Genomic DNA, 112,408 nt, shown 5'->3' with positions numbered 1-112,408 from the left:
TCATCATCGCGAATCTGATCATGATCCCGCTGGGCCTCCTGTGCATCAAGGTGGCGAAACGCATCCTGTCGGTGCCGCGCGAGATCCTGATGCCGGTCATCCTGCTCTTCTGCATCGTCGGCACGTTCGCGATCAACAACACGCCGTTCGACGTCGGCGTGATGCTCGTGGCGGGCATCGCCGCGTACGTGCTCGAGGCGAACGATTTCCCGATCGCCCCCGCGATCCTCGGCGTGGTGCTGGGGGAGATGCTCGAGGAGAACTTCGTCACCTCGATGATCAAGTCGGACGGCAGCCTGCTCGCGTTCTTCGAGCGGCCGATCGCCGCGACGCTGGGCATCCTCACGCTGGCGGCGTGGTTCCTGCCGCCGATCATCCGGCGGCTGCGGACCGCCGCCGGCGCCTGATCCGGCGCGGCGAACCCCCGACGTTGGCGGGGTTTGCGGCAGCGCGGTATAATCCCGATGATTTGCTGGCCGTGTTCGCGGCCGGTTCGGCGCGACGTCGTGCCGGGCCGACCGGGCGCGGTGCGCGGGACGATCCGGGACGATGCGCGGCACGCTGACCGTCGGCAACTGGAAGATGCACGGCGGACTCGAAGAGAACGCCGTGCGGTACGCAACGTTGCGGGGATTCCGGGCGGACGGCGGGCGCACCCTGGCGGTGTGCGTGCCGTTTCCGTATCTCGCGCAGGCGCGCGAGGCGCTCGCGGGCAGCTCGGTGGGCTACGGGGCGCAGGACGTGAGCCAGCACGCGTCGGGAGCGTACACCGGCGAGGTGTCGGGCGCGATGCTCGCGGAGTTCGGGGCGCGCTACGCGATCGTCGGCCACTCGGAACGGCGCCGCTACCACGGCGAGCGGGACGAGGAGGTCGGCGCCAAGGCCCGCGCGGCCCTGGCGGCGGGCGTCACGCCGATCGTGTGCGTCGGCGAGACGCTCGAGGAACGCGATGCCGGTGCGACCGGCGCGGTGGTGGAAAGGCAGCTGGGCGCGGTGGTCCGCGCCGTGGGAACGGAGGTCGGCCGCGTCGTCGTGGCCTACGAGCCGGTCTGGGCGATCGGCACCGGGCGCACGGCGAGCCCGGAAGAGGCCCAGCAGGTGCACGCGGCGTTGCGGGCGCAACTCGCCGCGGCGGGCTCGAAGGACGTGCCGGTGCTCTACGGCGGGAGCGTGAAGGCCTCCAACGCGGCATCGCTCTTCGCGATGCCGGACGTGGACGGCGGGCTGGTGGGTGGCGCGTCGCTGGACGCGAACGAATTGCTGGCGATCGCGGGATCGTGACGCGGTCGCGGAGAACGGACGGAACGAACGATGGATTTCCTCGAAGGCTTCCTGCTGATGGTCCACGTCGGCGTGGCGGTCGCGATCTGCGGATTCGTGCTGCTGCAGCACGGCAAGGGTGCGGACATGGGTGCCGCGTTCGGCAGCGGGTCGTCCGGCAGCCTGTTCGGCGCGTCGGGCTCCGCGAACTTCCTGTCGCACACCACGGCGGTCCTGGCCGCGGTGTTCTTCCTGACCAGCATCGGACTCACCTGGTACGTGGCCTCGCACAGCCAGCGCGGCGGCAGCCTGATGGAGCGCAGCGTGCTCGACAAGGGTGCGCCGGCGACCGGTGCGCCCACGGGCTCCCCGGCGCCCGGTGCGGCGACGCCGCCGGCGGGAAGCACGACACCTGCGGCCGGTTCCGCCGCAGCTTCGGGGGCCGCGGCGCCAGCCGGATCCGCGGCTCCGTCCGCGCCCGCAGCGCCCGGTTCGAAGGCGGGGGAGGTCCCGAAATAGCATTGCGCGTCCCGGCCGGTCCGGGGCGCGAACAGCGATGAACGCGCCGACGTGGTGAAATTGGTAGACACGCTGTCTTGAGGGGGCAGTGGCGAAAGCCGTGGGAGTTCGAGTCTCCCCGTCGGCACCAGATGGAATGGCGGTGTAGCGAGGTGATTTCCGGCGTGACGCCGGGCAACGGATGAGCGCCGGCGGCATTTCCGGCGCCTGAGGTCGGCATGCTCGAGAACTACTTTCCGGTCCTGATGTTCATCGCCGTCGGCATCGTGCTCGGCGCGGTGCTCCTCACGGTGGGCAGCGTCCTGTCGCCGAACAAGCCCGACGCGAAGAAGCTCTCGCCCTACGAGTGCGGCTTCGAGGCCTTCGAGGACGCGCGCATGAAGTTCGACGTGCGCTTCTACCTGGTCGCGATCCTGTTCATCCTGTTCGACCTCGAGATCGCGTTCCTCTTCCCCTGGGCGGTGGTGCTGCCGGAACTCGGCTTCTTCGGGTACGCCGCGATGATGGTCTTCCTCGCGATCCTCGTGGTCGGCTTCATCTACGAGTGGAAGAAGGGCGCACTCGAATGGGACTGAGGCGGACGGGCTAGCGCGATGGCGATCGAAGGCGTCCTCGAGAAGGGCTTCGTCACGACCACGCTCGACAGCGTGATCAACTGGGCCCGCAACGGCTCGATGTGGCCGATGACCTTCGGGCTCGCGTGCTGCGCGGTCGAGATGATGCACGCGGGCGCGGCGCGCTACGACCTCGACCGCTTCGGCGTCGTGTTCCGGCCGTCGCCGCGCCAGTCCGACGTGATGCTCGTCGCCGGCACGCTCTGCAACAAGATGGCGCCGGCGCTGCGCAAGGTCTACGAGCAGATGCCCGAGCCGCGCTGGGTGATCTCGATGGGCTCCTGCGCGAACGGCGGCGGCTACTACCACTATTCGTACTCGGTCGTGCGCGGCTGCGACCGCATCGTGCCGGTCGACATCTACGTGCCCGGCTGCCCGCCGACCGCCGAGGCGCTGCTCTACGGCATCCTGCAGCTCCAGAACAAGATCTGGCGCACCAACACGATCGCGCGCTGATGGCCGACGCTCCCGCTTCCCCGGACGCCGCCGCGGCCGTGCCGGCGCCCGACGTCCCGGTCGATCCCTGGCGCGCGGCGTTCGGCGAGGCGATCGTCTCGGTCGTCGACGCGCTGGGCGAGACCACGCTCGTCGTCCGCCACGACCGCCTGGTCGCGACGATGCGCGCGCTGCGCGACACGCCGGCCCACCGGTTCGAGGTCCTCGTCGACGTGTGCGGCGTCGACTACTCGGCGATCGCCGACGCGCGGCGCGACGGCCCGCGCTTCGCGGCGGTCTACCACCTGCTGTCGCTCGCGAACAACCGGCGGCTCCGCGTGCGCGCGTTCGCGCCCGACGACGACTTCCCGGTGCTGCCGTCGATGATCGAGCTGTGGCCGTCGGCGAACTGGTTCGAACGCGAGGCGTTCGACCTCTACGGCATCGTGTTCACCGGTCACCCGGACCTGCGCCGCATCCTCACCGACTACGGCTTCGTCGGCCATCCGTTCCGCAAGGACTTCCCGCTGTCCGGCCACGTCGAGATGCGCTTCGACCCGGAGCAGGGCCGCGTCGTCTACCAGCCGGTCACCATCGAGCCGCGCGAGGTCACGCCGCGGATCGTGCGCGAGCCCAACTACGCCGGCCACGAGCCCGGCAAAGCCTGAGCGATGGCCGAGATCCGCAACTACACGATGAACTTCGGGCCGCAGCATCCGGCGGCCCACGGCGTGCTGCGCCTGGTGCTCGAACTCGACGGCGAGGTGATCGAGCGCGCCGACCCGCACATCGGCCTTTTGCACCGCGCGACCGAAAAGCTCGCCGAGCACAAGACCTGGATCCAGTCGCTGCCCTACATGGACCGGCTGGACTACGTGTCGATGATGTGCAACGAGCACGCCTACTGCCTCGCGATCGAGCGCCTGCTCGGGATCGAGGTGCCGATCCGCGCGCAGTACATCCGCGTGATGTTCGACGAGATCACGCGCATCCTGAACCACCTGCTGTGGCTCGGCTGCCACTCGCTCGACTGCGGCGGCATGACGACGTTCCTCTACTGCTTCCGCGAGCGCGAGGACCTGTTCGACATGTACGAAGCGGTGTCCGGCGCGCGGATGCACGCCGCCTACTACCGGCCGGGAGGCGTCTACCGCGACCTGCCGGACCGGATGCCGCAGTACCGCGCGCAGCACACGCGCAACGCCCGCGCGCTCTGCGAGATGAACGCCAACCGCCAGGGCTCGCTCCTCGACTTCATCGAGGACTTCACGAAGCGGTTCCCCGGATACGTGGACGACTACGAGACGCTCCTCACCGACAACCGCATCTGGAAGCAGCGAACCGTCGGCATCGGGGTGGTCTCGCCGGAGCGCGCGATGGCGCTGGGCTTCTCCGGCGCGATGCTGCGCGGATCGGGCATTCCCTGGGACCTCCGCAGGAAGCAACCCTACGAGGTCTACGACAAGATGGCGTTCGACGTCCCGGTCGGCGTGAACGGCGACACCTACGACCGCTACCTGGTCCGGGTCGAGGAGATGCGCCAGTCGAACCGGATCGTGGCCCAGTGCGTCGAGTGGCTCCGCGCGAACCCCGGCCCGGTCATCACCGGCGACCACAAGGTGGCTCCGCCGTCGCGCGAGGCGATGAAGACCGGCATGGAGGACCTGATCCACCACTTCAAGCTCTTCACCGAGGGCATTCACGTGCCGCCGGGCGAGGTGTACGCCGCGATCGAGCATCCGAAGGGCGAGTTCGGCGTCTATGCGATCTCGGACGGCGCGAACAAGCCCTACCGGCTCAAGCTGCGCGCGCCCGACTACGCCCACCTCGCGGCGCTCGACGAAATGTCCCGCGGGCACATGATCGCGGACGTCGTCGCGATCATCGGCACGCAGGACGTCGTGTTCGGGTCGATCGACCGATGAAGCCCCTGTCCGACGAGTCGCGCGCGCGCATCGACCGCGAGGTCGCCAAGTACCCGGCCGGCCAGCAGCAGTCGGCGGTGATGTCGGCGCTCGCGATCGCGCAGCGGGAGCGGGGCTGGCTGTCGAACGAGGCGATGGACGAGATCGCCTCGATTCTCGGGATGCCGCCGATCGCGGTCTACGAGGTCGCGACGTTCTACACGATGTACGACCTGAAACCGACCGGCCGTTTCAAGCTGACGATCTGCACCAACCTGCCCTGCGCGCTCTCCGGCGCGACGGCGGCGGCCGAGCACCTGAAGGCGAAGCTCGGCGTCGACTTCGGCGAGACGACCCCCGACGGCTGCTTCACGCTGAAGGAGGGCGAGTGCATGGGCGCCTGCGGCGACGCGCCGGTGATGCTCGTCAACGACCACCGGATGGAGAGCTGGATGAGCGGGGCGAAGCTCGACGCGCTCGTCGACGAACTCACGGCCGCCGCCGCCCGCGGCGAGGGCCGGCCGGATACGAAGGGCGAGCGATGAACGCCCCGCGCGAGTTCCTCGACTACGGCCCCGACGCGGTGCTGATGGCGGGACTCGACGGCCGCAACTGGCGGCTCGACGACTACGTGAAGCGCGGCGGCTACGAGGCGCTGCGGAAGATCCTCGCGGAGAAGACGCCGCCCGCCACCGTGATCGCGGAGGTGAAGAAGAGCGCGCTGCGCGGGCGCGGCGGCGCGGGCTTCCCGACCGGCCTCAAGTGGAGCTTCATGCCGCAGCAGTTCGCCGGCGACAAGTACGTGGTCTGCAATTCGGACGAGGGCGAACCGGGCACGTTCAAGGACCGCGACATCCTGCGCTACAACCCGCACGCGCTGATCGAGGGCATGATCATCGCGGGCTACGCGATGGGCTGCGCGCGCGGCTACAACTACGTCCACGGCGAGATCTGGGACGTCTACGAGCGCTGCGAGGAGGCGGTCGACGAGGCGCGCGCGGCCGGCTTCCTCGGCAAGGACATTCTCGGCAGCGGCTTCTCGTTCGAGCTCTTCAATCACCACGGTTTCGGCGCCTACATCTGCGGCGAGGAGACGGCGCTGCTCGAGTCGATCGAGGGCAAGAAGGGCCAGCCGCGCTTCAAGCCGCCGTTCCCGGCGAGCTTCGGCCTCTACGGCAAGCCGACGACGATCAACAACACCGAGACCTTCGCGTCGGTGCCGTGGATCCTGCGCCACGGCGGCGAGTGGTTCCTGAACCTCGGCAAGCCGAACAACGGCGGCACGAAGATCTTCTCGGTGTCCGGCGATGTCGCGCGTCCGGGCAACTTCGAGGTGAAGCTCGGCACGCCGTTCCCCGACCTCCTCGCGATGGCGGGCGGGGTGCGCGGCGGCCGCAGGCTCAAGGCGGTCATCCCCGGCGGATCGTCGGCGCCGGTGCTGCCGGCCGACGTCATGATGGCGACGACGATGGACTACGACGCGATCGCGAAGGCCGGCTCGATGCTGGGCTCGGGCGCCGTGATCGTGATGGACGAGACGCGCTGCATGGTCAAGTCCCTGATGCGCCTCTCGTACTTCTACTTCGAGGAATCCTGCGGCCAGTGCACGCCCTGCCGCGAGGGCACCGGCTGGCTGTGGCGGGTGGTCCGGCGCATCGAGAACGGCGAGGGCCGCCAGGAGGACCTGGATCTGCTGAACTCGGTGTCCGACAACATCATGGGCCGCACGATCTGCGCGCTGGGCGACGCGGCGGCGATGCCGGTGAAGAGTTTCACCCGGCACTTCCGCGCCGAGTTCCAGCACCACATCGACCACAAGTGCTGTCTCGTGCCGCCCTATCTGTGATGACGCCCGCCGCTCCCTCCGCGATGCTGAACCTCGAGATCGACGGCAAGCCGGTCGCCGTGCCGCACGGCAGCACCGTCATGGACGCGGCCGTCAAGCTCGGTGTCTACGTGCCGCATTTCTGCTGGCACAAGAAGCTCTCGATCGCGGCGAACTGCCGGATGTGCCTCGTGCAGGTCGAGAAGGCGCCGAAGCCGCTGCCGGCCTGCGCGACGCCCGCGACCGAGGGGATGAAGGTCCAGACCCATTCGGAACTCGCCGTCTCGGCCCAGAAGGGCGTGATGGAGTTCCTGCTCATCAACCACCCGCTCGATTGCCCGATCTGCGACCAGGGCGGCGAGTGCCAGTTGCAGGACCTCGCGGTCGGCTACGGCAAGTCGGCGTCGCGCTACGGCGAACCCAAGCGCGTCGTGTTCCACAAGAACCTGGGTCCGCTGGTGTCGGCCGAGGAAATGACCCGCTGCATCCACTGCACGCGCTGCATCCGCTTCGGCCAGGAGATCGCCGGGGTGATGGAACTCGGCATGATGGGCCGGGGCGAGCACTCCGAGATCGTCACCTTCGTCGGCAAGACGGTGGATTCCGAACTGTCCGGCAACGTGATCGACCTCTGCCCGGTCGGCGCGCTCACCAGCAAGCCGTTCCGCTACACCGCGCGCAACTGGGAGCTCGCGCGCCGCAAGTCGGTGTCGCCGCACGATTCCCTGGGGTCGAACCTCGTGGTCCAGGTGAAGGGCGACCGGGTGATGCGCGTGCTGCCGCTCGACAACGAGGCGGTGAACGAGTGCTGGATCTCCGACAAGGACCGCTACAGCTACGAGGCGTTGTCCTCGCCCGAGCGCCTCGCCGTGCCGCGGATCAAGGAGAACGGCGAGTGGCGCGACACCGATTGGGCCACCGCGCTCGACGCGGTCGTCCGTGGCCTCGGGGACGCGGTCGCGAAGCACGGCGGCCCGTCGATCGGATTGGTCGCCTCGCCGCACGCGACCTTCGAGGAACTCGCGCTCGCCGCGCGGCTCATGCGCGGGCTCGGCAGCGGCAACGTCGACCATCGGCTCCGCCAGGCCGACTTCTCGGACGACCGCGCGCTCGCGGGGATCCCCTGGCTCGGCATGCCGATCGCCGAACTCCCGTCGAACGATCGCGTGCTCGTCGTCGGCAGCTTCCTGCGCAAGGACCACCCGCTGATCGCGCAGCGTCTGCGCCAGGCGGCGAAGCGCGGCACGCAGGTCTCGTCGCTCCATTCGGTCGGTGCCGACTGGCTGATGAGCGTCGCGCACCAGGCGATCGTGGCGCCTTCGCTCCTCCCCGCGGAACTCGCCGGCATCGTCGTCGCGGCCGCGCGCCGCGCGGGCAAGCCGGTCCCGGCTGTGCTCGCGGGCGTCGAACCGTCGGCCGCGGCCGATGCGATCGCCCAGTCGCTCGTGTCCGGGACGAAGCGTGCGATCCTCCTCGGCAACGCCGCGGTCCAGCATCCGCAGGCCGCGCAGATCCGGGCGCTCGCCCAGGCGCTGTCCGACTGCGTCGGCGCCACGCTCGGCACCCTGGTCGAGGCGGCGAACGCGGTCGGCGCCTCGCTCGCCGGCGCCGAGCCGGAGGCGGGCTCGCTCGACGCGTGGCGCATGTTCGCGGAGCCCCGGCGCGCGTACGTCGTGCTGCATGCCGAGCCGGAGTTCGACTGCGCGAATCCGCCCGCCGCGCGCGCCGCGCTCGAGGCGGCGGACTTCGTCGTGGTGATGAGTCCGTTCGCGCACGGCGAGCGCTACGCCGACGTGATGCTGCCGATCGCGCCGTTCACCGAGACCGCGGGCAGCTTCGTCAACTGCGAGGGTCGCGTCCAGTCGTTCAACGGCGTCGTGAAGCCGTTCGGCGAGGCGCGTCCGGCCTGGAAGGTGCTGCGCGTGCTCGGCACCTCGCTCGGCCTCGCGGGCTTCGGGTTCGATTCGATCGAGGACGTGCGCGCGGAGGTCGTGCCGTCCGCCGAGGCCATCGCGAGACGCCTCTCGAACGCGACGTCCACCGCGATCGCGGCGCCCGCCGTGCAGCCCGCTGCGCTCGAGCGCATCGCGGATGTCCCGATCTATTTCGCCGACCCGCTGGTGCGCCGCGCGCAGTCGTTGCAGATGACCGCCGACGCGAAGCCCCCGCGCGCGCGCATGCACCGCACGCTGCTCGACAAGCTCGGCATCGCCGACGGCGCGCAGGTGCGCATCCGCCAGGGTCGGGGCGAGGCGGTGGTCGCCGCCGTCGCCGACGCCTCGGTGCCGCCGGGCGTCGTGAGGCTCGCCGCCGCGCACGCATCGACCTGCGGTCTCGAGGGCCTGTCCGGATCGATCGAGATGGAGCGCATCTGACGTGGATGCCCTGATCGCTCCGGTGCGCGACTTCCTCGGGCCCGCCTGGCTCCCGCTGTGGACGCTCGCGAAGATCGTCGCGCTGGTGGTGCCGCTCATCATCGGCGTCGCGTACCTGACGCTGGCCGAGCGCAAGGTGATCGGCTACATGCAGGTGCGCATCGGGCCGAATCGCGTCGGGCCGCTGGGGCTGCTGCAGCCGTTCGCCGACGTGTTCAAGCTGATCTTCAAGGAGATCGTCGTCCCGACCGGGGCGAACCGCTACCTGTTCTTCATCGCGCCGATGCTCGCGATCGGGCCCGCCGTGGCCGCCTGGGCCGTGGTGCCGCTCACCGACACGCTGGTCGTGGCGGACGTCAACGCCGGGCTCCTCTACGTGCTCGCGATGACGTCGATGGGCGTCTACGGGATCATCCTCGCGGGCTGGGCCTCGAACTCGAAGTACGCGTTCCTCGGCGCGTTGCGCTCGGCCGCGCAGATCGTGAGCTACGAACTCGCCATGGGCTTCGCGCTCGTCGCGGTGCTGATGTGCGCGAACAGCCTCAACTTCCGCGAGATCGTCGCGGGGCAGGAGGGCGGCGCCGCCTACTGGTACGTGTGGCCGCTCCTGCCGATGTTCGTCGTCTACGTCGTCTCCGGCATCGCCGAGACCAACCGCCATCCGTTCGACATGGCCGAGGGCGAGAGCGAGATCGTGGCCGGCTTCCACGTCGAGTACTCGGGCGTCGCCTTCGCGGTGTTCTTCCTGGCCGAGTACATGAGCATGATCCTGATCGCCGTGCTCGCCTCGACGCTGTTCCTCGGCGGCTGGCTGTCGCCGTTTCCGCTCCTGAACGAGGTCCGCATCGCCGGATTCGCGCCGTTCGGCGACGGCCTCCTGTGGCTCGGCGCCAAGGCGAGCTTCATCCTGCTGATCTTCCTGTGGGTGCGCGCGACGTTCCCGCGCTACCGCTACGACCAGATCATGCGGCTCGGCTGGAAGGTGTTCATCCCGCTGACCCTCGTGTGGATCGTGTTCATCGGCACGATGATGCAGACCCGCTACGCGCCGCTGTTCCACTGACCGCCATGTTCCGCCGCTTCCGCGACCTCTTCCAGACCTGGTTCCTCGTCGAACTCGGGCAGGGCCTGTTCCTGACCGGGCGCCACCTGTTCGCGCGCAAGGTCACCGTGCAGTTCCCGGAGGAGAAGACGCCGCAGAGCCCGCGCTTCCGCGGCCTGCACGCGCTGCGCCGCTACCCGAACGGCGAGGAGCGCTGCATCGCCTGCAAGCTGTGCGAGGCGGTCTGCCCGGCGCTCGCGATCACCATCGAGTCGGAGCAGCGCGCCGACGGCACCCGGCGCACGACCCGCTACGACATCGACCTCACCAAGTGCATCTTCTGCGGCTTCTGCGAGGAGAGCTGCCCGGTCGACTCGATCGTCGAGACGCGCGTGCTCGAATACCACGGCGAGAAGCGCGGCGACCTCTATTACACGAAGGAGATGCTCCTCGCCGTGGGCGACCGCCTCGAAGCGCAGATCGCGGCGGATCGCGCCGAGGATGCGCGCTACCGATGAATCCGGGGAAGGGGGAAGAGGGAAGGGGGACGGGTGAGACGCGGCGACGCGTGCATGGCGTTGTGAAGCCGGGAAGGAAAAACGGAGAAGAGGGACGAGGGAAGGGCGAAACGGGAAGGGAGAAGGGAGAAGGGGGAAGGGTGCTGCCCGTGCGATGCGGCGGCGCGCTCATCGACATGTCCGGCTCTTGCGATCACCCGCTTTCGACACGCCGGCTGCGCTCGGCCACGCCGCACCCTTCCCCCTTCCCCCTTCCCTCTTCCCGGCTTTCCCTTCCCCCTTCCCCCTTCCCCCTTCTCGCTTCCCGAATCGAGCCATGACGTTCCAGACCGCCGTCTTCTACCTGTTCTCCGCGATCCTCGTGTTCGCGGCGCTGCGGGTCATCACCGTGCGCAACCCGGTGCACGCGGCGCTGTGGCTCGTCTGCTCGTTCTTCACCGCGGCCGCGATCTGGCTCCTGCTCGGGGCGGAGTTCCTGGCGATCGTGCTGGTGCTGGTCTACGTGGGCGCGGTGATGGTGCTGTTCCTGTTCGTCGTCATGATGCTCGACGTCAACTTCGACGAGCTGCGGCGGCACTTCCGCAGCTACCTGCCGCTCGGCACGGTCGTCGGCGCCCTGGTGCTGCTCGAGATGGTGCTGGTGATCCTGTCGGGGACGCCGGCGGCGCCGTCGGGCGCGCCGATCCCGCCGGGCAGCAACACGGCGGCGCTGGGCCGCCTGATCTACGTCGACTACGTGTTCGCGTTCGAACTGGCGGCCGTGCTGCTGCTGGTGGCGATCGTCGCGGCGATCGCGCTGACCTGGCGCCGGCGCCGCGAGACGAAGCGGCAGGATCCGGCCGAGCAGGTGAAGGTGCGCCGCGAGGACCGCGTGCGGCTGGTCACGATGGCGTCCGAGCGGCGCGAGGGCCCGTGAGCGCGGACGCCCGCGCGCAACGGATCGGGGAAAAGGGGGAGAGGCCGTGCTGTCGTTCCTGACCGCGCCGACGCTGACGCACTACCTCGTGCTGGGCGCGATGCTGTTCGCGATCAGCGTCGCGGGCATCTTCCTCAACCGCAAGAACGTGCTGATCCTGCTGATGGCGATCGAGCTGATGCTGCTCGCCGTCAACCTGAACTTCGTCGCGTTCTCGAGCCACCTCGGCGACATGGCGGGCCAGGTGTTCGTGTTCTTCATCCTGACCGTCGCCGCGGCCGAGTCGGCGATCGGCCTCGCGATCCTCGTGCTCCTGTTCCGCAACGTGGGCTCGATCGACGTCGACGACCTGGGCAAGCTCAAGGGATAGGCCCGCGCGATGGACATGAAGACCCTCTATCTCGTCGTCGCGCTCGCGCCGCTCGTCGCGTCCGCCGTCGTCGGCTTCTGGGGCCGCCGGCTGGGCCGCGGCGTGTCGCACTGGCTGTGCATCCTCGGCGTGGCGCTCTCCACCGCCGGCTCCTTCGTCGTGCTGCGGGACGTGCTCTCGGGGCATCTCTTCAACGGCGACGTCTACACCTGGGTCGCGTCGGGCGACCTCCGGTTCACGATCGGCTTCCTGATCGACCCGCTCACCGCCACGATGATGGTGGTGGTGAGCTTCGTGTCGCTGATGGTCCACGTCTACACGATCGGCTACATGGCCGAGGATCCGGGCTACACGCGCTTCTTCAGCTACATCTCGCTCTTCACGTTCTCGATGCTCATGCTGGTCATGAGCAACAACTTCCTGCAGCTCTTCTTCGGCTGGGAGGCGGTCGGCCTGGTCTCGTATCTGCTGATCGGCTTCTGGTACGAGCGGCCGAGCGCGATCTACGCGAACCTGAAGGCATTCCTCGCCAACCGGGTCGGCGACTTCGGCTTCCTGATCGGCATCGGGCTCGTCCTCGCCGCGACCGGCTCGCTCGACTACGCGAAGGTGTTCGCGATGGCGCCGGAGATCGGCGGCGCGACGATCGACCTGGGCGGCGGCGTCGTCTGGTCGCTCGCGAGCCTCATCTGCATCTGTCTCTTCGTCGGCGCGATGGGCAAGAGCGCGCAGGTGCCGCTGCACGTCTGGCTGCCCGACTCGATGGAAGGCCCGACGCCGATCTCCGCGCTGATCCACGCGGCGACGATGGTGACGGCCGGCATCTTCATGGTCGCGCGCATGAGCCCGCTGTTCGAGCAGTCGGCCACGGCGCTCTCGGTCGTGACGGTCGTCGGCGCGACGACGGCGCTGTTCATGGCGTTCCTCGGGATCGTCCAGAACGACATCAAGCGCGTGGTCGCGTACTCGACGCTGTCGCAACTGGGTTACATGACGGTCGCGCTGGGCGTCTCGGCGTACTCGGCGGCGATCTTCCACCTGATGACGCACGCGTTCTTCAAGGCGCTGCTGTTCCTCGGGGCGGGCTCGGTGATCATCGCGATGCACCACGAGCAGGACCTGCGGCGGATGGGCGGCCTGCGCAGGTACATGCCGGTCACCTGGATCACGGCCGTCGTCGGGTCGCTGGCGCTCGCCGGCATTCCGCCGTTCGCCGGTTTCTTCTCGAAGGACGCGATCATCGAGGCCGTGCACCTGTCGAAGATCCCGGGCCAGGGCTACGCGTACTTCGCGGTGATGGCGGGCGTGTTCATCACGGCGTTCTATTCGTTCCGGATGCTGTTCCTCGCGTTCCACGGCGAGCCGCGCTGGACCAAACCGGCCGCGCAGCACGACGCCGACCCGGAGCACGGACACGACGCGTCGCACGACGCGGGCAGCGAACCCGACGCGCACCACGGCGTCGACGCCGACCATCCGCCGAAGGAGAGCCCGTGGGTCGTCACCGTGCCGCTCGTCCTGCTGGCGATCCCGTCGGTGTTCGCCGGGTGGGCGTACATCGAGCCGATGCTCTTCGGCGGCTGGTTCGGCCCGTCGATCCTGGTCGCCCCCGGACGTGACGTGCTGATGGAACTCGCGCGCGACTGGCACGGGGTCGTCGGCTTCATGATGCACGGCGTGACCGCCGCGCCGTTCTGGCTCGCGCTCGCCGGCATCGCCGCCGCCTGGTACTGCTACCTCGTCAATCCGGCGCTGCCCGAGCGGCTCAAGGCGTTGGCGGGCCCGGTCTACACGCTGCTCGACAACAAGTACTACTTCGACCGCTTCAACGACTGGTTCTTCGCCGGCGGCTTCCGCCGCATCGGCCGCCTGTTCTCCGAGGTGGGCGACCGCAGCGTCATCGACGGATTCTTCGTGAACGGCACGGCGAAACTGATCGGCCTCGCCTCCGCGCTCGTGCGCCACGTCCAGTCCGGCTATGTCTACCACTACGCGTTCACGATGATCGTCGGCCTGTTCGGGCTCCTCGTCTGGTGGGGTCGCCCCTGATGCTGCCCTACCTGTCGCTCGCGATCTGGGTCCCGATCGTCGCGGGACTCGCGGTGCTCGTGCTGCACCGCGACTCCGACGCCCCGAAGGCGCGCTGGGTCGCCCTCGCCGGCGCCGTCGCCGGCTTCGCGGTCACGCTGCCGCTCTACGGGCTGTTCGACACGACGACCTCGGCGCTGCAATTCGTCGAGCGGACCGAGTGGATCCCGCGCTTCGACGCCTGGTACTTCCTCGGCGTCGACGGCATCTCGGTTCTGTTCATCCTGCTGAACAGCTTCATGACGCTGGTCGTCGTCTGGGCGGGCTGGGAGGTGATCCAGACGCGCGTGGCGCAGTACATGGCCGCGTTCCTGATCATGTCCGGGCTCATCAACGGCGCGTTCGCCGCGATGGACGGCGTGCTGTTCTACGTGTTCTTCGAGGCGATGCTGATCCCGATGTACCTGATCATCGGTGTCTGGGGCGGCCCGAGGCGCGTGTACGCGGCGATCAAGTTCTTCCTCTACACGCTGCTGGGCTCGCTCCTGATGCTGGTGGCGCTGGTCTACCTGTACAACGTCACCGAGAGCTTCGCGCTCGCCGACTGGTACCGGGTACCGCTCTCGATGCCGGTCCAGGTCGCGCTGTTCTTCGCCTTCTTCCTCGCGTTCTCGGTCAAGGTCCCGATGTGGCCGGTGCACACCTGGCTGCCCGACGCCCACGTCGAGGCGCCGACCGGCGGCTCGGTGATCCTCGCCGCGATCACGCTCAAGATCGGCGGCTACGGCTTCATCCGCTTCATCCTGCCGATCGTCCCTGATGCCGCGCACTTGCTCTCCGGCTTCATGATCGCGCTGTCGCTCGTCGCGGTGATCTACATCGGCTTCGTCGCGATCGTCCAGGCCGACATGAAGAAGCTGATCGCGTACTCGTCGATCTCGCACATGGGCTTCGTGACGCTCGGCTTCTTCCTGTTCAGTGCGCTCGGCGTCGAGGGCGCGCTGGTGCAGATGGTCTCGCACGGCTTTGTCTCGGCCGCGATGTTCCTGTGCGTCGGCGTCCTGTACGACCGCATGCACAGCCGCCAGATCGCCGACTACGGCGGCGTGGTCAACACGATGCCGCTGTTCGCCGGTTTCTGGGTGTTCTTCGCGATGGCCAACTCGGGCCTGCCGGGCACGTCCGGGTTCGTCGGCGAGTTCCTGGTGATCCTCGCCGCGATCCGCGAGAACGTCTGGATCGGGTCCGCCGCCGCGGTCACGCTGATCCTCGGCGCCGCCTACACGCTGTGGATGGTGAAGCGCGTGGTCTTCGGCGCGGTGGCCAATCCGCAGGTCGCCGCGCTCACCGACCTGTCGCGCCGCGAATTCTGGCTGCTCGCCCTGGTCGCGGCCGCGGTGCTGTTGATGGGCGTGTGGCCCGCGCCCTTCGTCGACGTGATGCACGTCACCGTCACCGATCTCCTCGCGCACGTCGCGAAGTCCAAACTCTGAGCCCCGCGATGATGCCCCATCTCGCCGCCGTCCTGCCCGAGATCGTCATCCTCGTGGCGGCCTGCGTGATCCTGATCGTCGACCTGTTCGTGCCGGAGGAGCGGCGCGCGATCAGCTACCGGCTCACCCAGGCGGCGCTGCTCCTCGGGATCGTCGTCGTGGTGGTGACCGCGCGCATCGACCCGGTGCGCGTCTTCGGCGGCCTGGTCGTCGACGACATGCTCTCCGACGTCCTCAAGCTCTTCGCCCTGATCGCGGTGGCGCTGACGCTCGCCTATTCCCGCGGCTACCTCGCCGCGCGCGGGCTCTACCGCGGCGAGATGTTCGTGCTGGCGCTGTTCGCGCTGCTCGGCATGATGGTGATGATGTCGGCGGCGAGCCTCGTGACCCTCTACCTCGGCCTCGAACTGATGTCGCTCGCGCTGTACGCGCTGGTCGCGCTGCGCCGCGACGCCGCGGCGCCTTCCGAGGCGGCGATCAAGTACTTCGTGCTGGGCGCGCTCGCCTCGGGCGTGCTGCTGTACGGGTTCTCGATGGTCTACGGCGCCACCGGGTCGCTCGACCTCGACCGGATCGCGCTGGCGACGCTCGGCGCGCAGGGCGACCGCACGCTCCTGGTATTCGGGCTCGTCTTCGTCGTGTCGGGCATCGCGTTCAAGCTGGGCGTCGTCCCCTACCACATGTGGGTGCCCGACGTGTACCACGGAGCGCCGACACCGGTGACGCTCCTGATCGGCACGGCGCCGAAGCTCGCCGCGTTCGCGTTCACGCTGCGCCTGCTCGCGGGGGCGTTGAAAGGGCTCGAGTTCGACTGGCAGGGGATGCTGATCGTGCTGTCGCTCCTGTCGATGGTGTTCGGGAACCTCGTCGCCATCGCGCAGGTGAACCTGAAGCGGATGCTCGCCTACTCGACCATCGCGCACATGGGCTACATGCTGCTGGGGTTCCTCGCGGCGGATCTCAACGGGTTCTCCGCGGCGATGTTCTACGCGGTCACCTACGTGCTGATGACCCTCGTCGCGTTCGGCATGATCCTGCTCCTGTCGCGCGAGTCGTTCGAGGCGGACCTGCTCGACGACTTCAAGGGACTCAACCGGCGCTCGCCCTGGTGGGCGTTCATGATGCTGCTCGCGATGTTCTCGCTCGCCGGCATCCCGCCGACGCTGGGCTTCTACGCCAAGTTCGCCGTCATCGAGGCCGCGGTCAACCAGGGCTTCGTCGCTCTCGCGGTCGCCGCGGTGCTGACCTCGGTGGTCGGGGCGTTCTACTACCTGCGCGTCGTCAAGCTCATGTACTTCGACGAACCCGCGGAATCCGCCCCGATCGTCGCGCCGGGCGGCACGCGGGTGCTCCTGTCGGCGAACGGCCTGCTGCTCCTCGTGCTCGGCATCGTCCCGCAGATCCTGATGGGACTCTGCACGTTGGCGATCACGCAGGCGCATTTCTGAATTCGCACCGGCGGTCGACGCGATCGATGAACGCTCCCGGAAATCCGCAGGCCGTCGTCCCGCCGCTGTCGCGCCGCGCCGAATCGCTCGGCACCGAGAACGCCTTCGTCGTGCTGGCGGAGGTCAACGCGCTCGTGCGGGCCGGCGCGGACGTCGTCTCGTTCTGCATCGGCCAGCCGGACTTCCCGACGCCGCCGCGCGTCCAGGACGCGGCCATCGCGGCGATCCGTTCCGGCCGGCACGGCTACACGCCGTCGGCCGGCATCGACGAACTGCGTGCGGCTGCCGCGCACGACATGGGCGCGCGGCGCGGGCTCGCGATCGCGGCCGAGGACGTCGTCGTCGGCGCCGGCGCGAAGCCGTTCATCGCCTACACGATCGCCTCGACGACCGACTACGGCGCCGGCGACGAGGTGATCTACCCGGTGCCGGGGTTCCCGATCTACGAGTCGCAGATTCTCGCGAACGGCGCGGTGCCGGTGCCGATCTTCCTGCGCGAGTCGCGCGACTTCGCGTTCGATCCGGCGGAGTTCGAGGCGGCGATCACGCCGAAGACCCGGCTCGTCATCCTGAACACGCCGCACAACCCGACCGGGGGCCTGCTGCGCACCGCGGACCTCGACGCGATCGCCGCGATCCTCGAGCGCCATCCGCGCGTGTGGATCTACGCCGACGAAATCTACTCGCGGCTCGCCTACGACGGCCGCTTCGAGTCGATCGCGACCCGGCCCGGCCTCCTCGAGCGCACGGTGATCAGCGACGGTGCGTCGAAGACCTGGGCGATGACCGGCTGGCGCATCGGGTACTGCGCGAACCGCGCGCTCGCGCCGGTGTTCACGCGCTGGATCACCAACACCGACTCCTGCGCGTCGCAGATCTCGCAGTGGGCGGCGGTCGAGGCGATCACCGGTCCGCAGGACGAGGCCGAGGCGATGCGCGCGAGTTTCCTCGCGCGGCGCGACCTGATCGTCGGCCTGCTGAACGCGGTGCCCGGAGTCTCCTGCCGCTCGCCGGGCGGCGCCTTCTACGCGTGGCCCAACGTCACGGAAGCCTGCCGCATGACCGGGTGCGCGGATTCCGAGGCCTTCCGCAAGCGCCTGCTGCACGAAGCAGGCGTCGCGGTGCTCGCCGACATCCATTTCGGCCGCCGGGTCCCCGGCGACGGCCAGCACATCCGCTTCTCCTACGCGGCGTCGAACGAGGCGATCGTCGAAGGCGTTCGCCGCATCGACGCGTTCGTCCGCAGACACGCCCGCGCCTGAACGACGCCGCGGCGACGCGCGCGACACCGGCTCGCTGTCGGGGCCCGCGAGCGGCGCGGCCGTGTGCATCGTCCGTTCGGCCGAATTGACGCTCGCCGCCCCGCGGCCTAGCGTGGCATCCGACCGGCGCGGCATTCCGACCTGCGCCGGAAGGAGCGTACGCGATGACTGCCGCAGCGATCGACCCTTCGGTGCCGCCGATGCCGTTCGTCGTCGCGGCGTGGCTCGGCTTCTCGCACGAGCGCATCGTGCAGGGCCTGCAACGCGGCACGATCGCGGCGCCGCCAGGTGCGCCACCCGGCTGGCTACCCGCCCGGGAGGGCGCGGCTCCGGCCGATGACGTGGTCCCGGCGTCGGACCCGGCGCCCGAGCCCCTCGATGCGGTACCGTCGACCGACAGCGGTACGGACGAGCCGCCTGCCGACGCTGAGCCCGGCGAGCCCGCTCCCGCCGACCTCCGGTCGAGCCACCGCGAACTCGTGCGCGCCATCGATCCCTCGGTGGACGACGCGCTGTTCGAGGCGCTGTGGCAATCCTCCGGCGGCGACGACGCGACGCGCGGGACCACGGTGCGCGACTGGCTGTGGCGGACGATCGGCGTCACGCCGTCGGCGGAGGACGGCGTCGATGCGCTCTCGCTCGCGATCGACGCGCGCGGCACGCGCGGCACGCTCGTGTCGCTCGCCGAGGAGGGCAGCGCCGTGCTGGCGAACCGGGCGCGGAGCGATCCTGCGCTGCTGCGTGCGCTGGCATCGCTCGACGCGTTCGCGTTCGTGGATGTCGAAGGCGGCGCTCAACCTGCCATCGCCCGCTTCGATCCGATGAACGGCGATGCGATTCTGAGCGACGCCTGGGTCGACGACCGCGCGAAGTTCCTCGCCTGGCGCAGCGCGCTCGGCGCGGAGCCCGGTGCGGCGGCAGCGGCGCCCGGTGCGTGGCGCTTCGTCGACCGGACGCAGGGCGAGGGCGCGACCGTGACGATCGGAAGCACGCCGGGCGAATCGAACCAGGTGGTGTTCGCCCGCGACGACGGCGACGCGGTGGCCGGCGGCGCGGCCGTCGATCGTCTGCATGGCGGCGCCGGCGACGACATGCTCGACGGCGCGGCGGGCGATGACCTCGTCGAAGGCGCGGGCGGCGACGACACGCTGTCCGGGAGCAACGGCGACGATGCGCTCGACGGCGGAGGGGGCGACGACCGCCTCACCGGCGGGCAGGGCGCCGACCACCTCGCAGGCGGCTCGGGGCACGACACCTACGTGTTCGCGCGCGGCGAGGGCGTCGACGTCGTCGACGATACCGATGGCATCGGGGCGATCGTCCTCGACGGCATCACGCTCGACGGCGGCGAGACCGATGTCGAGTACGCGACCGAGAGCGACGGCGCGGGGGGCACGACGCTCGTCGTGGCGACCGGGGCGGAGGCAGCAGGCGGCGGCGCGATACGGGTGCGCGACTGGCGGGACGGCGACCTCGGTATCCATCTCGCGGCAGCCGCCGGCGCCGGCGAGTCCGGTCCCACGCCGGCGTTGCCGGTCGGCGGCATCGAGCCCGATCTCGAGCCGGCTCCGTCCGGTCCCTTGCCGGTGCTCAAGCCTCGCGTGACCCACGAGCCGGAGACCATGAACTTCGTCCGCGAGCCCGGCAACGAGTCCGGGATGGGTTGGACGGGTCCCGACGCCGCCATGCCCCTCGGGCACGCGCCCGCTTGCGGCACGCAAGCCGATGGGGGCTCGGGACCGGTGCGCTCGATCGACGTCGCGCGCGCGCTCGGCAGCGGACCCGCGTACGCGGCACCTTGCGCGATCGCATCGCCTCCCGCGTTCGATCCCGACGCGTTGACCGCGGCGGATGTCGCCGACGCGCTCGCGGGCCACGCCGGCGACCACGATGACGCCGAGGCCGCATCGTTGCCGACGCGCCTGCCGTGGTGGATGGCGCACGACGCGCCGCGCGGCATCGAACCGCCCGACGCCCCATCGCACCGCGGAGGCTGAACCCCCGCGCGCCCGACGACCCACCGAGACCTCGCCGGCCGATGTTCGCGTTCACCGCCTCGGAGCGCGCCGTTCCCGAAGATGGCGCGTTCGCTCCGGGTTGGGAGCGTCTGGAGAACACGCGGATGGCCCCCCGGCGCCGGCGCGTGCTGCATCTGCTGCTCTGCTTCGGCGCAACGGCGCTCGCCTGGGCCCTGCTGGGGAAGCTCGACGTCGTGGTCGTGGCCGAAGGCCGCCTCGTGCCCCGGACGCAGACGAAGATCGTCCAGCCCGCCGACGCGGGCGTGGTGCGCGAAGTCCTGGTGGCCGAAGGCGCGAGCGTGGTCGAGGGCGAGACGCTCATCCGCCTCGACGGCACGCTGGCCTCGTCGGAGACGCGCGCGCTGCGGGCCGAATTCGTGCGGCGCGACCTCCAGCGTCGCCGCATCGACGCGGAACTCGCCGGGACGCCCCCCCGGCAACATTCGGACGACGACGAGGAGGCGTTCCGGTCCGCATTGGCGCAGTTTCGCGCGAACCGGCAGGCGCACACCGATGCGCTCGGGCAGGAGTCCGCCGCGATCGTGCGCCTGGAGCAGGACCTGGCCGCCGCCCGGGCCACCGAGCGCAAGCTCGAACGCGTGGTGCCGATCGTGCGCTCCGCCGCGGAGCGCTACGCGGAGTTGCGGCGCGAGGGCTTCGCGAGCGAACTCGCCGCGCTCGAGCGCGAACGCGAGGCGATCGAGAAGGCGGCGGAACTCGAGGCCCAGCGTCACGTCGTCACGGGGCTCGAATCGGCTGGCGTCCAGGCTCGCACGCGCCGCGACCAGATCGCATCGGGGTATCGCGCTCAACTGCTGGCCGAACGGGCGACGGCGGACGCGGAGATCGCGCGCGTGGGCGAGGCGCTCGCCCGCGCGCTCCACCGAGCCGAGGGCGTCGAGATCCGTGCACCGTACGCCGGTACGGTGAAGGACGTCGCCGCGCGTGGCGCGGGCGCGGTGGTCGCCGCGGGCACGCCGCTCGTCACGCTCGTTCCGGCCGGCGAGGAGCTGGTCGCGGAGGTGCTCGTCCGTCACGAAGACGCGGGTTTCGTGCATCCGGGACGGGAGGCGCGCGTGAAACTCGTCACCTATCCGTTCCAGAAGTACGGCACGATCGACGGGCAGGTGATCCACGTCGCGCCCGACGCCACCGAGCCGTCCGCCGACGTGCCCGCGGCCTCCGGCTACCGGGTGCGCGTCGCATTGGCCGCGCAGGCGCTGCGCGCGGGCGATGCGCCGTTCGAACTCGCATCCGGCATGCTCGTGTCCGCCGAGATCCTGCTGGGCGAGCGCCGCGTCGTCGAATATCTGCTCTCGCCGCTGCGCCGGGCCTGGGGCGAGGCCGGTCGCGAACGGTAGGCGACCGATGCGAACCACGGTGGGCGTTCGCGCCGTTCCGCGGACCTGACGGCATGCGCGACGAGCCATTCTCCGCGTCCGCCTCGATCGCGCCCGCCGACGTGCAATGGGCGATCGGGAGCCTCTGCAACCTGCACCGGCGCGCGTTCGACGCGACCGCGTACGTCGCGCGCACGCCGCCGCCGCACTCGCTCGTCACGCTGGTCGAGGGCCTGCGGGAAGCGGGCTTCGACGTCCGCGTGGTCGAAGCGGGAGTCGCCGCGCTCGCCCGCGCGCCGATGCCCTGCGTGGCGATGCTTCGCGCGCCGCATCCGGAGGACGCCGGCGGCGGAACGCAGGTGATCGCGCAGGTGCGCCCGTCGCTCGTCGTCTCGGTTTCGGTCGATCGCGTCGTCTGGTTCGCCGCGGGATCGCGCGCGCCGAACGAGGCACCCGCCGCAGTGTTCGCCGCGCAGGCCACCGGGACGGCCGTGCTGGTCCGGTTGCCGGACGACGCCGAAGTCGGGGAGGCCGCGGCGGCGCCGTCCGGGCGGTTCGGCTTCCGGACCGTGTTCGCGGAACTCGCGCGCCACCGCGACGCCGTGCGCGACGTCCTCGCGGCCTCGCTCGCGCTGCATCTCGCCGGGCTCGCGCTGCCGCTCGCGAGCCAGGTCATCATCGACAAGGTGATCGTCAACCGCGCGACGAGCACGCTCGCGGTGGTCGCTGCCGCGCTCGCGCTCCTCATCGCGTTCTCCGCGGCGATCGGCTGGCTGAGGCAGACCGTGGTCGTGCATGCCGGGACACGGGTCGATGCGGTGCTCGGCTCGCGGGTGTACGCGCACCTGCTGCGGATTCCGCTGGGCTTCTTCGAGCGGAGGCCGGTCGGCGTGCTCGTGGCCCGGCTGAACGGCGTCGAGACGGTGCGCGAGTTCCTCGCCGGCGCCGCGATCACCGTCGTGCTCGACCTGCCGTTCGCGCTGGTGTTCATCGTCGTGATGACGTTCTACAGCGCGCCGCTCACGCTCGTCGCGCTCGGTTGCATCGGCGCCCTCGCAGCGCTGTCGCTGGCGGTGGCGCCGTCGCTGGAGCGGCGGCTGAACGAGGAGTTCATGACCGGCGCGCGCGCGCAGGCGCTCGCCACCGAGTCGCTCGTCGGGATCGAGACCGTCAAGGCGCTGGAGCTCGAAGCCTCGTTCACGCGACGCTACGACGACGCGCTCGGGGCGTGGCTGCGCGCCGGGTTCGCGACGCGCCAGCTCGCGAACGGCTATCAGTCCGCGGCCGGCGCGCTCGAGCAGGCGATGACGGCGGCGATCCTGTGCGCGGGGGCGTGGCTCGTGATGCGCGGCAGCGAATTCACGATCGGCATGCTGGTCGCGTTCCAGATGTTCGCCTCGCGCGTCTCGCAGCCGGTCCTGCGGCTCGCGGGGCTCTGGCAGCAGTTCCAGCAGGCGGCGATCGCGGTGCGCCGCCTCGCCGACGTGATGGACGTGCCGGCCGAGCCGCGGTCGGGGGTGCGCGCCGACGCGGCGGGCGCCGCGCGCCTGACCTTCGAGCGCGTCGGCTTCCGGCACGGCGAAGGCGGCTGGCTGCTGCACGGGCTCGATCTGGACGTCGCGCCCGGCGAGTGCGTGGTGATCACCGGGCCGTCCGGATGCGGGAAGAGCACGCTGTGTCGACTCGCCGCCGGGTTCGCGTTCCCGGCCGAAGGCGCCGTGCGCCTCGACGGCCGCGATACGCGCGCGCTCGCCTGCGACACGCTGCGCGCGGCGCTCGGCATCGTGCCGCAGGACACCGTGCTGTTCGCGGGGAGCGTGCTCGACAATCTCGTGCTGTCGCGCCCGCACGCGTCGGCGGAGGAGGTCGAACGCGCCTGCCGTCGCGCCGGAGTGCACGACGCCATCGCGGCGCTGCCCGACGGCTACCGTACGCGGCTGGGCGAGCGCGGCATCGGGCTCTCCGGCGGGCAGAAGCAGCGGCTCGCGCTGGCGCGCGCGCTCCTCAAGTCACCGCGCCTGCTGCTGCTCGACGAGCCGCTGAGTCAGCTCGATGCGGCGTCCGCCGCCGAGGTCGGAGCTTCGATCAGCGCGCTCAAGGGGGCGACGACGATCGTCGTCGTGAGCCACGTCGTGCCGCCGACGCTGTTGGCGGACCGTGTCGTTCGCATGGCATCGTGCGCGACCCGCCCCGATCGTCGCGTCATCGCTCCGGGATGAGGTGCGACAGGTGAGAGCCGATCGTCGGGGCCACGCGCCGTTGCGGTTCACGCGGCAGCACGCCGGCCGTCGCGACGCGAAAGAGCGAAGGCGCGCGGCCCTCGCGGCCCGGTCAGTCGCCCAGTTCGCGAACGATGGCTTCGATCTTCGACGGATCGGCGAGGAACGCGTCGACGCAGCGCGGATCGAAGTGGCGGCCGCGCTGCGCCTTCAGGTACTCGACGCCCTCGGCGATCGGCCAGGCGTGTTTGTACGGCCGCTCGGAGATGAGCGCGTCGAACACGTCGGCCGCCGCGACGATGCGCGCGACCAGCGGAATGTCCTCGCCGTGCAGGCCGTTCGGGTAGCCCGAGCCGTCGAACTTCTCGTGGTGGCCGAGCGCGATGATCGCGCCCATCGACAGGTACTTCGACGGGCTGCCCTTCAGGATGTCGTAGCCGATGCGCGGGTGCCTGCGCATCGTCTCGTCCTCCTCTTTCGAGAGCGGCCCGTTCTTGAGCAGGATGGCGTCGGGAATGCCGATCTTGCCGATGTCGTGCATCGGCGCCGCCACCTCGAGCACGTGCGCGGTCTCGGCGCCCAGTCCGAGGTTGGTGCCGATCAGCGCCGAGTAGCGCGCCATCCGCATCAGATGATTGCCGGTCGTGCGGTCGCGGAACTCGCCGGCCTTGGCGAGCTTCGCGAGCGTCTCCAGTTCGCGCTCGTGGATCTCGGACACCGACCGGTCCACCTGGTACTGCAGCACGCGCGCCTGGTCGGACAGCACGATCTTGTGGCGGCGGAGTTCGAGCAGGTTGGCGCAGCGCGCGCGCGTCTCGTGCTCGTCGAGCGGCTTGATCAGGAAGTCGGTGGCGCCGGCCTCGAGCGCGTTGTAGCGGATCTTGCGATCGTCGACGACCGTGATCACGACGATCGGGACGTCGACGCAATGCGGCAGCGCGCGAAGCTGCTTCACGAGTTCGATGCCGTCGAACTCGGGCAGCTTGTAGTCGGTGAGCACGATATCGACGCGGTTGTTGCGCGCGTATTCCAGCGCGCGCGACGGCGTGTCGAAGAGTTCGAGGTTGAGCTTGCCGTCGATCTGGCGGACGATTTCCGCCAGGAGCAGGCGGCTCGAGAACAGGTCGTCGACGATCAGGACGGTGTTGCGCTGGGCCCGCGCGAACGCGAGTTCCGAGACCGTTCCGGGCGTGGGGGCCGTGCGCAGCGGGGTCGGAGGCGTCATGGCTCGTACCCTCCCTGGGAGGGGCGCGGACAGCCGATCAAGCAAGAGTCGCACCCGGCGGTGGCGCCGGGCGGCGCGATCCTGAGGAGGGAGCCGGGGGTTCGGCGGACGTCGACCCGGGACCGCCACCGGACGGGTCTGCCGCGAGGCGCCGGACGAGTGGGCCGCGCGGAGCCCGGATCCGGTCGACGCCCGGAGGAATTCGAGTGGTCGGGGCGAGAAGATTCGAACTTCCGACCCCCTGCACCCCATGCAGGTGCGCTACCAGGCTGCGCTACGCCCCGACCGAAACCGCCGATTATACCGTTCCGGAAGGAGTGGCCGGACATTCGCTCAGCGCCGATGGGGATCCAGCAATTGGCGGATCTCCAGCAGCTCCTGCCGCAGCGCGGCAGTACCCCCCGTCCCGGATGCGGCGCCGGACGGCGCACGGGCGGGTACCGACGTGGTGGACGGCGTCGGGCGCGCCGCCGCGGCGCGCGCCTCGTCGCCTTCGTGCTCGAGGCGGTGCCGCGCGCCGTTGATCGTGAAGCCCTGCTCGTAGAGGAGGTCGCGGATGCGGCGGATCAGCAGCACTTCGTGATGCTGGTAGTAGCGGCGATTGCCGCGGCGCTTCACCGGCTTCAGCTGCGCGAACTCCTGCTCCCAGTAGCGGAGCACGTGCGGCTTCACCGCACACAGATCGGAGACCTCGCCGATCGTGAAGTACCGCTTCGCCGGAATCGGCGGAAGGTCGGGTCTAGTCCGGCCGGGATCCGACATGATCGGCGCCGTCCACCATGGCCTTGAGTTTCTGGCTGGCGTGGAACGTCACGACGCGTCGCGCCGTGATCGGGATCTCCTCGCCGGTCTTGGGGTTGCGTCCGGGGCGCTGCGGCTTCTCGCGCAACTGGAAGTTGCCGAAGCCCGAGAGTTTCACGCTCTCGCCCGCCTCGAGCGCGATGCGCACCTCCTCGAAGAAGCGCTCGACCATGTCCTTCGCCTCGCGCTTGTTGAGGCCCAGTTGCTCGAACAGCAGGTCGGCCAATTCGGCCTTGGTGAGCGTCATCGCGAATCCACGTGGCGAAGCGTCGCGCCGAACTCGCGGTAGGCAGCGTCCGACAGCGCCTCCACCGCTCCCTCGATCTCGGCGTCGGTCAAAGTACGTGCAGTATCCTGCATAAGCACCAGAATCGCAACGCTTTTCCGGCCGGCTGGCAGGCCGGTGCCGCGATAGAGGTCGAACGGGCGGACCGCGACGACGAACGGTGGGCCCGAGCGAGCGAGCGTGGCGACCAGGTCGGCGACCGGGACCGCCTCGTCCACGACGAGCGCCAGGTCGCGCCGGACCATCGGCTGGCGGGAGACCGGCTTGCCCAGCGGCACCGGTCGGGCGAGGAGGGTCTCGAGCGCCAGTTCGAACACGACCGCTGGCGACGTCAATTCGAGGTGCCGGACGAGCCTCGGGTGAAGTTCGCCCAGCCAGCCGGCGGGCTTGCCGTCGACGGCGACGGCGGCCGAGCGTCCGGGGTGGAGCGCCGGATGCGGCGCGGCGGTCGTCGAGACCGGGAACGGTGCGGCGAGCGCCTCCAGGTCCGCTTTCACGTCGTGCAGGTCGACCCGACGCGTCGGCGTCCCCCACTGCTCCGGCAACGCGCTTCCCCACGCGAGGCCGCCGAACCGGAGCGGCTGGCCGAGCCCCTGCGCGTCGCGCCGGAACACGCGGCCCAGTTCGAACACGCGCACCCGCGGCTCGCGCCGGCTCGCGTTGGTCCGCAGCACGTCGATGAGGCCGGGAAGGAGCGAGGTGCGCATCACGTCGAGGTGCGCGGCGATCGGATTCTTCACCGGGATCGCCGCTGAGTCGGGGTCGAGTGCGCGTTCGATCCCGGAGGACACGAAGCCGAAGGTCACGACCTCGTGCCAGTCGCGCGCGGCGAGCGCGCGCCGCAGCGCGAACGTCGAGCGCGCCGACTCGGAGCGCGCGGGCATGTGCTGCACGTGTGCGCCGGGGGTCGCGGGAATGGCGTCGTAGCCGCGCACGCGCGCGACCTCCTCGACGTAGTCCTCCTCGATCGCGAGATCGAAGCGCCAGGACGGCGGCGTGACCTCGAAATCCTCGCCGTGCCGGCGCACCGCGATCCCGAGGCGGTCGAAGACGCCCGCCGACTCGTCGGGCGGGACCGCGACGCCGAGCAGCCTGGCGATGCGCGCGCTGCGCACGCGGATCGTGGGGCGCGGCGGCAGTTCCGCGAGCGTGTCGGTCGCCGGACCCGCGCGTCCGCCGCAGGTCGCGAGGATGAGCGCGGTCGCGCGCTCGATCGCCGCGGGGCCGAGCGCGGGATCGACGCCGCGCTCGAACCGGTGGCCCGCGTCGCTCTGGAACCCGAGCCGTCGCATCTTTCCCTGGATGACCGCCGGGTTCCAGTACGCGGCTTCGAGGTAGACGGTGGACGTGTCGGCGGCGATGCCCGAGTGTTCGCCGCCCATGATGCCCGCGAGGCCCAGCGGCTTTCGCTCGTCGCCGACGATGAGGAGATCGGGTTCGAGCTTCAGCACGTCGCCGTTCAGCAGCACGAGTTCCTCGCCGGGGCGCGCGAAGCGCACGACGAGCGCACCCTCGAGGTGGCGTGCGTCGTAGGCGTGCATCGGCTGTCCGAGTTCGAGCATCACGTAGTTGGTGATGTCCACTACCGCGCTGATCGACCGGATGCCGGCGCGTTCGAGTCGCTGGCGCATCCACGCGGGAGCGAGGCGGGACGCGTCGATGCCCTCGATCGTGCGGCCGCCGAAGCGCGGGCACGCGACCGGCTCCTCGATGCGCACTGCGCGCTGCTCGCGCAGCGCCGGCGCTACCGCGGCGGTGTCGGGGACCACGAGGCTCGCGCCGGTGATCGCCGCCACGTCGCGCGCGACGCCCAGCATCGACAGGCAGTCGGCGCGGTTCGGCGTGAGCTTGAGCGTGTGGATCGTGTCGTCGAGCGCGAGCGCCTCGCGCAGGTTCGTGCCGGGCACGAGCGCGCCGTCGAGCGCGAGGAGCCCGCTCGCGTCGTCGGCGAGGCCGAGTTCCTTCGCCGAGCAGAGCATCCCCCGCGACTCGACGCCGCGCATCGTCGCGCGCCGGATCACCAGTCCGCCGGGGAGCTTCGCGCCTTCGAGCGCGCAGGGCACCGTCATGCCCTCCGCCGCGTTGGGCGCGCCGCACACGATCGACAGGGGCTCGCGTTCGCCCGCGTCCACCGAGCACACGCGCAGCCGGTCTGCGTTCGGGTGCGGCGCCACCGACACGATCCGCGCGACGACGACGCGCTCGAACGGCGGAGCGGCGGGCTCGCTCGACTCGACTTCGAGGCCCGACATCGTCAGGCGCTCGGCGAGCCCCGCCGAGTCGAGCGGCGGATCGACGAAGGTGCGGAGCCAGGCTTCGGAGATTCTCATGACCGTCTCACGCGAACTGGCGCAGGAACGCCAGGTCGTTCTCGTAGAACAGGCGCAGGTCGTCCACGCCGTAGCGCAGCATCGCGAGGCGGTCGGGGCCCATGCCGAAGGCGAATCCCTGCCACGTTTCCGGATCGACGCCGACCGCGCGCAGCACGTTCGGATGCACCTGGCCCGCCCCCGCGATCTCGAGCCAGCCGTCGCCGAAGCTCATGTCGATCTCGACCGAAGGCTCGGTGAACGGGAAGAACGACGGGCGGAACCGGACCGCGAGGTCGTCGCGTTCGAAGAAGCGCCGCAGGAACTGGGCGATCGTGCCCTTGAGGTCGGCGAAGGTCACGTCGCGGTCGATCCACAGGCCCTCGACCTGGTGGAACATCGGCGAGTGCGTGGCGTCGCTGTCGACGCGGTAGACGCGGCCGGGCGCGATGATCCGGATCGGCGGCGCATGAGTCTCCATCCAGCGCACCTGGATCGGCGAGGTGTGCGTGCGCAGGAGCAGCCCGCCGTCGACGTAGAACGTGTCGTGCATCGAGCGCGCCGGGTGGTTCTCCGGCGTGTTGAGCGCGGTGAAGTTGTGGAAGTCGTCCTCGATCTCCGGGCCGTCGGCGACCTCGAAGCCGAGCGTGGCGAACAGCGCCTCGACGCGTTCGAGCGTCAGCGTCAGCGGGTGCAGCGTGCCCGACCCCGCGCCGCGGCCCGGAAGCGAGACGTCGACCGCCTCGCTCGCGAGCGCGGAGGCGAGCTTCGCGTCGGCGAGCGCCTCGCGGCGCGCGGCGAGCGCGGCTTCGATCCGCGACTTCGCCTCGTTGATGCGCGCGCCCGCCGACTTGCGCTCGTCGGGCGAGAGCGCGCCGAGCGACTTGAGTTCGGCGGTGAGGAGCCCGGCCTTGCCGAGGTAGCGCGCCTTCGCGTTCTCGAGCGCGGCCGAGTCGGCCGCGGCGGAGAAGGCGGCGAGGGCGCCGGAGACGAGCGTATCGAGGTCGGTCATGGCGAACCGGGGAGTGCGATCGATGGCGAAAAAAAGGGAGGCTCGCTCGCCTCCCTCCTGTCCCGATGGGCCGTGGTTTCCGGAGCCTGCTGCGCAAGCCCCGGGTGGGCGGCGCCCCCGGGGCGGCCCGTCGGGCGCCGAAGGTCAGGCCCGCGAGGCTTTGGCCTGTTCGGCGATCTTCGTGAACGCCGGCATGTCGTGGACCGCGAGGTCCGCGAGCACCTTGCGATCGATCTCGATGCCGCCTTTCCGCAAGCCGTCCATGAACACGCTGTAGCTCATGCCGAGTTCGCGCACGGCCGCGTTGATCCGCGCGATCCACAGCGCGCGGAACTCGCGCTTGCGGGTGCGACGGTCGCGGTACTGGTATTGGCCCGCCTTCATCACCGCCTGCTTGGCGATCTTGAAGACGTTGTTGCGGCGGCCGCGGTATCCCTTGGCCTGCGCGATCACCTTCTTGTGGCGAGCGCGCGCGGTGACTCCACGTTTGACGCGAGGCATCGTCGGCTCCCGTTATGCGTAGGGCATCATCGCGCGCACCGACGCCACGTTGGTGCCGTGGACCTCGGCGGAACCGCGAAGCTGCCGCTTGCTCTTGGTGGACTTCTTGGTGAGGATGTGGCGCTTGAACGCCTGCGAGCGCTTCACCGAACCGCTCCCGCGCACGCGGAAGCGCTTCTTCGCGCCCGACTTGGTCTTCATCTTCGGCATGATGCCGTCCCTTATTTGCCGCCCACGGGGGTGCTCTCCGGCTTCGCGGCCGGGGAGGCTTTCGCGGCCTTCGCCGCACCCGCCTCGGGCTTGTTGGGGTGATTGGCTGCGGGTGCGGCCTTCTGCACCTGCGTCTTCTTCGGAGCCAGCAGCATCACCATCTGCCGGCCCTCGAGCTTCGGAAACTGCTCGACCTGCGACACCGGCTCGAGGTCGTTCCGGATCTTCTCCAGGAGGCGCACCCCGAATTCCTGGTGCGCCATCTCGCGCCCCCGGAAGCGCATCGTCACCTTGGCCTTGTCGCCTTCGGAGAGGAAGCGCGTCAGGTTGCGCAGCTTGATCTTGTAGTCGCCTTCGTCGGTTCCCGGCCGGAATTTCACTTCCTTGACCTGGATCTGCTTCAGCTTGAGCTTGGCCTCGTGCGCGCGCTTGCTCTCGCGGTACTTGAATTTCCCGTAGTCCATGATGCGGACGACGGGCGGTTCGGCCAGCGGTGCGATCTCGACCAGATCGACTTCCGACGCTTCCGCTTTCGCGAGCGCGTCGGCGATGCTGACGATGCCGAGCTGCTCGCCTTCGAGTCCGACGAGCCGCACCTGCGGTGCGGTGATCTCGCGATTGATGCGCTGATGCTTGCTGTCCAGTGTCAATGCTCCGTAGCGAGGAAAAAAACGACCGTGCCCCGTCCGCAGGCGATGGGCGCGAACGCGCTCATCGCCGCGCGGCCACCTCCGATTGGAGGCGCGCGACCAAGGCCTCGAGCGGCATCGCGCCCAGGTCTTCGCCGCCGCGGGAACGCACGGCCACCGTCTTCGCCTCCTGCTCCTTGTCGCCGACGATCAGCTGCCAGGGAAGCTTCTGGAGGCTATGTTCCCGTATTTTATAGGTTATTTTCTCGTTCCGCAAATCGGCCCGGACCCGCAGGCCGGCCTCCTTCAACTTGGCCTCGACCTCCCGGGCATAGCCGTCCTGGCGGTCGGTGATCGTCAGGATCACCGCCTGGACCGGGGCGAGCCAGGTCGGGAAGGCCCCGGCGTGGTGCTCGACGAGGATCCCGATGAACCGCTCGAGCGAACCGACGATCGCCCGGTGCAGCATGACCGGCACCTTGCGGGTGTTGTCCTCGGCCACGTACTCGGCACCGAGGCGCCCGGGGAGCTGGAAATCCACCTGCATCGTGCCGAGCTGCCACGAGCGGCCGAGCGAGTCCTTCAGGTGGTATTCGATCTTCGGGCCGTAGAACGCCCCTTCGCCCGGGAGCTCGATCCATTCGACGCCGCTCGCGCGGAGCGCCGAGCGCAGGATCGCCTCCGCCCGATCCCACTGCTCGTCGGTACCGATCCGCGGCTCGGGCCGCAGTGCCAGCTTGACCGCCACGTCCTCGAAGCCGAACGCCCGGTAGACGTCGAGCGCCTGCCGGTGGAACGCGACGCATTCGTCCTCGACCTGCGACTCCATGCAGAAGATGTGGCCGTCGTCCTGGGTGAACGCGCGCACGCGCATGATCCCGTGCAGCGCGCCCGAAGGCTCGTTGCGGTGGCAGGCGCCGAACTCGCCGTAGCGGAGCGGCAGATCCTTGTAGCTCCGCAGTCCCGAGTTGAAGATCTGGATGTGCCCCGGGCAGTTCATCGGCTTGATCGCGAAGTCGCGCTTCTCCGACTGCGTCGTGAACATGTTGGCCGTGTAGTTGCCCCAGTGCCCCGAGCGCTCCCACAGCGTGCGGTCCATGATCTGCGGCGTGCGCACCTCGAGGTAGCCGCTTTCCCGGTAGACGCGGCGCATGGTCTGCTCGACCTCCTGCCAGATCGTCCAGCCGTTGGGATGCCAGAACACCATCCCCGGCGCGTCGTCCTGCTGGTGGAAGAGATCGAGTTGGCGGCCGAGCTTGCGGTGGTCGCGCTTTTCCGCCTCCTCGATGCGCTTCAGGTAGGCGTCGAGGTCCTCCTTCTTCGCCCACGCGGTGCCGTAGACGCGCTGGAGCATCTCGTTCTTCGAGTCGCCGCGCCAGTACGCGCCCGCGAGCTTGGTCAACTTGAAGACCTTGAGCTTGCCGGTCGACGGCACGTGCGGGCCGCGGCACAGGTCGATGAAACCTCCCTCGCGGTAGAGCGAGATCGGCTCGTCGGACGGAATCGACGCGATGATCTCGGCCTTGTAGTGTTCGCCCATCCCTTCGAAGAACTTCACCGCCTCGTCGCGCGGCAAGAGCGAGCGGACGACCGGCTCGTCCTTCTTCGCGAGTTCGGCCATGCGCTTCTCGATCGCCGCGAGATCCTCGGGCGTGAACGGCCGCTCGAAGCTGAAATCGTAGTAGAAGCCGTCCTCGATCACCGGTCCTATGGTGACCTGCGCCTTCGGGAACAACTCCTTCACCGCGTAGGCGAGGAGGTGTGCGGTCGAGTGCCGCAGGATCTCGAGTCCCTCGGGATCCTTGTCGGTGACGATCGCCACCGTGGCGTCGCGGTCGACGACGTGCGAGGCGTCGACCACCTTTCCGTCCACCTTGCCGGCGAGCGCGGCCTTGGCGAGGCCGGGGCCGATCGAGGCGGCGATCTGGGCTACGGAGACGGGGGCGTCGAAGTGCTTGACGGCGCCGTCGGGCAATCGGATGTCGGGCATGGCGTGTGGGTTCCTGGAAGCGAAAAAACGCGGTCGAGCCGCGTTCTGTCGTGCTTCGCAGGCGCCTGCCTGCTCCAGTGCGGGCTCGTCTTGCTCTACCTCGGGAGCGAACGCGTTCGCGGTGTCATAACCGGGGCCCTTTCGTGCCGGAAACGGGGTCAGATTCGATCTTTCGGGCGCGTACCGAGCAGCGCGTCCCGTTGGCGAAAAGTCGAGTCTGACCCTGCTTTTCGGGACCGAAGCCGCCATTGTACTCCGGGTGGACGCGGCCGGTCCGCGCCCGGTGCCGGGGATTCAGGCGCCGGTCGTGCCAGCGCCACCGCCCGCCGCGAGGAACTGGACGCCGGCATCCGCCCCGTGGAGCGCGCACGCGCGTTCGATCGCGGCGAGCGCGTCGTCGAGGAACGCCGGGTCGAGGCCGAGCGAGGCCGCCTCGTCGCGCGCGAGCGTGGCGTCCTTGCGGAGCATCGCGAGCGTGAAGCTCACCGCGCCGCCCGGGTCGACCATCCGCGCGATGTACGAATCGAACAGGAAGCCCGACGCGGTGCCGGCACCGAGCGCGTCCTTCACGGCAGGGCCCTCGAAGCCGCCCGCCTTCGCCATCGACGCACCAGTGGCGAGCCCGAGCAGCGTGCCGGTCACGATGGCCTGGTTGACGAGCTTCATCCGGTACCCGGCGCCGGGTCCACCGCAGGGCACGATGCGCCGGCAGAACGACGCGAGCAGCGGACGCGCGCGGTCGAGCGCTGCGCCCTCGCCGCCGACGAACGCGGTGAGCGTCCCGGCAGACGCGCCTGCGACACCGCCGGTCACCGGCGCATCGACGACCAGCGCGCCGCTTCGCGCAAAGAGCGCGGCCGCATCCGCGGCGACCCGCGGCGAGGCGGTCGTCATCTCGATGTACAGCGCGCCGCGCCGCGCGTGCGGGAGCATGCGGCCGTGGAGTTCGCGCACGTCGTCGGGACCGCCGACGATCGTGGCGACGATGCCGCAAGTGCGCGCGAGGTCCTCGGGCGAAGCGGCGCGACGCGCGCCCGCGGCCACCAGCGGCGCGGTGGCGTCCTCGCGGCGTGACCACACGTGAAGCTCGTGGCCGGCCGCGAGCGCGCGCTCTGCCATCGGCAGGCCGATCCTGCCCAGGCCCACCCAGCCGACGGCCGCGGTCATCGTTGCCTTCCGCGAGCCGCCGGTACGTCGTCGGGGCGACGTCTACTGGATCTGGATGTTCGCCGCGCGCACCACGTTGCCCCACTTCGCCGTCTCCGCGGCCAGGTGCTCGGCGAGTTGCGTCGGCGTGCCGCCGAGCGTGGTCGCACCCATGTCGGCGAGGCGCTTCTTCACCGCCGGATCCTTGAGGATCTCGTTGACCGCGGCGTTCAGCTTGTCGACGATCGGCGCCGGCGTGCCCTTCGGCGCGAGCAGCGCGAACCAGGTCGACGACAGGAGCTTCGGCGCGCCCAGTTCGACCGTCGTCGGCACGTCGGGCAGCGCCGGCGAGCGCTTGTCGGCCATCACGGCGATCGGGCGCACCTTGCCGCCCTTGACCTGGCCGGCGATGCCGGGGATCAACTGGAACATGAGCTGGATGTCGCCCGCCATCAGGTTGGTCGTCGCGGTGCCCGGGGCGTTGTACGGCACGTGGACCATCTTCGCGCCGGTCTCGCGCATGAAGAGTTCGCCGGCGAGGTGCATCGAGCTGCCGTTGCCGGTCGAGCCGAAGTTGAGCTTGCCGGGGTTGGCCTTGGCGTAGGCGATGAACTCCGACAGGGTCTTCGCGGGCACGTCGTTGTTGACGACGAGGATGTTCGGCACGTCGGCGATCAGCACGATCGGCACGAAATCCTTCTGCGCGTTGTAGCTCAGGCCCTTGTAGAGGCTGGGATTGACCGCGAGCGTGCCGGCCCACGAGAACAGCAGCTTGTAGCCGTCGGGCGACTGCTGCGCCGCGTAGGCCGCGCCGATGTTGCCGTTGGCGCCGGGCTTGTTGTCGATGATGACGGAGGTCTTGAGGTGCTTGCCGAGTTCCTCGGCGATCACGCGCGCGATGGTGTCGCCGGTTCCGCCGCCGCCGGGCGCGGGGACGATGATCTGGACGGTCTTGCCGCCCGGCCAGTCCTGCGCGATGGCCGGCGCGGCGAAGGCGGTCGCGAGCGCGGCGGCGACCGCGATGCGGGTGATCCAGCGGATGATCTGCATGGCGTTCCTCGTGGCAGTGGGGCCGCGTGCGCGGCGGTCAGCGGGAAGCGGAGCCCGACGGCGCGCCCTCGCGCGCCGCGCGCACCGCGGCTTCGATGGCGGCGTCGGTCACCGAGATCGGCACGACGCAGCCGGGTCCGAGCATCAGGCGCTTGCCGCCGGTCTGCGCGATCGCGTCGCGGACTTCGCTCGCGACGCCGTGAAGATCCGAGCGCTGCAGCGCGCCGTACTCGTTCACGCCGCCGACGAGAACGCCGGGAAAGCGCGGACAGGCGCCGCGCAGATCGGGTTCGGCCGTGCGGTCGTGCCAGTTCAGCATCTCGACCGGGTAGGCGGCGAGCGTGTCGAACATGACGTCGTCGCCGTGCGCGTGCAGCATGTTGAGGCGCGCCTTGCCCTTCAGCGCCGCGAACACCTCGAGGTCGTAGGCCCGGCCGAAGCGGGCGAACTCGTCGGCGTTCAGGATGCGCCATGACGCCTGCTGCGTCGCGAAGAACACGCCGTGCGCGCCCGCGTCGAGCGCGTCGAGGGCGAAGCGGATCGTCACGTCGGTGATGACCCGCAGCGCCCGGTGGACGGCATCGGGCGAGCGGCGCAGGTCCGCGTAGAGACGGTCGGTCGAGAGTTTGCGGGCCGTGGTGATCGGCGAGAACACGGTCTGCAGGATCGGCACCGAGCCGCCGAGTTCGCGCGCGGCTGAGCGCAGCGCCTCGTTCTGCCGGCCGTAGCTGCCGCGCCGCACGTCGAGGTCGCGGATCGCCGCCCAGTCCTCGGTGCGCACGACCGCGGGCTTCACCACCGTGCGCGCACCGTTCGGCTGTTCCTTCCACACGCTGACCGCTCCGAAGTCCTCGACGCCGTAGGTGCCCGACGGCATGAATTTGACCAGGTCGAACCCCCAGCGTTTCTGCCATGCGAGCGTGTGCGCAGCGAGCTTGTCGGCATGCTGGTCGTCCTCCGGGAAATGGCGCCACAGCGCAATCGGCGGACGGTCGGTTGCCTCGCCTGCCAACGCGCGCTCGACGCGCCCCCAGTGATCGTTCGCCTGCATCGTCGTATCCCTTTCGTCCGTGCTGCCGGGCCCGCCCGCGGTGCCCGTCAGGATGGAAGTCTTGCATCGACTCGCCGCCCGGGCAAACGGGAACACCCGAATCCTCGATTCGCGCGGTGCGAACGCTCGGCGAGGTCCGTGCGGTGGGGTGGGGAGACCGGACCGGCTAAGGGGCCGGGCGCGAGGGCGGCGTGCCCGCATCGCTGCGTTGGCGCAGCGCCGCGAGGAGCGCCCTGGCCGGGTCGGTGATGCGCGCGCGATCGCGGGGGGAACACAGCGACAGCCGGCGCGGGGCCCAGCGCTCGTCCAAGGCGAGGACCGCGAGGGCGTCGGCATGGAGCGGACGGAGCACCGAGCGGGGCAGGACGGCGATCCCGGCGCCCGCACGCACCAGCGACAGCACCGCGGCGAATCCCGCGACCTGGATGCGGACGTCCATCGTCCGGCCGAGCGCGGCGGCGCGATCGACGAGGAAATGATGGATCGCCGACTCGCTCCACAGCGACACGAACGGGTGGACCAGGCAGTCGGCGAACCGTACCGAGGTGCCCGCGGCGAGCGGACTCCCCGCGGGGGCGACGACGACCAGTTCGTCGTGCCGGTAGGGCTCGAACGCGAGGTCCGGGTGCTCGTCGTCCCAGGTCACGACGCCGAGGTCGGCGCGGCCTTCGGCGACCGCGACGACGATGTCCTCGCTCACGTGTTCCTCCAGCGATACGCGCACGCCCGGGTGGGCGCCCAGATAGGCGCCGAGGTCGTCGGGCAGGAAGGAGGCGACCGCGCTCGAGTTGGCGAACAGGCGCACCTGCGAGGTCACGCCCTGGGCGTAGGGCGCGAGGTCGGCGTGCATCTGCTCGAGTTCGGCGAGGCAGCGCCGGCAGTGCTCGAGCATCGCACGACCGGCCGGGGTGAGCGACACGCCGCGCGCCTCGCGCCGGAACAGCGGCGTCCCGAGCGATTCCTCGAGCTGGCGGATGCGCAGGCTCGCCGACGACGGCGCGAGGTGGCAGCGCGCCGCGCCGCGCGAAACGTTGCCGGCGTCGGCGATCGCGACGACGAGCTTCAGGTCGACGAGGCTGTAGCGCAAGGATTCGTGCGCGGCGAAACCGGGATTCGGTCCTTCACGCTTGTCCGCCAGTATGCCCGATGCGAGACTTCGCCCCGCCGGACGCGGACCCACCATCCCCGCGCCGCGCCGACACGATGCCTAGCGCCTGGGTCAAGGAAGCCGTCCACCGCATCGAGCGCGACTTCCAGCGCTCGGCCGACACGCACCTGATCGCGATCGACCTGCCCGCGATGCCGGGGGTGCACCTCTACCTCAAGGACGAGTCGACGCACCCGACCGGAAGCCTCAAGCACCGGCTCGCGCGCTCGCTCTTCCTCTATGGCCTGTGCAACGGCTGGATCGGCGAAGGCTCGACCATCGTCGAGGCGTCGTCGGGCAGCACGGCCGTGTCCGAGGCCTATTTCGCCCGGATGCTGGGCCTGCCGTTCGTCGCGGTGATGCCGCGGGGCACCTCACCCGCCAAGATCGCGCTGATCGAGTACTACGGCGGGCGCTGCCACGCGGTCGACAGCGCCGGCGAGGTGTATTCGGAGGCCGAGCGCCTCGCGCGCGAGACCGGCGGCCACTACATGGACCAGTTCACCTACGCCGAGCGCGCGACCGACTGGCGCGGCAACAACAACATCGCCGAATCGATCTTCGAGCAGATGCGCGGCGAGCCGCACCCGCAGCCGCGCTGGGTGGTCGTGGGCGCGGGCACCGGCGGCACGTCGGCGACGATCGGCCGCTACATCCGCTACCACGGCTGCGCGACGGAGCTCTGTGTCGTCGATCCGGAGCGCTCGGTGTTCTACGACTACTTCCAGAGCCGGGATGCGTCGGTCACCGCCGAGGGCGGCTCCGACGTCGAAGGCATCGGCCGTCCGCGCGTCGAGCCGTCGTTCGAGCCGGGCGTCGTCGACCGCATGATCCGCGTCTCCAACGACGCGTCCTACGCCGCGATGCGCGTGGTCGAGCGCCTCGCCGGCCGCCGCTACGGCGGCTCGACCGGGACCAATTTCTGCGGCGCGCTCGAACTCGCCTGCGGCATGGTGGAGCGCGGTGAATCCGGTTCGATCGTCACGCTCGCCTGCGACGGCGGCGATCGCTACCTCGACACCTACTACAACGATGCGTGGCTCACCGCCAACGGCTACGACGTCGCGCCGCACGTGGCGCGGCTGGAGCGTGCGGTTGGGTCGGGCCGCTGGACCGCCTGAGCCTCGTTTCGTCAGGACCGCACGCGGCGGCAGCGGGAATCGCCCTGAGGGAAAGTCGCGCGCGCCCGGGAATCGGGCGGCGACGAGGGAAATGGTAGGCGCGATTGGACTCGAACCAACGACCCCCACCATGTCAAGGTGGTGCTCTAACCAGCTGAGCTACGCGCCTAATAGCCCTCCACTATATCAGATCGCCGGCACCGCCACCGCACCCGCCGCGCAGTAATTCTGTCTCCAGCGGTCGGACATGCCGAGAAACGGCATCGGCGCTTCATGCGCCGCCACCAGAAACTCCGCCGCTACTGTCACCTGTCAACTGACTCCTGACTCCTGAACCCGGCGCTTGACGCGCCGCCCCGGAAACTCCGCCGCCACTGACAACTGACAACTGACAACTGACAACTGCTCACGGCCACCTGCCCAGTCCAACCGCGAGCGCGCCGATGAGGACCGGCTGGTGGAGCATGTAGACGGCGAGGCTGTGGCGACCCAGCCACTGGATCGCGCGCGGTGCCTTCGCGAGCCCCGCGAGCGGCGCGAAGGAGCGCTTCGCGAGGATCGCCCCCAGCCACACGCCGACGAGCACGGCGCCGAGCCAGGGGAAGAGCGGCACGTAGTCCTCGGTCGGCGGTTTCACCGTCGTGAAGCCGATCCACGAGAGCGCGCGTGTGTCGAACGCCGGATGAGAGAACGCGAGTCCCGCGGCGATCGCGGCGATGCCGGATGCGAGCGCGAGCCGCGGTGCGCGCGTGAGCGGCCAGGCGAGCACCGAGGCGACGGCGATCGCGTGCAGGATGCCGAACGATATCCAGGTGCGCGGGAACGCGAGGGCGCTCGCCGCGCTGACCGTGGCGGCGCACGCCGCGATGAGCGCGATCCGGCGCCAGCGCTTCGCGCCCGAGGTGCCCTGCACGCGCGCGAGCGTGAGCGAGATGCCCGAGGTGACGAGGAACGCGGTCACGATGACGGCGCGGGCGACGAGCCAGAACCATTCGCGCTCGAAGTCGAAGCGCGCGATGCGGAACAGGGCGAGATCGAACGAGAAGTGGTAGCCGATCATCGCGACGATCGCGACGCCGCGCAGCGCGTCGAGCGAGGCGAAGCGCACAGGCGCGGCCGCCCGCGTGGCGCGCCGCGCGCGTCGGGTACTCACTACCGTCGCTCGGAGATCCAGCGCAGGCGGACCGCGCCGTGCCCGTCGACCGGGCCCAGTTGACCCAGGACGCGCGCGGTCGAATCGCCGGCGCCCCCGCGCGGCACGAGCGATGCGTCGAGCGTGATGCCGCCGGCGGAGAGCGTCATCGTGCCGTCGACCGCGACCTCACCCCCCTCGTTGCCGATCGTGCCGGCCAGCACGCCGTCGCGCGGCGTGAACGTGGCGCGCACGACTCCGAGCGCGACGCTCGTGCCGTCGGCGGCGCCGAGCCGTGCGCGTTCCCAGTGCGCCGCGACGGTGCCGCGACCCGCATTGCCTTCGATGTCGACGTCTCGGGCGTCGATGCGGATCGAACCCCCGAACGCGACGGGGGCCTCGCCGGCGAAGGCGCTCGACAGCGCGGAGGCGGGCAGGTCGACGACGAGTCCCCGTGCCGCGACTCCGGAGCGCGACAGCCGGAGCACACCTCGCGGCGTGTCCCGGCCCTGCTGCGGTTCGAGTTCCACCTCGACCTCGCCGCGCAGGAGCGGTGCCGCCCGCAGGTGCCATCCGACCGGCACCTTCCAGCGGCCGTCGGGACTCGCGAGGATGCCGCGCCCGTTCCACACGGTGCCCTCGGCATCCAGGATCCGCACCGATCCGCCGAGCGCGGCGGCGAGCCGGTGCACGAACCATGCGGCGGGCGCCTGCAGCGCGAGCACCGTCACCGCGACGACGAGCGCGAACAGCACGAGCGCGGAGAGTCGGCCCATCGGGGCGTCAGCGTGACAGCGTGAGTTCCGCGCGAACGCGGCCCGGCTCGACGCGCGCGGCGATCGTCGCGTCGACGACGTGGACGGCGGCCTCGCGCGCGAGCGCGTCGAGCAGGGCCACCAGCGTGTCGAAGCGCACCGACGGGAGCACGAGCGTCGCGCGGCCAGGAGTCGAGTCCAGCGTGGCGTCGGCGGGGGCGACGCCGGCGCGCGCGAGCGCCGCGCGAACCGTGCCGTCCAGCGGTTCGCGCGCCGGCGCTTCGCCTCGGGCGCCGCCCGTGAGCGCGGCGGCGCGTGCGTGCGCGAGCCGCGTTTCGGCGCGGATTGCCTCGCGCTCGGCGCGGGGAAGGTCGGCAACGACCGGCCGCCACAGCACCCCATGGGCGAGCGCGGCGCCGACGACGAGCACACCCAGGACGACGAAGCGCCGCTCTCGTGCTGCGAGCGAGTACCAGCGTTCCCGCAGCGCGCCGGTGGCCATCAGGAACCCATCGACAGGGCGAGGCGCACGCCGCCGCCGACCGGAGCGGCGACCGGTGCGAGTCCAGCGCCGGCGAGTTCACGGACGAGCGTGGAGACGCGGGAATCGTCGAGGCCCCCGAGTTCCGCGACGAGCCGCCCGTCGCCGTAGGTGAGCTTGCGCAGCGTGCCCGGCGGCAGCGCCGAGAGCGCGGGCGCGGCGCGGGCGAGGAGCGACAGGAAGTCGTCGTCCGCGATGCGGGCGGAGGCATGCAACACGGAGGCGGCACGCTTCGCCAGCGCCCGCTCCGCGGTCGCCGCGTCGGACACGCCATCGATCCACGCGTCGCGCGCGAGTTCGACGACCGCACGGTCGGCGCGCCAGGCGGCGTAGCGGTCGTGGAGCCAGCCGCCGAGGGTGGCCACGACGTGCAACGCCAGCGCGGCGGCGAGCAGCACGGCGGCGGGCACGAACGCCTTCGCGATCGAACCGGTCGTGGCCGACGTCGCGGCGAAGCCGTCGCGAAGGTCGGGCGCGTCGCGCCAGGCGCGGGCGGGCACGCGCTCCGGCGACCACGCCGTGCCGCGCACGAACGCAGCGCCGGTGGCCTGCGACCAGGCGTCCAACTGTGCGGGCGCGACGTCGGCGTCGACCACGATGCGCGGCGTCCCCGGTGCGGACTCCTGCCGTGCGCGGGCGAGCGCGATGCGCAGTTCGGCCGGCAGCGCGCCGTCGATGCCGGCGCTAGTCGCGAACGCACAACCGTCGGGCCGCTTGACGAACCCTCGTCCGGCGCCGTTCTCGCACCAATGCCATGCGCCGTCGGCCGGCGCGAGGTCGGGCTCGGCGACCGCGCGATCAATGGCCGGTCGCCGCTCGGCGAGCCATGAGATCGTCGCCCGGTCGACGACGCGGGCGATCGTTGCGCCGGCGGCGCCCGCGGGCGAGGAGAGATGCAGATGCGACGCCTCGACCGGAGCGGCGATCTGGTCGTCCAGCGCGAACGCCGCCGCTCCCGCGCGTCTCGTGTCGCTCATCGGCGGCAGCGCCAGGGCGACCCACCGCACGTCGGAAGCCGCGACCGCGACCTCGATGCGATCCGCGCGGGGCCAGTCGCCCGGCGGCGCGAGACCGCGGTCGAGCAGGCGACCGTCGTCGCTCGCTCGCCACCAGCGCGCGTCGGCCGCGGGATCGAACGGCGAGGGCAAAAGGACGCGCAGCGTGGTCATGGCGCGCAAGTGTAGATGAGGCGCGCGGCTCCGTCGCCTCGCGCGGCACGGCGGCGCGAGCGCGGGGCGCGGGCGAGGGGGTGGCCGATCGGCGGACGCGGCGTCATGCGGTCGACCGGTCAGTCGAGAACCTGCCATGCGACCCGCGGCATGGCGCGACCGTCGCGCACCACGAGCGCCCGGGCGAGCACCACCGCTTCGCCCTGTCGCGCGCGGACGGACACGAGGAAGTACCGGCTCGCGACACCGAGGCCGGTCGTGTCCGGCGCCGGAAACTCGCGCGCGACGCGCGCGCGGAAGTCGTCGACGGAAGCGAACGGCTTCGCCCGGCGCATCGCGACGACCGACGCGAGGGCTTCGGCGTCGAGCGCGGGCAGGATCGCGGCCAGCACGTCGGCGGGCGCGGTATTGACGTTGAGCGTCGACTCGGCGGGAAGCGCGACCACGGCTCCGGCCACGCGGGCGACGACCGCCGGCGTGAATCCGCGCACGGCCGCGAGTTCGTCGGCGCGCGCGAGCGGCGCATTGGCGGCGACGCCGTCGTCCCGTCCGTACGCGTCGTCCTCGGCGCCGTGCTCGCGCACCGTGCCGTCGGCGTCGATCCAGTCGGCGAGCGCATCGACGAGTCCCGGGTCGACGCCGCGGCGCGCGAAGAGGGCCGCGAGGCGTTCGCGGGCGCGTGCGGATGACGCGTCCTCGCCGGCGGCCGCGTTGAGGTTGAGGCGCGCTTGCGCGTCCTCGATCCGGCCTTCGACGCTGCCGCCTTCGACCGGCGTGGCCGGCAGCGGAATCGCCCAGGGCTCGTCCAGGTGGTCGATCGTGCCCTGCGCCGCGTCGTCGGCGAGCGCCTGCCGCGCCCACTGGACGCCGGCCGACGCGAGCGAGGCCGCGCGTGCGTGGTCGCGGCGTCCTTCGACGACGGCCTGCCAGCGCGAACCGTCGACGACGAGCGTCGTCGCGACGGCCGCGGCGATCGCCGCGACGAGCATCGCGACCACGAGCGCCGCGCCTCGCTGTCGGCCCGGCGTCATCGCAGCACCATCACGCGCTCGATGCGTCCGCCTTCGGCGAGCGTCAGCGTGATCGCGACGGCCGCGGGCAGTTCGTTTCGGCGCGGCGGCGACCAGCGGTCGGTCCACTCGCCGTCGTCGTCGGCGTAGCGCGCCTCGAAGCGCGAGATGCCGCCGACGAGCGCGTAGCGCGCGGGCCTGGCGCTCGCGGCACGGTCGAGGCGCGGCCAGTACGCGATCTCGACGGTGTCGCCGGCCAGGCGATAGGCGATCCTCGTGCCTTCCGCGCCCGGGTCGCTGCCCGCGCGCGTGAACGCGAACGTCGACTGCCCGTTCGCATCGACCGTGCCCTGCCACGCACTCTCGCGGCCGCCCGGCACGCGCACCGCGCGCGGCAGCGCGGCGGCCACGTCGCCCTCGATGCGGGCGAACAGCGCGTCGAGCGCCTGCCAGCGCTTCGCCTCGCCGGTGAGCCGCGCTTCGCCGTCGACGAGCGACGCGGTGGCGCGCCACGCGAAGGTCGCGAGCACTGCGAGCACCGCGAGCGCGACGAGGATCTCCACCAGCGTGAAGCCGCGCGCGCCTTGGCGTCGGTCGCGACGCGGGCTCACGGCGGCGGCGTGCCCGCGATGTAGCCGGTCAGGCGCGCGAGCACGTAGGCGGGCTCGTCGGACGCGGCGACCTCGATGTCGATGCGCCGGAAGGCCGGGTTCGGGGTGCCGCCCACCTTCTCGCGCCAGACGAACGCCTGGTTCGCCTGGACCGCCGCGCCGCTCCGCTCCCCGGTCGAGGGCAGCGCTTCGGCGAGGTGCGCCGCCGCCAACCGATTCTGCGCGACCCACATCGCGAGCGTGCGCGCCTTGAGCGTTCCGGCGCCGTCGGCCGATTGCGCGAGCGCGCGCATGCCGGCGGCGAGCGCGACCGCGACGACCGCGAGCGCGACGAGGATCTCCACCAGCGTGAAGCCGCGCGGCGTGCGGCGCGTCACTGCGCCTCCTTCGTCACGGCGACGCGGTTCAGCGGGTCGGTGTCGACGCGCACGCGCAGGTCTCCCGACGCGAACACGAAGCTCGACGGATCGTTTCGGCCGCTCGCGCGGAGCGGAACCGGCGCACCCGGCGCGATCGGCCGTCCCGCGACCGACGAGGCGACGATCGTCGTGCCCTCGGGAAGGTCGCGCGCGGCCAGGACGTCGTCGCCGGCGACCGGCAGCCACTCGCCCCGATCGTTGTCGCGGCGCCAGAAGCGCCACCCCTGCGGCGTGGTGCTGACGCCGAGGTCCTCGTGCCGCCACTGCGCGCGTTCGGCCGCGTACTCGATCGCGCCGGCGAAGCGATCGGCCTCGCGACGCAGCGACGCATCGTCGCCGGAGCGCCACGCGAGCCAGGCCGCGGACGACGCGATCGCGACGATCGCGAGCGCGATCAGGATTTCGACCAGCGTGAACCCGGCCCCCGGCCGGCGGGATCGTGCAAAGACGCCTGTGGTCAGTCGTCCCACGACCCGATGTCGGCGTCCGGCCCGGTGCCGCCCGGCTCGCCGTCGGCTCCGGTGCTGTAGACGTCGATCTCGCCCTTGAGGCCGGGATTGAGGTATCTGTACGCGCGGCCCCACGGGTCCTTCGGCAGCTTCTCGAGGTAGCCGCCGGGTTTCCAGTTGCCCGGCACCGGCGGTTGGTCGGGACGGGTCACGAGCGCGACGAGGCCCTGCTCGCCGGTCGGGTAGCGCGTGTTGTCGAGGCGGTAGAGCTTGAGCGCGCCGACGATCGCGGCGATGTCCGACTTCGCCGCGACGCGCCGCGCCTCTTCGGGACGGTCGAGCACCCGAGGCACGACGAGCGCCGCGAGCACGCCCAGGATCACGATCACGACCATGATCTCGATCAGCGTGAAGCCGCGGGCACGGCGTGCGGGGGAGTGCGGCATGCGCCGATTATAATCGCCGCACCCGCGCGCCCCGGTGCGCCGATCCCCGATGCCCGGCTTCTCCGTCCTGCGCTTCGTCGCGCGAACGCTCGTCTCGCTCGCGGTCGTCTTCGGCCTCGTGGCGGCGTTCCTGGTGTGGTGGGTCGGGCGAGCGCTGCCGTTGCCCGCCACGCCCTACACGCTCGAGGTGCGGCCGGGCGCGACGGTGGCCTCGATCGGGCGCAGGCTCGCCGACGACGGCGTGCTCGTGCACCCGGCGTTCCTCACGCTCCTCGCGCGCGCGAAGGGCGTCGACCGTTCGGTCAAGGCGGGGCAGTACGCGTTCGACGGGACGGTCGACCTCCACGCGCTGCTCGCGAAGCTGACGCAGGGCGACGTCACGCAGACGTCGATCACCTTCGTCGAGGGCTCGACCGCGCGAGACCTCCTGAAGCGCGTCGCGGCGGAGCCCTCGCTCGCGCACGCGCTCGCCGATCGCACGACCGACGAGATCGCGGCGACGCTCGGCATCGACGCGCCGTCGCTCGAAGGACAGTTCTTCCCGGACACCTATTTCTACGCCAGCGGCAGCGGAGACCGTGCGCTGCTCGCGCGCGCGCATGGTCAGTTGCGCGCGCGCCTCGAAGCCGCGTGGGCGCGGCGCCAGCCCGGACTGCCGCTCGCGTCACCCTACGAAGCCCTGATCCTCGCCTCGATCGTCGAGAAGGAGACCGGCCGGCCGGCCGACCGTCCGGCGATCGCCTCGGTCCTCGTCAATCGCCTGAAGCGCGGCATGCGCCTGCAGGCGGATCCGACCGTGATCTACGGCATGGGCGACGCGTTCGACGGCAACCTCCGGAAGCGCGACCTCGAGGCCGACACGCCGTGGAACACCTACACGCGCGACGGCCTGCCGCCGACGCCGATCGCGCTGCCGTCGCAGGCCTCGCTCGACGCGGTCGTCGATCCGCCCGCGACGCCCTACCTGTACTTCGTGGCGCGCGGCGACGGCAGCAGCGAATTCTCGGCGACGCTCGCGGAGCACAATCGCGCGGTGGCAAAATACCAGAAGCGATGAACCCTCTCCGAAGCGCGCCGCGCGCCCCGTCCGCCGCCGGGACGCGATCCCGCGGCCGTCCGACGATTCTCCATGCCGTCCGCGGGTGCGCCGGATGACGCACGCGGCGCGCGGCCGTTTCGTCACGCTCGAAGGCATCGACGGCGCCGGCAAGAGCACGCACGTCGACTTCCTCGCCGAGCGGATGCGCGCGCGCGGGCACGCGGTCGTCGCGACGCGCGAGCCGGGCGGCACGCCCGCGGGCGAGGCGCTGCGCGAACTCCTCCTGCACGAGCCGATGGACCACGACGCCGAGACGCTCCTCATGTTCGCCGCGCGCGCCGAGCACCTCCGCCGCGTGATCGGTCCCGCGCTCGCGCGCGGCGACTGGGTGCTGTGCGACCGTTTCACCGACGCGACCTGGGCCTACCAGGGCGGCGGCCATGGCGTCGACGGCGAGCGCATCGCCTGGCTCGAAGCGTGGGTGCATGGCGACTGCCGGCCGGACGTCACGATCCTGTTCGACGTGCCGAGCGCGGTGTCGCGCGAACGGCTCGAGCGCGCGCGCGCGCAGGGGCGCGACCTCGACAAGTTCGAGCGCGAGGGCGACGGCTTTCCCGAGCGGGTCCGCGCGACCTACCTCGCGCGCGCGCGGGCCGAACCGGCGCGCTTCCGCATCATCGACTCGACCCGGCCGCAGGAGGCGGTGCGCGCGGAACTCGCGCGCATCGTGCTGGCGCTGTGAGCGACGACGCGCCCGCCTCGTCGTCGCCGGAGCCCTGGCCCGCGCCGCTCCCGTGGCAGCGCGACTGGCTGGTCGAGCGTTTGCGCGCGCGCGATCGGATGCACCACGCGCATCTCGTCACCGGGCCCGCGGGCCTCGGCAAGAAGACGCTCGCGCTGCACCTCGCGCAGGCGCTCTTGTGCGAGTCGCCGCGCGCCGAGGGTCTCGCCTGCGGAACCTGCGCCGGATGCGGCTACGTGTCGGCGCGCACGCACCCTGACCTCCGCGTGCTCGACCTGTGGGACTACGACGAGAAGGGCGAGACCTGGGAACCGGTCGCCGAAATCGTCGTCGACCGCGTGCGCGCGGTGATCGACATGACGCAGACGAGCGCGCACCGCGCCGGGCGCCGCGTCGCGGTCGTCGCGCCCGCGGAACGCATGACCGCCGAGGCCTCCAACGCGCTCTTGAAGACGCTGGAGGAGCCGCCGGCCGGCGCGCTGCTCGTGCTCACGTCGGACCAGCCCGGCCGGCTGCTGCCGACGGTCGCGAGCCGCTGCCTGCGCGTCGCGGCGCCGCGGCCGTCGGTCGAGGATTCGGCGGCCTGGCTCGCGGAACGAGGGGTCGTCGGCGCCGAAGCGCTGCTCGCCGAGGCGGGCGGCGCGCCGCTCGCGGCGCTGGCGCTCGCGGAGTCCGGCAGTCGGGACGAACGCGACGCCTGGTACGACGCGCTCTCCGAACCGCGCCGCCTTGCGCCGATCGCGCTCGGCGCACGGATCGACGCGGGCGGCAAGGACGAGCGCAAAGCGCGGCTCGCAGCGGCGCTGGATGCGATCGTCGCCTGGACCGCGGACCTCGCGCGCGTGGCGGCGGGCGGGGCGCCATTGCGCCTGCCCGGGCGGGCTGGCGCGCTCGCCTCGCTCGCGCCGCGGGTGGCGAGGATCGACCTTTGCCGCTATCATCGCGCGGTCCTGACGGAGCGCGCCCGGATCGCCCATCCGCTGCAGCCGCGGCTCGTCGCCGAAGCGCTCGTCTCCGACTACCGAACGCTCTTCGCCTGACCATGGCCGATCCCAAGCATGCCGCCGCACAGGCGGGCGCCGCGCGCCCCGGCGTGCTGTCGCTCAACATCCGCGAGAAGGCGGCGCTCTACGCCGCCTACATGCCGTTCCTCAAGGGGGGCGGCATCTTCATTCCCACCTCCCGTTCCTATGCGCTCGGCGAGGAAGTGTTCATGCTTCTGTCGCTGATGGACGATCCCAACCGCATCGCGGTGCAGGGCAAGGTCGTGTGGATCACGCCGGAGGGGGTGCAGGGCAGCCGGACCCAGGGCATCGGCGTCCAGTTCACGCTCGACGAGACCGGCGCCGCCGCCCGCGCCGCGATCGAGAAGATCCTGGGCGAGACCCTCGCGTCCTCGCGACCGACCCATACGTTGTAGTTGTCAGTTGTCAGTTGACAGTTGACAGTTGTCAGCAACTGCGCACCGTGCCTGCGTGCCGCGCATCCGCGCCGAACCACTGACAACTGACAACTGTCAACTGACAACTGCCGTGTTCGTCGATTCGCACTGCCACCTCGACTTTCCCGAACTCGCGGGCGACCTGCCCGCGAAGCTTCGGGCCATGCGCGAAGCGCGGGTGACGCATGCGCTGTGCATCTCGGTCGACCTGCCCGACTGGCCGCGGGTGCATGCGCTCGCCGCGGAGCATGCGAACCTGTACGCGACCGTCGGCACGCATCCCGACTATCCGGACACGGTCGAGCCCGACGTGGCGACGCTCGTCGAACGGGCGTCGCGCGCGAAGGTCGTCGCGATCGGCGAGACGGGACTCGACTATTACCGGCTCAGCGGGAATCTCGAGTGGCAGCGTTCGCGCTTCCGCACCCACATCCGCGCGGCGCGCGAGTCAGGCAAGCCGCTGGTGATCCACACGCGGAGCGCCGCGGACGACACGCTCGCGATCATGCGCGAGGAGCGCGCGCACGAGGTCGGCGGCGTCATGCACTGCTTCACCGAGTCGTGGGAGGTGGCCTCCGCCGCGCTCGATCTCGGATTCCACATTTCGTTCTCGGGCATCGTGTCGTTCCGGAACGCGCGCGACCTCCACGAGGTCGCGAAACGCGTGCCGCTGGAACGGATGCTGGTCGAGACCGACAGTCCCTACCTCGCGCCGGTGCCTCATCGGGGCAGGACGAACGAGCCCGCGTGGGTGGTGCACGTCGCCGAGGCGATCGCGCGACTGCGCGAGGCCGACGTGGCCGCGATCGCGAACGCGACCTCCGCCAATTTCTTCCGACTGTTCAGGATCGACCCCCATGTCCTTTGACCTACGACGCATCTCCGCCGTCCTGCCTGCCGTGCTGGCGCTCATGCTCGCGTTCGCGCCTCCGGCGTCGGCCCAGCAACTCCTCGAGGACCTCTCCATCGCCGCGGCGAACGACCGTGGCGACCAGGTGAAGGCGATCCTCGCGCGCGGCGTCGATCCGAACAGCGTCGACGCGAACGGCGACCCGGTGATCGTCGCGGCCGCGCGTGCGGGCAGCGCTTCGGTGGTCGAGGTGCTGCTCGCGGCGAAGGCCGACGTCGACAAGCGCAACCGCTATGGCGACACCGCGCTCATGCTCGCGGTGCTGAACGGCCATGCCGGCATCGCCAAGGCGCTGCGCCAGAAGGGCGCCGAGGTGAACATGAGGGGCTGGACGCCGCTCATCTACGCGGCGACCGGCGGCCACGACGACCTCGTCCGCTGGCTGCTGGGCGAAGGCGCCGACATCAACGCCGCGGCGCCGAACGGCACGACCGCGCTGATGATGGCGGTGCGCGAGAACCGCTACTCGACCGCTCTGCTCCTGATCTCGCGCGGCGCCGACGTCAACCGCCGCAACGAGAACGGCGCCTCGGCGCTCGACTGGGCGAAGCGCGGCAACGACGAGCAGCTGGTCGAGCGGCTGAAACGCGCGGGCGCGCGCGACTAGCGTTCGAGCGCCGCGGCAGGCGCGGCGACGGGCACCCCCGCCGCAGCCTCCGGAATGAGGCCCGGCAGGACGCCGATCAGCCGGCGGGCGCCGTTGAAATGCCGGCGCCAGTAGCGGTTGTCGAGTTCGGAGATCTGGACTTCGCTGCCGCGCGACGGCGCATGGATGAACCGGTCGTCGCCGAGGTAGATGCCGACGTGCGAGAACGCGAACCGGCGGGTGTCGAAGAACACGAGGTCGCCCACCTGCAGGTCGTCGCGCATGACCGGCGCGCCCACCTTCGCGAGTTCGCGCGACGTGCGCGGCAGCGTGACGCCGGTGACCTGCCCGAACACGTAGCGCACGAGCCCGCTGCAGTCGAGGCCGCGCTCGGGCGATTCCCCACCGTAGCGGTAGCGGACGCCGAGGAGTCCCAACGCGTAGATCGCGAGGTCCTGGGTGCCGCGCCAGACGGTTTCCACCGGAGAGAGCGCGGGTGCGGCCCCGTCCGCGGTCGCGACGTCGGCGCGCACGGGCGCGGCCGTGAGCACGGCGGCGAGGGCGAGGACGGGCAGGGCGGAGATGCGGGCCATCGGGCCGCGCATTGTGGCCGAAGTCGGCTGGCCGCGCCAGCCGTGGCGGTCAGGAACGGTTGCCAACGAGCCGACGCGGGCGCGCGGGCGCAAGCGGGCGGTCCCTCGCGCGGGAGCGCCTCAGGGCCTTCGGATCGGCGACGAGCGGGCGGGTGACCTCGACCCGATCGCCATCGCGGAGCGGCGTGTCTGACCGCGCGGCCTGGCCGAAGATCGCATAGCCGGCGATCTTCGCGTCGACGCCGGCGCGGACGAGCGCGTCGCTCGCGGCGATCGCGTCGGCCACCGTGGCGCCCGCGGGCAGCGTCACGTCGACGACTTCCTGCGCCGCCGCGGACGCCCAGGCCACCGCGATCCGGATCGACGTCATCGCTCGCCGTACGCCTCGCCCGCGCGACGCACGAAGGCCTCGACGAAGGTCGAGGCGATGTGGTCGAAGACCGGACCGACCGCGCGTTCGAGGAGGCCGCTCGCGAACTCGTAGGCGAGTTCGAGTTCGACCTTGGACGCCGCCTCCGCCAACGCACGAAAGCGCCACTCGCCGTGCAGGTGCCGGAACGGCCCGTCGACGAGCGTCACCACGATCGACGCGCCGCTGCTGTTGACGTTCGACGTCGTGAAGTGCGCCCGGATGCCGTGGTAGTCGATGTCGAGGCGCGCCCGCTTCGCGCCGTCCGCCTGCGCCGTCACCTGGGCGCCCGCGCACCACGGCAGGAACTCGGGATAGCGCTCGATGTGGTCGACCAGCGCGTACATCTCCTGCGCCGAGTAGGGGACGAGCACCGAGTGGCAGATGCGTTTCATCGGAAGGCGGGCGTTACAATCCGGCCATGAGCATCGTCGAGAACCGGAAGGCGTTCCACGACTATTTTATCGAGGAACGCGTCGAGGCCGGGCTCGCGCTCGAAGGCTGGGAGGTGAAGGCCATCCGGGCCGGCCGCGCGAACCTGAAGGAGGCCTACGTCGTCGTCAAGGACGGCGCGGTGTCGCTCGTCGGTGCGCACATCTCGCCGCTCGCCCAGGCGTCGACGCACGTGCACGCGGATCCGACCCGCACGCGGCGGCTCCTGATGCGCCGCGACGAGATCAACCGGTTCATCGGCCGCGTCGAGCGCGCCGGCTACACGCTCGTCCCGATCGACCTGCACTACAAGCGCGGGATGATCAAGCTCGAGGTCGGCCTCGCGAAGGGCAAGAAACAGCACGACAAGCGCGACTCGATCCGCGAACGCGAATGGGGCCGCGAACAGCAGCGGTTGCTGCGGGAGCGGACGCGGACCGGGCGCACCGGTTGACGCGGCCGCCGGAATCGACCGCCCCCGCCGCAGGAGAGCACGTGAGCGACGGCCCGCTGCCCGGAGACCACCCGTTCGTGCGCGACCTCGCGGTCGGTGCGGCGAACCACGTCGCGCTCACGCCGGTGTGCTTCCTCGAACGCGCGGCCGAGGTGTGGGCCGACCGGGTCGCCGTCCGGCACGGGAGGCTCGCATTTACCTACCGCGAGTTCGGCGAGCGCGCGCGAAGGCTCGCGAGCGCGCTCGCGCGGCGCGGCATCCGTCGCGGCGACGCCGTGGCGGTGATGGCGCCCAACATTCCCGCGCTGCTCGAACTGCACTACGCGGTCCCCGCGCTGGGCGCGGTCCTGAACGCGCTCAACGTGCGGCTCGACGCGGCCACGCTCGCGTTCTGCCTCGACCACGGCGAGGCGAAGGCGCTCGTGACCGATCCGGAGTTCGCGCCGGTCATGCGCGAGGCGCTCTCGCGGCTCGGCCGCGACATCTTCGTCGTCGACATCGACGATCCGGAGGGTCCGGGCGGAGAGCGCCTGGGCGACGTGGCCTACGAGTCGCTGCTGCGGGAGGGCGATCCGCGGTTCGAATGGCCCGGCCCGATCGACGAGTGGGATTCGCTCGCGCTGCTCTACACGTCGGGCACCACCGGCGACCCGAAGGGGGTCGTCTATCACCACCGCGGCGCGTACCTGAACGCGCTCGGCAATGCGCTCGCGATGCGGCTTTCCGCGGACAGCGTCTACCTGTGGACGCTGCCGATGTTCCACTGCAACGGCTGGACCTTCACCTGGGCGGTCACCGCGGCGGGCGGCACGCACGTGTGCCTCCGGCGGGTCGAGCCGGCGGCGGTGTTCCGCGCGATCCGCGACCACCGCGTCACGCACCTGTGCGGCGCGCCGGTCGTGCTGTCGATGCTGATCCACGCGCCGGCGGAGGCGAAACTCGCCTTCGACCAGCGCGTGGAGGTCGCCACCGGCGGCGCGGCGCCGCCCTCCGCGGTGATCGAGGCGATGGAGGCGATGGGCTTCCGCGTGACCCATCTGTACGGCCTCACGGAAACCTACGGCCCTGCGATGCTGTGCGTGCCGCAGGGCGACTGGGAGGGTTTGCCGCTCGCCGAACGCGCGCGCAGGATGGCGCGGCAGGGCGTCGCCATGCCCACGCTCGCCTCGGTCAGGGTCGCCGATCCCGCGACCGGCGCGAGCGTGCCGCGCGACGGCGCGACGATGGGCGAGGTGATGCTCCGCGGCAACACGATCATGAAGGGCTACCTCAAGAATCCGAAAGCGACGGCGAAGGCGTTCGAGCACGGGTGGCTCTCCACCGGGGATCTCGCGGTCTGGCATCCGGACGGTTACGCCGAGGTTCGCGACCGCAGCAAGGACATCATCATCACCGGAGGCGAGAACGTGAGTTCGCTCGAGGTCGAGGAGTGTCTCTACCGCCATCCGAAGGTGATGGAAGCCGCGGTCGTGGCGCGGCCGGACGAACGCTGGGGCGAATCGCCCTGCGCGTTCGTGACGCTGAAGCCGGACGCCGGCGAGGCGAGCGCCGGGGAGATCATCGCGTGGTGCCGTGAGCGCCTCGCCGCCTTCAAGACGCCGAAGACCGTCGTGTTCGGCCCGCTGCCGAAGACCTCGACCGGCAAGATCCAGAAATTCCAGCTTCGCGAGCGCGCCCGGAAGCTCTGATCCGCCGCATCGCCGTCACGTCATGCCGGCAGGTCGAGCACGCGACCGCAACCGCGGTCATCCGTGGCGCAGCGCGCGCGCCACGGCATGCCCTGCGGCCTCGCCGCTCGCGACCGCGGCTTCCAGTGTCGCGGGGAGCGCAGGATCGAGGTAGTCGCCGGCGAGGTGGAGGCGCGGCCCGAGCACCGGCGAAGCGGGCCGGCGCAGTCCGGGCACGCAGGCGAACGTCGACCGCCGCTCGACGATGACCTGCGACCACACCGGTACCGGGAACGACGCTCGCAGGCGTTTCAACTGCATGTGCACGCGTCCCGCGAGCGCCTTGGCGTCGAGATCGTCGTGCGCGCCTCCTGCGGAGATCACGACCGCGACCAGACCGCGCAGTACGCGCGCCGCGGCCGCTTCCGGTGCGCGTTCGAGGACGTCGCGGCGATCGAAGAGCCATTGGCCCGGCGCGTCGTCGAGGCGGTGGATGCGGGAGCGCAGGCGAAGCCGCTCGCGGAACCCCAGGTAGATCGTGGCCGTCGGCTCGTAGCGCATCGCGCCGACCGCCGCGAGCGCATCGACGGCGGCGGGCAGCTCGGCCAATCCGGGAGCGAGCGCGTGGCCGAGCTGGTGCGGGCCCACGGCGACGATCGCCGCCGCGGCGCGCCAGGTGGCTCCTCCCGAGCGGATGTCCACGCCGTCGTCCGACGCCGCGACGACGATGGCGCCCGAACGCAGCCGCACCTCGCCGCCGCGGGCCTCGATGCGCCGCGCGGTGGGTTCCGGCAGGAGTTCGGACAGATCGAGGATCGGCAGCAGGAAGTCCGATCCGCCCGGCGCGCGCGATATGCGATCGAGCAGATGCGCATAGACGCGCGCGGACGCCCGGGAGGTCGGCGTGTTGAGCGCCGCGAGCGCGAGCGGAGCGAACAGGCCGCGGGCGATACGCGGCGGGAGCGACGAGAGCATGGCGTCGACGGTCTCGCCGCCGTCGCGTTCGAAGCCCGAGAGGTGGAGGGTGCGAAGCCACCTCAGCGCGTCGACGCGTTCGGAAAGCCGCGGTCCCCGGGCGAGCGCGAGGGCCGTCGCGAGGTTCCACGGCGGCGCGAGGCGGGGTGCCCGCAGCGCGAGCGAACCCGAGTCCGGCGCGAACGGCACGATCGCGAGCCGTTGGCGCAGCAATCCGGGATCGACGCGTCCGCCGTGCACCCTCCGCAGGAGCGTGCGCGTGGATTCGTAGGCGCCGACGATCAGGTGCTGCCCGTTGTCGATCGGAATGCCGGCGCGCTCCACGCGCCGTGCGCGGCCTCCCAGCACCGGCGCGGCTTCGTGCAGCACCACCGGGATGCCGCGGCTCGCGAGCGTCCACGCGGCGGCGCAGCCCGCCCATCCGCCGCCGATCACGGCGACCGGCGCGGACACGCGCGGGCGCATCGAGGCGGCGGCTCCCACGATCAGCCCGTCCGCGCGACCCGCCACGCGATCCACAGCTTGCGCAGCGGCGTGAGCGCGATGCGCCGATCGAGCACGCGGCAGCCGTCGCGCTCGATCTCGTCCAGAAGCGTCCGGTAGATCGCCGCCATCGCGAGGCTCGGGCGCTGCGACTTCCGATCGCGCGCGGCGAGCTGTCCCATCGCGCGGTCGTACCAGCTTCGCGCGCGTGCGATCTGGAAACGCATGAGTTCGACGAACCCGGGCTCCATCCTCGCGGCCTGGATCGCCGACGCGCTCACGCCGAAGCGCGCGAGTTCGTCCGTGGGAAGGTAGATGCGGCCGCGCCTCGCGTCCTCGCCGACGTCGCGAACGATGTTGGTGAGCTGGAACGCGATGCCCAGGTCGCGCGCGAAGCCGCGCGTCGCCGCATCCTCGTAGCCGAAGATCTCGGCCGACATCAGCCCGACGACGCCGGCGACACGATGGCAGTAACGCTCGAGGTCGGCGAAGTCGGCGTAGCGGACCTGGTCGAGATCCATCGTCATGCCGTCGATCACCGCCTCGAGCTGGTCGCGCACGAGGCCGTGCTTTCGCACGACCGGCACGAGCGCCTGCGCCACCGGATGCGCCGGGGTTCCTCCGAAGATCGACGCGACCTCGAGCCGCCACCACGCGAGCTTCGCGCGCGCCACGACGGGATCGTGGACTTCGTCGACGACGTCGTCGACCTCGCGGCAGTACGCGTAGAGCGCGGTGATCGCGCGCCGCCGATCCTCCGGCAGCAGGCGGAAGCTGTAGTAGAACGACGAGCCGCTCCGCGCGGCCTTCGAGGCGCAGTATTCGTCGGGCGTCATGTGCGCTTCCCCGGCACTCTTCGCATCGCCCCGATCAGCCCGGGGCGAGCGACGAGCGGAGCGCCCGCCACCCGACCCGCGCCCAGTCCGCGCCGGAGAGCGTCGGGCGGAAACGGAACACGTCGCCGCCCGTCGCGTCGATGCGTTCGAGGATCGCGAGCCCGCCGGCGACCACCGCGCGAAGCTCGAGCCCGATCCTCCACGGCAGGCGCGCGGCGAGCGGGCGGCCGCGCACGAGGAGTTCGCGCGCGCGCGCGCATTCGAACCGCATCAGCTCCCGCCAGCGATCGTCGCAACGTCCTTCGGCGATCTGCGATTCGGCGACGCCGTGGCGCGCGAGGTCGTCCTGCGGCAGGTAGACGCGGCCCTTGGTCCAGTCGATCGCGACGTCCTGCCAGAAGTTCGCGAGCTGCAGGCCGGTGCAGATCGCGTCGGAGAGCGCGAGATTGCCGTCGGTCGCGCGGCGGTAGAGCGCGAGGAGCAGGCGGCCCACCGGATCGGCCGAACGCCGCGTGTAGTCGCGGAGCGCGGCGAAATCCGGGTAGCGATGCACCGTGACGTCCTGGGCGAACGCGGAGAGGAGGTCGGCGAGCGGCGCGGTGGGGAGCGCGTGCTCGCGCACCGCGCGGCCGAGTTCGGCGAACGGCGCCTCCTCGAGGATCGGGTCGCGGACGCCTCCCGCGATCGCGTCGATCGCGCGCCGGTAGCGCGAAAGGGCCGCGAGCCGCACAGCCGGCGGGTCGTCGCCCTCGTCGGCGAGGTCGTCCGCGCCTCGCGCGAACCGATAGAGGGCGACGACCGCGCGACGCTCGCGCGGAGGCACGAGGCGGGAGGCGACCGGGAAATTCTCGTAGTGGCCGACGGACAAGGGTCAGATCCCCCACGCCAGCCGACGACCGGCAGGATGCGTCACGGCCGCGGCGCGCACCCGCGTGAACGGACCAGGGGGGCGACCCCGCGACATCGCGAAGCGCGGGCAACGGGGGTCGGGCGAGTCCAAGGGCGCGATCGGCGAGGGTGCGGGCGCGACGAGCGCATCGCCCGTCGGTCGGCATTCCGCTATAATTGACCGTTTGGCAGCCGGGGTGGTGTTCCGGGATTCGGCGGGACGAGCAGTCGAGGCGGGGCCCGTGCGCCGCGAAAGTGGCGGAATCGGCAGACGCACCGGATTTAGGTTCCGGCGGGGCAACCCATGGGGGTTCGAGTCCCCCCTTTCGCACCAGCCACCGCCCGCCGACGTTCGACGCGACGTGACGCGTCCGGTACGACTGTAGCACGCACGCCGTGGACGCCCCGTCCGCGCGAGCCTCTCGATTCGCAGACGCCTTCGGAAGACGAACCCGACATGACCGAGACTCCCGCCCCATCCGGCCTCGAGCGACGCATCGAGGTCGCCGTGCCCATCGCCGACATCGAAGGCGAGATCCAGAAACGCCTGGGGAACCTCGCCCGCACCGCGAAGGTGCCGGGCTTCCGCCCGGGCCACGTGCCCGTCAAGATGGTGGCGCAGCAGTACGGGCCGCAGGTGCGCACCGACGTGATCACCGAAGCGGTCAACACGCGTTTCAACGACGCCGTTCGCGCGCAGAACCTCCGGATCGCCGGGATGCCGCGCATCGAGCCCGCCCCGAATCCGGCCCGGCCCGACGAACTCGCCTTCGCCGCGACCTTCGAGGTCTATCCGGAGATCACGCTCGCGGATCTCTCGGCCGTCACGGTCGAGCGGCCGCAGGTCGACGTGACCGAAGCCGACGTCGACCGCACGATCGAGGTGCTGCGCCGTCAGAACGCGACCTGGCACGACGTCGACCGGGGCGCGGCCGACGGCGATCGCGTGCTCGTCGACTTCACCGGCACGATCGACGGCGTCGAGTTTCCCGGCGGACAGGCGCGCGACTTCACCATCACGCTCGGCGAAGGCCGGATGCTGCCCGAGTTCGAGGCGGCGCTCTCGGGCGTGCGCGCCGGGCAGACGATCGAGTTTCCGCTCGTCTTTCCCGACGACTACCACGGCAAGGAAGTCGCGGGAAAGCGCGCCAGCTTCGCGTTGACCGCGAAGCGCGTCTCGGCGCCGACGCTCCCGGCACTCGACGATGCCTTCGCGAAGGGCTTCGGCGTCGCATCGGGTTCGCTCGACGACCTGCGCAAGGAGATCTCGCAGAATCTCGAACTCGAACTCGCGCGCAAGGTCGAGACGGTGATCCGCGACCAGGCGCTGGTCGCGCTGCGCTCGAAGGCCACGTTCACGCCGCCGCGATCGCTGGTGGAGCAGGAGATGCAGGCGATGGCCGACGCGGCCGCCGAGAACCTGCGCCGCCAGGGCATGAAGCCCGAGGACGCGAAACTGTCGCCGGACATGTTCCGCCAGCAGGCGGAGGATCGCGTGGTCATCGGCCTCGTGCTGGGCGACCTCGTGCGCAACCACGGACTCGCCGCGACGCGCGAGCAGGTGCGAAGCCGCGTCGAAGCCGCGGCCCAGACCTACGAGCAGCCCGACGCCGTCGTGCGCTGGCACTACGAGAAGCCCGAGCGCCTGACCGAGTTCGAGACCGCCGCAGTCGAGAAGAACGTCGTGGATTGGGTATTGACGCGCACCCGCGTTGTCGACCGACCGACGACCTTCGAGGCGCTGATGGAGCCCGCGCGGGCCTGACTGCCGGGCGCTCCCGCTTGACGTCGGGGCCCGCGCGTCCCATCTTGTGCGGGAGGGAGGCGCGCCGCGCCCGGAGGCGGGCGCCTTGTCAACTACAACGCGGGAAATAGCAACGATGAGCATGCACGAACCGCAGGGCCTCGGGCTGATCCCGATGGTCATCGAGCAGAGTGGACGCGGCGAGCGCGCGTACGACATCTATTCGCGGCTCTTGAAGGAACGCATCGTCTTCCTGGTCGGCCCGGTGAACGACGCGACCGCCAACCTGATCGTCGCACAGATGCTGTTCCTGGAGTCCGAGAATCCCGACAAGGACATCCATTTCTACATCAACTCGCCGGGCGGTTCGGTCTCCGCGGGCATGGCGATCTTCGACACGATGCAGTTCATCAAGCCGGACGTCTCGACGATGTGCGTGGGCATGGCGGCGTCGATGGGCGCCTTCCTGCTCGCCGCCGGCGCGAAGGGCAAGCGCTTCGCGCTGCCCAACTCGACGGTGATGATCCACCAGCCTTCGGGCGGCTTCCAGGGCCAGGTGTCGGACATCGAGCGCCACGCGCAGTACGTGATCGACCTCAAGAAGCGCTTCATCACGCAGATGGCCGCCTTCACCGGGCGTCCGGCGGAACAGGTCGAGCGCGACCACGACCGCGACAACTTCCTGTGGGCCGACGCCGCCCGCGACTACGGCATCGTCGACCAGGTCTTGCACAAGCGGGTCGCCGGGGCGTAAAGTCCGTTCTCGGGTACCCATCGCAGGTCATTGAATGGCCGACAAAAATTCCGGCGACAAGCTGTTGTACTGCTCCTTCTGCGGCAAGAGCCAGCACGAGGTGCGGAAGCTCATCGCCGGTCCGTCGGTGTTCATCTGCGACGAGTGCATCGAGCTCTGCAACGACATCATCCGCGAGGAGGGCTCGTCCGCCGGCGAGGCGCAGGGCGAGCGCAACAAGCTCCCGACGCCGCACGAGATCCGCTCGATCCTCGACCAGTACGTGATCGGGCAGGAGCCGGCGAAGAAGATCCTGTCGGTCGCGGTCTACAACCACTACAAGCGGCTCGAATCCGGCGCGAAGGAAGACGACGTCGAGCTCGCGAAGTCGAACATCCTCCTGATCGGCCCGACCGGGTCGGGCAAGACGCTGCTCGCCCAGACGCTCGCGCGGCTCCTCGACGTTCCCTTCGTCATCGCGGACGCGACCACCCTCACCGAGGCCGGCTACGTCGGCGAGGACGTCGAGAACATCATCCAGAAGCTCCTGCAGAAGTGCGACTACGACATCGACAAGGCGCAGCGCGGCATCGTGTACATCGACGAGATCGACAAGATCTCGCGCAAGAGCGACAACCCGTCGATCACCCGTGACGTGTCGGGCGAAGGGGTGCAGCAGGCGCTGCTGAAGCTGATCGAGGGCACGATCGCGAGCGTGCCGCCGCAGGGCGGGCGCAAGCATCCGAACCAGGAGTTCGTCCAGGTCGACACGACGAACATCCTGTTCGTCTGCGGCGGCGCGTTCGACGGACTCGAGAAGATCGTCCGTCAGCGCAGCGCCAAGACCGGCATCGGCTTCGGCGCGGAGGTCGCCTCGCCCGACGACCGCAAGAACATCACGACGCTCCTGCGCCAGGCGGAGCCCGAGGACCTGATCAAGTTCGGCCTGATCCCGGAGTTCGTCGGCCGCCTGCCGGTGGTGGCGACGCTCGACGAGCTGGACGAAGGCGCGCTGATCGAGATCCTGGTCGAGCCGAAGAACGCGCTGATCAAGCAGTACCAGAAGATGTTCCGGATGGAGGGCGTCGAGCTCGAGATCCGCGAAGGCGCGCTGCGCGCCATCGCGCGCAAGGCGCTCGCCCGCAAGACGGGCGCGCGCGGACTGCGCTCGATCATCGAGCAGACGCTGCTCGACGTGATGTACGACCTGCCGTCGCTCGCCAACCTCGCGCGCGTGATCGTCGACGAATCGACGATCACGCACGACGGCAAGCCGCTTCTGATGTTCGCCGAGACCGCGAAGGTCGCGGCCGGCAAGGCCTAGAAGACCCTCCCGACCCTGCGGCGCCGCCGGAACCGGCAGCGGGACTGCCGGCGCGCCGGCGCCGCGTCCGCTGCGGGCGTGGTCGGCGGCCTGTGGTACCGTGGGGACATGGTTCACGGGTTCCGGCCGGGAGGCGTCCTCGGTTCGGCGCGCCGTGCATGGCCTCAAGCCATTGAATTTGCAGCATACTCGCGCTCGCCTTGCCCGGCGGTGCTCCCGCCCCCATGTTCCGGGGGTACTCCCGCCCGAAGGACACGATGTCTACCGAACCGCAATCCCCGGCCGACCTCAACTCGCTCCCGCTCCTGCCGCTGCGCGACGTTGTGGTGTTCCCGCACATGGTCATCCCGCTGTTCGTGGGGCGCCCGAAGTCGATCAAGGCGCTCGACGCCGCGATGGAATCGGGCAAGCACATTCTGCTCGTCGCCCAGAAGCAGGCGGCGAAGGACGACCCGGGCGCCGACGACCTCTACGAGATCGGCAGCATCGCCACCGTCCTGCAGATGCTGAAGCTCCCCGACGGCACGGTGAAGGTGCTGGTCGAGGGGACCCAGCGGGCCCGGATCGAGTCGGTGAGGGACCTGTCCGAACTGCTGACCGCCCAGGCGCGCCCGGTCGAGATCGACGCGGGCCCGGCGCACGAGGTCGAGGCGATGCGCCGCGCGCTGCTCGCGCAGTTCGACCAGTACGTGAAGCTCAACAAGAAGATCCCGCCCGAGATCCTCACCTCGATGTCCGGGATCGACGACGGCGGGCGGCTGGCGGACGCGATCGCGGCCCACCTGCCGTTGAAGCTCGAGCAGAAGCAGCAGATCCTCGAGATGAGCGACCCGGTGAAGCGCCTCGAGCACCTGCTCGGCCTGCTCGAAGGCGAGGTCGACATCCTGCAGGTCGAGAAACGCATCCGCGGCCGCGTGAAGCGGCAGATGGAGAAGAGCCAGCGCGAGTACTACCTGAACGAGCAGGTCAAGGCGATCCAGAAGGAACTGGGCGAGGGCGACGAGAACGCCGACCTCGAGGAGATGGAGAAGAAGGTCAAGGCCGCGCGCATGAGCAAGGAGGCCGAGGCCAAGGCGATGAACGAGCTGAAGAAGCTCCGGATGATGTCGCCGATGTCGGCCGAGGCGACCGTCGTGCGCAACTTCGTCGACACGCTGACCGCGCTGCCCTGGCGCAAGAAGAGCAAGATCAACAAGGACCTCGCGCACGCGGTCAAGGTGCTCGACGCCGATCACTACGGCCTCGAGAAGGTCAAGGAACGCATCGTCGAGTACCTCGCGGTCCAGCAGCGCGTCGACCGCCTGAAGGGCCCGATCCTGTGCCTGGTCGGCCCGCCCGGCGTCGGCAAGACCTCGCTCGGCCAGTCGATCGCCAAGGCGACCAACCGCAAGTTCGTCCGCATGTCGCTCGGCGGGGTGCGCGACGAGGCGGAGATCCGCGGCCACCGCCGGACCTACATCGGGTCGATGCCCGGCAAGATCCTGCAGAACATGTCGAAGATCGGCGTGCGCAACCCGCTGTTCCTGCTCGACGAAGTCGACAAGATGGGCATGGACTTCCGCGGCGACCCGAGTTCCGCGCTGCTCGAGGTGCTCGACCCCGAGCAGAACTCGACCTTCGTCGACCACTACGTCGAAGTCGAGTACGACCTGTCCGACGTGATGTTCGTCGCGACCGCCAACACGATGGCGATCCCCGCGCCGCTGCTCGACCGGATGGAGGTGATCCGGCTCTCCGGCTACACCGAGGACGAGAAGATCGCGATCGCCAAGCAGTACCTGCTGCCCAAGCAGATGAAGAACAACGGCATCAAGCCGGAGGAAGTGCACGTCGCCGAGAGCGCGCTGCGCGACATCGTGCGCTACTACACGCGCGAGGCGGGCGTGCGCAACCTCGAGCGCGACATCAGCAAGATCTGCCGCAAGGTCGTCAAGGCCCTGCTGCTGAAGGAGAGCGAGGGCAAGGCGCGCAGGGCCAAGGGGCCGGTCGAGGTGACCTCGAAGAACCTCGACAAGTACCTGGGCGTGCGGCGTTTCACCTACGGCATCGCCGAGAAGAAGAACCAGGTGGGGCAGGTCACCGGCCTCGCCTGGACCGAGGTCGGCGGCGATCTCCTGACGATCGAGGCGGTCGCGCTGCCCGGCAAGGGCAAGACGACCTCCACCGGCAAGCTGGGCGAGGTGATGAACGAGTCGATCGCCGCGGCGCTGTCGGTCGTGCGCCACCGCAGCCGCCAGTTGGGCATCGCGCCGGACTTCTACACGAAGACCGACCTGCACATCCACCTGCCGGAGGGCGCGACGCCGAAGGACGGCCCGTCCGCGGGCGCCGCGATCGCCACCGCGATGGTGTCGATCCTGACCGGCATCCCGGTCCGCTGCGACGTGGCGATGACCGGCGAGATCACGCTGCGCGGCGAGGTCCTGCCGATCGGCGGATTGAAGGAGAAGCTGCTCGCCGCGGGCCGCGGCGGCATCAAGACGGTGCTCGTGCCCGAGGAGAACGTGAAGGACCTCGCGGAGATTCCCGACGAGATCAAGAACCGCATCGAGATCCGTCCGGTGCGCTGGATCGAGCAGGTGCTCGAGGCGACGCTCGAGCGCCAGCCGGTGCCGCTCGCCGACGAGAAGAAGGACGCCGATGCGCCGCCGCCCGCCGCGCCGGCGAGCGAAGGCGAAGGCGCGCAACTCAAGCATTGACGTCGGCGCCGGACGCCGTTCAAGGCAGCGCGCGCGGCCGCACGAAGCGTGCCCGCGCGCGTTGTTTTTTCGTCCGACGCCGCTCGTCGCCGCGCGCGAACGCTCGCCGCGCGACTTGTCAACCACTTAACGCGCGCAACTTCAAGCATCGCCTGACGAGCGCGCGCCGCGCGCGCGATTGTCCGCTTGACAGCGAAAAATCGCGGGCGCTATAACGACGGCGTCGGCGCGCGATCGCGCGCCGCGACATTCCCGTTCGAAGAACCGACGCCGCCGCGACGGGTGCGCTCCCCACCGGACGCCGCGCGCAGGCGACACCCACCGTGAGGACACCCACGTGAACAAGAACGACCTGATCGACGCGATCTCCCGCCACGCCGACATCTCGAAGGCCGCCGCCGGGCGTGCGCTCGACGCGACGGTGAACTCGATCAAGGGTTCGCTCAAGAAGGGCGACATCGTCACGCTGGTAGGCTTCGGCTCGTTCTACGTCGGGCGCCGCACCGCGCGCGCCGGGCGCAATCCCAGGACCGGCGACACCATCAAGATTCCCTCGGCCAAGGTGCCGAGGTTCCGGGCTGGCAAGGCGCTGAAGGATGAGCTAAAATAACGGGCTGCCGAGCATGCGCGCGGCGCCGGGCGACCGGTGGCGCACGCGGCGAGGACGCAGGCGCAGCCTGAGGCGGCCGGTGGCCGCACGACGAGGAACCGCACCCGCGGGTGCTTAGCTCAGCCGGTAGAGCGTCGCCCTTACAAGGCGAATGTCGGCGGTTCGATCCCGTCAGCACCCACCAGCAGCCGTCTGGCGCGCGTAGCGCCCGAGTGCCGGACGAGGAGTGGTAGTTCAGTTGGTTAGAATACCGGCCTGTCACGCCGGGGGTCGCGGGTTCGAGTCCCGTCCACTCCGCCAACTCCCCAAGGGCGAACCCGTGTTCGCCCTTTTTCGTGTTCGCGCGGAGGGAAACCCCCGCGATGCCCCGCGGTCCAAGCGGGCGAAAGGCGGACGATCCGCCCGCAGGCCACCATGTACGATTTCCTGAGCAAGCACAAGCGCGCGGTCCAGGTCGTCCTGGCGCTGATCACGCTGCCGTTCATGTTCTTCGGCGTCGACTACTACTTCCGCGGCAGCGGCGTCGAGGACACGATCGCGACGGTCGACGGCGTCAAGATCACGCGGCGCGAGTTCGAGGACGCGCTGCGCGAGCACGCGGACCGGCTTCGCCAGCAGATGGGCAAGTCCTACGACTCCGCGGTCATCGACCACCCCGACGTCCGCTACGCCGTGGTGATGAACCTGGTGAACCAGCGCCTGCTCGCCGAGGAGGCGCGGCGCGAGCGCCTGCGGGTGACCGACGCCCAGCTCGCCCAGGTGATCGCGGAGATCCCGGCGTTCCAGGAGGACGGCAAGTTCTCCGCCGAACGCTACCGGATGGTCCTGCAGGGCCAGAACATGTCGCCCGCGCTCTTCGAATACCGGTTGCGGCAGGAGATGAGCCAGGCGCCGCTGTCCGAGCCGCTGACGCAGGGGGCGATCGTCGCGAAGGCGTCGGCCGAACGCTACCTGGCGCTGCTCGAGCAGAAGCGCGAGGTCGCGCAGGCGACGATCGACGCCGCGCCGTACGCGAAGGAGGCGAAGGTCGACGACGCGGCGGTGAAGGCCTACTACGACCAGCATCCCGACGCGCTGATGACGCCCGAGCAGGCGAAGATCGAGTACGTCGTGCTGAACGTCGACGCGCTCGCCGCGAAGGTGACGGTCGACCCGCAGGACGTGCGCAGGCAGTACGACGCCAACCAGGCGAGCTACACCTCGCCGGGCGAGCGGACGGCCTCGCACATCCTGGTGGCGGTGAAGCCGGACGCGAGCGACGCCGAGAAGGCCGCGGCCAAGGCGAAGGCCGAGGCGATCGCCGCCGAGGTGCGCGCGGCCCCCGCACGCTTCGCCGAGATCGCGAAGGCGAAGTCCGAGGACCCGGGCTCGGCCGCGCAGGGCGGCGACCTCGGCGCGTTCGGCCGGGGCACGATGGTGAAGGCGTTCGAGAACGCGGCGTTCGCCGCGAAGCCGGGCGACATCGTGGGACCGGTGCAATCCGAGTTCGGCTGGCACGTCATCAAGGTCACCGGTGCCCGCGAGGAGACGAAGCGTCCGTTCGAGGAAGTGAAGACGCAGATCGAGGCCGAACTCCGGCAGCGCCTGGCGCACGAGCGGTTCCAGGCCGCGGCCGACCAGTTCCAGAATCTCGTCTACGAGCAGGCGGACTCGCTCGAAGGCGTCGGCAAGGCGCTCGGCGTCCCGGTGCAGACGACGCCGTTCATCACCCGGGCGCAGGCGCAGGCGCTCGCGGCGAACAATCCGGCGTTCGTCGAGGCGCTGTTCTCGCCGGCGTCGATCCAGGCGAAGCGCAACACGGACGCCATCGAGGCGGGGCCCAACATGCTGATCGCCGGGAGAATCGTCGAGCACAAGGCGGCGGCGCCCCGGCCGTTCGACGAGGTGAAGGCGGAGATCCGTCAGCAGCTCGAGCGCAAGGCGATGGCGGACGCCGCCGAGCGCGCGGGACGCGCGAAGCTCGCGCTCCTGGAGCAGGGCAAGTCCGACAAGGACGCCGGACTCGCGTTCGGCAAGCCGGTCGAGGTGGCGCGCAACCAGCCGGGCGCGACGCTCCCCCCCGACGCTTTGCTGCGCGTCTTCCAGGCCGACACGTCGAAACTGCCGGTCTACGTGACCGCGACCGACCCGCGCGGCGGATTCACGATCTACCGCGTGAGCAAGGTGACGTCGCCTTCGACCTACGACGAAGGACGCCTGAAGCTCGCGGCGGAGCGGATGGGCGACCAGCTCGGACGCGATTTCGCGTCGGCGTACTTGGCGTCGCTGCGTTCGCGCTCCGACGTGAAGATCGAGCAGGGGCAACTCGAAGTGAAGTCCGACGACGGCACGGCCCCGGCCCAGAAGCAGCAGTCGCCGGCGCGCCAGCGCGCGCCGCGAGGGCTGCCGCAGTAGCGCGAGCGGCGCGGGGTGCGGGGGCGCGGCGTCAGTTGCCGCAGTATTCCCGCGCGAGCCGCTGCTGTTCGGCGAGGCGTCGCGCCCGTTCGGCCGCGTCGACGACGACCTGCTCCCCCTTCGCGTTGATCGTGACGACGGGAACGTTGTCGTTCTGGTAGGTGCGAATGCCCGCCCGCGCCTGTTCGCACACTTCGGCCCGCTTCGCCGCGTCCGCGCGCGTCTTGCCCGCCTTGGCGTCGGCCTCCGCGCGCTCGCGCTGCGCCTTCTTGAACTGGGCCTCCTGGCTGGCGAGGTCGCGGGCCGCGTTCGGGTTGTCGGGCGGCGCGGCGCCGCCGACGACGTCGTACTTGACGCCACCGGGCGGCGGCTGGTCGGAATAGACCACCCGACCGCTGGCGTCGGTCCACTTGTAGAGCGTGGCGGAGGCTCCTCCCGCGGCGAGCGCGAGCGCCAGGACGCCGGCGGCCAGGAACGCGGTCCCCATCGTCTTGCGGTTCGGGTGCGCGTGATTCATGCAGCCACGGTACCCGAGGCGCGAGGCCGGCGTCAACGAACCCCCGGCGGCGCACCGTACCTGCGCGTGGCGACGGCGCGACACCGGGAGAAGCGCCACGTGGGCGCTCCACCGGGCCGGCGTGCCGACGCCCGTGGGAGGGGGCGGCACGGCCCCGCGATCGCGGAACCTCGGAACTCCCGTCAGGACCGCTCGGGTATGCCCGTCGCTGCCGCGTATAATCCGTTTTTGAGCACGAGGAAACCCACCCCATGCGTGTCGTCCGCACCGCGCTCACGTTCGACGACGTCCTGCTCCTTCCCGCGCACTCCGAGGTCGTCCCCCGCGACGTCTCGCTGCGCACGCGCCTCACTCGCGGCATCGAGCTGCAGATCCCCATCGTGTCCGCCGCAATGGACACCGTGACCGAGGCGCGCCTCGCGATCGCGCTGGCGCAGGAGGGAGGGCTCGGGATCGTCCACAAGAACCTGCCGCCCGCGCGCCAGGCCGCCGAGGTCGCGAAAGTGAAGCGCTTCGAGAGCGGCGTCGTCAAGGATCCGATCACCGTGTCGCCGTCGATGACGGTGCGCGAACTGCTCGCGCTGATCGCGCGTCACCGCATCTCCGGGCTGCCGGTGGTCGACGGCAAGCGCGTCGTCGGCATCGTCACCAACCGCGACCTGCGCTTCGAGACCGAACTCGACCAGCCGGTGGCGGCCATCATGACGCCGGGCGACCGGCTCGTGACCGTGCCGGAGGGCACCGACCTCGACACCGCGAAGACGCTGATGCACCGTCACCGCCTCGAGCGGGTGCTCGTACTCTCGCCGTCGAACGAACTGAAGGGCCTCATCACGGTCAAGGACATCCTCAAGTCGACCGAGCACCCGAACGCATGCAAGGACGATCATGGGCGCCTGCGCGTCGGCGCGGCGATCGGCGTCGCCTCCGACAACGAGGCGCGCGCGGAGGCGCTCGTCGAGGCGGGCGTCGACGTTCTCGTCGTCGACACCGCGCACGGCCACTCGCAGGGCGTGCTCGACCGCGTCGCGTGGACCAAGAAGCGCTTCCCCGACGTCCAGGTGATCGGCGGCAACATCGCCACCGCCGCCGGCGCGAAGGCGCTGGTCGACCACGGCGCCGATGGCGTCAAGGTCGGCATCGGTCCCGGCTCGATCTGCACGACGCGCATCGTCGCGGGCGTCGGCGTCCCGCAGATCTCGGCGATCCAGTTCGCGCTCGAGGGCGCCGCCGCCGCGGGCGTGCCGCTGATCGCCGACGGCGGCATCCGCTACTCGGGTGACGTCGCGAAGGCGATCGCCGCGGGCGCGTCGTCGGTGATGCTGGGGAGCCTCTTCGCAGGCACCGACGAGTCGCCCGGCGAGATCGAACTCTTCCAGGGCCGTTCGTACAAGAGCTACCGCGGCATGGGGTCGCTCGGCGCGATGCAGCAGGGCAGCGCCGACCGCTACTTCCAGGAACTCGAGAGCGAGGACCCCGCCGCCGCGGCCGAGAAGCTCGTGCCCGAAGGCATCGAGGGGCGCGTCCCCTACAAGGGCGCGATGGTCAACGTGGTCCACCAGTTGACCGGCGGCCTGCGCGCCGCGATGGGCTACTGCGGCTGCGCGAGCGTCGCCGAGATGTCGGCGAAAGGCGAGTTCGTGCAGATCACCTCGGCCGGCATGCAGGAGTCGCACGTGCACGACGTGCAGATCGTCAAGGAAGCGCCGAACTATCGCGCCGGCTGACGGCATGCCCGACGCCCGACCTGCCGGCGCGGTGACGCCCCGCGCGCACGACCGCATCCTGATCCTCGACTTCGGCTCGCAGGTCACGCAACTGATCGCGCGCCGCCTGCGCGAGTCGCACGTCTACTGCGAGATCCACCCGAACGACGTCGACGACGCGTTCGTGCTCGGCTTCGGCGCGAAGGGCGTGATCCTGTCCGGCAGTCACGCGAGCGTCTACGACGAGGACGCCGGTCGCGTGCCGGCGGCGGTGTGGGCGCTGGGCGTGCCGGTGCTCGGCATCTGCTACGGCATGCAGACGATGGCGCACGAACTGGGCGGCAAGGTCGAACCCGGCCACGTGCGCGAATTCGGTTACGCGGAGATGCGCGCGCGCGGGCACTCGGCGCTCTTCCGCGACATCCAGGACCGCGCCAACGCCGACGGGCACGGCATCCTCGACACCTGGATGAGCCACGGCGACAAGGTGACCGCGCTGCCGCCCGGCTTCCGGCTGATCGGTTCGTCGGACGCCTGCGCGATCGCCGCGATGGCCGACGACGCGCGCGGCCTCTACGGCGTGCAGTTCCACCCCGAGGTCACGCACACGAAGCAGGGGAGGGCGATCCTCGCGCGCTTCGCGCATGAGATTTGCGGCTGCGGCGAAGACTGGAACATGCACGACTACGTCGACGAGGCGGTCGCCTCGATCCGCGCGAAGGCCGGCGACGACGAGGTGATCCTCGGCCTGTCGGGAGGCGTCGACTCGTCGGTCGCGGCGGCGCTCATCCACCGCGCGATCGGCGATCGCCTCACCTGCGTGTTCGTCGACCACGGCCTGTTGCGCCAGGACGAGGCGACGCAGGTGATGGACACCTTCGCGCGCAATCTCGGCGTGCACGTGGTGCATGTGGACGCCTCCGCCGAGTTCCTGTCCGCGCTCGCCGGCATCGACGACCCGGAAGCGAAGCGGAAGGTCATCGGCAAGCTCTTCGTCGACGTGTTCCAGCGCGAGGCGGCGAAGCTCCCGCGTGCGAAATGGCTCGCGCAGGGCACGATCTATCCGGACGTGATCGAGAGCGCCGGCGCGAAGACGAAGAAGGCGCACACGATCAAGTCGCACCACAACGTCGGGGGCCTGCCCGAGACGCTGCACCTCGAGCTGCTCGAGCCGCTGCGCGAGCTCTTCAAGGACGAGGTGCGCGAGCTGGGACTCGAACTCGGGCTGCCGCGCGAGATGGTGTTCCGGCACCCGTTCCCGGGACCGGGGCTCGGCGTGCGCATCCTGGGCGAGGTGAAGCGCGAGTACGCGGAACTCCTGCGCCGCGCCGACGCGATCTTCATCGACGAGCTGCGCGCGACGCGCGACGCGAGCGGGACGTCCTGGTACGACCTGACCGCGCAGGCGTTCGCGGTGTTCCTGCCGATCCGCTCGGTCGGCGTGATGGGCGACGGCCGCACCTACGAGCACGCCGTCGCGCTGCGCGCCGTGCAGACCACCGACTTCATGACCGCGCACTGGGCGCACCTGCCGCACGATCTCATCGCGCGCGTGTCGAACCGCATCACCAACGAGGTGCGCGGCATCAACCGCGTCGTCTACGACGTCTCGAGCAAGCCGCCGGCGACGATCGAGTGGGAATGATTCGGCGTCTTTCAGGGTCAATCGAGATCGATCGAGAATTGAACCTAAGTCGTTGTACCGTAAAGAAAACATCTGTCGTGGTCTATCGACATCTATCGGTGGGGTGCGTTTCATGTTGACGGTAAATCTGACGGTAGAAATCAGAGGCCGGCGGCATCCGAAGTTTTTACCGTCATGTGAACGCGAGCAGTGACGGTAAAGAAACGGCAACAAAGACGACTAAAATCAATAACTTAGCGAAGATGTAGCCACCGTTTCAGCATGACGGTAAAATTTCTCCGAGAGGAGGGACCGCCGATGCTGTCCGATGGCACGCTCAGGGGCATCAAGCCCCAGGGCACCACCTACAAGATCGCCGACCGGGACGGGATGTACGTGACCGTCTCCCCGAGGGGCACGATCACGTTCCGCCTCGACTACCGGCTCAACGGCCGCCGCGAGACGCTCACCATCGGCCGCTACGGCACGAAGGACGGAATCTCGCTGCTCATGGCGCGCGAGCGCTGCATGGAGGCGAGAAAGGCCATCGCCGAAGGCATCTCCCCCGCCCAGGAAAAGCAGCGCGACAAGCGCCGACGGTCCGAGGCCCAGACCTTCGAGGAATTCACCAAGCGCTGGCTGGAAGAGGCCAGGATGGCCGACAGCACCAGGTCGATGCGTAAGAGCATCATCGACCGGGACATCCTGCCGGTCTTCCGCAACCGGCTGATGTCCGAGATCGGGCCGGAAGACCTGCGCAACCTGTGCGCCAAGATCAAGGCGCGCGGAGCGCCGGCGACGGCCGTGCACGTGCGCGACATCGTCAAGCAGGTCTTCGGTTTCGCGGCGCTGCACGGCGAGAAGGCGCCGAATCCCGCCGACGAGGTTGGTCCTTCGTCGATCGCCACCTTCGTGGCCAAGGACCGCGCACTGTCGCCGACCGAGATCCGCATCATGCACCGGGTGCTGGACACCACGGCGACGCTGCCGACCATCCGCCTGGCACTGCGCCTCATCCTGCTCACGCTCGTGCGCAAGAGCGAGCTGATCGAGGCGACCTGGGACGAGGTCGACTTCGAGAACGCCGTCTGGACGATCCCGAAGAGCCGCATGAAGGCCGGGAAACCCCACAACGTCTACCTGTCGCAGCAGGCACTCGACATCATGGTGGCGCTGCGCACCTGCGCGAGCGGCTCGAAATTCCTGCTGCCCTCGCGTTACGACGCCGACCGCTGCATGTCGAAGGCGACCCTCAACCGGGTCACCCAGATCGTCGCGGAGCGCGCCAAGGAAGCAAAGCTGCCGCTGGAGCCCTTCACCGTGCACGATTTGCGCCGCACCGGCTCGACCATCCTGAACGAGCTCGGCTTCAACAGCGACTGGATCGAGAAGTGCCTGGCCCACGAAGACGGGCGCTCATCGCGCGGCGTCTACAACAAGGCGGAGTACGCGGAGCAGCGCCGCCACATGCTGCAGGAGTGGGCGGACATGATCGATGCCTGGGTGGCGGGGAAGACGCACACGCCGACGCTGCTGCCGCCGACGATGAAGGTGGCGACGACGGCGGCGCCGATTTGAGTCGTTCCTAGCGGCCGCGGCAACGGAGGTTCTCCTGTGCGCCGACTCGCCGCGGTTGGCGCAGGCAATCGGGCTCAACGTCATCGCTGCGCGCGAACGTCAGGTCTCTGACCTGCTCCGGTCCCTCAGTCGCGCAGATCCTAGACCTGCCTTCGACCCTCAACGGTCAATCATCCATGTAAGCAGCAGACATTCGTGCCTGCCAAGTGGCCTCAGCGCATAGCGCTGTCACGCGCTTGTCGCGACCAAGGCATTGTCGAGGTCTCGCCAGATATCCTCGACGTCCTCGATGCCGACGCTCAGCCTCAGCAACGACGGTGGCAGATGCTCCTGTCCCGGAATCGCCGCGCGGCGCTCCATCGTCGACTCGACAGCACCAAGGCTGGTCGCGTGCTGGATCAGGCCCGTACGACGGCACACCGCATCGGCCCGCGCAGCGCCACCGCGAACATCGAACGAGATGATCGTGCCGTAGCCTCTGAGCACCCGCCTGGCCGTCGCATGGGTCGGGTGTGAGGGCAGACCGGGGTAGCGAGCCAACTCGACCGCCGGGTGCGCAGCCAACCGCTCGGCCAGCACCATCGCCGACTGCTGCGCCCGCTGCAGCCGCAGTGCCATCGTTCGTGCACCGCGCACCGCCAGGAACGATTCCAGCGTACCCGGCGTCGCACCGGTCAATTCGCGCGACTTCTTGAGCGCGTGCCAGAACGCCTCGTCCTTCGTCGTCGCCACGCCCGCCAGCAGGTCGGAGTGGCCGCCGATGAACTTGGTTGCGGACTGCAGTGACACCGTCGCGCCGAAGTCCAGCGGGCGCTGGTTCAGCGGCGTGGCGAAGGTGTTGTCGACAGCCACGATGGCGCCTGGCTTCCGCGGCGCGGCGCAGATCGCCTCGAGGTCTGCCACGCCGAGCAACGGGTTCGAAGGCGACTCAAGCCAGACCAGGTCGGCCGTGCGGCAGGCGTCGATCCAGCCCGCCGTGTCGTGCAGCGCCACGCGCCGCACCGACCAGCGACCGCGATCGGCGCCGGCCGCCACCAGTCCGGCGACGCCCTGGTAGCAGTCGTCCGGCAGCACCACGGTCGTGCCAGCGTGGAGCTGATCGAAGACCGCGGCGATGGCCGCCATGCCGGACGCGAAGGCCACCGAGCGCCCAGACTCCAGGCCCCCGACGAGCTGTTCGAGGGCTTCCCAGGTTGGCGTGCCGTCGTCACGCGAATACTCGCGCTTGCCGCCGATGATGAAGTTCGATGCAGGTACGAGCGGCACGTTCAGCGGCGATCCGGGCTCCGAGGAGCGACCGGCGGTGACGAGCCAGGAGTCGGGCTGGAGCTGGGTGTTGTCTGCGTTCATGTTCAAGGTATCTCGATGGGCAATGTTGTTTGGGGTGCCATCAGGCGCTGGCCAGCTTCAATCCGACGATGCCGGCAACGATGAGTCCAAGGCTCGCTAGCCGCCCGGCCGTGGCTGGCTCGCCGAACAACACCATGCCGAGGATCGCCGTGCCGACCGCGCCGACGCCGACCCACACGGCATAGGAGGTCCCGACCGGCAGCGACTTCATCGCCACGCCGAGCAGCACGACGCTTAACACCATGGTCCCGAGCGTGAACAGGCTCGGCCAGACCCGCGTGAAGCCCTCGGTGTACTTCAGGCCGATGGCCCAGCCCACTTCGAGCAGACCGGCGATGATCAGCAACAGCCACGCCATGGATGCGTCTTCTTCGTTCACTCGTGGCCGGGGGGCGTGGCACCGAGTGGATGGGCGATGCCGCCATCGCCGTAGCTGCGCAGCACCTGCGCGATGGTGATGTGATAGCCACGGATCCAGCGGCCCTGCAGGTCCTTTGCGGCGCGGTGCAGGGGGTGCTCGACGAGCTGCTGAAGCGCCTCCAGCGTCTGCCAGTAGTAGACGGTCGAGATCAGCCCGCTCGCCGGGTTCTCCCAGGCCTCCTCGCCCAGGTAGCCGGGGATCGCCTTCGCGATCTCGGCAATCGCCTGGTCGCGGCGATGGAACTCGTCGTCGTACTCGCCCTTGGCGAAGGTGAAGGTCGCGCTGTACACCCGGTCGTCTCCTGTGCGGCGTGGGCCGTCGCGGTTCATGCGCCCTCAGCGGGCGGTGTCGCAGTGTCTCGCATGGCTTGCGCCAGGCCGGCATTGCCGACGGACTCCAGACCGCGGATAGCGCCTTCACGGTCCGGCACCGCGTGATGCTGGTTGAGCTTGCGCTTGCCCTCCAGGCGGGTCAGCCTGACCTCGATGCCGACGATGTGGCTCAGCTGCTCGGCCAGGTAGTCGGCCGGTGCGTCGCCCATCTTCCAGGGCTGCGGCTGGTCCGCCTCGTGCTGGCGGGTCAGGCGGGCCACGACGCCGCGCACGAACTTCTCATCGTCGTGCACGTGGATCGTCCCGTGGGCATGCACGATCTCGTAGTTCCAGGTCGGCACGCGGCGGTGCGTCTCGTGCTTGCCGGGATACCAGTTCGGCGAGATGTAGCCCTGCACGCCACGGAAGACGACGAGCACCGGGTCGCCACTGCCGATCTCTCGCCACACCGGGTTGGCGCGGGCGACGTGGGCGATCAGCGTCCCCGGACCGTCCGGCGCCGCCTCCAGCATGAACGGCAGGTGGTCGGCTTCGAAGCCCGCCCCCGTGGGCCGGACGAGCATGCCGAGCGCGTTCTCGCGCACGATGCGATGAAGCTCTTCGACGCGGGCCTCGGCGAATTGCTGGGGAAGGTACATGGGGCGCTTTGCGAGTGGGCGACCGGAGACCGGCGGACCCTCACTGTGCCTTGAGGCCGGCACGTGGAAAATATCCAGTTCCCGACAATCTCACTGGACCAGTTTCCCACCATGCCCGCTGACCCAGATCGCCGGCGCGGACTCAGCCGTGCGCTGTACGAGGAATTCCGCGCGCGCATCGCGGACGGCACCTATGCGGCCGGTACGCCGCTGCCGTCCTCGCGCGCGCTCGCCGCTGAGCGGGGCTTGTCGCGCGGCACCGTGACGCTGGTCTACGAACAACTAGCGGCCGATGGCTTCATCGACACCCGTCCTGGCGCCATGAGCCGGGTGGCCGAAGGCGCGGTGGCCTCGCTGCGCCGTGCTGGCGGTGCCCGCCAGGAGCGCGACGAGGCCGGTCGGGTGGCGGGCAGGCTGTCCGCCGTCGGCCGGCGCATCGCGGCGATGGGTATCCGCGATGCGGGTCCGACCGCGCCGGCGGAGATCGACTTCGTCTACGGCCCCCTGGCTGGCGGCGACTTTCCAACCCAGACCTGGCTGAAGGCACTTCGTGCAGTCGAGCGACAGCGCGTCCATCGACTGGAATACGAGGATCCGCGCGGCAACCTCGTGTTGCGCCGTGCGCTGCAGACGCACCTGAGCCGGACCAAGGGCGTGTCCTGCAGCGTCGAGCAGATCATGATCGTCAACGGGTCGCAACAGGCGCTGGACCTGTGCGCCCGGCTGCTGGTCGATCCCGGCGAGAGTGTGATCGTCGAGAACCCGGGCTACCGCATGGCGCACCATGCCTTCGAGGCCTGCGGCGCCAAGCTGCTGGGCGTGGACGTCGACGAACACGGGCTGCGGACCGACGCGCTGGCGGCGCTCGGGCCGGCACGCGTGGCGTACGTCACCCCGACGCATCAGTTTCCGCTCGGGTCCTTCATGCCGATGGCTCGGCGCAGCGCGTTACTTGCCTGGGCCGCACGACGGCATGCGTGGATCATCGAGGACGACTACGACAGCGAGTACCGCTACTCGGTGCGGCCGGAGGCGACGCTGCTGTCACTCGATCGTCGCGGCTGCGTGATCCACGTCGGCACGTTCTCCAAGACGCTGTCGCCACAGCTTCGGCTCGGCTACATGGTGCTGCCGCGAACCTTGGTGGATACCTTCGTTGCCGCCAAGCGGGTTGCGGATCGACACGCTGCCACGGGCCTGCAGCGCGCCCTGGCCGTGCTGCTGGACGATGGAAGCTACGACCGCCACGTGCGCCGCATGCGACGCCTGCAGCAGGCCCGACAGCGCGCGCTGACGGATGCGCTCGCCATGCACTTTGGCGATCGCGTGCGGATCCAGGGGGCGGCCAGTGGGCTGCACCTCGTGGCTTGGATCCCGGGCTTGCCGGCGAGTGCAGAGACAGCGCTGGTGCAGGCGGCGCGTGAGCGCAGCGTGCGGGTCTATCCGGTCGGGCCGCTCTACCTCCCGACGCGCACTCGGTCCCGCACGGCTGTGCAGCGGCCCGCTGGCTTTGTCATGGGCTATGCGCTCCTGGGCACCGATGCGATTGAGGATGGCGCGCGACGCCTCTTGGCGGCGTTGAATGCCTTGGAGGGTCGAGACAAGGTTGGGCTCGCTAAGGTCTGACTGACTGCTTGCCTGCGCGGGCGCGAATGTCTGCCGTTGGCCGTCCCCTGCCGATCCCAGGTCTACCTTCGCCGTCCGCTGTAACTCGCACTGCGGCCCATCGCACCGCTGATGGCGCCGGTTCGCGTCTCAGGGTCATCGCTCTGGGTGCTGTGGTGAGCGGAATGGTCGCTAGCGGGAATCGCAACACTAGCCTTTGGCGCCGACCGTCCGGCGCATCCTCCTTCGAACGTCCGGCACCGCCGCCTTCTTCACCCCGTTGCTCCCGGCCTGCCGACGGCTCTGCAGCCAGGCCATCACCTCGGCCAGGTCCCACACCACGCAGCGTGTCGTGAGGTAGAACCGCTGCGGGAATTCGCCGCGGCGCTCCAGCTCGTAGATGGTCGAATCCGCCAGCGGGACGATCTGACGTAGCTCGCTGCGGCGGATCGTGCGACGCAGTCCCTTGGGGTCGGTCGGCGCTGCCTTGTGCAGATCCCGGATCGCTCGCGCGTCGAACGCGCCCGGCGGCTCCATCTCACGCGCCGCCTGCCGAAGTGCCGCGGCGCCATTGCGGTCGGCGTCCCGGTCGTCGTTGATGACCCCGTCGAGTGCAGCAGGCGTCGCCTGCTGCTTCGCGGTGCCGACGGCCCGCACCACTTCCGTGAACTGATTCCCGCGCTTCATTCGCACCCCCGTTCTTGGCCGAGAGGCCTGCGTAACGCCCCGCTGGGTGCCGCGCGGTAACCCTCGACCGACTCTTCACACCTTCGACCTCGCGTAGCCGCCACCGACGTGGCGCTTCGCAACCCCGGGGGACATCGCCTTGGCGTCCTGGCGTCTGTCGCCATGCGTCGCCGCCCTTCGAGATCTATCGAAGCCCCTTGGGATCCGGGTACGGAATCCGGCGCAAAAGTGTCGGGATACGTCTCCCCGCTACTTCGTCGGCCCTACGAATTAGGTCGCCTGTCGCTCTTTTCCTTCCGCTGAGCCCCGCTCGATCTCCTCCCCGTCAGCCAACCGACGGGGAGAGCCATGGCGCTCAAGGCAGGAGAGGGTCTCCAGCGATGGGAGATCGCGGTCACGAAAAAGCTGGTGGGCGAGTTCAGGAGGCGATCGCGAAGCCTCGCCCGAGAGGAGTTCGACGATCTGGTCCAGGAGTGCCTGGCGCACTGGATCGTGGTGCGCCGGAAGCTCGCACCCGATCCGGCGGCACCGCCCACGGCCTATATGGCCCAGGTGATCCGCAACAAACTCACGGATCTGATCCGCGAGCAGGCGGCCGAGAAGCGCGCGGGCGAGCAGGTTGCACTGTCGCTCGATGCTGCGCTCGACGGCTCGGACGATGGCCTGACGCTCGCCGACCTGCTGGCCGACGACGAGTCGGCCCAGCAGGACGAAGCCGGTGTCGTTGATCGTCAGCACGCACGCATCGACATTGGCCGCGCCCTGGCTCGGCTCACACCGATCCAGCGGCAGTTGTGCCAGATGCTCGGCGAGGAGGGACTGACCATCAAAGAGGCCGCCGAGCGGCTCCGAATCCCGCGCGGCACCCTGTACGAGGAGATCAAACGCATCCGTCGGGTGTTCGCGGATCAGGGGCTTGGCGACTATCTGAGGGAGTAGCCCGACACTTTTGCACGCGATTCCGTATGCCTGATGACCGACCTGAATCGGCACGGAATCGATGATCAAGTTCACCGTCACCAGCACCAAGGGCGGCGTCGGCAAGACGACGCTCACGGCCAACCTCGGCGCCTTGCTCGCCGACATGGGGTTGCGCGTCCTCCTCGTGGACGCGGACGTCCAGCCCTCGCTGTCGAAGTACTTCCCACTGGCGACGCCGCAGCCGGCGGCCGGACTCACCGAGGTGATCCTGCGCGGCGAGGTGACCGCCGCGTGCATCACGGCGACGGTCTTCCCGAACCTCGACATCGTCGTGTCGGACGACCCGGAGGGCCATCTTCCAAACTGGCTGCTCAACCGGATCGACCGCGGCTTCCGACTGCGTTTCGCGCTGCAGGCCGCCGTCGTGGCGAACGCCTATGACTGCGTCCTGATCGACACGCAGGGCGCCATCGGCCCGCTGCAGGACGCGGCGCTCATGGCTGCCGACATCCTCGTCTCGCCGATCACGCCGGAGGTTCTATCGGCGCGCGAGTTCAAGGACGGCACGATGGAACTGCTCGACCGGCTGGAGCCGGGCAGCGCCCTGGGTGCCACGCTCGGGCCGGTAAAGGCGGTGATCTACCGGCAGGACCGCACGGCCGACGCCCGCCTGATCGCGAGCGGCATCCGCGAGGACTTCATCCGCCTGAAGGGCAGGGTGTCGGTGCTCGACACCGTCGTGCCGCACGCCAAGGCCTACAAGGAGGCCGCCACGCTGCGGATCCCGGTGCACCGGCACGAGCCGCGACGCGACGGCGTCATGCCGAGCGCGTCCACGGTGATGCACCAGCTCGCCTGGGAACTGATTCCCAGCCTGCAGGGCGTTCACGCCGGCGACTCGCGTACAGAGGAGCGGTCGGCATGAACGGCAAGGTGTCGGTCGACGAGCGCCGAAGACTGGTGGCCGAGTCGTTGCGGGTCGGAAACCCGGGCAACAACGCCCGCGATCTCGCCGGTCAGAGTGATCCGCGAACGGAATCGCAGATCGAGCTCGCCGTCGACGAGATCCAGCCTTACGAGCACAACCCGCGGCGCGCGTCGAACGCGAAGTTCGACGACATCAAGGAGTCGATCCGCACCAGTGGCCTGCGAAGTCCGCTGACGGTGACGCGCCGCCCCGGCGAGTCGCACTTCATAGTCGAGGCCGGCGGCAACACGCGGCTGCTGGCGTTGCGGCAACTGTGGGCCGAGACGCGCGATCCGCGCTTCCGAAAGCTGGTGGTGCTGTTTCGGCCGTGGCGATCGGAGAGCCACGTCCTCACCGCGCACCTGATCGAGAACGAACAGCGCGGCGAGATGACCTTCTGGGACAAGGCGTGCGGGATCGTCGCGCTCAAGTCTCGTCTCGAACGGGAGCAGGGCCGCACCCTGACGCTGCGGCCGCTGGAGGACGCGCTCCACGCGCTGGGCCTGGCGGTGAACACCGCGACGCTCGGTCTGCATCTCTTCGCCACCGAGCGGTTGCGAACCATCGGCGAGGCGGTGACCGATCTCTCCGGCCTCGACGTCAAGACGATGCAGCCGCGACTGAACGCGCTGAAGCGCTACGCCCAGTCGCGAAGCTCGATCACGGAGGACGACCTCTACGGCCAGGTGTTCGAACCCGTCTTTCGACGGATCGCGCAGCAGTACCCGCACACCGGCGCCTTCAGCGTCTCCGCCGCCTGCGAGGCCTGCGAAGTCGCTTTGGCGCATCACCTCGGCGAACCCATCGACTCGCTTCGCATGGGACTTCGGTCGAAGGGCGGCCGCGAGCCTCAGGTGAGTACATCGGCGCCGGTGGCCGGCACTCCTGCTACCGGCGCGTCCTTGCCTTCGACGCATGACCCCTCTGCCGACGGCGATGGCACGGAGGCAGACGAACTGCTGACGCGGGCAAGGCGCTTTGCGGAGACCGTCGGCATCGCCGGCGTTGTCGATCACGAACTGCAGTCTGCAGCCGGCTTGCGCATCGCGACGCTCGCCGATGGCGACGCGGAGCATCCGGCGCGCCATCGCGCCTGGTGTCTGCTTGCGGGGCTTCTCGGCCAGCTCGAGCCCGACGCGGCGCCGTCGAACGCGGCGGCGCCGGCGTTCCTGCAATGGCTCGTCGATCCCGACGACCCGTCGGCAACGGCATTCTGGGAACTGCTGGCTTGTGCCAGGCGATCGGGTGGTCTTCGCCGGCAGCCGGGTGCCGCGGGCACGACGGCTTCGGCAGCGGAGGAGGCGTGATGCTCCCGCTGCAGGACGCCCAGGTACGGCTGGTCCTCCTCAACCACGTGACGGTGCGCTTGGCCGACGCCGCGCTGGACGAGCTTCACGCGGTCGGCATCGAGATGGAGCAGCTGGCCCATCTTCGGCAGCTCTCGGCCGTCGATCTCGGTCGACTCGCCGCGATGCGCAGTCTGACGATCGGCGTCGCCTTCGATGGCGCAGCGCTCAAGGCGGGGCTGCGCGCCGTGGCCCTGGTCAACGAGGCGAAGGCGCTGGAGACGTACTTCATCCGCCACGGCGCGTCGACGCACCTGATGAGCGCGCTCTTCAAGCTCCGGCGCAAGCTGACGCTCAAGCGACGCCGCGACTTGGACGCCAGGCGACCGGCCGGTCGGTTGCGGCTGCCCGACTACGCGACGCGCGAGCGCATCTACCAGGCGTGGCGGGCAATCGCCGATCCGGCGCCTCGTGTCCGCTACTACCGGCTGCATCAGGAGTTCCAGCACGTGCCGATCGCCGTGCTGGAGGCGGTCGTGCGTGAATTCGAGGCCGACGCATGAACGCGCGCATGGAGAGCCTCGGCATCACGCCGCAGCTGTTGCTCGAGGTCTTCGACGTCCCGGTGAGCTTTCATCGGTGCCTCGTGCCGATCACCGGAGGCGTCACCTCGGCCTTGATGCTGTCGCAGGCGATCTGGACCAGCCAGTCTCTGGAAGCCTCCGCCGACGGGTGGTTCATTCGCTCCCAGGAGGAGTGGACACAGGAGACGGGGCTCACGCGCTGGGAACAGGAGACCGCGCGGCGCGCCCTGCGGCGCTCGGGACTGCTCGAAGAACGCCGCGTCGGCATGCCGGCCAAGCTCTGGTTCCGAGTTCGCGCCGACGCGGTTTGGCGCGCACTGCAGGTCCATGCCGGAGCGGCGGGCCGGTGAAAGTCCGCGGAGAGATCTGCCGTGTCTGAAGACGCGCGCCGTGAGCACGTGGACTCACGGTCCGCGTCGGCGGTCGTCGACGCGGCACCGCTGTCGCTCATCTGGCCGCTGCTGGGCCGGCACATCGCATTCCATCGTCGACTCGTGGACCTCACTGCGAGCGTGAAGGCGGCGCTCCTGCTGTCGCAGTCGATCTACTGGACGCGCCACGGTCGGGACATCGCCGAGACCGGCGGATGGTTCCACAAGACCGCTGAGCAATGGGCGATGGAGACCGGCTTGTCGGCGAAGGAACAGGCCAACGCGCGCGAGGTGCTGCGCAGCCTAGCTCTCCTCGAAGACCAGCGCATGGGCATTCCCGCGCGCTTGCACTTCAGGTTGAGGCTCGACGAGCTCGGCGCGCAGCTCGCCGATCGCATCGCCGGTCAGTCGCAAGCGATGGACTGGAACGACCAGCTCGTGCTCGCGGAACTGCTCGGCCCGTCGGTGGCTTTCCACCGGACGCTCGTCGATGTCGCTGGGGGCGTGCATGCCGGGCTGATGCTGTCGCGCGCGCTGCACCTCACGCGGCTGCAGGTCAGACGTCGTCTCGACCAGTGGATCGTCAGCTCGGCGGCGCGCTGGTTCGAGGAGCTCGGGCTCACCCGGCGCGAACAGGAAACGGCGCGCCGCGACCTCGTGCGCGCCGGGCTCTGGGAGGAGTGCCTGCGCGGCATTCCGCCGAGCCTGGTCGCGCGCATCCGGCTCGATTGCCTGCTGGCACTGCTGACGGACGAGGTCGCACCGGCAGGCGACGCCGACCTGCGCGGCGTGCAGCCAGACCGAGACGTTCACGCAGCCAACGATCCACCGAAGAGCGATTCAAGACTGTGGCATCCCCGCAGCCTTGCCACGCCGAATCCGCCACGACAGTTCGGCCCGACCCGCGAACACGGTTCACCCCAAAGCGCCGCGCTTCTTATGAATCACAGTACAGGTGAAGCACTACAACCACAGAACGCCAGCCCCGCCGGCGAATCCGCCGGTCGCCGTGGTGGATGGTGGCGAGTTGATCTTCCCCGAGCAGATGCTGCCGGACGAGCGCCAGGCAGCACGCGTGCTGCTCCGCCCCTGCGGCGATCGCGCCCAGGCCCTGCTCGACGAGCTTGCCGGCCGGCTGCAGATGGGCGGCGTGCGCAGCAGCCCGGTCGCGTACCTGCGCGGCCTCATCGCGCGCGCCGACGCCGGCAGCTTCGTCCCTGAGCTCGGCCCCCGCGTGGCCGCCGCGCGCGCGCGGCGCCAGCAGGACGCCGCTCAGCGTCGTGAACGCGAAGCCGAGGAACGGCGCCTCGCGGCCGAGCGCGCCACGCCCGAGTACCAGGCCAGGGCACGAGCCCAGCGCGAGAAGGTCAGGCAGATGCTCGGCGAGCTCAAGACGCGCATGAACACCGGCAGGCCGACATGAGCACGTCGCGTCCGCTCGTCGATTCGACGCGAGATCACCCCCACACGGAGGCCGACATGACGGCACAAGAAGCACCTTCCTCACTCGGCCCGGTCACCGACGCCGAGCCCGCGATGGCTACGCGAGTCGGCGCCGGCGAGGACCGCGGCCCCGCCGCGGGCCAGCTCGTCGACGAGACGCCAGACGCGATGACCCTGCACACGCAGGACGCGTACCGGATGTTCACCGGCCGCGCCGCCGATCCGGCGAGCAACGCACCGGCGATTCCGGCGGGCGGCGCTTCGCGGCGGTGCTGAAGGCGATCTGGTACCTCTCGGCCAACGACAACCCCTACGCCGACTGGATCCTGATCCGGGTCTACCAGTCGTTGTCCGGCATCCGCGCGCAGATGGGCCAGGTCATCCAAGCGCGCGAGGCGGAGTTCGAGCGGCTTCGCCGTAGAGGGCTCGCACTGTCCGTGCTCGCGTCCCGCAGCCCCGTCACGGTGGAGCTGGGGTTTCGCAGCCCATATGGCTACGCGACGGCCGAGGCGATCGTCGAGTTCGACTACCACGTGCGGATGGTCAAGACCCTCGTGCTCAAGGACCGCATGAGCGACGAGGCGGGCCGGGCCGAGATTCGCGCCATCGGCCGCGGCCTGCGCGCGCTGTTCCTGGAGCCGATCCGCTGGGAGCGCAACCTGTTGCGCGAGGAAATGCTCCCGCTGAGCCGGCGCGACTTCCTCCCGGGCGCCGACGATGCGGCGCGGCAGCGCGTCCGCGCCGCGGTCGCGCTGTTCGGCGAACTCCCGCGCAAGGTGTTCACCGGTGAGGAGGCGCCGCGGCACTCGCAGCGGCGCGTCACCCCGACCGCGGCGGAACTGCGGCTGATGCAGCAGGTCTCGCTCGGCGCGGACGCCGAGCCGCCGCCAGCGTCGGCGAGAGGGCAGCTGCTGTGACGAACGCGCCGTGCGCGCGCTCGGCACCCCAGCGCGCCGGAGTGGGCGATGCTTTGCGTGCTTGCGCGCGAGGCGCTCGCCGTCGCCGCGCTGTCCGGCGCCGCGCAGCTGTCGTTCCGCGGCTATCGCGTCGATGCCACGCGTCGCCTCGCGCCGCCGGGGCGGATGGCGCATTCGTCGAGATCACGCTCGCCGTCGACGGAGTCGGCGCGCCGCTCGATCGTGTCCGCATTGCAGTTGCATCCCGATCGGATCCGCGATCAGCATGCCGCATCGATTTCTTGCGCGTGCCGTTGATCGCTGCGTGCGCGACCGAGTCTCTCGCTGGCTGTGTCAGCCCGGTTGATGCCCGTTACGCATCGCCCGAAACCGGTCAGATCTCCTGAGGCCGGTGGCCGCAAGGCCGGAGATTTCGTCAGTGCTTCTGCCCAGCCGGGGAGTCCCATCCCCGTCCTGGGGATGGTCTCTCCATTTCCATGTGTTCCATGTCATAGGAGGCCATCATGTCCGAGTCATCCTCAAGCCAGCAGCCAGCCGTCGTACTTCAACCTGCACGTCGAAGGCGTCGGCTATCTCAATCGCGTGCGCACCGTGAAGCCGAAGAAGGGCCAGGAGTTCCTGGCCTGCACCGTCGCAGCCCTCCGCGGCAGCGACAGTGACGTCAGCTACACGAAGTTCGACTGCCGTGTCAGCGGTGCTGACGCTCAGGCGATCGTCAAGCGCCTGGAAGACGATGTCGCAGCCGAGAAGGCCGTGATCATCGGCTTCCGGATCGCCGACATCTACCCCGAACTGTTCACCTTCGAGAAGGGCGACAGGAAGGGGCAGCCCGGCGTCAGCATCAAGGGGCGCCTGCTGCGTATCAAGTTCGCCAAGGTCAACGGCAAGTCGATCGACGTGCCGCAACCGGCGAGCGCGGACGAAGCCGAGAGCGTTCCGTTCTGACCGCCGGCATCGTCGGTCTCAATCCATCCCCCGGGGAGCTCGCTCCCTGGGGGAGGAGTTCCCCATTCGTCATTCGAAGGAGAACTCCATGTGCGGATCGATCGAGTCGATGTCCGACGCCGCCCTGCTCAGCACGCTGGTGGGGCCGCGAACGGCAGCGAATCTGTTGAAGGAAGCGAGCGGCAGCCTGTCGCGGCTGCTGAACGCGGAAGTGGCACAGCAGGTGCCGTCGTCGTCCGTCGGAGCCAAGCTGCTGGCGGCCAGGGAACTGGTCCGTCGCGCTCTGGCCGAGACGATGCGCGAGCGGGACATGCTGGCCTCACCAGCCGCGGTGCGCGAGTACCTGCGGATCACGATGGCCGAGCGCCACCACGAAGTCTTCATGGTGCTGTTCCTCGATGCACAGAACCGGGTCATCGCGCCCGAGGAAATGTTTCGGGGGACGCTCACGCAGACCAGCGTGTACCCGCGTGAAGTGGTCAAGCGGGCGCTGGCGTTGAACGCAGCGGCCGTGATCCTGGCGCACAACCACCCGTCGGGTGTCGCCGAGCCCAGCCGGGCCGACGAGTTCCTGACCCAGTCGCTGCGTTCGGCGCTGGCCCTGGTCGACATCCGCGTGCTCGACCACATCGTGATCGCCGGCAGCAACGCCGTCTCGTTCGCCGAACGCGGCCTTGTTGTAGCCCGTGAACCCCGCGCGACTTCCGTCGCGCACCCCATCCGGATCGGGATCCCCCGGTCCGGTTCTTCACCCCAGCGGGGATGTGCATCCCCGCATGGCGGGGGCCGTCTCCGCAACCTCTATGGAGTCTCACCATGAAGAGCGGACGTACTCTCGTCGACCTGGCCCGCGAACTCGAGCGCCAGATCTCCTCCAAGCGCGACCTGGTCGTGCCCTCGTCGTTCCTGCAGTGCCGTACCGATGAGGGCGGCGACCTCAAGCTGATCGTCGACTCCCGCCAGGGCGACGGCGAATACGGCGTCACGGGTCTGGCCGCCGGCAGCTCGCCGACAAGCTCAAGATCCCGTTCGCCTACTTCGAGCGCATGCGCACCGAGCAGCCCGCGCTGCTCGATCGCAACGTCAACACCTGGCTGCAGTCCGACGGCGATCGCCGGATGCTGCGCACGCTGGACGGGCAGGTGAGGGCGGTGCTGTCGGACCGCTACCGCCGGCTGGACAACTTCGATCTTGCGGAGAACGTCCTGCCGATCCTGCAGCGGCTGGAAGGTGCCCGCTTCGAATCGGTCGAACTGACCGAGACGAAGATGTACCTGAAGGTCGTGACGCCCCGCGTCGAGTTCGAAGTCGCCCCCGGCGACATCGTCCAGGCCGGCATCGTCATCACCAACTCGGAGGTCGGCTGCGGCACGCTCTCGGTGCAGCCGCTGATCTTCCGGCTGGTGTGCAGGAACGGTCTGATCGCGTCGGACCACGCGCTGCGCAAGACGCACGTCGGGCGCGCGCTGACGACGGAAGCGGAGTCGGTCCAGGTGTTCAGGGACGACACCCTCGCCGCCGACGACCGGGCCTTCTTCCTGAAGGTGCGCGACGTGGTCGAGGCGGCCGTCTCCGAAGCGACGTTCCGGCAGGTCGCGCAGAAGCTGCAGAAGACGCGCGACATCCGTCTGACGGGCGACCCGGTGAAGTCCGTCGAGGTGCTGGCCAACCGCTACACGCTCAACGACACCGAGCGGGCCGGCGTGCTGCGGCACCTCATCGTCGAAGGCGACTTGAGCGCCTATGGCCTGGTCAACGCCGTCACGCACTTCTCGCAGGACGTCGACGACTACGACCGTGCCACCGAGCTCGAGGCGCTCGGCGGCAAGCTCATCGAGCTGGCCCCCGGCGACTGGAAGGAGGTGGCCCACGCCGCCTAGTCCTCCCCTTCGCCCGGCGCAGCCTCACGGTTGCCCGGGCGTTTTCTTTTCTGTCAGTACTGCTGACGGGTAGCCCGGCGATCACGTGGCCAACCCTGGTGGCGCGCACTTTGATGTGACCGCTGCGCCGACTCTGCCCACCTACGGGTATCGGCGAACCAATCCCACCACAACCCCAAAGACTTCGAATCCGCCGCGCGGCCTGGCGGCGGGTGACGCTGTTCTCCGCGCGTAGCACGGGCCGACCGCGCTCGAAAGCAAGACGCTTGAGCGTGAACTCACCGTCAATAATCGCGACGACGATCTGGCCTGCACGAGCATCGGGCCGGCGCGTCACCACCACAATGTCGCCTTCCAGAATGCCCGCTTCGGTCATTGAGTCACCCTTTACGCGCACCAGGACTGTGTTGCGGCGATTTCTCGTCAGGTAGGAATCAAGGCTCAGGGTCTCTGTGAGGATGTCGCCGCTGGAACTCGGCTGGCCAGCACGTACATAGTCAGCTACTTCACGGTCGTGGAATCGGCGTCCGGGCTGTAGCCGGCGGTCCGGTGTGCTGTCCAAGTAGCTCGCTCGCTTCAGGCGCTCAACCATCTCGGCCACAGAGGCCTTGGAGGACATGCCGACCAGCCGCCCGATGGTGGCGTACGACGGAAGGACGCCGTGCTGGGCGTAGTAGGCGCGCAGTGCATCAAGATATTGACCGTCGTCATCCATTCGCTTACGCTACCGAACGATCGTTCGGTCGTCAACGGAGGCACCTTGGCGAAAATCGGGGCGGTGCCTGACGCCTATGACGGGCGCGAGCAGGCCTTCATCAAGCATGAGCTGCTCAAGGGCTACCTGGAGAAGCTGTTCTTCATCGTGGGCGGCGCAGCCCGGAAGGGCGGGCACATCGAACTCCGATACGTCGACTGCTTCGCGGGGCCCTGGGGTGACGTCTCCGATGATCTCAAGAGCACGTCCATCGCGATCTCGCTGCAAACGCTAGATGTCGTGCGGCAGAAGCTCGGCCGGAACGGCGTCTCTGCGACGATCCGCGCGCTGTACATCGAGAAGGAGCCTGGGCCCTTCGCCAGGCTCCAAGCCTATCTGGCCGACAACACCCCCAGCGGCATGCACGCCGAGGCATGGAACGGCGACTTCGTTGCCAAACGCGCCGACGTCCTGCAATGGGCGGGCAAAGACGCGTTTACCTTCTTCTTTATCGACCCAAAGGGCTGGAAGGATGTCGGCGTCGGTACGCTGAAGCCGCTGCTCGAGCGCCCGCGCTCTGAGTTTCTGATCAACTTCATGTACGACTTCGTCAATCGCACGATGTCGATGCGCGAGTGGCGCAGCGAAATGGCAGAGTTGCTTGGCGATGCCATCAGCGTCGATGACATGACGCCAGCACAGCGTGAACATGCGATCTTGAAGGCCTACCGCGGCAATTTGAAGAGGGTGTGTGTCGACGCCACTCGCAAGCAGTTTCCGCCCCGCTCCGCCTATGTGCGCGTGTTAGACCGCGAAAAACAACGGCCCAAGTACCACCTCGTCTATGTCACTACACATCCACTGGGCGTCATCGAGTTCATGACGATTTCGGAAACCGTGGACTTGGTGCAAAAGCAGGTGCGGGCTGAACTCCGCGACGCCAAGCGCGAGCGCGAAACCGGAGTCCAGGACATGTTCGGCACTGCTGTTGATACTGAGGCCGGTCACGCCAGTGCTGATGACGTCGATCATTTCTGGCTCCACTATCTCGCTGCCGGGGAGCGCCGCGTGGACGAAAAGGCCTTCGCCGACATCCTGGAAGACAAGGACTGGTTCCCCGGCGACCTACAGGCGTCGCTGGTGCGCTTGATCGACGCCGGCCGCGTCCGGAACTTGATGCGAGCCGCCGCCGCCCGACAAGCCGCTGCACTGCAAGGATGGCGACCGCCTCCAACGAACAGGAGACTGAGCATGAGCACCTATAGTCGCATCGAGTGGACCGAGCAGACCTGGAATCCGACCATCGGTTGCACAAAGGTCTCGCCTGGCTGCAAGAACTGCTACGCCGAAGGCATGGCTCGTCGCCTGCAGGCAATGGGCCTGAAGGGCTACGAGCGCGGGTTCAAGCTCGCATTGATGCCCGAGCGTTTGGCTGAGCCCACGCTGGAACGACGTAAGCCGACGGTCTACTTCGTCAACTCGATGTCCGACCTCTTCCACGAGAAGGTGCCGTTCGACCATGTCGAGAGTGTCTTCCAGGTCATAGCGCGCAGGCGCATTGGCATACCTTCCAAGTGCTGACCAAGCGCGCCGAGCGCATGCGCGACTTCTGCCGTACTCGGCGCGTGCCGCCAATACAGCGAAGGCGTCTCGGTCGAGAATCGCGTGAAGCGATTGGAGTCCCTCGCATTGACGTCCTGCGTGAAGTAGACGCGACGATCCGCTTTCTATCCGTGGAACCGCTATTGGAAGACGTAGGCCGAATAGACCTCAAGTGACATTCATTGGGTCATCGTCGGCGGCGAATCAGGGCGCGCGCGCGCCAATGCGCGCTGGTGGGGCAGGAGAGGCGTGCGCCGTCAGTGCTCGACGAAGCGGACGTTGCTTTCTTTTTCAAGCAATGGGGTGCCGGGGGTGCCGACAGGCAGAAGCGCTCGAAGAAGGCGCACGGGCGCGAACTGAACGGGCAATCGTGGGATGGGATGCCAGCTTGAGCGGTCTGAGCGCCGTGTTTTGTGGCGCTCAATGTGCAGCTCAGACGTCAAACGTCCGCATGCGGGTTGCCCGACGTGTGCGCCACAACGATCTGATTGCACCCGTCACGACCGGCCAAAGTCCGCAATCCAATAGAGAGAGTCACCGGCCGAGGTACACCGCCGTGATCTGTTCGCGCTCGTGGCCGAGCTCTTGGCTGATCGTGAGCCGGGCTTCGCGGTCGAGCTCGCGCTGCGAGGGCGTGAGCTCTCGCGAGCGCGGCCCGCCGGCGGCCGGCGCCGGCCACCCGGTCAGCTCGCGGTAGCGGGTCTGCGCGTACTGGTGGCGGTGGCCGTGGATGCGGTGCACGCCGGCGGCCGCGCATTGGTACTCGAGCGCCGCAACTGCTCGACGTAGCTGCGCTCCGCCGGGATGAGGCTGCCCCTGCCGGCAAGCGCCTTGGCCTCGTCGAGCACCTGGCGCTGCTCCGCGTTGCGGATCGGGATCTCGCGCGGCCGCCCGCCCTTGGTCCAGGTGTCCTTGAGCGCCAGCCGGTCGCCACGATCGGCCCACTCCGCCGGATCTTGATCGACTCGCCCCGCCGTAGCCCGAAGGCCGCCTGCAGCCGCAGGGACATCGCCGTGTAGGGGTCGGTGATCCTGGCCAGCTCACCGCCGCTCAGCTCGCGCGCCTTGCTGACGTTGGTGACGTACTGCCGGTGGCCGATACCGTAGTGGTCGTTGTCGCGCGCGATGACGTTCTGCTTGCCGATCTTCTCGGCCCACCATCGCAGCTCCGCCATCCGGTTCTTGATCGTGCCCACGGCCAGGCCTTCCGCCTGCCAGCGCTCGACCAGGCGCTCGACGTGCTTGGGCTTGAGGCTTGCCGCGGCCATGTGTCGGTAGCCCATGTCGTGCAGCTGACTGGCTACCAGGTCGAGCACGCGCTCGCGATCGCGCTGCGTCGCGAAGCTGCCGTCGCGGTTGCGACGGCACAGCTGCTTCAGCTCGTAGTTCAGGTTGCGCATTCGGCTGCTGCTGGCATCGTTCCTCGTCCTGTCGGCTGCCCCTCGGTTGTCATCTCTCGCTGTCGCTGGTGTTTGGTCGGTCAGGTCAGTGTTTCTGTCCGTCCCGGGCGCCGAAGCGCTGCGGGAACCACGAGGGACACGGGACACCACTCCCGTTTCGTGCCGAGTCATTGCTGGCCGCCGCGGCACGCGGCGTTGGCACCGATGGCGCTTCCTGCGGGAAGGCGATCCATCGGGTGAGCCCTTGCCCCAGGGCTCTGGGTGCGCCGGGCGGCGCTGGCTCACAAGGCCCGCGGGGAGCGGGCGGGGTGCGGACCACGTTGCGCGGTCCGAGGTCTTGACGCGCCAGGAAGGCCGTCACGTGGGGCCGTCACTTGCGACAGCCCCGGCAAACCGCACGTGCGCTGGGGCAGCGTGCGCGTCGTCACTACTGGCTGGCGCCGCGTAGTGACGACGCGGTTGGCGCAGGTGGTGCTGGGACAGGGCGCGGCCGAAGCTGCAGCAGAGGCTGCTCGATCGACGCCGCTACGGTCTCGCACGATCGACTGCGGCAGTGCAGGCGCTTCGTCGCCGAAGCCTGACGCGTATCTCCAGGCCTTCTCGGCCGCCGGGTTTCAGGAGATGTGGCCGGCTCTGGTGCCCGCGCGAGCGGGCTGGGGCGATGCGGTGACGGGCATCAGCCGGGCTGACTCAGCCAGCGCGAACGCGACGACTCTGCGCCAACGATTGCGTCGATGCAACCGCAGCGGTCGACTGGGGCAGAGCGCCGTCGGCTGCAGAGTTGCCCAACCCGTCAGCAGTGCGGACGGCACGATGAACGTCGGTCCGAACAGGCGGCTTACCCACCGCCGCGCGAGTCTTGCGTTAGAGGCGCCGATCGCGCGGCCGTGGATAGAAGGCCTCATCTTGGTCTTCGCCTTGCGACGCCAGGGCCCTCAGGTCCCTTCGTGTCGTCCTCACCAAAGCGAGCTGTCCGTTCCTCGCCAAGGCTTGCCAAGTTTGCACGATCATGCCCAGCTGCGACAATATGCGCAGGCGTCCAACCCATGTTCCGCTTCCCGCGGGTGATTAGATGGGCGAGCAGCCAGACGAGATCCTCACCATCGACGAGGTCGCGGTGTTCCTGAAAGCAGGGAAGCGGACGGTCTATCGCCTAGCAGCAAGCGGCGAGATTCCAGCGTTCAAGCTAGGGGGCACTTGGCGCTTCCGCCGTGTGGAGCTGGATCAGTGGATCGCCGCGAGCATCCACAACAAGAAGAAGCCGGATGAGCACTGATGGAAATCATCGACAACATCAACCGCCTACTCGGTGACGATCTCAAGCAAACGCTCAAGCCGGGCGCCCGACTGAAGGTCGCGGCATCCTGCTTCTCGATGTACGCGTTCGAAGCGCTGAAGGCCGAGCTGGAAAGGATCGACGAACTGAACTTCATCTTCACCGCTCCCGCCTTTGTCGCCGACGAAGTGACCGACAAGATTCTCAGGAGCGCCGCGAGATTCCACATCCCCAAGCTCGACCGCGAACGCAGCCTCTACGGGAGCGACTTCGAGATTCAGCTGCGCAACAAACTTAACCAGCGCGCCATCGCAAAGGAGTGCGCTGACTGGCTGCGCCGCAAGGCCACGTTCAAGAGCAATCGCAGCAAGGCTCCGATGCAGCCGTTTGCCTGCGTGAAGTCGGCAGGTGGCGATATCGCCTACATGCCCTTGCACGGTTTCACGGCCGTGGATCTCGGCTACCAGCAAGGCAACGCCGTCTCCAATCTGGTCAACAAGTTGGACGAGCCGACGTTCACGGCCACCTACTTGAGCCTGTTCGACCAGATCTGGCACGACGCCGAGAAGCTGGAAGACGTGACCTCGCAAATCTGCGAGCACATCGCCTCCGTCTATCAGGAGAACTCGCCCGAGAGCATCTACTTTCTGATGCTCTACAACATCTTCAACGAGTTCCTCGAAGACGTGAGCGAGGACGTGCTGCCCAACGACCGCACGGGCTACCAGCAGAGCCTGATCTGGCAAAAGCTGTTCAACTTCCAGCGCGATGCCGCCACCGGGCTGATCAACAAGCTGGAAACCTACAGCGGCTGCATCCTCGCCGACAGTGTCGGCCTCGGCAAGACCTTCACCGCGCTGGCCGTCATCAAGTATTACGAGCTGCGAAACAAATCCGTCCTGGTGCTTTGCCCCAAGAAGCTCGCCGACAATTGGCTCAACTACAACCGCAACCTCAAGACCAACATCTTCGCGCGCGACCGGTTCAACTACGACGTCCTGTGCCACACCGACTTGAGCCGTACCAGCGGGGAGTCGTTCGGCACACCGCTGAACCGCATCAACTGGGGCAACTACGACCTGGTCGTCATCGATGAGTCGCACAACTTCCGCAACAACGATGTCTTCAAGGACAGGGAAACGCGCTACCAGAAGCTGATGAACAAGGTCATCCGCGAGGGCGTGAAGACCAAGGTGCTGATGCTCTCGGCCACGCCGGTGAACAACCGCTTCAACGACCTGCGCAACCAGCTGGCGCTGGCCTACGAGGGCGACAGCGATGCACTCGACAACAAGCTGCGCACGGAACGCGACATCGACGGCATCTTCCGCCCGCGCCCAGGCCGCCTTCAACGTCTGGGCCAAGCTGCCGCCAGAGCAGCGCACCGCACGCGCCATCCTTGACGCGCTGGACTTCGACTTCTTCGAGTTGCTCGATAGCGTCACCATCGCGCGCTCGCGCAAGCACATCCAGACCTTCTACGACACCAAGGACATCGGCCACTTTCCGGAGCGCCGCAAACCTCTGTCATTCCATCGGCCGCTGACCGAGCGGGTCGACGTGATGGGCTTCAACGAGATCTTCGAGCAACTGTCCCGGCTCAAGCTCGCCGTCTACGCCCCGGTCAGCTACATCTTGCCCAGTCGGCTGAAGAAGTACGAGGACCTGTACGACACTGAGGTGTCGAGCGGCGGCGGCACGCTCAAGCAGGTCGACCGCGAACGCAGCCTGCAGGCGCTGATGACCACCAACCTGCTCAAGCGGCTGGAAAGTTCCGTCCATTCCTTCCGCCTGACCTTCGCAGAGCCTGCAACGCTGCCACCGCGACGCCCTGGAGAAGATCGCCGGCTTCAGGCAGACCGGCGCGGCCGGCGCGTTTGCCGACGTCACCGCCGCGTTTCAGGATATCGAGTACGAGGACGACGAGTTCCCGCTGCCCGGCGACGCCACCATCGGCAATAAGGTGCAGATCAACCTCGAAGACATGGATCTGCCCTCCTGGGAACGCGATCTGCGGGCGGACCTGGCCCTCATCGATGCGCTGCTGGCCGAAATGGCCAAGGTCACGCCGGGCGACGATGCCAAGCTGCAACACCTGAAAACCCAGGATCGCCAGCAAGCTGGCTTCACCGATCAATCCCGGCAACCGCAAGGTGCTGATCTTCACCGCCTTCGCCGACACCGCCGCCTATCTTTACGACCATCTGGCCAAGCCCCTGCTGCATCAGCACAAGGTGCACTGCGCCAAGGTCACCGGCAGCGATGCGCCGCACTCCACCCTGGGCCACATGCCGGGCAGCCGCCAGGGCTACGACTTCCAGGGCCTGCTCACCCTGTTCTCGCCGCATTCCAAGGACAAGGCCGTCATCTGCCCGGACGAGTCGCGCGAGATCGATCTGCTCATCGGCACCGACTGCATTTCGGAAGGCCAGAACCTGCAGGACTGCGACTACGTCATCAACTACGACATCCACTGGAACCCGGTGCGCATCATCCAGCGCTTCGGCCGCATCGACCGCATCGGCTCGCGCAATGACCCGCATCCAGCTGGTCAATTACTGGCCCGACATCAGCCTCGACGAGTACATCAACCTCAAGGAGCGCGTCGAAAACCGCATGATGATCGCCGACGTCACCGCCACCGGCGACGACAACGTGCTCAACGCCCAGGCCAACGACGTCGCCTACCGCAAGGAGCAGTTGCGCCGTCTGCAGGACGAAGTGATCGAAATGGAAGACCTCAAGACCGGCGTCTCCATCACCGACCTCGGCCTCAACGATTTTCGCATGGACCTGCTCAACTACATCAAGGCCAACGGCGACCTCGCCCATGTTCCCCACGGGCTGCATGCCGTGGTGCCGGCGCAGCCCGACCTCGGCCTGGTGCCCGGCGTGATCTTCACCCTGCGCAGCCGCAAGCCCCGCGCGCACCCACCTGCAGCAGCAGAACCCGCTGCACCCGTTTTCCCTGATCTACATCGGCAGCGACGGCCGCATCGTCAGCGACCACACTGAAGCCAAGCGCCTGCTCGACCTCGCCCGCAGCGCCTGCAAGGGCCGCGACCAGCCGATCCGCGAAGCCTACGAGCCCTTCAACCGGGCCACCGACGACGGCGCGACATGCAGCCTGTTCCGATCTGCTCGACCAGGCCATCCGTTCCCTGATCGACCGCAAGGAGGAGCGCGACATCGACAGCCTGTTCAGCGGCGGCAGGACCACGGCGCTTCTGGACGGCATCGCCGGGCTGGACGACTTCGAGCTGATCACCTTCGTCGTCATTCAGGGCGGGTCATGACGCCGGCCCTGTTCGATTTCCCGCCCCAGGGCCCAGGTCGGCCGCGTCTTGCCGAAGAGTAAGATCTACCAGCACGGCCGGATCACAGCGCCGCCCTGCGCGAGCGCTTCGTCCGGCAGGTGGAACAGATCACCTGGCAATACAAGCTGGCGCCGGAAACCATCAACCTGCCCGCGCCGCGCCGGCATCGAGGAAATCGAAATCTTCGACCTCGCGCTGAAGAGCGATGCGCTGGACGAAGACATCCTTCACGCCATCGACCGCGCCATCCCGCTGCCCATCTTCTTCCGCCTGTGGCACGGGCAACGCACCCGCATGGTTGCCGCCTGGAAGCGCCCCAGCGCAGCGGAAGCCGGCAAGTGGGTGATCGACGGCTATTTCGCCGGCGACTGGCTGCCCGCCACCGCTGCGCAACGCGCGCGCTGCCCGTGGCCCTCGATCTCCACGGCCTCTACGAACAACTGCTGCGCTGCCTGCTGCCGCAGCCGGCGCGGCCGGGCGAGAGCCTGCCCGAGCAGCTGGAACGGCTGACCAGGCTGCGCAGCCGGCAGAACGACGGGTGGCAAGAACCGAAATCCGCCTGCACCGTGAGAAACAGTTCAACCGCAAGGTCGCGCTCAATGCACAATTGCGCGAGCTCAAGGCCGAGATCGACCGGCTGAGCGCCTAGCCGCCTAGAAGGACGTTTCGATGGAAAAACTGAAAATGCACTCCCCGATCTGATCGAGGCCAACATCGCCAGGCTGGCGGAACTCTTTCCCAATTGCGTCACCGAGGCGCGGGATGACAAGGGCGAACTGAAGCGGCGTATCGACTTCGACCTGCTGCGGCAGGAGCTGTCTTCATCCATCGTCGAAGGCCCGCAGGAGCGCTACCAGCTCAACTGGCCCGGCAAGCGCGAGGCGCTGCTGACCGCCAACGCGCCGATTGCAAAGACGCTGCGCCCTTGCCGGGAAGAGAGCGTGGATTTCGACACCACGAGGAACCTGTTCATCGAAGGCGACAACCTCGACGCGCTGAAGCTGCTGCAGGAAACCTACCTCGGCCAGGTGAAGATGATCTATATCGACCCGCCATACAACACTGGCAACGACTTCATTTACGAGGACGATTTTGCTGAGAGCGCACAGGGCTTCCTCAAGCGGTCAATCAGAAGATGACAAGGGCAATCGGCTGATCGCCAATCCCGAGACGAACGGCCGGTTCCATTCCGACTGGCTGTCGATGATTTATCCGCGACTGAAGCTCGCTAGGACCCTCCTCGCGGATGACGGCCTGCTCTTCATCAGCATCGGCGAGCAGGAGGTCGACAACCTGCTTCGGTTGACCAAGGAGATCTTTGGCGACGAGAACTTCGTAACGACTTTTCTGCGCCAGCGCAAGAAGAAGCCCTCGTTCCTGCACGCCAACGTCGGCTCAATGTTCGAGTACGTGGTGTGCGTAGCGCGGAACCGGACCTTGGCCCCGCCCTTCTCGGTCGATGTCACTACGGTCGGAAAGAAGTATCCGGTCAACAACGCTGGCAACTCGCTGGGGACGCTCCAGTTTCCTGCGGGGGCCGTCCGGTTCGCGTCAAAAGATGCCGTCTACGAACCGCAAGACATGAGCGAGGGAAACATCGTCACCCGCCTGCTCGATAAAGTCGTTGTGGCCGATTACCGCAACGTCGACGCGTTCCGGCTGGAGGGCGAATTCAGGTACAGCCAGAGCCGACTCGATGAGATTGTTCGGGCGGGCGAGGTGATCACGATTTCCAAGGCGCCGTTCAGGCCCAACCATGTCAAGGCGGGAGGGGAGGTCAAGAAGATGCACAACCTCCTATCGCCGGAAACGTATCAAGCCGGCACTAACGAAGACGCAACCGCGGAGTTGGAAAGCCTATTCGGAGCGACCCTGTTCGACAATCCGAAGCCTACGAGCCTCATCCGGGTCCTGTGCCGCGCCGTCACCTACGATGACCCGAATGCGTTGGTCATGGATTTCTTCTGTGGCTCTGGCTCGACCGCCGACGCCGTGATGCAGTTGAATGCCGAAGACGGCGGCAACCGCAGGTTCATCATGGTCCAGCTACCCGAGCCGTGTGAGCCGAATTCGGACGCTTCTAAGGCCGGTTACCAGACCATTGCAGAGATCAGCAAGGAACGCATACGCCGCGCCGGCAAACGGACGCTGGAGCGACAGTGCCACGAAGACTGGAACAAGGACACCGGCTTCCGTGTGCTTAAGGTTGATACGTCGAACATGGCCGACGTCTACTACGAGCCCGACGCACTGGACAAGGCCAACCTCGACCTACTCGTCGAAAACATCAAACCCGGCCGCACGCCCGAGGACCTGCTGTTCCAAGTGATGCTGGACTGGGGAGTAGATCTGTCCTTGCCCGTCGAGAAGAAGATCGTGCAGGGCAAGGACGTGTACTTCGTCGACAGAGATGCGCTGGCCTGCTGCTTCGACGCAGATGGCGGCGTCGACGAATCTTTCATCAAGGAACTGGCGGCCTGCATGCCGCTGCGCGCTGTCTTCCGCGATGCTGGGCTTCAGAACAGCGCCGTGAGGATCAACATCGAGCAGATCTTCAAGCTGCTGTCGCCGAAAACGGAGATCAAGGTACTGTGAGTCAACTCCCTAGAACGCCGGCAGCTCTGTCGCCGGCGGCGCCGACCATGCGAACTGCCGCATGGGCCGTAACCGACTTTCTCGCTGCTGCCGAGCGAGTGTGCGCTAGCGACCAGCAGGCCCGTCAGCTGAGGCTGTACTTCTATGCGGCCACCGAATCCGGATGGAAGCGGCTTCGCAATAGCATCCTGAATTGGCGCATGGCGCACGACGCTCGAGTTGTCACAGCCTACATCGGAACCGACCGACGCACTGACCGATGCCGCTGCCCTCGAGGCCATGAAGAGCGAAGGAGTCGAAGTCCGCGTGATGCGTCATTACACGGGCATCTTCCACCCGAAGGTCATCTGGTTTGTCGGAAAGGCCGGTAGCACCATCCTTGCCGGGAGCAACAACCTCACCGAGGACGGCCTGAGGAACAACATCGAGTTCGCCACCGTCACGACGCTGGCCCAAGTCGATGCCAATCTGCAGACATGGCACGATGAGATCCACAAGGCCAGCGAACCCGCAACTGCAGCGCTGATCAAGAGCTATGCGAAGGAGAAGGAGAAGTACGGCCAGCAGCGGATGGCCTCCGGCCAGGGCGGCGACTTCACCTGGTCGAAGCGGACTAGCGGTGCTTCGGCTAAGACGGCTGGTGCCAACGTCAGTGCGGCTGCGGGGACGGGTGGTTCCAGATTGATCCTCGAAGTCATGCCGCGGGAGACAAGCGAGGAGGGTCGCCAGGTTCAGATACCGTTGATTGCCGCACGGAGATTCTTCGGGCTGGGCAAGACGGTCGGAAGCACCATCAACCTCGACCTGAAGAACGTCGACACCCAGGAATCGCGCACACTCGTCTTCACGCTCAACCGCAACGCCACCGCGCGTCTGTCGATCCGCGAGCTCGAATACGGCAGCCGCCCTTGCGTTCTCATCTTCACCAAGCGGGGACGCGGGAAGTTCAACTTCGAACTGGTCCGCCGAGCCATCGACCCGAGTCGATTTGACGGCCTGATCGCCCATTGCGAACAGGCGCCGCCGGCTCGGCGCTGGAAGTTGTGATCTGCTCTCCAAAGGCGGGACCATGAAGCTAAAGTTCAAGACCCAGGCCTACCAGACCCTCGCCGTGCAGGCCGTGGTGGACTGCTTCAAGGCGCAGCCTCTAGCATCTGCCGAAGCCATGAGTTATCGCATCGACCCGGGCAAAGCCCGGCAAGGCGTGGACGATCTGTTTGGCGGAGACGGCTTCAAGAATGCCGATCTGGTTTTGTCCGATGCGGCCTTGCTCGGCAACATCCGCGACGTACAACGGGCGCAGAACCTTCCCTTATCCGACGCGCTGGTCAAGACCAAGGTGGCCAGGGTCAATCTCGACATCGAGATGGAGACCGGCACCGGCAAGACCTACTGCTACGTCAAGACAATCTTCGAGCTGAACCAGCAGTACGGCTGGAGCAAATTCATTATCGTGGTGCCATCCATCGCCATCCGCGAGGGCGTGGCGAAGTCACTCGATATCACCGCTGAGCACTTTCTGCAGACCTATCACAAGAAGGCGCGCTTTTTCATTTACAACTCTAAGCAGCTGCACCACCTAGAGAGTTTCTCGTCTGACGCCGCCATCAACGTGATGGTGATCAACGTACAGGCCTTTAACGCCACCGGCAAGGACGCGCGACGCATCTACGAAGAAGCTGGACGACTTCCAGTCGCGCAGGCCCATCGACGTGATCAGCGCCAATCGGCCGATCCTCATACTGGACGAGCCGCAAAAGATGGAGGGCGGAAAGACGCTGGACTCACTGGTGAACTTCAAGCCGCTGTTCGTCTTGCGCTACTCGGCCACCCACAAGACCACCCACAATAAGATCCACCGGCTGGACGCGCTGGATGCCTACAACCAAAAGTTGGTGAAGAAGATCGCGGTACGCGGCATTGGGGTGAAGGGCTTGGCGGGCACGGCGGGCTACCTCTACCTGCAAGCCATCGAAATATCAAGCAAGAAGCCGCCCGAGGCACGAGTCGAGTTCGAACAGAAGCTGGATGGCGGCAGCATCAAGCGCGTGCTGCGCAAGCTGGTCAAAGGAGACAACCTGTTCGACCGCTCGAACGGGTTGGACCAGTACCGCGGCTACGTGGTGGCCGACATCAACGCCAACACCGATGTCCTGAGCTTCACCAACGGCGTGGAGCTGGTGGTGGGCGATGCCACCGGTGACGTGACCGAAGCGACGTTGCGGCGCATCCAGATTCGTGAAGCGATCAAAGCGCACTTTGACAAGGAGCAATTGCTATTCCAACACGGCGTGAAGGTACTGACCTTGTTCTTCATCGACGAGGTCGCCAAGTACCGCGACTATAGCCAGCCCGACGAGAAGGGTGAGTACGCCAGAGCCTTCGAAGAGGAGTACACACAGTACCTGACCGAAGTGTTTGACTTGGACGAGACGCCGTACATCAAGTACCTGAAAGGGATCGGGACGGGCAAGACCCACAACGGTTACTTCGCCATCGACAAGAAGACCAAGCGACTGACCGATCCCGATGTCGCGGTCCGTGGGGAGAACGCGGGCTTGTCCGACGATGTCGATGCCTATGACCTTATCCTGAAGGACAAAGAACGGCTACTTTCATTGGCAGAGCCGGTGCGCTTCATCTTCTCGCACTCCGCTTTACGTGAAGGGTGGGACAACCCGAACGTGTTCGTGATCTGCGCCCTCAAGCACAGCGACAACACGATCTCTAGGCGGCAAGAGGTAGGCCGTGGCCTGCGCCTGTCCGTAAACCAGAACGGTGACCGCATGGACCACCCGTCAACCGTTCACGAGATCAACGTGCTGACGGTGGTGGCGAGCGAAAGCTACAAGGACTTTGTCGCGGCGCTTCAGAAGGACATCAGCGAGTCTTTGTCGGCCCGCCCCAGGGTGGCGGACGAGGCCTACTTCACTGGCAAGGTGATCAAAACCCCAACCGGCGATGTCGAAGTCACGCCACAGCTTGCCAAGCAGATCTACAAGTACCTATTGAAGAACGACTACACGGACGACGGGGACCGAATCACCAACGCTTACCACGAGGCCCGGAAGGACGGCGCGCTCGCGCCGCTGCCTGCCGAACTACAGCCGCACTTAGAACAGGTATTCCAGCTCATCGACAGCGTATTCAGCGAGAGCCAGCTTCCCGACATTAGCGACGACCGTCGCCCGAAGAAGAACCCGCTCAACGCCAACTTCGAGAAGCAGGAGTTCAAGGCGCTGTGGAACCGCATCAACCGCAAGGCGGCCTACAGTGTCCAGTTCGACGCCGATGAGCTGGTGGGCAAGGCCATCAAGGCCATCGATGCCAGCCTGCGCGTGACGCCGTTGCAGTACACCATCCAGCACGGCGAGCAGGCTGCTGCAGTGACCTACGACGGGATCAAGGATGGCAACGCGTTCGTGCTTAAGGCTACCAATACCGAGACGAACCAGCTATCGATTCACTCCTCTGTGAAGTACGACCTGATCGGCAAGCTCGCCGAAGGCACGCAACTGACCCGCCGTACGGTGGCCGAGATACTCAAGGGGGTGAACGTCGCCGTGTTCGCGCAGTTCAGGACGAACCCGGAGCACTTCATCGCCGAGGCCACGCGCCTGGTGAACGAGCAGAAAGCTACGGTGATCATCGAGCACCTGGCCTATGACCCGGTCGAGGACAAGTTTGACCTCGACATCTTCACCGCCGGGCAGACGAGCAGGACTTCAGCAAGGCGGGCGACAAGCTCCAGCGGCACATCTACGACTACGTGCTCACCGACTCGAAGGTGGAGCGCGAGTTCGTTAAAGAGCTGGATACGGCTCACGAAGTGGTGGTCTACGCCAAGCTGCCGCGCGGCTTTCTGATCCCCACACCGGTGGGTGACTACAACCCTGACTGGGCCATCACCTTCAAGGAAGGGGCGGTCAAGCACGTTTACTTCGTCGCCGAGACCAAGGGCTCGATGTCGTCACTGGAGCTGCGCGAGATCGAGAAAACGAAGATCCAGTGCGCTCGCAAGTTCTTTGACGAGATGAATCGGCGGTACGCCCCGGAGAGTGTTAGGTACGACGTGGTGGACAGCTTCGGCAGAGATTGATGGAAGTGGTGAGGTAGGCGGACGTGGTGGGCGCGTTGTTCTGGCATTGAATGACAGCATATGAGCGCAGCTTCGCGTGTTTGGGTGCGGTTGGACGTGGCAAAGAACTCACCCTCCGCTCGGTCTGCGAGCGTAGGATGAGTGTCGTGATTTTGAGGAATTGAGCAGGGCGGGCCCATGTCCGGAATCAGCAAGCTGACGACCTTCATGGCGAGTCTCGCGACACAAGTTCGCGCTGCCATTCGTGTGCATGTGTTGCGGTTGACGATGCGGCGGGAGCGCGTCAGATCGATGGATGCGAACTGACGCGTGGACTGTCGGACGCACAACTTTGGGATGACGCCCCCGGCCGCATGACGCGAAACGGGCTCGGCAGCCTCGAGATCGGCGCAGGCAAGACGCGGGTCGACGAGTAGCTCAGCGCTTGCCGTTCTCGCCGTCGCGATCTCTCTTCTTGGGTTCGATGGGCTCGGCGGCTCCAGATCTCGGCGTCGGTGCGGCCGGTCTAGGCTCGGGGCCGGCGACCGGCACACCGTCTTTGTCGAAGTGCCATTCGCCGATCGGCTCGACCTTGGGCGGCGTGCCGATGTCGGGCTGGCTCGAATTGGCGCCCACGGTGTCCCAGACCGCTCGATTCCCACCATGGTTGGGGCTGATCTTGCCGAGTCGGACCGACGACTTGTAGTTCTCGCTCAGAGTGCCCGCGTCCTGCGACACCTGAGCTTACATTCCGCACATCGGCGGACGCAATTGGAGTGAATTTCCGGAGGCGAGGCCGGAAGGCTGGGGCGTCACGCGCAGACGCGGTAGGCGTGTGCGGGAACTCGAGCAACGCGAGGACTTGGCGCTGCAGGTCGGTGAGGTCGGCGTCAAAGGTCTGGACGGTTTGGCCGTCGCGCAACAGGCGGTGGCGTTGGGCGAGGCTGAACAGGCGCAGCACCTGCTCGGTGGTAGGCCGCCGACATTGACGCTGCTCCGGATACAGCGGTAGCTCGGCGATCACCTCGTGGCGCATCGCGCCGCGTAATTCACGCTCGATGAGCGCCTGCACGAGCAGGGCCAGGAAGTACAGCGTGAACAGGGCCTCGATGCGCCCTTCGTTCTTGAGGAAGATCAGGGCGATCTCGTGCACGGTCTTCACCTGCTCGAAACGCTTCTCGATGGTGGGCTGGCCCTTGTGGGCCTCGAGCATGGGCGGGGTGAGGGTCCGGTCGTTGCTGAGCAACGGATACATGCCATCGCTCTTCTGGTCGTAGGCCACGGCGGCGGCGTCGATCGACCATTCGATGTCGAAGCGCCGGCGGGTGATCTTGCGGTACGCGGTGTCGGGGCCAGGACGACCACGGCGGACCTGCTTGAAGCTGTGCTCCTCGCGCACCACGCGTTTGACCTTGAGGTGGCGGGTGACCCGGTACTGCTCGAGGATCTCGGCCACGCGCTGATCGATCTCGGCAGCACCCGCAGCCGCGCGCGGGTTGCGATCAGGCGCCGGTGCAACTGTTCGAGCGCTTCGCTGGCCGCGGCGAGCTGGCGGTCGCGTCAGGCACGCTGGTGCAGCGTGAGCAGCGTGCTCCACACCCAGGTGATCGGCCAGACCTCCATCGAGGGCAACGGTTGGCGGTAGACGTACCAGCAGTCCCGTGGTCCGTCACGGTGCCGAGTATTCGGCCGATCCCAGACTTGTTCCCAGGCCGGGTCATGGGTCTGGATCCACTGGCGAAAGCGTGCATCCTCCTGGCGGCTGCGTGGCATCACGGTAACGAAACGCCCGCCCGCGGCATCGATGTGACGCATGTTCTCGTAGGAGCACAGCTTGGAATCGGCGACATACAGGAAGTCGGCACGGCCGGCCACCGCCCGCAATGCCTCCCAGGTCTGGACGTGGGTGACCGAGTCGCTGGTATTGCCGTCGGCGCAGCGAAACGACGCCGGAACCCCTCGGCGGTGACGGTGAGGATGAACAGCAGCTGGCGCAAATCCGGGCGGTGGTCCTTGGAAAGCCGAAGGCGATCGCCGGTGCGGTGCGCCCGCGCAGCTCGCGGCCGGTCGCCGCCGGTACTGGCCGCAGAAGGCGATCGAGGTCGAGTCGTTGTGCAGCCGCTCGAAGGTCACCTGAGGCGCTGCCCACTGCGACCACCACCGCGGTGAGCAGGGCTCCACGGTCGGCGTCGAAGAGCCGATCGAGCGCGCGCGCCAATGCGGTCGTCGGTCAGCCGCACCATCTGCGCCGCGTCGATGCCGAAGCACCCGGCGCAAAGCCGTGCACGGTCTCCTGCTGGCGGTAGACGGGCTCGCGCTCGACCAGGATCGAGCGCAGCAGCACGCCAGTGCCTGCGCGTGGCTGACGGCACGGCGTCGATCGGCGGTGGGCACGAACTTCTCGAGCAGCGCCGGCAACCCCATGCGCTCGAGGAAGTGATTGACCAGGGTAGCGGTCCCAGTCGCTCGCTGTTCAGGGCGAAGCGTTCGGGCGGGTAGACTTGTGGTTTCTTCAACCTGACGATAGGTATCGCCAGCCATGACCAAGTCAAGCCCCCATCCAAGCGATCCTCGCCACCCAGGCCAGACGGTCGCGGCAACGCATCGAGAAGATTCGCGCTGCCGTCGGCACGATCGACTACCTGTGCACCGGCACGCTCTACGAACATCTGAGCCGCTGCGGCAAGGCTTGCTGTCGCTGCGCCACCGACCTGGCAGCTCGCCACGGGCCGTACTACGACTGGGGGTACATGCAGGACGGCAAGCTCGTGCGTCGCCGCCTCTCGGCCGAGCAGGCCCGCCTCATGCGCCTGGCGATCGCCAACTACCGCAAGCTCAAGAAACTGCTACGCGAATGGGAGAGAGAATCCGCGCGACTCATCGAAGCCGAACAACCTCGCGATCACTGACTCCGACGTGCGATCGGGAAATTACCGAGAAATGCGTCTGCCGATGTGCGGAATGTAAGCCTGAGTGCGCCCCTTGGCGATTCTGGCTTTGGTCTCGGCTTCGCCGGCTCCGAGGCGACCGGCCAGGTCGTTCCCCATTGGTTGGCCGGGAACGGCGCGCTGCCGACTATGGCGCGCACGGATCTCGCCCTCGTTGGTCGCACTCCGCTGGCGGAGCACGCCGCTGTCGTCCGAGCGTGGGCGGGCGTCGTACTGATCACGCAGCGACGAATCGGGCCAGCCCATCGTCTCGGGCAGTGGCCTCGACGGACCGAGCGGGTTGTCGATGGGCACGTAGCCGCTTGCCGAGCTACCGCCACGGGCGTACGAGTACGCGATCTCGGTCACCGCGCGCTGCAGCTTGATTGGCCCGGGCGGCCACTTCAAACTCCTCCACCTGTGGCCGGGTCAAATTCCTCCACCCGGTGCGGTGGGACGGGTGGAACTTTAGTGGGCTGATGCGTGCTTGGCAATGCGGCTGGCGGCCTCCTTCAGGCGCCAGCTCTTTCCTTCGAACTTGAGTAGGTGTCCGTGATGCATGAGGCGGTCGAGCAGTGGGGTGACCACGACGACATCGCCGAGTAGCTTCGGCCAGTCCTCGAGCGGCCGGTTCGACGTGATGACGGTGGCGGCCTTTTCGTAGCGGCTCATCAGCACGTCGGCCAGTTCGTCGCCGGCGGTGGCCGGAAGCTTGCGCAAGAACAGGTCGTCGATGAGCAGCAGATCGGCGCTTCGCAGCTGAGCGCGCAGTTTCCGTAGTGCGCCGAGCTCGCGCGCTTCGCTGATGTCTTCGATGAGTTGATGCGCTTCGCGGTAGAGGACTTTGTAGCCGCGGTTGACGGCGAGCAGGGCGAGCGCTTTGGCTGCGTGGCTTTTGCCGGTGCCGGGCGGGCCGATGAGCAGTGCATCCTCGTGGGTGTCGATGAATTTGAGGGTGGCGAGTTCGAGCACGTCGCGTTTGGGCAGCCGCGGGTTGTAGCTCCAGTCGAAGTCCTTGAGGGCTTTGCGCTCGGTGAGCCCGGACAGCAGGTAGCGGCGATCGAGCAAGCGTGAGCGGCGGCGGTCGAGTTCGTCCTGCACGAGCCAGGAGAACGCTTCGATGAAGTCCATCTCGTGGCTCGCGACCTGCAGGGCACGAGATTCGAGGGTGGCGCGCATGCCGGACAGGCGCAGGCTGCGCAGCGCGCGTTCGAGTTCAGTGATGGACATGGCCATCGAGGTCTCCGTCGTCGTGGTGCGTCCGGGTGTGGGTTTCCCAGAACGATTGATAGTCGGTGATCGGTCGGATCTGCGGGCCTTCGACGCTCGTGGTGGCCGGCGGCGAGGCGGCGGCGGCTTGCCGGCGTTCGAGCGCGCGTTTTACCGCCGCGTAGGAGAGGCAGTCGGCGGCGAGCAGCTGCGCGCAGACTGCCTCGATGTCGGCACGGGTGTATCGGCGCGGCAGTTGCACGAGGCCGTAGATCGCGCGCTGGCCCGGGCGGCCGAGGCGGGCGAAGAGCTCGCGCGCGAGGCTGCCGTGCGGGGGCCGATCTTGTCCATGCGCGCGAGCATTCGCGTGGTCTCGCGCGAGGGATTGAAGATGCGGTCGGTGCCCTCGAGCACGAACGCGCCTTTGCGCGTAGCCTTTGGATGGCGGCGCAACAGTTGGCCGCGGGCATCGAGGATCTCGATCGACTGGGCGAAGGCGCGCACCGTGACTTCGCCATGAGGGGCAGCAGGAAGTGCGGCGTAGTAGAGACCTTCGACTTGCACCAGGCCGGCGTCGTCGACGGTTCGCACGCTCTGGCGGAAGAATGCGAAGCCGCTCGCCGGCAGCGGCTGCAGATGCGGCTGTTCCTCGCGGAAGAGCTCGGCCACCTGCCGTTTCTGCGGCCGTGGATACGCGGGCGGCCCAGCGCTCCTCCCAGTGGGCGATCGCCATTCGTTCTGCGCTCGATCGACTCGAAACGGCGACCGCTTGAGGGCCGTGGTCTGGGTATGTTGGATCGCGTTCTCGACCGTGCCCCCTTTCGATTGGGGTCTCGCACCCGGCACGGGTCGGCCACCGCCCAGTAATGGGCGAGCATCGCCGCGTACACCGGATTCAATTCTGGGCGTAGATGTCGGGCCGGATCACGCCCTCCTTCAGGTTGTCGAGCACGACGTACTTGCAGCACCCGCCCAAGGCCCGAAGGCTTCTTCGTGCAGGCGTGCCCAGGTCTCCTGGCTGGTCTGCCAGACCACCTTGCGGAAACTCTTGCCCGAGAACTTGAGCGTCATCACGAACAGGTACGGGCGGCGGTACTTGCCGTTGGCGTGCAACGTGGGCGCGCCCTGGCCGTAGTCGACCTGCGCTTCCTCCCCGGGCAGGAACTCGAGCACGTCGAAGCGTTCCGCGCGGCGCGCGCGTGAGGCTCGCCACGAAGCGCTTCACCGAGTTGTAGCGTGGGCGAAGCCGTGCAGTTCCACCAGGTCCTGGTAGATGCTCACGGCGTTGCGCCCGAGCTCGACCTGGGCCTCGATCCAGGCCCGCGTGCGGCGCACGTCGACGCCGACAGCGTCAGCGCGGTGGCCTGGGTGGAATTTGCTCGTCCCCAGCTTCGCGCCGGTGGCCCCGCGGCTGGGATTTGCCCGCTGGTAGCGACGGATGGTCTTGCGATCCACCCCGGTGAATCGCTCGATCTCCCGCTGCGTCGCACCCTGCGCGAGCAGCGTGCGAATCGTGGTCAACAACTCCGGCTTCAAGACGTTCACTTTCCCCTCACGATGGTGAGAAGCAACGGTAACGTCCGCCGCGCGGCGCCGATCGATCAGGCGCCGCCATGCTCGATCAGGGGAAGTGGGGTGGCCACAGTGGAGGAGTTTGGGTGGCCGCCGGGGATTGGGTCGTCCTCGCGCAGGAGCCCACGCTCGGCGAGGCGCTGCGCCGCATAGTTCGTGAAGTCGGTCTGAGTCCCGCTGCTCCATTCGCGCATGAACTGCGCCGTCCGGGCGAGTTCGCGTGCTCGACCGTACGCGGTGTCGCTGCTGGCTTGTCGCTCGGTGGCCTCCCGGGACGACGAGTCGTAGCCGGCGGTCGATGTCGTGCGGCTGCCCCGCGCCCACTGGTAAGCGTCGGAGGAACGGAAGTCCTTGATCAGGGCACTCGCCTCCGTGATCTGCGCGTTCTCGACCGCCTTTCGGGCGAAGTCGTAGGCGCTTTGCAGGGTTTGCTGGTCGACCTGCCGGCCTTCCGCTCTTGCCTGGGCACCGATCTGCGTGAGCGGGATACTTGCGCCAACGGACGCTGATGCAGCGACAGCCTTGCCCACCGTCGAGTCGTCGCTAAGACCCAGCCGGCGATTCACGTCGCGGGCGACCGAGTTGAGGGTCTGGAACTGCGTGCTGGCCGAGCCGCCGTCGGAGGTGGCGGCGGCCCCCGACCGCTGCTGTGAGCGCTCGTAGCCCTCCTGGATGGCGAGTGCGCGGGTCAGCGCGGTGGCCTGGCTGCGCTGCATGGCCTCGCGTTCGGTGCGTGCCAGCGATTCCGCTTCGCGCGCGCTCTCGCCCAGGGCGTTCGCCTGGCGCTCGGTGAACGTGAAGGTGCTGGCCAGGCGGCTCAGGTTGGCCTGGTAGCGGAAGACGCCGGCATCCGGGCCGCTGCCGTGGATGGTGGTGCCGTACGCGTCGCTCGTGGTCGACATGAAGGCGGACGTGCGCGTCGGCGCCAGTTGCTGCTGGTCCATCGAGACGGCGTTCTGGGTGATGCTGCCCTTCGATGCGGCGGCCGCTTCGCTGGACGCCGCCGACTGGACGGCGGCGACGCCGGTCACCGCCTGGAACGCCACTTCGCCGCCCTTGATGATGGCGGTGGCGATGATCGGGATCGAGATCACCATGTAGCCGGCGATGGCCTGGTCGGAGACGGCGCCGCTGTAGATGCTGGCGGCGGTTTCCAGTGCGAGGCCCTGGGCGACGGTGCCCATCTTCGCCGCGGCTTCGAGGTTGCGCGCGCTGGCCAGCGTGGCGACGTAGTTGAGGATCGCGTAGAGCGGCGGCCAGAGCTGGATCCACACCAGGCTCATCGCGAAGCTCTTGATGGCCATCGCGAGGCCGCGGCCCTGGGCGCAGCAGGAACAGCAGGAACACGAACGGGAACACCGCGTAGATGACGGCCTCGATCACGTTGCGCACCAGCGGCAGCGCCTGCTCGGCGATCTTGCCCATGGTGAGGAACGCGGAGTTCACCGACGCGGTGGCGTTGGCGCGCGCGGTGGCGATCATCAGCGCCGCCGGGTCGTTGAGCTTCTGGCCGGCGAGGCTGCGGGCGTCCTGCACCAGGTTGATCATGATGTTCTGGCGCAGCAGGTCCGCGGCGCCCTGGGCGGCGGTGGCGATCTTCGTTTTGTAGTAGGCCTGCTCGATCTGCGCGTCGACGGCCGTGAGGGCGGCGGCCGGCTCCAGCGTGGGGTTCAGCTGGAAGGCGAGGATCGATCGCGCGTGCGCCACTTCGGCCGGCAGGCGGGCGGCGAGGTAGGTGTAGGCGTTCGGGCAGGTGTCGACCTGCACCGGGTTGCCGTAGGTGGTGAAGCGCGCCGGGTTGGGCGCGCCCATCAGCGACCAGATGTCGGTGCTGCGCGCGAAGGCGGCCGGGTCGATGGTGCCGTCCTGCAGGTCGTAGACGGTGCAGTTGTGGACGAAGGCGATGAGGTCGGTGCGCAACTGCGGATCGGCCACGTTCGCGGCGCGCGAGGCCTGGATCAGGCGGTTGCCGAACATCACGCCGTTCTTCTGGTACGCGAGTTCGCCGGGAGCTGCGCGTTGGTGGCCGGGATGACCTGGAAGGCGGTCTCGAAGAACCGCGTCATCACGTCGCCCACCTTGCTGGTGGCGTGCCCGAAGAAAGCCACGCCGATCGGCACGTTGCCCACCGCCACCGGCGGCTGGCTGCCGAGCTTGTCGACGATCACCACGGTCGACTTGGGCAGGAAGAGCGCGTAGTAGACGAGCAGGAAGCCCATCAGCCAGCCCCAGCCGTGGAACTTGCCGGCGTGAAGAGCCCGGCGAACGCCGCCACCAGGACGCCGGTGACGGCGATCGCCTTGATCAGGCCGAAGTAGTCCGCCCCGCCCATGATGGCGGCGATGGCGTTGAAGACCCCGGTCAGGGTGTCGACGTTGCCGTAGGCGTAGATCTCGAACATGCGGGCGCGAGCGTGTCGAGCCCGGACTCAGGAGCCGCGCGCGCCGCTGCTGGCGCTGAAGTCCAGCATCGATTTCACGGACGCGGGCATCGAGCTCCAGAGCTGGCGCTCCAGCGTCTGCAGGTCCTGGGTCATCGACGAGACCGAGCGCACCTTGGCGTAGGCGGCCTGCTTCTCGGCCAGGAGCTGACGCTGGGCTTCCTGGGCGTTCTCGCGGATCGCGTCGATGTACTGCTGTTCGATGCCGGTGCGCTTGAGCGCCTGCGACAGCGCGCTCAGGGCCTGGCGGATGGCGCGGTTGAGGAAGGTCTCGGCGTAGTCGAGCGCGATCACGTCCTTGTAGGTCTCGATCAGCGTCTCGGCGGTGCTCGATCCCGGCACGGCGTTCGCCACCGACAGCATCTTGTAGACCGGCTCGGTGGTGTTGTTGACGAAGCCGATGTCGGCGGGCGACTGCGGGCTGCGCGTGGCGATGTTGTCGGACATGCGGCGCAGCCGCTCCGACACCAGGCGCGTGAAGGGCTTGGCCGAGACCGTGGTGCGCGTCGGGTTCAGGCACTCGGCGGGCTCGTCGCAGACGTACACCTCGATGTCGACGTTGCCCTCGGTGGCCGAGGCGCCGCGGCCGAGCAGCAGGTCGCGCAGGCCGACGATCGTGGGCTCGGCGTAGCGCGGCGTGGCGCCGCTGCCGTCGTCGGCCGGCGGAGTCAGGATCACGGTGCCGATCACGCTCATGATCAGCTCCTTCTCCTGCTGGCTGATGCCGCCGCCCACCTGGTTGAGCGCGAGCCAGGTGACGTTGCCCTTCACGAAGGTGGCGTTGCGCACGTTGGGGTCGGCGCTGTTGGCGGCGGTCTTCACCACCGCGCGGGTGCGTTGGTGGCGCAGGTGAGGCGGCCCTCGGCCCGGTCGGAGACGCTGCCGAGGTACTGGGAGATGTTGGCGCAGCCGCTCATCACCGAGTTGTCGTACTCGCCCACCACGCCGTTCACCAGCGCCTGCGCCGCCTCGCAGGAGTTGATGTTCATCGCGTTGATCTTGTTGATCTGGTCCTGCAGCTCGGTGAGCAGCTTGTCGATGTCGGGCGAGATCGACTGCAGCGCGAGCTTGAAGGCGTAGCCGACGGCGTTGGCGCCGATGTTCTGCAGCAGGGCGATGAACTGCTGCTTGTTGATGAAGGAGAAGGCGCCGCCGTAGAGGTCGATGCCGCCGCAGCCGGCGCGCAGGCTCGGCAGCTGGACGCTGGCCAGCGGGTAGTTGCGCCCCGGGGCGCGCATCATCAGGCTGCCGCCGGTGTAGAGGTTCATCGCCTGGCCGCGGAACGCGCCTGGCGTGGTCACGTTGCCAAGCGCGCCGAGGTCGTTGAACATCGCCTGCATCTCGGCGTTGAGATCGGCCGGGTGGCTCGCCAGCGGCGTCGTGGCCAGCGATACGGCCAGCAGGCTGGCCAGCAGGCGCCTGCCCGGTGCGTCGGGCGGGGCGGGTCGTCGGATGGGGTGGCATCGTCGTGTCCTCAGGGCTGGCGGGTGCCGGCGGAGGCGTCCTGCGCGAGGGCGGCGATCCGCTCGACCAGGTCGGTCATCGACATGACGCCGAAGCCCACCGGAACGATCTGGCGGGTGGCGGGTGCGGTGAGGTAGAGCGCGGGCACCGCCGTGGCGTTCAGGCGCGCCGCCATGCCGTTGTCGGGCCGGGCGTTCGGGTACTCGGGGATCGCGCGGCCGTCCATGCTGATCGCGAGCACGGTGAAGCCGAACTCCTGCTCGAAGCGCTTCAGGATCGGCGCAAAGCGGTGGCAGTGCGGGCAGTCGCCGCGGAAGACGAAGACGAGGCCGTGGGTGGCGGCCAGGGCTTTGATCGCCTGAGCCTGCCGGTCGCGCTGCTGCTCGTCGAAGACGTTGATCGCCAGCGCGTTGGTCGGCCGCCCGGTCAGTCCGTAGTCGAGGTCGGGCACGGTCCACACCAGGCGCTGCCAGCGCTCGGCGAAGCGCTCCGACTTGTCCATCACGAGGCGCTGATAGCGCATGTAGGCCGTCAGGTTGGCGTCGCTCGGGTTCATGACGGCGATGCGCTTCAGGTCTTCCAGGCGCTTCTGCATCGCCTCGAACTCGACCAGCTCGCGCGGTGGCTGGTTGGCTGGCGGTGCGGGCCGTGGGGCCGTGCCGGGCGGGTCGCGGTACCAGAACCAGCCTTCGCGGTTGCGCAGCCAGTAGGTGACGCTTTCCGGCTCGGCTTCGAGCAGGTGCGGCTCGGCCGCCACAGGCTGGCGCCCAGGCCGCTGAGGCCGAAGCGCGAGCGCGATCGTCAGCGCGGCGGCGAGGGTTGGAGCCGCCACCGAGCGCGTGCGTGCATTGCCGCCCATCTACGGCTTCTCCGGAAAACTGCCGTCGCGGCAGAAGCTGATCTGCCACTGCAGTTCCTGGTCGCTGCGCTTGCCGTGTTCCAGCACGTCGCGCTGGCGCGTGGTGACCTCGAGCGCGCGCGCAGCCGGGCTGGGGCAGGGCGTGCAACGCCTGGACGTCGATCTCGATGGGCGCGGCGGCATCGAAGCGGCGGCGCACGTAGTCGGCGCCAGGACCGGTCAGCACGCCGTGCGCCGCACCGCGCTCGGCGGCGAGCGCCAGCAGCGGCTTGATCTCCGTGACGGCGATGCGCTGCGTCGTCTGCGCGTGGAGGGGTGTGGCAAGCCACGCCGCGAGCAGGCCGGCGGCGAGCGCGCGTCGGCGCGTGGCGATGGTTGGAGTGGCGGCGACGGAGGTCATGGGCCGAAGTAGCTGTTGACCTTCTGCTGCGCGCGCTGCTGCAGGTCGCCGAGGTTCGGCAGCGTGGGCGCGATCTCCGCATAGAACTCGGTGAGGTCCATGCGCGAGAAGTCGAGCGCCTGGAGCTGCGTCAGCGCTGAAGCCGCTGCAGTCGGGACCCTGGGCGCCGCCCCAGCCGCGGCCGATCTGCGCGCGGCCCTGTTCGTTGATGATGCGCGACAGGCGCGAGTTGAAGCAGCAGTAGGTCTCGGTGGTCTCGATGCAGGTGCGGATGATCGGCAGCCGCGCCGAGCAGTAGCTGCCGACGCCGTGGCAGAGGCGGTTGTCGCGCTTCATCGCGAGGACCTGCTCGGCGTCTTCGCAGGACAGCAGCCCGAGAGCTGGATCGCCAGCATCGCGAGCGTCCACGGACCGGGCACCAGCGAGGTCACGAAGGAGCCCACCGACAGGTCGCCGGCGATCAGCCCGGCGAGCGCCGAGGAGCCGCCGCCGGCGCCGAACAGCGTCTCGAAGCCGGCGATCACCAGGTCCGGCGCGTCGGCCGTGAAGAGCGCGTCGTAGGTGTAGCTCGAGCCGATGGCGCCGATGGCCTGGCCGCCCGCGCCGGTGATCAGGCTGAAGGTGGAGAAGAGCGAGCCGTCGGTGCCGCCGCCCTTGCAGCAGTTCACCAGGCCGAAGAGCTTCTTGCGGCAGCGGTTGTCGTAGCCCTTGAAGACCTCCAGCGTGTTCGGGTCGAGGTAGCGGCCGGCTTCGCGCTGCGCTTCCAGCCCTGCGACGGCACGCGCGAAGTCCGCGTCCGGCGCGTAGCCGGTGTCGAAGCAGCGGCCGTCCAGGCAGAACTGCTGGCCGCCGCAGTTCGTCACCGTCGAGGTGGTGCCCGTGGCGACGCGGCACTGCCAGGTCTGCTCGTAGAGCATGCAGGCGCCCTGCGGGTTCGTGTCCATGCAGCGCGAGTTCACCTGGCTGCAGCCGCGGTCGCGCAGGGGCTGGCAGTCGTCGGTGCTGTTCTGCGAGACGCAGGTGTACGAGGCGCGGTAGCGCCAGCAGTCCCGCTGCACCGGATAGCCGCCGATGTCGCGCGTCTCGGGGCCTTCGACGCAGGTCTCGGCGGTCTGGTAGCAGTCGGCGGCTCTTGCGGGCGCGGACGCGAGCACGCAGAGCGCCAGCGCGCCGCCGGCGAGCCAGGCGAAGCGGCGCGCACTCATTGCGCGCGCGCCTCCAGCGCCGCGCACTGGTTGTCCCAGGTGTC

Annotated in this window: 105 protein-coding genes, 6 tRNA genes and 10 pseudogenes (2 of these 121 running past the window's edge); 65 read left to right on the top strand and 56 right to left on the bottom strand. The window is 68.9% G+C overall.

Annotation, left to right across the window (positions count from 1 at the left end; translation table 11 throughout):
• The 22 genes from HS109_19775 to HS109_19670 all read left to right on the top strand — a co-directional run.
• Positions 1 to 407 carry the final stretch of a tripartite tricarboxylate transporter permease gene (locus tag HS109_19775; GenBank protein ID MBE7524586.1) on the top strand. 1,081 nt of this gene lie to the left of the window's left edge, so the window shows 407 of its 1,488 coding nt (coding positions 1,082–1,488); the start codon falls outside the window, past its left edge; the stop codon is at positions 405 to 407.
• A 142-nt stretch (positions 408 to 549) separates the two neighbouring features.
• Positions 550 to 1,281 carry a triose-phosphate isomerase gene (locus HS109_19770; GenBank protein MBE7524585.1) on the top strand — a complete coding sequence of 244 codons (732 nt, stop codon included), beginning with the start codon at positions 550 to 552 and terminating at the stop codon, positions 1,279 to 1,281.
• Positions 1,282 to 1,311: 30 nt separating this feature from the next.
• On the top strand, positions 1,312 to 1,779 hold the full coding sequence (gene secG / locus HS109_19765; protein MBE7524584.1) for a preprotein translocase subunit SecG: 468 nt from the start codon (positions 1,312 to 1,314) through the stop codon (positions 1,777 to 1,779).
• A 45-nt stretch (positions 1,780 to 1,824) separates the two neighbouring features.
• A tRNA-Leu gene (locus tag HS109_19760) sits at positions 1,825 to 1,909 on the top strand.
• A gap of 88 nt (positions 1,910 to 1,997) precedes the next feature.
• A complete protein-coding gene (locus HS109_19755; protein MBE7524583.1) occupies positions 1,998 to 2,354 on the top strand; it encodes an NADH-quinone oxidoreductase subunit A in 357 nt (118 codons plus the stop codon).
• Positions 2,355 to 2,372: 18 nt separating this feature from the next.
• Entirely contained in the window at positions 2,373 to 2,849 is a 477-nt protein-coding gene (locus HS109_19750) for an NADH-quinone oxidoreductase subunit B (GenBank protein ID MBE7524582.1), read from the top strand.
• Complete coding sequence (locus tag HS109_19745; GenBank protein MBE7524581.1) at positions 2,849 to 3,496, top strand: NADH-quinone oxidoreductase subunit C; 648 nt, start codon at positions 2,849 to 2,851, stop codon at positions 3,494 to 3,496. Before HS109_19750 ends, HS109_19745 begins: the two co-directional genes overlap by 1 nt.
• Positions 3,497 to 3,499: 3 nt before the next feature.
• Complete coding sequence (locus HS109_19740; protein MBE7524580.1) at positions 3,500 to 4,753, top strand: NADH-quinone oxidoreductase subunit D; 1,254 nt, start codon at positions 3,500 to 3,502, stop codon at positions 4,751 to 4,753.
• Positions 4,750 to 5,277, top strand: a complete 528-nt coding sequence (gene nuoE / locus HS109_19735; protein ID MBE7524579.1) for an NADH-quinone oxidoreductase subunit NuoE — start codon at positions 4,750 to 4,752, stop codon at positions 5,275 to 5,277. The genes HS109_19740 and nuoE overlap by 4 nt, the downstream gene beginning before the upstream one ends.
• Complete coding sequence (gene nuoF / locus HS109_19730) at positions 5,274 to 6,578, top strand: NADH-quinone oxidoreductase subunit NuoF (protein ID MBE7524578.1); 1,305 nt, start codon at positions 5,274 to 5,276, stop codon at positions 6,576 to 6,578. Before nuoE ends, nuoF begins: the two co-directional genes overlap by 4 nt.
• A 23-nt stretch (positions 6,579 to 6,601) precedes the next feature.
• Positions 6,602 to 8,932, top strand: coding sequence for an NADH-quinone oxidoreductase subunit G (locus tag HS109_19725; protein ID MBE7524577.1), 2,331 nt, complete (start codon positions 6,602 to 6,604; stop codon positions 8,930 to 8,932).
• A gap of 10 nt (positions 8,933 to 8,942) precedes the next feature.
• Positions 8,943 to 9,995, top strand: coding sequence for an NADH-quinone oxidoreductase subunit NuoH (nuoH, locus tag HS109_19720; protein MBE7524576.1), 1,053 nt, complete (start codon positions 8,943 to 8,945; stop codon positions 9,993 to 9,995).
• A gap of 5 nt (positions 9,996 to 10,000) precedes the next feature.
• On the top strand, positions 10,001 to 10,492 hold the full coding sequence (gene nuoI / locus HS109_19715; protein MBE7524575.1) for an NADH-quinone oxidoreductase subunit NuoI: 492 nt from the start codon (positions 10,001 to 10,003) through the stop codon (positions 10,490 to 10,492).
• A gap of 316 nt (positions 10,493 to 10,808) precedes the next feature.
• On the top strand, positions 10,809 to 11,408 hold the full coding sequence (locus HS109_19710) for an NADH-quinone oxidoreductase subunit J (protein ID MBE7524574.1): 600 nt from the start codon (positions 10,809 to 10,811) through the stop codon (positions 11,406 to 11,408).
• Between the two features lie 58 nt (positions 11,409 to 11,466).
• Positions 11,467 to 11,778 (top strand): NADH-quinone oxidoreductase subunit NuoK, encoded by a 312-nt coding sequence (gene nuoK, locus HS109_19705; protein ID MBE7524573.1) that lies wholly within the window; start codon positions 11,467 to 11,469, stop codon positions 11,776 to 11,778.
• Positions 11,779 to 11,787: 9 nt separating this feature from the next.
• Positions 11,788 to 13,827 (top strand): NADH-quinone oxidoreductase subunit L, encoded by a 2,040-nt coding sequence (gene nuoL / locus HS109_19700; GenBank protein MBE7524572.1) that lies wholly within the window; start codon positions 11,788 to 11,790, stop codon positions 13,825 to 13,827.
• Positions 13,827 to 15,299 (top strand): NADH-quinone oxidoreductase subunit M, encoded by a 1,473-nt coding sequence (locus tag HS109_19695; GenBank protein ID MBE7524571.1) that lies wholly within the window; start codon positions 13,827 to 13,829, stop codon positions 15,297 to 15,299. The genes nuoL and HS109_19695 overlap by 1 nt, the downstream gene beginning before the upstream one ends.
• An 11-nt stretch (positions 15,300 to 15,310) precedes the next feature.
• Complete coding sequence (gene nuoN, locus HS109_19690; GenBank protein ID MBE7524570.1) at positions 15,311 to 16,747, top strand: NADH-quinone oxidoreductase subunit NuoN; 1,437 nt, start codon at positions 15,311 to 15,313, stop codon at positions 16,745 to 16,747.
• A 26-nt stretch (positions 16,748 to 16,773) separates the two neighbouring features.
• Entirely contained in the window at positions 16,774 to 18,009 is a 1,236-nt protein-coding gene (locus HS109_19685; protein ID MBE7524569.1) for a pyridoxal phosphate-dependent aminotransferase, read from the top strand.
• Between the two features lie 164 nt (positions 18,010 to 18,173).
• Positions 18,174 to 20,006, top strand: a complete 1,833-nt coding sequence (locus tag HS109_19680) for a hypothetical protein (GenBank protein ID MBE7524568.1) — start codon at positions 18,174 to 18,176, stop codon at positions 20,004 to 20,006.
• A 41-nt stretch (positions 20,007 to 20,047) separates the two neighbouring features.
• Positions 20,048 to 21,388, top strand: a complete 1,341-nt coding sequence (locus HS109_19675) for an HlyD family type I secretion periplasmic adaptor subunit (protein ID MBE7524567.1) — start codon at positions 20,048 to 20,050, stop codon at positions 21,386 to 21,388.
• Positions 21,389 to 21,441: 53 nt separating this feature from the next.
• A complete protein-coding gene (locus tag HS109_19670; protein ID MBE7524566.1) occupies positions 21,442 to 23,586 on the top strand; it encodes a peptidase domain-containing ABC transporter in 2,145 nt (714 codons plus the stop codon).
• A 112-nt stretch (positions 23,587 to 23,698) separates the two neighbouring features.
• Here HS109_19670 and HS109_19665 read toward each other — a convergent pair whose 3' ends face one another.
• The 14 genes from HS109_19665 to HS109_19600 form a co-directional block, all read right to left on the bottom strand.
• Entirely contained in the window at positions 23,699 to 24,811 is a 1,113-nt protein-coding gene (locus HS109_19665; protein MBE7524565.1) for a response regulator, read from the bottom strand.
• Positions 24,812 to 25,018: 207 nt separating this feature from the next.
• Positions 25,019 to 25,095 (bottom strand) — tRNA-Pro (locus HS109_19660).
• A 49-nt stretch (positions 25,096 to 25,144) separates the two neighbouring features.
• Complete coding sequence (locus HS109_19655) at positions 25,145 to 25,573, bottom strand: MerR family transcriptional regulator (GenBank protein MBE7524564.1); 429 nt, start codon at positions 25,571 to 25,573, stop codon at positions 25,145 to 25,147.
• Complete coding sequence (locus tag HS109_19650; protein ID MBE7524563.1) at positions 25,551 to 25,859, bottom strand: integration host factor subunit alpha; 309 nt, start codon at positions 25,857 to 25,859, stop codon at positions 25,551 to 25,553. The genes HS109_19655 and HS109_19650 overlap by 23 nt, the downstream gene beginning before the upstream one ends.
• The gene (locus HS109_19645; protein MBE7524562.1) at positions 25,856 to 28,228 is read right to left on the bottom strand and encodes a phenylalanine--tRNA ligase subunit beta; all 2,373 of its coding nucleotides are present in this window, start codon (positions 28,226 to 28,228) and stop codon (positions 25,856 to 25,858) included. The genes HS109_19650 and HS109_19645 overlap by 4 nt, the downstream gene beginning before the upstream one ends.
• A gap of 7 nt (positions 28,229 to 28,235) precedes the next feature.
• Positions 28,236 to 29,219, bottom strand: a complete 984-nt coding sequence (pheS, locus tag HS109_19640; GenBank protein ID MBE7524561.1) for a phenylalanine--tRNA ligase subunit alpha — start codon at positions 29,217 to 29,219, stop codon at positions 28,236 to 28,238.
• Positions 29,220 to 29,363: 144 nt separating this feature from the next.
• Positions 29,364 to 29,720 carry a 50S ribosomal protein L20 gene (gene rplT, locus HS109_19635; GenBank protein MBE7524560.1) on the bottom strand — a complete coding sequence of 119 codons (357 nt, stop codon included), beginning with the start codon at positions 29,718 to 29,720 and terminating at the stop codon, positions 29,364 to 29,366.
• A gap of 12 nt (positions 29,721 to 29,732) precedes the next feature.
• Positions 29,733 to 29,930: a 50S ribosomal protein L35 gene (gene rpmI, locus HS109_19630; GenBank protein ID MBE7524559.1), complete on the bottom strand. Its 198-nt coding sequence runs from the start codon at positions 29,928 to 29,930 to the stop codon at positions 29,733 to 29,735.
• An 11-nt stretch (positions 29,931 to 29,941) separates the two neighbouring features.
• The gene (gene infC / locus HS109_19625; protein MBE7524558.1) at positions 29,942 to 30,580 is read right to left on the bottom strand and encodes a translation initiation factor IF-3; all 639 of its coding nucleotides are present in this window, start codon (positions 30,578 to 30,580) and stop codon (positions 29,942 to 29,944) included.
• Positions 30,581 to 30,641: 61 nt separating this feature from the next.
• The gene (gene thrS / locus HS109_19620) at positions 30,642 to 32,549 is read right to left on the bottom strand and encodes a threonine--tRNA ligase (GenBank protein ID MBE7524557.1); all 1,908 of its coding nucleotides are present in this window, start codon (positions 32,547 to 32,549) and stop codon (positions 30,642 to 30,644) included.
• A gap of 294 nt (positions 32,550 to 32,843) precedes the next feature.
• Positions 32,844 to 33,716 (bottom strand): NAD(P)-dependent oxidoreductase, encoded by an 873-nt coding sequence (locus HS109_19615; protein ID MBE7524556.1) that lies wholly within the window; start codon positions 33,714 to 33,716, stop codon positions 32,844 to 32,846.
• Positions 33,717 to 33,758: 42 nt separating this feature from the next.
• Entirely contained in the window at positions 33,759 to 34,745 is a 987-nt protein-coding gene (locus HS109_19610; GenBank protein MBE7524555.1) for a tripartite tricarboxylate transporter substrate binding protein, read from the bottom strand.
• A 37-nt stretch (positions 34,746 to 34,782) separates the two neighbouring features.
• Entirely contained in the window at positions 34,783 to 35,796 is a 1,014-nt protein-coding gene (locus tag HS109_19605; GenBank protein MBE7524554.1) for a uroporphyrinogen decarboxylase, read from the bottom strand.
• 166 nt (positions 35,797 to 35,962) lie between these two features.
• Entirely contained in the window at positions 35,963 to 36,883 is a 921-nt protein-coding gene (locus HS109_19600) for a LysR family transcriptional regulator (GenBank protein MBE7524553.1), read from the bottom strand.
• A gap of 116 nt (positions 36,884 to 36,999) precedes the next feature.
• Here HS109_19600 and HS109_19595 point away from each other — a divergent pair, with 116 nt between their 5' ends.
• Positions 37,000 to 38,064, top strand: coding sequence for a PLP-dependent cysteine synthase family protein (locus HS109_19595; GenBank protein MBE7524552.1), 1,065 nt, complete (start codon positions 37,000 to 37,002; stop codon positions 38,062 to 38,064).
• Between the two features lie 92 nt (positions 38,065 to 38,156).
• Here HS109_19595 and HS109_19590 read toward each other — a convergent pair.
• The 10 genes from HS109_19590 to gspG all read right to left on the bottom strand — a co-directional run bounded on the left by HS109_19590 (position 38,157) and on the right by gspG (position 44,596).
• A tRNA-Val gene (locus tag HS109_19590) sits at positions 38,157 to 38,233 on the bottom strand.
• Between the two features lie 237 nt (positions 38,234 to 38,470).
• Entirely contained in the window at positions 38,471 to 39,217 is a 747-nt protein-coding gene (locus HS109_19585) for a DUF1624 domain-containing protein (GenBank protein MBE7524551.1), read from the bottom strand.
• A complete protein-coding gene (gene gspN, locus HS109_19580) occupies positions 39,217 to 39,972 on the bottom strand; it encodes a type II secretion system protein N (GenBank protein ID MBE7524550.1) in 756 nt (251 codons plus the stop codon). The genes HS109_19585 and gspN overlap by 1 nt, the downstream gene beginning before the upstream one ends.
• Before the next feature lie 7 nt (positions 39,973 to 39,979).
• The gene (locus tag HS109_19575) at positions 39,980 to 40,453 is read right to left on the bottom strand and encodes a type II secretion system protein M (protein MBE7524549.1); all 474 of its coding nucleotides are present in this window, start codon (positions 40,451 to 40,453) and stop codon (positions 39,980 to 39,982) included.
• A complete protein-coding gene (locus HS109_19570; GenBank protein MBE7524548.1) occupies positions 40,453 to 41,661 on the bottom strand; it encodes a hypothetical protein in 1,209 nt (402 codons plus the stop codon). Before HS109_19570 ends, HS109_19575 begins: the two co-directional genes overlap by 1 nt.
• A 119-nt stretch (positions 41,662 to 41,780) precedes the next feature.
• A complete protein-coding gene (gspK, locus tag HS109_19565) occupies positions 41,781 to 42,692 on the bottom strand; it encodes a type II secretion system minor pseudopilin GspK (protein MBE7524547.1) in 912 nt (303 codons plus the stop codon).
• Positions 42,689 to 43,282, bottom strand: coding sequence for a type II secretion system minor pseudopilin GspJ (gene gspJ, locus HS109_19560; protein MBE7524546.1), 594 nt, complete (start codon positions 43,280 to 43,282; stop codon positions 42,689 to 42,691). The genes gspK and gspJ overlap by 4 nt, the downstream gene beginning before the upstream one ends.
• Entirely contained in the window at positions 43,279 to 43,659 is a 381-nt protein-coding gene (gspI, locus tag HS109_19555) for a type II secretion system minor pseudopilin GspI (protein MBE7524545.1), read from the bottom strand. Before gspI ends, gspJ begins: the two co-directional genes overlap by 4 nt.
• The gene (locus HS109_19550) at positions 43,656 to 44,171 is read right to left on the bottom strand and encodes a prepilin-type N-terminal cleavage/methylation domain-containing protein (protein ID MBE7524544.1); all 516 of its coding nucleotides are present in this window, start codon (positions 44,169 to 44,171) and stop codon (positions 43,656 to 43,658) included. Before HS109_19550 ends, gspI begins: the two co-directional genes overlap by 4 nt.
• Entirely contained in the window at positions 44,159 to 44,596 is a 438-nt protein-coding gene (gspG, locus tag HS109_19545) for a type II secretion system major pseudopilin GspG (GenBank protein ID MBE7524543.1), read from the bottom strand. Before gspG ends, HS109_19550 begins: the two co-directional genes overlap by 13 nt.
• Positions 44,597 to 44,645: 49 nt before the next feature.
• Between gspG and mltG the strand changes: the two genes are divergently transcribed.
• The 6 genes from mltG to HS109_19515 all read left to right on the top strand — a co-directional run bounded on the left by mltG (position 44,646) and on the right by HS109_19515 (position 49,335).
• Complete coding sequence (gene mltG, locus HS109_19540; GenBank protein MBE7524542.1) at positions 44,646 to 45,653, top strand: endolytic transglycosylase MltG; 1,008 nt, start codon at positions 44,646 to 44,648, stop codon at positions 45,651 to 45,653.
• Between the two features lie 94 nt (positions 45,654 to 45,747).
• Positions 45,748 to 46,377 (top strand): dTMP kinase, encoded by a 630-nt coding sequence (locus HS109_19535; GenBank protein ID MBE7524541.1) that lies wholly within the window; start codon positions 45,748 to 45,750, stop codon positions 46,375 to 46,377.
• Positions 46,374 to 47,417: a DNA polymerase III subunit delta' gene (gene holB, locus HS109_19530; GenBank protein ID MBE7524540.1), complete on the top strand. Its 1,044-nt coding sequence runs from the start codon at positions 46,374 to 46,376 to the stop codon at positions 47,415 to 47,417. The genes HS109_19535 and holB overlap by 4 nt, the downstream gene beginning before the upstream one ends.
• Before the next feature lie 2 nt (positions 47,418 to 47,419).
• Positions 47,420 to 47,797 carry a PilZ domain-containing protein gene (locus HS109_19525; GenBank protein ID MBE7524539.1) on the top strand — a complete coding sequence of 126 codons (378 nt, stop codon included), beginning with the start codon at positions 47,420 to 47,422 and terminating at the stop codon, positions 47,795 to 47,797.
• A 112-nt stretch (positions 47,798 to 47,909) separates the two neighbouring features.
• Complete coding sequence (locus tag HS109_19520) at positions 47,910 to 48,686, top strand: TatD family hydrolase (protein MBE7524538.1); 777 nt, start codon at positions 47,910 to 47,912, stop codon at positions 48,684 to 48,686.
• Positions 48,676 to 49,335, top strand: a complete 660-nt coding sequence (locus HS109_19515) for an ankyrin repeat domain-containing protein (protein MBE7524537.1) — start codon at positions 48,676 to 48,678, stop codon at positions 49,333 to 49,335. Before HS109_19520 ends, HS109_19515 begins: the two co-directional genes overlap by 11 nt.
• Here HS109_19515 and HS109_19510 read toward each other — a convergent pair.
• The 3 genes from HS109_19510 to HS109_19500 are packed head-to-tail and all read right to left on the bottom strand — an operon-like array spanning position 49,332 to position 50,711.
• The gene (locus HS109_19510; protein ID MBE7524536.1) at positions 49,332 to 49,919 is read right to left on the bottom strand and encodes a C40 family peptidase; all 588 of its coding nucleotides are present in this window, start codon (positions 49,917 to 49,919) and stop codon (positions 49,332 to 49,334) included. The genes HS109_19515 and HS109_19510 overlap by 4 nt on opposite strands.
• A gap of 37 nt (positions 49,920 to 49,956) precedes the next feature.
• Positions 49,957 to 50,277 carry an RnfH family protein gene (locus tag HS109_19505; protein MBE7524535.1) on the bottom strand — a complete coding sequence of 107 codons (321 nt, stop codon included), beginning with the start codon at positions 50,275 to 50,277 and terminating at the stop codon, positions 49,957 to 49,959.
• The gene (locus HS109_19500; GenBank protein ID MBE7524534.1) at positions 50,274 to 50,711 is read right to left on the bottom strand and encodes a type II toxin-antitoxin system RatA family toxin; all 438 of its coding nucleotides are present in this window, start codon (positions 50,709 to 50,711) and stop codon (positions 50,274 to 50,276) included. Before HS109_19500 ends, HS109_19505 begins: the two co-directional genes overlap by 4 nt.
• 26 nt (positions 50,712 to 50,737) lie before the next feature.
• Here HS109_19500 and smpB point away from each other — a divergent pair, with 26 nt between their 5' ends.
• Complete coding sequence (gene smpB / locus HS109_19495) at positions 50,738 to 51,202, top strand: SsrA-binding protein SmpB (protein ID MBE7524533.1); 465 nt, start codon at positions 50,738 to 50,740, stop codon at positions 51,200 to 51,202.
• On the top strand, positions 51,142 to 52,890 hold the full coding sequence (locus tag HS109_19490) for an acyl-CoA synthetase (protein ID MBE7524532.1): 1,749 nt from the start codon (positions 51,142 to 51,144) through the stop codon (positions 52,888 to 52,890). The genes smpB and HS109_19490 overlap by 61 nt, the downstream gene beginning before the upstream one ends.
• 57 nt (positions 52,891 to 52,947) lie before the next feature.
• Here the strand turns inward: HS109_19490 and HS109_19485 are convergent, their stop codons facing one another.
• From HS109_19485 to hpnC, 3 genes are read right to left on the bottom strand one after another with little or no spacing between them, the layout of a single operon-like run.
• Positions 52,948 to 54,327, bottom strand: coding sequence for an FAD-dependent oxidoreductase (locus HS109_19485; GenBank protein ID MBE7524531.1), 1,380 nt, complete (start codon positions 54,325 to 54,327; stop codon positions 52,948 to 52,950).
• Positions 54,328 to 54,329: 2 nt separating this feature from the next.
• Positions 54,330 to 55,163, bottom strand: a complete 834-nt coding sequence (gene hpnD / locus HS109_19480) for a presqualene diphosphate synthase HpnD (GenBank protein MBE7524530.1) — start codon at positions 55,161 to 55,163, stop codon at positions 54,330 to 54,332.
• 34 nt (positions 55,164 to 55,197) lie between these two features.
• Positions 55,198 to 56,031 (bottom strand): squalene synthase HpnC, encoded by an 834-nt coding sequence (gene hpnC / locus HS109_19475; GenBank protein MBE7524529.1) that lies wholly within the window; start codon positions 56,029 to 56,031, stop codon positions 55,198 to 55,200.
• Between the two features lie 269 nt (positions 56,032 to 56,300).
• Between hpnC and HS109_19470 the strand changes: the two genes are divergently transcribed.
• From HS109_19470 to HS109_19430, 9 genes are all read left to right on the top strand, one after another.
• Positions 56,301 to 56,385 (top strand) — tRNA-Leu (locus tag HS109_19470).
• Between the two features lie 123 nt (positions 56,386 to 56,508).
• Positions 56,509 to 57,816 (top strand): trigger factor, encoded by a 1,308-nt coding sequence (locus tag HS109_19465; protein ID MBE7524528.1) that lies wholly within the window; start codon positions 56,509 to 56,511, stop codon positions 57,814 to 57,816.
• A gap of 115 nt (positions 57,817 to 57,931) precedes the next feature.
• Positions 57,932 to 58,549, top strand: a complete 618-nt coding sequence (gene clpP / locus HS109_19460; protein ID MBE7524527.1) for an ATP-dependent Clp endopeptidase proteolytic subunit ClpP — start codon at positions 57,932 to 57,934, stop codon at positions 58,547 to 58,549.
• A gap of 34 nt (positions 58,550 to 58,583) precedes the next feature.
• Complete coding sequence (gene clpX / locus HS109_19455) at positions 58,584 to 59,852, top strand: ATP-dependent Clp protease ATP-binding subunit ClpX (GenBank protein MBE7524526.1); 1,269 nt, start codon at positions 58,584 to 58,586, stop codon at positions 59,850 to 59,852.
• A gap of 257 nt (positions 59,853 to 60,109) precedes the next feature.
• Positions 60,110 to 62,551 (top strand): endopeptidase La, encoded by a 2,442-nt coding sequence (lon, locus tag HS109_19450; GenBank protein ID MBE7524525.1) that lies wholly within the window; start codon positions 60,110 to 60,112, stop codon positions 62,549 to 62,551.
• Between the two features lie 337 nt (positions 62,552 to 62,888).
• The gene (locus HS109_19445) at positions 62,889 to 63,161 is read left to right on the top strand and encodes an HU family DNA-binding protein (GenBank protein ID MBE7524524.1); all 273 of its coding nucleotides are present in this window, start codon (positions 62,889 to 62,891) and stop codon (positions 63,159 to 63,161) included.
• A 108-nt stretch (positions 63,162 to 63,269) separates the two neighbouring features.
• A tRNA-Val gene (locus tag HS109_19440) sits at positions 63,270 to 63,345 on the top strand.
• A gap of 39 nt (positions 63,346 to 63,384) precedes the next feature.
• Positions 63,385 to 63,461 (top strand) — tRNA-Asp (locus HS109_19435).
• Between the two features lie 114 nt (positions 63,462 to 63,575).
• Positions 63,576 to 65,555: a SurA N-terminal domain-containing protein gene (locus tag HS109_19430; protein ID MBE7524523.1), complete on the top strand. Its 1,980-nt coding sequence runs from the start codon at positions 63,576 to 63,578 to the stop codon at positions 65,553 to 65,555.
• Between the two features lie 31 nt (positions 65,556 to 65,586).
• Here the strand turns inward: HS109_19430 and HS109_19425 are convergent, their stop codons facing one another.
• Positions 65,587 to 66,072: a DUF4124 domain-containing protein gene (locus tag HS109_19425; GenBank protein MBE7524522.1), complete on the bottom strand. Its 486-nt coding sequence runs from the start codon at positions 66,070 to 66,072 to the stop codon at positions 65,587 to 65,589.
• A 251-nt stretch (positions 66,073 to 66,323) separates the two neighbouring features.
• On the opposite strand from HS109_19425, the gene guaB reads away from it, so the two are divergent.
• The 3 genes from guaB to HS109_19410 all read left to right on the top strand — a co-directional run bounded on the left by guaB (position 66,324) and on the right by HS109_19410 (position 70,980).
• Positions 66,324 to 67,799 carry an IMP dehydrogenase gene (gene guaB / locus HS109_19420; GenBank protein MBE7524521.1) on the top strand — a complete coding sequence of 492 codons (1,476 nt, stop codon included), beginning with the start codon at positions 66,324 to 66,326 and terminating at the stop codon, positions 67,797 to 67,799.
• A gap of 4 nt (positions 67,800 to 67,803) precedes the next feature.
• The gene (gene guaA / locus HS109_19415) at positions 67,804 to 69,423 is read left to right on the top strand and encodes a glutamine-hydrolyzing GMP synthase (protein MBE7524520.1); all 1,620 of its coding nucleotides are present in this window, start codon (positions 67,804 to 67,806) and stop codon (positions 69,421 to 69,423) included.
• Between the two features lie 297 nt (positions 69,424 to 69,720).
• Complete coding sequence (locus HS109_19410; protein MBE7524519.1) at positions 69,721 to 70,980, top strand: tyrosine-type recombinase/integrase; 1,260 nt, start codon at positions 69,721 to 69,723, stop codon at positions 70,978 to 70,980.
• 228 nt (positions 70,981 to 71,208) lie between these two features.
• Here HS109_19410 and HS109_19405 read toward each other — a convergent pair whose 3' ends face one another.
• From HS109_19405 to HS109_19390, 4 genes are read right to left on the bottom strand one after another with little or no spacing between them, the layout of a single operon-like run.
• Positions 71,209 to 72,330 carry a PLP-dependent transferase gene (locus HS109_19405; GenBank protein ID MBE7524518.1) on the bottom strand — a complete coding sequence of 374 codons (1,122 nt, stop codon included), beginning with the start codon at positions 72,328 to 72,330 and terminating at the stop codon, positions 71,209 to 71,211.
• A 40-nt stretch (positions 72,331 to 72,370) separates the two neighbouring features.
• Positions 72,371 to 72,688 (bottom strand): quaternary ammonium compound efflux SMR transporter SugE, encoded by a 318-nt coding sequence (gene sugE, locus HS109_19400; protein MBE7524517.1) that lies wholly within the window; start codon positions 72,686 to 72,688, stop codon positions 72,371 to 72,373.
• Positions 72,689 to 72,705: 17 nt separating this feature from the next.
• A complete protein-coding gene (locus HS109_19395; protein ID MBE7524516.1) occupies positions 72,706 to 73,041 on the bottom strand; it encodes an antibiotic biosynthesis monooxygenase in 336 nt (111 codons plus the stop codon).
• A gap of 35 nt (positions 73,042 to 73,076) precedes the next feature.
• The gene (locus HS109_19390; protein ID MBE7524515.1) at positions 73,077 to 73,721 is read right to left on the bottom strand and encodes an FMN-binding negative transcriptional regulator; all 645 of its coding nucleotides are present in this window, start codon (positions 73,719 to 73,721) and stop codon (positions 73,077 to 73,079) included.
• Positions 73,722 to 73,832: 111 nt separating this feature from the next.
• Between HS109_19390 and HS109_19385 the strand changes: the two genes are divergently transcribed.
• On the top strand, positions 73,833 to 75,347 hold the full coding sequence (locus tag HS109_19385; GenBank protein MBE7524514.1) for a PLP-dependent aminotransferase family protein: 1,515 nt from the start codon (positions 73,833 to 73,835) through the stop codon (positions 75,345 to 75,347).
• 189 nt (positions 75,348 to 75,536) lie between these two features.
• On the opposite strand, the gene HS109_19380 is transcribed toward HS109_19385, so the two are convergent.
• Positions 75,537 to 75,863, bottom strand: a complete 327-nt coding sequence (locus tag HS109_19380) for an AlpA family phage regulatory protein (GenBank protein MBE7524513.1) — start codon at positions 75,861 to 75,863, stop codon at positions 75,537 to 75,539.
• A 498-nt stretch (positions 75,864 to 76,361) separates the two neighbouring features.
• Here HS109_19380 and HS109_19375 point away from each other — a divergent pair, with 498 nt between their 5' ends.
• From HS109_19375 to HS109_19355, 5 genes are all read left to right on the top strand, one after another.
• The gene (locus HS109_19375) at positions 76,362 to 76,952 is read left to right on the top strand and encodes a sigma-70 family RNA polymerase sigma factor (GenBank protein ID MBE7524512.1); all 591 of its coding nucleotides are present in this window, start codon (positions 76,362 to 76,364) and stop codon (positions 76,950 to 76,952) included.
• A gap of 61 nt (positions 76,953 to 77,013) precedes the next feature.
• Positions 77,014 to 77,859 (top strand): ParA family protein, encoded by an 846-nt coding sequence (locus HS109_19370; GenBank protein ID MBE7524511.1) that lies wholly within the window; start codon positions 77,014 to 77,016, stop codon positions 77,857 to 77,859.
• Positions 77,856 to 79,208 carry a ParB N-terminal domain-containing protein gene (locus HS109_19365; GenBank protein MBE7524510.1) on the top strand — a complete coding sequence of 451 codons (1,353 nt, stop codon included), beginning with the start codon at positions 77,856 to 77,858 and terminating at the stop codon, positions 79,206 to 79,208. The genes HS109_19370 and HS109_19365 overlap by 4 nt, the downstream gene beginning before the upstream one ends.
• Positions 79,208 to 79,750: a DUF2857 family protein gene (locus tag HS109_19360; protein MBE7524509.1), complete on the top strand. Its 543-nt coding sequence runs from the start codon at positions 79,208 to 79,210 to the stop codon at positions 79,748 to 79,750. Before HS109_19365 ends, HS109_19360 begins: the two co-directional genes overlap by 1 nt.
• Positions 79,747 to 80,121: a hypothetical protein gene (locus HS109_19355; protein MBE7524508.1), complete on the top strand. Its 375-nt coding sequence runs from the start codon at positions 79,747 to 79,749 to the stop codon at positions 80,119 to 80,121. Before HS109_19360 ends, HS109_19355 begins: the two co-directional genes overlap by 4 nt.
• 324 nt (positions 80,122 to 80,445) lie before the next feature.
• Here the strand turns inward: HS109_19355 and HS109_19350 are convergent, their stop codons facing one another.
• Positions 80,446 to 80,955, bottom strand: coding sequence for a hypothetical protein (locus tag HS109_19350; GenBank protein ID MBE7524507.1), 510 nt, complete (start codon positions 80,953 to 80,955; stop codon positions 80,446 to 80,448).
• 142 nt (positions 80,956 to 81,097) lie between these two features.
• On the opposite strand from HS109_19350, the gene HS109_19345 reads away from it, so the two are divergent.
• From HS109_19345 to HS109_19320, 6 genes and pseudogenes are all read left to right on the top strand, one after another.
• Positions 81,098 to 81,565, top strand: coding sequence for a hypothetical protein (locus tag HS109_19345; protein ID MBE7524506.1), 468 nt, complete (start codon positions 81,098 to 81,100; stop codon positions 81,563 to 81,565).
• A gap of 56 nt (positions 81,566 to 81,621) precedes the next feature.
• Positions 81,622 to 81,861 carry a DUF1845 family protein gene (locus tag HS109_19340; protein ID MBE7524505.1) on the top strand — a complete coding sequence of 80 codons (240 nt, stop codon included), beginning with the start codon at positions 81,622 to 81,624 and terminating at the stop codon, positions 81,859 to 81,861.
• Positions 81,801 to 82,502 (top strand): annotated as a pseudogene (locus tag HS109_19335) (DUF1845 family protein). Before HS109_19340 ends, HS109_19335 begins: the two are co-directional and overlap by 61 nt.
• Positions 82,503 to 82,961: 459 nt before the next feature.
• Complete coding sequence (locus HS109_19330) at positions 82,962 to 83,447, top strand: DUF3577 domain-containing protein (GenBank protein ID MBE7524504.1); 486 nt, start codon at positions 82,962 to 82,964, stop codon at positions 83,445 to 83,447.
• 88 nt (positions 83,448 to 83,535) lie between these two features.
• The gene (radC, locus tag HS109_19325) at positions 83,536 to 84,267 is read left to right on the top strand and encodes a DNA repair protein RadC (GenBank protein ID MBE7524503.1); all 732 of its coding nucleotides are present in this window, start codon (positions 83,536 to 83,538) and stop codon (positions 84,265 to 84,267) included.
• Positions 84,264 to 85,327: pseudogene (locus tag HS109_19320) on the top strand (DUF932 domain-containing protein). Before radC ends, HS109_19320 begins: the two are co-directional and overlap by 4 nt.
• Here the strand turns inward: HS109_19320 and HS109_19315 are convergent.
• Complete coding sequence (locus HS109_19315; protein ID MBE7524502.1) at positions 85,278 to 86,042, bottom strand: hypothetical protein; 765 nt, start codon at positions 86,040 to 86,042, stop codon at positions 85,278 to 85,280. The pseudogene HS109_19320 and the gene HS109_19315 overlap by 50 nt on opposite strands.
• On the opposite strand from HS109_19315, the pseudogene tcmP reads away from it, so the two are divergent.
• Positions 85,989 to 86,906 (top strand): annotated as a pseudogene (gene tcmP / locus HS109_19310) (three-Cys-motif partner protein TcmP). The gene HS109_19315 and the pseudogene tcmP overlap by 54 nt on opposite strands.
• 366 nt (positions 86,907 to 87,272) lie before the next feature.
• Positions 87,273 to 88,015: pseudogene (locus tag HS109_19305) on the top strand (phage Gp37/Gp68 family protein).
• A 142-nt stretch (positions 88,016 to 88,157) separates the two neighbouring features.
• Here the strand turns inward: HS109_19305 and HS109_19300 are convergent.
• A pseudogene (locus tag HS109_19300) lies at positions 88,158 to 89,022 on the bottom strand (integrase domain-containing protein).
• A gap of 1,072 nt (positions 89,023 to 90,094) precedes the next feature.
• Here HS109_19300 and HS109_19295 point away from each other — a divergent pair.
• From HS109_19295 to HS109_19270, 6 genes and pseudogenes are all read left to right on the top strand, one after another.
• A complete protein-coding gene (locus tag HS109_19295; protein MBE7524501.1) occupies positions 90,095 to 90,298 on the top strand; it encodes a helix-turn-helix domain-containing protein in 204 nt (67 codons plus the stop codon).
• A pseudogene (locus HS109_19290) lies at positions 90,298 to 93,594 on the top strand (DEAD/DEAH box helicase family protein). Before HS109_19295 ends, HS109_19290 begins: the two are co-directional and overlap by 1 nt.
• 95 nt (positions 93,595 to 93,689) lie before the next feature.
• Positions 93,690 to 94,264: pseudogene (locus HS109_19285) on the top strand (DUF4391 domain-containing protein).
• A 20-nt stretch (positions 94,265 to 94,284) separates the two neighbouring features.
• Positions 94,285 to 96,210 (top strand): annotated as a pseudogene (locus HS109_19280) (site-specific DNA-methyltransferase).
• Positions 96,211 to 96,489: 279 nt separating this feature from the next.
• Positions 96,490 to 97,257: a hypothetical protein gene (locus HS109_19275; GenBank protein MBE7524500.1), complete on the top strand. Its 768-nt coding sequence runs from the start codon at positions 96,490 to 96,492 to the stop codon at positions 97,255 to 97,257.
• 22 nt (positions 97,258 to 97,279) lie between these two features.
• A pseudogene (locus HS109_19270) lies at positions 97,280 to 100,326 on the top strand (DEAD/DEAH box helicase family protein).
• 488 nt (positions 100,327 to 100,814) lie between these two features.
• On the opposite strand, the gene HS109_19265 reads toward HS109_19270, so the two are convergent.
• Both HS109_19265 and HS109_19260 read right to left on the bottom strand, forming a co-directional pair.
• Complete coding sequence (locus HS109_19265; GenBank protein ID MBE7524499.1) at positions 100,815 to 101,744, bottom strand: hypothetical protein; 930 nt, start codon at positions 101,742 to 101,744, stop codon at positions 100,815 to 100,817.
• Positions 101,745 to 101,848: 104 nt separating this feature from the next.
• Complete coding sequence (locus HS109_19260) at positions 101,849 to 102,421, bottom strand: hypothetical protein (protein ID MBE7524498.1); 573 nt, start codon at positions 102,419 to 102,421, stop codon at positions 101,849 to 101,851.
• A 617-nt stretch (positions 102,422 to 103,038) separates the two neighbouring features.
• On the opposite strand from HS109_19260, the gene HS109_19255 reads away from it, so the two are divergent.
• Positions 103,039 to 103,197, top strand: a complete 159-nt coding sequence (locus HS109_19255; GenBank protein MBE7524497.1) for a hypothetical protein — start codon at positions 103,039 to 103,041, stop codon at positions 103,195 to 103,197.
• Positions 103,198 to 103,218: 21 nt separating this feature from the next.
• Here HS109_19255 and HS109_19250 read toward each other — a convergent pair whose 3' ends face one another.
• The 12 genes from HS109_19250 to traF form a co-directional block, all read right to left on the bottom strand.
• Positions 103,219 to 103,584 carry a hypothetical protein gene (locus tag HS109_19250; GenBank protein ID MBE7524496.1) on the bottom strand — a complete coding sequence of 122 codons (366 nt, stop codon included), beginning with the start codon at positions 103,582 to 103,584 and terminating at the stop codon, positions 103,219 to 103,221.
• Positions 103,585 to 103,683: 99 nt separating this feature from the next.
• On the bottom strand, positions 103,684 to 104,451 hold the full coding sequence (locus HS109_19245; protein MBE7524495.1) for an ATP-binding protein: 768 nt from the start codon (positions 104,449 to 104,451) through the stop codon (positions 103,684 to 103,686).
• Positions 104,452 to 104,595: 144 nt separating this feature from the next.
• Positions 104,596 to 105,093, bottom strand: a complete 498-nt coding sequence (locus HS109_19240; GenBank protein MBE7524494.1) for a hypothetical protein — start codon at positions 105,091 to 105,093, stop codon at positions 104,596 to 104,598.
• Positions 105,094 to 105,360: 267 nt separating this feature from the next.
• On the bottom strand, positions 105,361 to 105,597 hold the full coding sequence (locus HS109_19235) for a hypothetical protein (GenBank protein ID MBE7524493.1): 237 nt from the start codon (positions 105,595 to 105,597) through the stop codon (positions 105,361 to 105,363).
• Between the two features lie 48 nt (positions 105,598 to 105,645).
• The gene (locus tag HS109_19230; protein ID MBE7524492.1) at positions 105,646 to 105,969 is read right to left on the bottom strand and encodes a hypothetical protein; all 324 of its coding nucleotides are present in this window, start codon (positions 105,967 to 105,969) and stop codon (positions 105,646 to 105,648) included.
• Positions 105,970 to 106,025: 56 nt separating this feature from the next.
• Entirely contained in the window at positions 106,026 to 106,562 is a 537-nt protein-coding gene (locus HS109_19225) for a hypothetical protein (protein MBE7524491.1), read from the bottom strand.
• A complete protein-coding gene (locus HS109_19220; GenBank protein ID MBE7524490.1) occupies positions 106,540 to 107,973 on the bottom strand; it encodes a conjugal transfer protein TraG N-terminal domain-containing protein in 1,434 nt (477 codons plus the stop codon). Before HS109_19220 ends, HS109_19225 begins: the two co-directional genes overlap by 23 nt.
• The gene (locus HS109_19215; GenBank protein MBE7524489.1) at positions 107,973 to 108,215 is read right to left on the bottom strand and encodes a conjugal transfer protein TraG N-terminal domain-containing protein; all 243 of its coding nucleotides are present in this window, start codon (positions 108,213 to 108,215) and stop codon (positions 107,973 to 107,975) included. Before HS109_19215 ends, HS109_19220 begins: the two co-directional genes overlap by 1 nt.
• The gene (locus tag HS109_19210) at positions 108,215 to 108,397 is read right to left on the bottom strand and encodes a conjugal transfer protein TraG N-terminal domain-containing protein (protein ID MBE7524488.1); all 183 of its coding nucleotides are present in this window, start codon (positions 108,395 to 108,397) and stop codon (positions 108,215 to 108,217) included. The genes HS109_19215 and HS109_19210 overlap by 1 nt, the downstream gene beginning before the upstream one ends.
• 27 nt (positions 108,398 to 108,424) lie before the next feature.
• Positions 108,425 to 109,261 (bottom strand): conjugal transfer protein TraH, encoded by an 837-nt coding sequence (locus HS109_19205; GenBank protein MBE7524487.1) that lies wholly within the window; start codon positions 109,259 to 109,261, stop codon positions 108,425 to 108,427.
• A complete protein-coding gene (locus HS109_19200) occupies positions 109,255 to 109,776 on the bottom strand; it encodes a conjugal transfer protein TraH (GenBank protein ID MBE7524486.1) in 522 nt (173 codons plus the stop codon). The genes HS109_19205 and HS109_19200 overlap by 7 nt, the downstream gene beginning before the upstream one ends.
• A gap of 134 nt (positions 109,777 to 109,910) precedes the next feature.
• The gene (gene traF, locus HS109_19195; GenBank protein MBE7524485.1) at positions 109,911 to 110,759 is read right to left on the bottom strand and encodes a conjugal transfer protein TraF; all 849 of its coding nucleotides are present in this window, start codon (positions 110,757 to 110,759) and stop codon (positions 109,911 to 109,913) included.
• On the opposite strand from traF, the gene HS109_19190 reads away from it, so the two are divergent.
• Entirely contained in the window at positions 110,749 to 111,171 is a 423-nt protein-coding gene (locus tag HS109_19190) for a hypothetical protein (protein ID MBE7524484.1), read from the top strand. The genes traF and HS109_19190 overlap by 11 nt on opposite strands.
• Positions 111,172 to 111,294: 123 nt before the next feature.
• Here the strand turns inward: HS109_19190 and traN (HS109_19185) are convergent.
• From traN (HS109_19185) to HS109_19175, 3 genes and pseudogenes are all read right to left on the bottom strand, one after another.
• Positions 111,295 to 111,495: pseudogene (traN, locus tag HS109_19185) on the bottom strand (conjugal transfer protein TraN).
• Positions 111,492 to 112,364 carry a conjugal transfer protein TraN gene (gene traN, locus HS109_19180; GenBank protein MBE7524483.1) on the bottom strand — a complete coding sequence of 291 codons (873 nt, stop codon included), beginning with the start codon at positions 112,362 to 112,364 and terminating at the stop codon, positions 111,492 to 111,494. The pseudogene traN (HS109_19185) and the gene traN (HS109_19180) overlap by 4 nt, the downstream one beginning before the upstream one ends.
• Positions 112,361 to 112,408, bottom strand: partial view of a hypothetical protein gene (locus HS109_19175; protein ID MBE7524482.1) — the 3' end only. 483 nt of this gene lie beyond the right edge of the window; only the last 48 of its 531 coding nucleotides appear in the window; its start codon lies beyond the right edge, outside the window — the gene reads right to left on this strand; the stop codon is at positions 112,361 to 112,363. The genes traN (HS109_19180) and HS109_19175 overlap by 4 nt, the downstream gene beginning before the upstream one ends.

Source organism: Burkholderiales bacterium (genome assembly GCA_015075645.1).
In the GTDB taxonomy this organism is placed as follows: domain Bacteria; phylum Pseudomonadota; class Gammaproteobacteria; order Burkholderiales; family Casimicrobiaceae; genus VBCG01.
This window is presented reverse-complemented; position numbering and strand designations above follow the sequence as displayed.

Bases quoted from the DNA above. Each gene is read 5' to 3' on its own strand.
- HS109_19770 (MBE7524585.1), top strand. From the start codon at position 550: ATGCGCGGCACGCTGACCGTCGGCAACTGGAAGATGCACGGCGGACTC.
- secG (MBE7524584.1), top strand. From the start codon at position 1,312: ATGGATTTCCTCGAAGGCTTCCTGCTGATGGTCCACGTCGGCGTGGCG.
- HS109_19755 (MBE7524583.1), top strand. From the start codon at position 1,998: ATGCTCGAGAACTACTTTCCGGTCCTGATGTTCATCGCCGTCGGCATC.
- HS109_19750 (MBE7524582.1), top strand. From the start codon at position 2,373: ATGGCGATCGAAGGCGTCCTCGAGAAGGGCTTCGTCACGACCACGCTC.
- HS109_19745 (MBE7524581.1), top strand. From the start codon at position 2,849: ATGGCCGACGCTCCCGCTTCCCCGGACGCCGCCGCGGCCGTGCCGGCG.
- HS109_19740 (MBE7524580.1), top strand. From the start codon at position 3,500: ATGGCCGAGATCCGCAACTACACGATGAACTTCGGGCCGCAGCATCCG.
- nuoE (MBE7524579.1), top strand. From the start codon at position 4,750: ATGAAGCCCCTGTCCGACGAGTCGCGCGCGCGCATCGACCGCGAGGTC.
- nuoF (MBE7524578.1), top strand. From the start codon at position 5,274: ATGAACGCCCCGCGCGAGTTCCTCGACTACGGCCCCGACGCGGTGCTG.
- HS109_19725 (MBE7524577.1), top strand. From the start codon at position 6,602: ATGCTGAACCTCGAGATCGACGGCAAGCCGGTCGCCGTGCCGCACGGC.
- nuoI (MBE7524575.1), top strand. From the start codon at position 10,001: ATGTTCCGCCGCTTCCGCGACCTCTTCCAGACCTGGTTCCTCGTCGAA.
- HS109_19710 (MBE7524574.1), top strand. From the start codon at position 10,809: ATGACGTTCCAGACCGCCGTCTTCTACCTGTTCTCCGCGATCCTCGTG.
- nuoL (MBE7524572.1), top strand. From the start codon at position 11,788: ATGGACATGAAGACCCTCTATCTCGTCGTCGCGCTCGCGCCGCTCGTC.
- HS109_19695 (MBE7524571.1), top strand. From the start codon at position 13,827: ATGCTGCCCTACCTGTCGCTCGCGATCTGGGTCCCGATCGTCGCGGGA.
- nuoN (MBE7524570.1), top strand. From the start codon at position 15,311: ATGCCCCATCTCGCCGCCGTCCTGCCCGAGATCGTCATCCTCGTGGCG.
- HS109_19685 (MBE7524569.1), top strand. From the start codon at position 16,774: ATGAACGCTCCCGGAAATCCGCAGGCCGTCGTCCCGCCGCTGTCGCGC.
- HS109_19680 (MBE7524568.1), top strand. From the start codon at position 18,174: ATGACTGCCGCAGCGATCGACCCTTCGGTGCCGCCGATGCCGTTCGTC.
- HS109_19675 (MBE7524567.1), top strand. From the start codon at position 20,048: ATGTTCGCGTTCACCGCCTCGGAGCGCGCCGTTCCCGAAGATGGCGCG.
- HS109_19670 (MBE7524566.1), top strand. From the start codon at position 21,442: ATGCGCGACGAGCCATTCTCCGCGTCCGCCTCGATCGCGCCCGCCGAC.
- HS109_19665 (MBE7524565.1), bottom strand. From the start codon at position 24,811: ATGACGCCTCCGACCCCGCTGCGCACGGCCCCCACGCCCGGAACGGTC.
- HS109_19655 (MBE7524564.1), bottom strand. From the start codon at position 25,573: ATGTCGGATCCCGGCCGGACTAGACCCGACCTTCCGCCGATTCCGGCG.
- HS109_19650 (MBE7524563.1), bottom strand. From the start codon at position 25,859: ATGACGCTCACCAAGGCCGAATTGGCCGACCTGCTGTTCGAGCAACTG.
- HS109_19645 (MBE7524562.1), bottom strand. From the start codon at position 28,228: ATGAGAATCTCCGAAGCCTGGCTCCGCACCTTCGTCGATCCGCCGCTC.
- pheS (MBE7524561.1), bottom strand. From the start codon at position 29,219: ATGACCGACCTCGATACGCTCGTCTCCGGCGCCCTCGCCGCCTTCTCC.
- rplT (MBE7524560.1), bottom strand. From the start codon at position 29,720: ATGCCTCGCGTCAAACGTGGAGTCACCGCGCGCGCTCGCCACAAGAAG.
- rpmI (MBE7524559.1), bottom strand. From the start codon at position 29,930: ATGCCGAAGATGAAGACCAAGTCGGGCGCGAAGAAGCGCTTCCGCGTG.
- thrS (MBE7524557.1), bottom strand. From the start codon at position 32,549: ATGCCCGACATCCGATTGCCCGACGGCGCCGTCAAGCACTTCGACGCC.
- HS109_19615 (MBE7524556.1), bottom strand. From the start codon at position 33,716: ATGACCGCGGCCGTCGGCTGGGTGGGCCTGGGCAGGATCGGCCTGCCG.
- HS109_19610 (MBE7524555.1), bottom strand. From the start codon at position 34,745: ATGCAGATCATCCGCTGGATCACCCGCATCGCGGTCGCCGCCGCGCTC.
- HS109_19605 (MBE7524554.1), bottom strand. From the start codon at position 35,796: ATGCAGGCGAACGATCACTGGGGGCGCGTCGAGCGCGCGTTGGCAGGC.
- HS109_19595 (MBE7524552.1), top strand. From the start codon at position 37,000: ATGCCTAGCGCCTGGGTCAAGGAAGCCGTCCACCGCATCGAGCGCGAC.
- gspN (MBE7524550.1), bottom strand. From the start codon at position 39,972: ATGGGCCGACTCTCCGCGCTCGTGCTGTTCGCGCTCGTCGTCGCGGTG.
- HS109_19575 (MBE7524549.1), bottom strand. From the start codon at position 40,453: ATGGCCACCGGCGCGCTGCGGGAACGCTGGTACTCGCTCGCAGCACGA.
- HS109_19570 (MBE7524548.1), bottom strand. From the start codon at position 41,661: ATGACCACGCTGCGCGTCCTTTTGCCCTCGCCGTTCGATCCCGCGGCC.
- gspK (MBE7524547.1), bottom strand. From the start codon at position 42,692: ATGACGCCGGGCCGACAGCGAGGCGCGGCGCTCGTGGTCGCGATGCTC.
- gspG (MBE7524543.1), bottom strand. From the start codon at position 44,596: ATGCCGCACTCCCCCGCACGCCGTGCCCGCGGCTTCACGCTGATCGAG.
- mltG (MBE7524542.1), top strand. From the start codon at position 44,646: ATGCCCGGCTTCTCCGTCCTGCGCTTCGTCGCGCGAACGCTCGTCTCG.
- HS109_19535 (MBE7524541.1), top strand. From the start codon at position 45,748: ATGACGCACGCGGCGCGCGGCCGTTTCGTCACGCTCGAAGGCATCGAC.
- HS109_19525 (MBE7524539.1), top strand. From the start codon at position 47,420: ATGGCCGATCCCAAGCATGCCGCCGCACAGGCGGGCGCCGCGCGCCCC.
- HS109_19515 (MBE7524537.1), top strand. From the start codon at position 48,676: ATGTCCTTTGACCTACGACGCATCTCCGCCGTCCTGCCTGCCGTGCTG.
- HS109_19510 (MBE7524536.1), bottom strand. From the start codon at position 49,919: ATGCGCGGCCCGATGGCCCGCATCTCCGCCCTGCCCGTCCTCGCCCTC.
- HS109_19505 (MBE7524535.1), bottom strand. From the start codon at position 50,277: ATGACGTCGATCCGGATCGCGGTGGCCTGGGCGTCCGCGGCGGCGCAG.
- HS109_19500 (MBE7524534.1), bottom strand. From the start codon at position 50,711: ATGAAACGCATCTGCCACTCGGTGCTCGTCCCCTACTCGGCGCAGGAG.
- smpB (MBE7524533.1), top strand. From the start codon at position 50,738: ATGAGCATCGTCGAGAACCGGAAGGCGTTCCACGACTATTTTATCGAG.
- HS109_19490 (MBE7524532.1), top strand. From the start codon at position 51,142: ATGGGGCCGCGAACAGCAGCGGTTGCTGCGGGAGCGGACGCGGACCGG.
- hpnD (MBE7524530.1), bottom strand. From the start codon at position 55,163: ATGACGCCCGACGAATACTGCGCCTCGAAGGCCGCGCGGAGCGGCTCG.
- HS109_19465 (MBE7524528.1), top strand. From the start codon at position 56,509: ATGACCGAGACTCCCGCCCCATCCGGCCTCGAGCGACGCATCGAGGTC.
- clpP (MBE7524527.1), top strand. From the start codon at position 57,932: ATGAGCATGCACGAACCGCAGGGCCTCGGGCTGATCCCGATGGTCATC.
- clpX (MBE7524526.1), top strand. From the start codon at position 58,584: ATGGCCGACAAAAATTCCGGCGACAAGCTGTTGTACTGCTCCTTCTGC.
- lon (MBE7524525.1), top strand. From the start codon at position 60,110: ATGTCTACCGAACCGCAATCCCCGGCCGACCTCAACTCGCTCCCGCTC.
- HS109_19430 (MBE7524523.1), top strand. From the start codon at position 63,576: ATGTACGATTTCCTGAGCAAGCACAAGCGCGCGGTCCAGGTCGTCCTG.
- HS109_19425 (MBE7524522.1), bottom strand. From the start codon at position 66,072: ATGAATCACGCGCACCCGAACCGCAAGACGATGGGGACCGCGTTCCTG.
- guaB (MBE7524521.1), top strand. From the start codon at position 66,324: ATGCGTGTCGTCCGCACCGCGCTCACGTTCGACGACGTCCTGCTCCTT.
- guaA (MBE7524520.1), top strand. From the start codon at position 67,804: ATGCCCGACGCCCGACCTGCCGGCGCGGTGACGCCCCGCGCGCACGAC.
- HS109_19410 (MBE7524519.1), top strand. From the start codon at position 69,721: ATGCTGTCCGATGGCACGCTCAGGGGCATCAAGCCCCAGGGCACCACC.
- HS109_19405 (MBE7524518.1), bottom strand. From the start codon at position 72,330: ATGAACGCAGACAACACCCAGCTCCAGCCCGACTCCTGGCTCGTCACC.
- sugE (MBE7524517.1), bottom strand. From the start codon at position 72,688: ATGGCGTGGCTGTTGCTGATCATCGCCGGTCTGCTCGAAGTGGGCTGG.
- HS109_19390 (MBE7524515.1), bottom strand. From the start codon at position 73,721: ATGTACCTTCCCCAGCAATTCGCCGAGGCCCGCGTCGAAGAGCTTCAT.
- HS109_19385 (MBE7524514.1), top strand. From the start codon at position 73,833: ATGCCCGCTGACCCAGATCGCCGGCGCGGACTCAGCCGTGCGCTGTAC.
- HS109_19380 (MBE7524513.1), bottom strand. From the start codon at position 75,863: ATGGAGCCGCCGGGCGCGTTCGACGCGCGAGCGATCCGGGATCTGCAC.
- HS109_19375 (MBE7524512.1), top strand. From the start codon at position 76,362: ATGGCGCTCAAGGCAGGAGAGGGTCTCCAGCGATGGGAGATCGCGGTC.
- HS109_19370 (MBE7524511.1), top strand. From the start codon at position 77,014: ATGATCAAGTTCACCGTCACCAGCACCAAGGGCGGCGTCGGCAAGACG.
- HS109_19365 (MBE7524510.1), top strand. From the start codon at position 77,856: ATGAACGGCAAGGTGTCGGTCGACGAGCGCCGAAGACTGGTGGCCGAG.
- HS109_19360 (MBE7524509.1), top strand. From the start codon at position 79,208: ATGCTCCCGCTGCAGGACGCCCAGGTACGGCTGGTCCTCCTCAACCAC.
- HS109_19355 (MBE7524508.1), top strand. From the start codon at position 79,747: ATGAACGCGCGCATGGAGAGCCTCGGCATCACGCCGCAGCTGTTGCTC.
- HS109_19340 (MBE7524505.1), top strand. From the start codon at position 81,622: ATGACGGCACAAGAAGCACCTTCCTCACTCGGCCCGGTCACCGACGCC.
- HS109_19330 (MBE7524504.1), top strand. From the start codon at position 82,962: ATGGTCTCTCCATTTCCATGTGTTCCATGTCATAGGAGGCCATCATGT.
- radC (MBE7524503.1), top strand. From the start codon at position 83,536: ATGTGCGGATCGATCGAGTCGATGTCCGACGCCGCCCTGCTCAGCACG.
- HS109_19315 (MBE7524502.1), bottom strand. From the start codon at position 86,042: ATGGATGACGACGGTCAATATCTTGATGCACTGCGCGCCTACTACGCC.
- HS109_19295 (MBE7524501.1), top strand. From the start codon at position 90,095: ATGGGCGAGCAGCCAGACGAGATCCTCACCATCGACGAGGTCGCGGTG.
- HS109_19275 (MBE7524500.1), top strand. From the start codon at position 96,490: ATGAAGAGCGAAGGAGTCGAAGTCCGCGTGATGCGTCATTACACGGGC.
- HS109_19255 (MBE7524497.1), top strand. From the start codon at position 103,039: ATGCAGGACGGCAAGCTCGTGCGTCGCCGCCTCTCGGCCGAGCAGGCC.
- HS109_19245 (MBE7524495.1), bottom strand. From the start codon at position 104,451: ATGGCCATGTCCATCACTGAACTCGAACGCGCGCTGCGCAGCCTGCGC.
- HS109_19220 (MBE7524490.1), bottom strand. From the start codon at position 107,973: ATGTTCGGCAACCGCCTGATCCAGGCCTCGCGCGCCGCGAACGTGGCC.
- HS109_19215 (MBE7524489.1), bottom strand. From the start codon at position 108,215: ATGGGCTTCCTGCTCGTCTACTACGCGCTCTTCCTGCCCAAGTCGACC.
- HS109_19210 (MBE7524488.1), bottom strand. From the start codon at position 108,397: ATGTTCGAGATCTACGCCTACGGCAACGTCGACACCCTGACCGGGGTC.
- HS109_19200 (MBE7524486.1), bottom strand. From the start codon at position 109,776: ATGCAGGCGATGTTCAACGACCTCGGCGCGCTTGGCAACGTGACCACG.
- traF (MBE7524485.1), bottom strand. From the start codon at position 110,759: ATGGGCGGCAATGCACGCACGCGCTCGGTGGCGGCTCCAACCCTCGCC.
- traN (MBE7524483.1), bottom strand. From the start codon at position 112,364: ATGAGTGCGCGCCGCTTCGCCTGGCTCGCCGGCGGCGCGCTGGCGCTC.